This window comes from Moraxella haemolytica (assembly GCF_030177935.1).
Taxonomy (GTDB): domain Bacteria; phylum Pseudomonadota; class Gammaproteobacteria; order Pseudomonadales; family Moraxellaceae; genus Moraxella; species Moraxella haemolytica.
Window position 1 is genome coordinate 1,095,756 of sequence record NZ_CP089974.1, and the last position, 115,343, is coordinate 1,211,098.

Consider the following 115,343-nt stretch of genomic DNA (forward strand, 5'->3'; position numbering starts at 1 on the left):
CCAAGTCCGTCTCTGGCGATGTTGGCAAGTGAGCCAAACAGACTTTCAGACTCTGTCAGTATGAGCTTGTTTTTGGTCTCCTCGTAGTGCTGTTTTGCCGTCGCTCGTGCCTGTTCGCCTTGCTTGGTGATGCGTGTCAAAGCGTCTTCGTTGCCCTTGTACAGCTCTTGTTGCCGTTCCAAAAAACCCTCAATCATATCAAGTCTGCTTTGATGCTCTGATTCTAGTTGCTCAATAGCATTCATCGGCACGCTTGGCAAATCAAGGGCTTGTTTGAGCACGCCAAAGCTGGCATCGAGCGGATCGATGGCACTACTCATCTGCGGCATACTCTGCATGAGCTTGTGCTGCTTGGCGATGACATCAAGCTGGTTTTGCAATGTGCCAAGTTTTTTACTCTCTTCATCTTGCAAGCCATCAAGTATGTCTTGATAAGCGGTCTGTGTAGCAAGCATCTGTTGGCGTAGCTTGAGCTGTTCGGCTTGATTTTTTATGAGTGTGTATGCTTCGGTATCATCAAGCTCTGCTAAGTGGGCATATTTATCCAAGGTGGCTTGGTATTCATGCTCAAACACAAGCAGCTCTTTACTAAAATCCCCCTTAGCCTTGACCAGCTCGATTTGCTTGTCAAGCTCACCGATGCTCTGATTGGACGCATGAGCGTATTCGTGCCAATCTGCCAACGCCATCTGCGATAAAGCAACGCCCAGCTTGCCTGTGGTCTTGATAACCCGTTTGCCTTGTTCGTTAAACTCAATCACTTCATCTTTGAGTAAGGAGAACTTATGGCGTGAGTTGTCAAGATGTCCTAACAGCTCAGCCAATTTGCCTGTCTGCCCACGGTTCATGTTATCGATGGCGGTCTGCTGTACCAGCTTGTCCAGCTCATCATGAATGATGTCAATGTCCATCGCTCGCGCGGCGTCTTGCAGCTGCTTTTTTAGTGCCTTATCAATGCCCTTAAACTTGCCGTTGGCAATCTCCCAGTTTACCTTGTCGATTTCAAGATTTAAGGGGTGTGCCATCTCATAGCGTAGCTTTTCCCATTCTGACCGCTGTTCCTTGATGGCATCGGTCAAAGACTTTTGGGTGTTTTCGTTTTTCTTGGTGTTCTTGGTGGCGTTTTCGCTCGCCTTGCTGGTGGCATCCAGTGAACCAGCCAAACCATCGTGAGCGTCTTTGGATTGGTTGGCGGCATCTGTTATTTTGTCGTGGGCGGCAAGTAATTTGCCTTCAAGATACTGGTTATTGTTTGATTTGACTGCATCAAAAAATCCAGCCACGCCAAAGTCTATGCTGCCATAGCTCAATCGCCCAAAGGACACCGAATCTAATCGCTTGATTTGCCCACCACCAAAAAAATCGGACACGGCGTTCATGCCATCGATGAGAAAATTGATATTTTTGCTGATGTGGTTGACTAAGCCTTCAAAGACAGAGATGGCAAAATTACCAATGCCCTTGAACACATTAGCGATTGCCGTGCCAAGTGAGCTGATGTTTTTCCAAGCGTACTGCACAAAGGTCTTGATGGTCGCAGCTGCCAAATCAAACACCCGAGCGATGATTTGTAATACCCCCACAAAGCCACCACGAGTGCCTTTAAACAGCCCACCAAAAAAGCCCAAGACCTGATTGGTGGACTGTTTGCCATCTGATCTAAAACGGCTAAAAAAATCCAGCGTAACATCGCCAAGCCATTTAAATCCTTTAATGCCAGCATCGACCATCTGCCCTAGCAGCTCACCTAGCACCGCCGTCGCCTCAGACAGGCTCTCCATCGCCTTTTGTAGTCCCATCGTGCGCACGACAATCGCAGCGATGACAGCACCGATTGCCATTAACGGGTGGGCTAGGATAATGCGACCAACAGCGGTAAAGGCGGTGCCAATACGATTGACCGCACCAGCAGCAAGGGTGGCTGTCCCAACAAAAGCTCGTTTGGCGACGGTGCTGGTAACAATTGCACGAGTGTAGCCAGCCAAGCCTATCGTCCCTGCCTTAATCGCTGCACCAAATCCCACCACGCCACTGACAGTGGAGCGTGTGATGTTAATAAAGGCGGTCTTTGCTCCATTGATTGTCAAAAGACTTCTGGTGTAGCTGGCAGCTGAACCAATATTGGCAATCGTCGCCTGAGCAAATCCTGTCATCGCAGCACTGGCACGAGTGATGGCTGATGCAGTCACATTCTTGATGTTAGTAAGGCTAAGGTTTGTGTGAAGGTAAGTCGTCAAAGCAACCTGCACACTTGCCAATCTTGCCCCAAAGCCATCAATCGCCATCGTCGCACGAGCCACACCGCCCACCATCGCTGCGCCAATCGTTTCGGCAAATCTGGCGGTGGTTGCGGTGGCAGTGTTTTTAAAGTGGGTTAAGATGGCAACTTTTTCGGTATAGGTTTGTACCCCATAAGCTGATGTTATCCAAGATTTTGCATTATCCAAAGTGGTTAAAGTTGATTTTTTAATTGAGACAACAAGACTTTCGGTATTTAATTTTGCCAATACCCATGCATGAGCCATTTTGACCCCAATCGCAGTCGCTGCTGCCCCTGCGATTGTTGCAATGGTTTTTAGGTTTTGTCCCACAAAGGTAAGCACATCAGAGATTGCCCCAGCGATGCCTGTGGTCTCATTGATGATGTCATGCACCAAATAGCCGAAGTTGTCTTTGATGACTTGCCAGCCTTGCGACATGGTAAAGTTGGTTTTGCCCACCATCTCTTCAAGAGCCTGCGTCGAACCTGACACAGCTTCATAGACCACATCGGCGGTGATTTTACCTTCTTTGGCAAGGTCTCTTAGGGCAGCTGTCGCCACACCCATTCGCTTGGCAATCAGCTCCATCAAGATGGGGGCTTGCTCGGCAACCGAATTAAATTCATCACCACGCAACGCCCCAGAACCCAGCGCCTGACCCAGCTGGGTAAGGGCGGCAGCTTGAGCCTGTGCCGAACCACCGCCAAGATTCATCGCCATGGTCATATTTCGGGTAAAATCAATCACATTTTGCTGTGATTTGCCCAGCTGTGATAAGGCACGCTGGCTACTGGCATATAAATCCACAACACCTTCAAAGCTAGACCGCTGCTCATTGGCGATATTGCGTAGCTGGCGTTGTACAGCGTTAAACTGCTCACTGCCATCGGTAGCGAGCTTAACTTTACTTGCCAAAGATTGCATTTTGTCGGCAGCGGCAGCGATGGTGGTTAATGTGCCAGCCCCAATGAGCGTACCTGCGTTGATTTTGTCTAGGGCTTTTTGGGCAAAACCTGCAAAGCCTTTTAGTTGCTGTTCGGCTTGCTTGGTGGCTTTTTGGATATTACGGCTAAAATTAACCGTATTTGCACCAAGTACAATGTTAATTGCCAATGCCATAATATTTCCTTTGAGTAATAAAAAACCCTGCCAAGGCAGGGTTAAGAAAAGTTGTGATTAATTGTAAAATACATCTATATCAATCGGCGTACTACAAGCGATGGGGTAGCAGTCTTGCATTCGTTTTAATGCTTTGTCATCTGCCTTGAGCGTTAAAAAACGCCCATCTTTTAGCAATACACCCACATAGTGCCAAATTTGTTGTTTGACATCTGTACCGCCCACCGCAATTGTCGCACCAATCCCAAGCAGCGGATTAACGCCTATCAGTATTGCACCAGCACCCATTGCGGTAAGATTGCGTTTGGTGCGTGCAAAGTCATTATCTCCATAATCACTTTGTAGCAATGCCATGCCTAAAATGTCATCCGTTGGTATTTTAATCGTTTTACCCCAAAATTTAGGTAACAAAGCGATGCCTGTGTCTGTTAATGAGACAAAGACATGCTCTGGAAAGCCTTTGGTGTAAAACAATTTGCAATTCATTGTAAGAAAATTCAAAAAACAGATACCTTAATTATACCCACTTTTGATTTTCTTGCAAGTCTGCAGTTAAATTAAGTAAGGTAGAATTTTCCCATTCTGTAATCCTGCAATCCGTAGGACGCTTCACCCTACTACTTTTTTTGATATTTGGCAAACATCGCCATCAGTGCCTTAGCATCTTTTTGGGCTTGTCGCTCTGCTTGATACTGCTCAACGATGTTAATTGCCAATGCCATAATATTTCCTTTGAGTAATAAAAAACCCACCGACTAAGGTGGGTTTTTTAAATTATGTTGTGATTTAAGAAATATATTTTAAAAACTGATCATATTTTTTCTTATCAAGCTGCACAATAGCGGATTTTCCATCGGTAAATTCAATACAAGCAACATAAACATCTTTGGTGTGGTTTGGCAACTTACTACCAAACCACAATGTCGCAAGTGCAGGAAAGACACCTGCACCAAACAGCATTGCTCCCACAGTCATGCTTAATGCACCATTTTGAACTGAATTTGCCAAGGTTTCTACTTTTTCGGTATCGACCAGCTCAAATTTATGTACTTGGGTGGATAAATTATATACTTGGCTTTTGTTTGTTTCTTTATCAGTCATGGCAAAGAAACGACCAGTTGAAGCCCCACCATAAAGCACAAAATCATCAGAATGCAATATTTTAATACCAAAAATAGCAAATCCCATCAGCAAAGGTTGTCTGTACCAGACTAACTTAGGTTGATAAAAAAAGCAAGAAGTTTTTTAGCTTGTCCATTTGCTCGGACGCTGCCTGTGCCGAACCTGTGGCAGTAATCAGGCTTGCATTTAAAACATCAAACTCACGGCGTACAGACACCATGCTACTGACAGAAGCAAATACACCTGTAGCAGCTGCAATTCCTTTGGCAATAATACCACCCATCTTAGATAGCTTGTTAAGACCCAAGGTGGCTTTTTGGGTGTGCTGTGTTAAGTTATTCATGCCTTTAGACGCTTGGCTTGTGGCATGAGTGATGGAAGATTGCATCTGCTGGGCGACTTGCTTTGATTGCTTGCCGACTTTGCTGATGTTTTTGGTGAATTGTGCGGTGTTTGCCGCCACATGAATCTCAATACCCAATGACATGAATTTCTCCAATAAAAAAGCACTCATTACGAGTGCTTTGCGTTGATTTTGTCGGCATTATCCACCCAAAGTTAGGTAGTCTGTGCTTTTGGCGTGATGCTTGATTTTTTGGGTATCTTTACTGCTGGCTTTAACAATTAAACTGCGTCCATCATCAAAAATAAGCTGCAATAAGTGCATTTTTTTCGCACCCAATAATGAGCCAACCACAGCACCTGCCATACCAGCAAACATACTCTCGGTAGCGATTGCCAGTGCACCACCAAGTAACGCACCATCTATCATTGATGGTTGATAATCGCCATCTTGAGTGATGATTTCATTGACATGAGCAAGGTTTTCTTGACGCAGTACGATATTTTTGCCAGTGTGAATACACTTTAAGGAAAAACCACCCAGCATATAATATAAAGGTTGTTTTTTGTCAAAATCATCAGAGGCAATAAAGTCTAATCGCATGGCGACCACCTAAAATAAAGATACTTCATACCATACCTCAAATTATCCTAAAATTCAAGCAATGGCAAGCAAATGCCTAATGCAAATAATGCTGTTTTTTGGCACGATGCTTATCAAGGAAATCTTGGGCTTGCTTACGCCTTTCGGCAAAAGGCATGAGACTACCTGTCGCCTGTTCGTTTAATGCATCAAAGATTAGCCCTGTGCTTTTGGATAGCTTAAAGAATTTTTGACTCAGTACATCAAGGCATCTTTGTAGCTCCCTGATTTCTGTGGTAACTCGGTCATACTCCATCAAGCCCACCGTCCGCCAAAAGGCGGTCAGCACGAAAGCCCCACAAGCGTGCTTGCAGGGTTTCATAATGAAAAGTTTAGTTAATTAATAATAACGACCAACATCCCAATGTTTATTGGTAATCATGTCAGGGTTCATGCCATCATAGCCCAAATGTTTGCCGATGGTGTTGGCTTCTATTGCCGCATGAATGATATGGTCATGGATTTGTCCTGATAAGCGTGGCGACAAGGCACGGAAGGCTCTTCGATGGCTTTATACCAAGAATAAATAAACTGTGTATGCCACGCTAGGTGTTGGGCACTGATGGATAAGCGTTCATTCATACCGCCTTTTGATTTTACCATCAGTTCATGCACATATTCCACCGCTTGTAGGATTTGTTCTTTTGACAGTTCTTTGATTTCATCAATACCAAATCTTTGATGCACCATTTTATAAATCGTGGCATAGTCCAATCTCAACACCCCAGTGGCTAGACTGACAGCGTTACGGAGCGGTAGCGTATCGTCTGATGACAGTTTGGGCAAGCAAAGTATCGCCCTGTGTTTAGATTGTCAAATGCTCGGATAACCATTAGGCTGAATTTTGCACTTATCCACATACCGTAACGGATTACCAGTTCACGGCAAACGAATGTACCACCTTTTTTGCCTTCTGTTGTTGTATATGCGATACTCATCAAATTTGATGAGTTTGATTTTTCAAGCTCAATTTCTTTGATAAGCTCTTGTGTTTCAGCATTACGCATAAAGTTTGATGGTTGGTGTTTGCTTGCACCGCCAGAAACTTTATGCAGATCGTTTAGGGAAAATAAGCCGTTATGTTGGCTAATTGAAGTGTTTGCAACAATAAGATGACATAGTACATTACCTTTTTCAGTTGGTAGAAAGCCCAAAAGGGCGGATAGGAAGCTGAAAAACCGCTGTACTAACGGCGTGTGGTATTGGGTATTTCCACACCTTCCTACCCATAAAAAAGGTAATCGTAAGGATTGGCAATTTTTGTGGGCACAAAAAAATCACAGATTTCGCTTGTGATTGGCGAGTACAAAAGAAGTTTTTCAGGCTTTGTGTGGTTATTCTATAAAAATCAAAATTTATTGTCAAGATATTTTTTGATTATTTTTAAATGCTCAAATTTGAGCATTTAAACTTAATTTTCTGAAATTTCCCCAATTAAGGGGGCTAGGGGGTTCAGAAACCGAAAACAAGAACGGTTGGATTTATTCGTGTAGCAAGCTACCTTATTTCATCGCCCCCCTAACATAATTTTAGCGATGGCGGAAATCCGCCAACGGTTATTTTTTGAGCGATACGCAAATTTGCGTATGTCATGAAAGGGAATTTTTGACAATAAAAAACCGCTTGGGCTTTCGGGTGCGGTTATCCGCTAGTTACTAAGGTTCTGACACCTTACGCACATCATACCCAACCCACAGCCTTTGTCAATCCAAATCATTAAAAATCAGTTCAGAAGCATTCATAGATTTCCTTTGGGTAATAAAAACCACTCACGATGGAGCGGTGGTAAATAAGCAGCAATACTGTCATTGTGCCAGTTGATACAGACAGTCAGCGACAGTCCTAGCAAGCATCTCGTGTGGCTCGTCATTTTCTACAATCTCCACCATCAAATCATCCAAGCCGACATTGGCAGGAATGGAAATGCCTTGCACTTCTAGGAATGCCAGCATCACGGATAAGCCTGTGCGTTTATTGGCATCGACAAAAGCGTGTCCTTTGGCAATAGCAACGCCATACCAAGCAGCAATCTCAAAAGCATCATCAATGCAATTGTAGTGCATTTGTTGGTCTATGCGACCAAGTACACTTTCAAGTCTGTCAAGATGAACGCCTGCACGCCCCACGCCTGTTTGGGCAAGGATTTCATCGTGAACCGTGATGACAAAAGCTGTGCTAATCATCGATATGCCAGTTTTTGCAGCTCTTCTTTATGGGCTTTGATCACACGCTGAGTTGCATGAGCAACCAGTCGGCGAGTTGCTTCGTCGTCGCTTAATTGCATTGGGACAATCGGTGTGGTTGGGCGTTTGATGGGTTCGGTTGCCAATTTTTTAAGCATTGGCGACTCCTTTTAAGTTATTGTGAATCAATTGAACTATTTTAGCCAAAAAACAATAGTTTTGCAATCATCGCCATCTAACCCTTCAATTTATCAATCCGCTCGCCCAATTTCTTTTTAAATCGCCGCACCGCTTCGTCTTTGTTATGATCAAAAGCAGGTCGCAAAAATGGCACAATGTTTTTTAACACTAAAGTCAGATACTCTCGCCCACTTGCATTGTCTGCCAGTGGTTCGCCCACAATCTCATACATTCGCCCTATGTGTTCTACTCGCATTGTGTTATCAATATCCGTGCGATAACGGATTTTGGCTCTTGCTGTGATTTGGCTGTCCTGTGCCTGCCCTGCGATGATGTCTTTGACCGATAAGGGGGTAAATTGCCCCCATAAGGTCAAACTATGCTCCCATTGGCTGACTCTTCCTGCCCCTGTCAAAGATGAACGGCTGGCGGTAGGGCGGTAGAGTTTTAGGCGGTGGCGTAATTGACCTGCTTGGATTGCCATTTACACCCCCATCACATGATAAGGGGTAAGCAGGTACTGTACGCCAAATGGCACTTGAGTGATTGTTACCATGTTTGTTTTTGTTGCTTCTCGATTCTCATACCAATGAGCAATAAGCATCAAGCAGGCTTGATTGATTGATGGCGTGTACTCTAAATCACCGCCATTATCTTCAAACTCTCGGCTAGTAAAATTGCTGACATAGTCATAAGCAGCACTAATATAGCTACGCAACAGCTCATCTTCATCGTCATGCTCAATGCGACACTGATGCTTGACTTGTTCAAGGGTAATCATTCTTTTGCTTTACCTTTTGTTTTTTTCTCAATATCTGCTATTTTCCCCCATACACCCCAAGCCTTGCTTGGGGCTTTTATGTTATTTTGCTTGCAAAGTGCCGTAAATAAATGCTTCTGGTCTATACACTGCTAAAGCTAATCGCTCTTCACACAGCACGGTTACTAAGTTTTTAACAAAATCATCTTCATTTTCCGTTGCAACAGCGACAGAAGACAGTTGTCTATCAAAGATTTGTGCACCCAAATTAAACGCACCAGTTAAAAATTTACCCGCCTCCATGGCGGTCGTCTCAACGACAGGCAACCCCCACAAAGTGCGGTTGGCTGAACCTTGAGGCAAGCCGATAATGTGTCTGCCATCTTTGTCTTTTTCTAGCTCAATCTTCGCTCAATCAATTGGATTTAGCACCAAACCAGATGCTGGATATTCCGCCAAATAAGCCTGCAAGACTGCCAAGCGGATCTGATCAATGATGCTATAATTTGCCATCGATGCCTTGTCAGAAAAAGCCGTGGCTTGTGGAATAATGCCTTTTAGATTGCCATTTTCGCCATCGCCATTGAGCAATTGTCTATCTTCAACCAGTTTTAAACCGTACATCAAGCGACCGTTGATATAGCTTGATAACATTGATGCGTCATCAAGAATTTGTCGGCTTGCTTTGACAAAGTGAGCAAGCGTACGCACTGACACAGTCTCTGTACCAAATTTGATGTGCGACTGAGCTTTTTTATCGCCTTCGTTTTCTTGTGCTGCCGCCGAGTTTGTAAAACCAGTCTCTTTGACATACTCAACAGCGTTGCTATCAGTCGTGCCTGCCATCAACAAATCACGCACACGCAACTTTTGATTTGGTGGTGCGATGATGCCTTGTAGTCTTTGCGTTTGCACCAACGCACCTGCTGCACCATCTGTGTCTGTTGTCGCCGATGTGATTGTTGCTTTTACCTACAAAGACGCACGGTTGCCTTTTACTGGATTTTGGGCAAATTGTTTGAACGATTCAGATTCAAACAGCTTTCGTCCTAACGGTTGATCTGGTACAGACGCACTGCTACGACGAGCTTGTTTTTGTTCAACATCAGCCAAGCGTGTGGTTACCTCGTTGATACTTTGCAGTACAGCATCAACATCGCCTTTGATGTTGTCTAGTTTTTGTTCACCCAAGCTCATGCGACCTTTTAGCTCTTCGCCCAAGCCCTTGACTTTTTCTGTTGCTTTTTGTAGTTCTAAAGCAAGCTCTTTACTTGATTGTGTCATATTACACCTTGATTGATTTTAAGATTTCTAATGCCATGTCATCATCATTTAGCATTTTTTTTAGTCCGCCATCGGCAATTTTGGCAGCCTGCTCTTGATTAAATCCTGCATCAACCAAAAATGCTTTAAAGTCTTGCAGGCTTAGCAACGCTCCTTTATGTAGCGTACTTTTGATTGAATTGATACGGCTTTCTTGGTTGGCTGGCATCGTAACGATCGATATTTCTTTTAGGTCAATATCGATCAGCTCATGTGCTTTTTGCTCTTCGTTGTATTGCCAACGATTAAGTTGATAGCCGATTGATAACCCATCAATTGCGTTGTTTTTTAGCAGTGCGTAAGTCTCTTTTGCTTTACTGATGTCATCAATAAACAGCTGACCTTCGCCATACAAGCCATTTTCGTCTTCATACAGCTTATGCCATACGCCGATGACTTCATCCGTCTTGTGTTGCTACAAAATTGGCAACTTCTTAGACTTTACGGACAATTCATTGATTGACTCTAAAAAAGCACCTTTTTTCACGATGTCGCCATAACTGTCTTTTACATCAAACACGCTAGCATAACCGCTAAAAAAGCCGTCATCTTGAACGGCTTTGGCTTTAAACTCTATTGATTTTGTCTTCATCTTTACCCACATTTTCTATTGTTGTTAAGTTCAACTGTACAGTCAGACCATCACCACCAGCAATCGGTGGCAAATCTTCTAACACACGCACTTCGTTTCTTGTCATCCAACCATTTTGTAGGGCTGACATATAAAACTGTGAGCGACCTTGGCTGTCAGCACGCAACAAGCCTTCAACGCTAAATTTTGGCTTGTACTTTTCACGCTCGGATGCTGTAAGTAGCTTTTTGGTGATGGCTTGCTCAATACGCACCAGATTTGGACGCAACGAGTACATCAAAAAGCCCAAATTCATGCCCTCCAAGCTAGATGCCCAGCTAGATGCCTTGTCAGTGTGATAAACCAACTGTGGCGGAACACCAAAAGCTCGGCAAATTTCCTCAATACCAAAATATCGGCTTTCTAACAACTGAGCATCGGCAGGGTTCATCTTAACTGCGTTGTTTGATACGGTCATACCAGCTTCTAGCACCATGTACTTACCTGCATTTTCTGGCTGAGCAAAAAATTCAAGATTTTGTCTTAGTTTGTCTCTTTGCTCGGTTGTCAGCACCTCTTGACCTGTCTGCAAAAAACCACCAGCTTTTAGGTTATTACTAAATGTATGACCAGCTGCGTTGTTTGCATCAATTTGGCTACCCATCACACTTGCTTGATAGCGTATGGGCGATAAACCAACCAAACCATCAAGCGTAAAGCCCTTGATATGTAGCACTTCATCAGCATGATGAGTGTCATTGCCAACCAAGTAACTTATCTCGCCTGCTTCGTCTCGCTTAACCGTTGTGATAGAAGAGTCTAATATTTCAAGACTGACGATTTGCCCCTGTTTGTTTCTGCTAATGAGTGTGTACGCATTGCCCCACAAATCCAGCGACACAATCCTCGCCTCCCAAAACTCTGATGCTGTCATATCTGCATTGGGTGCATCATGTAAAATTCGATGCAAAGGATGTTTACTTGCTGATGTGTTATCAATGCTACGCAAATGCAAAGGTAGGCTTGATATGATTTGCGACCTTAGCCTCACACAAGCCCAAACTGCAGACAACTTTAAGGCGGTATCAGCAGTAACCGCTGTGCCTGATGGCATATACACACTGTCAAATGGCTGAGCGGTACTACCTTTTGACAGTCGTTTACCACCGCCAAGCCACTTGCTATAAAAGCGTTGCCACCAGTTTTTATCATTTGTTGTCATAGTCTCCTCAAAAAATAATTGGATTGTCTAAAAAGTCATTGATATTACCCTTATCTTGATGCGTGATTGCTCGGCTCATCGCCATAATCAGTGCAACCACGCCATCAATCTTATTCTCGGCTCGCTCTTTGTTTGGATAAATGTTATCTTTTTTGTCAACTTGTGCAACAACATTACTCATCATCCAAGTCATTACTGGGTCGTCACCATGGGCTAAGCGTTTTTGTAATACGACAGCCTCAAGCTCCTTCATTGGTTCACTCATGTTTTGAACGGTGTGCCGAAGCTCAACCATGGTCATGCCCTCTTTTTCCATTTCTTGAGCAAGCTGTGTTGCCTGCCAAGGGTCATAGGCGATTTGGCGAACATCAAAGCGACCCATAAACTCACGCAAATCGTCTTTGATGACTTCAAAATCCACGACTTCGCCCATTGTGAGTGTCAAAAGCCCCATTGTGTCCCACGCACGGTAGCGGTCAGCATTGCCGTCCATACTTTCTAGCACCCGAGCATCTGGCAGATAATACCGCCCCGTGAATGTGATAATAAGGGTCATCATTGGTGGGCGGAAATAGCAATATTAGAGCGTTTAAGTCAATCTTTGTCGCCAAATCAAGCCCAATGTAACAGGGGCGGTTTTCCAGCTCGTGTAAAGACTTGCGAACAGGGGCGTTTTGCCATTTTGCCATATTCATCCATGCGTTTTTTGCACCAACCCATTCATTTAAATGCTTTGTTCTAAAAATCGTTTGCTTGGCTGACGATGCGATGGCATCTCGTTGCCTTGCCTTTAAAAACTCACCCGACACAGAGATATCGTAGTTTGGATTGGCTTTCATCAGTGCTATGTCGCCTGTCCATTCATCGTCTTTGTCTTTGCCGTATAGCACCGCCCACAAATCAGGAATATCAAGGCGGTGGTAATGACAAGCATCACAGGCTGTTCCCTTGCCCCCATGCCTGTCTCCATCGTGTCATACAGCGTATCATCTTTATGCTCGTGGTATTCATCGATGATGGCACAGCTGGGGCTGGCACCATCGCCAGGCTTACCGATAACTGGCTCAAAGCGTGAACCGTCCATCACACGGTTCATGTTTGACGCATTAACTTCAACGCCATAATATTCTTTGAGCTGTGGGGTGCGTTCGACCATAATTTTGGCCGGTCTAAAACTTCCCACGCCTGCTTTTCTGTTGTTGCACCGCTATAGACTTCTGCACCAAATTCCCCATCAGCACAAAACATATAATTTGTCAAGCCAGCTGCAATCGCTGATTTGCCATTTTTGCGACACACAAAAATCAAAATTTTACGGTAGCGTCTTAAGCCATCTGATTTTTTTACCCATCCAAAAGGCAAGCAACAGGCGAACAGTTGCCACGGTTCTAGCTTGATTTTTTCGCCCTTAGCTGCCCATTTGCCTTTAGTGTGTGGCAACAACTGAATGAACTTCGCCAATTTTTCGGCTTTATCAGCGTCAAATTGATAAGGATAATCCTTATTTTTACTTAATTCTTTATCGCCAAAATGCCTTTGGCACGCTAATTTTATCCATTTGTTTGTGATGATTTTCCCATTGATGACATCACGAGCGTACTTTTCGGCTTTTTTTACATTGTGATAGATCATGAGTTAAATTTTTGATACGCCAAATACCCTACAAGCACGCTTGCAGGGTATTTAAGATTTTAAGAAAATTTAGTTAGTAATAACCAAATCACAAATCCGCAAATGGATTGCTTACATTTTCTTGCTTTGCCCCACCTGTTAATCTTGCTCTACTACTCGGATCAAGCCCTAATAGCGAACCGAACTGCACCAATTGACGAGCTGTCTCATTCATCACAGTAGCCGCAGGGTTTTTTGCCATCGAGCCAGTTTCTTCATTCGTGATGACAATGCCGTTGTATTTTATGTGCTCTTGTGCTTCTCGCCATCTTGCATAAGCAACACAAAAGCACTCAATATTGTGTACATCTGCAATCGTCAAAACCTTATTGCTCAATAGCTCTGGCATGACAAGTCGCCACATCTCAAATGCCAACGGTGGCAACCACTCAGGCGGCTCAATGTTGGTTATCGCACCAAACTTGGGTTCATTTTTATTTAATGCACGCTTACCAGCATTGCCGTTTAACTCTTTCAACTTTGTTGGCTTAGGTTTTCGCCCACGCCCTGCAACTGTCGCAATTCCGCCCATTCTTGCCCTACCCCCTAAACTTTTAATTTTGCGGTCGTAAAAATTTTAGCAGGGGGTCGGTCATACCGCTTGATGCCGTGAACTTTTTACCCACCCCCATATCTCTCTGCCTTCGTTTTTATTTGGTGACAGGCATGGCAGACGGCTTGTAGGTTTGTTAAGTCGTCTGTACCGCCTTGTGCCTTACTGACAATATGGTCCACTTCGGTGGCAGGTGTGTACCTGCCTGAATGCTGGCAAACTTGGCAGATATAACCATCTTGTTGCATGACTTGCTTGCGAAGTTTTCTCCACGCCTGCCCATAGCCACGCTCGGATGCGGTGCGACCTTTCTGACTCTTGTGCCAGCCATACCTTTGATGGGCGTGTTCATCACAATGCATTATTATCTTGTCAAGACCGATGACCCCAATTACCGCCCCATGCCTTATACTGTGCAATTTGCCATTGAGTGTTTGGCAGCCACACCCAATCCAACTCACTAGGCACGGTTAAAGTTAGCCCTTGGCCAAACGCCCAAATCTCAATTTTGTTTAGATACTCACTCATTTGTTTTATGCTCGCTTTTGTTGTGCTGATGTTTTTAATGACATTGTTTGCTAAATTCTCATACTGCCAATCGTCAAGTAAGCCTTTGCACTGTGCGACACTCTCTACCATTTGGGCAAAATCGCCGTCATCTCGTGCATAAATCTTACTCAAAACTTGCCCTGTTTGCTGTTTTAACTGGTGCAACCATTTCCAGTAAAGGCGGTTTTGAGCAAGGCTTCTTGCCTTATCATCATCAATACCAATGGTTACAACAACCTTGTTTGGTGTGTCTAAAAAGTGGTTTAAAAAATCAAAAGCCAAATCATTACTCCGATAGGGATTGCTCCACCTAATAGCATTGAGCAAAAACTAACCCAAATCCTAACCGAAATCCAATCATTAAAAAAACCGCCCAACTAAGCAGTTTTTATTTTAGTTGTCTCATTTTGCACCCATAAAAAACCGCCCAAGTTGCACTTGGACGGCTGAATATGTGTTTATAATTCAATGGCTTATAAAATAAAAAAGCCAAATAATTTTGCGAAAAAACGCAGAAATTACTTGGCTTTATTTGTATATTGTAATACAATACATTCCATCAACACAAGGGGTGTTGATTGGGCTAGGACAAGCCTAGTGATAAATAAGGAAAAGAACGATGTACAAGTTAATCCAAATCATCGTCCTTATTGTCTTACTACTTATTAGCATAAATGCTTGGTAAGCAATAAGCCAGTGAGTTAGCTACCAACTAACAAACTGGGTGCTAAGTGGGATAGCCGTCCTACTTAGCACATTCCTTACCCATTATCATAGCACCATTTTTATAAAAATCAAGGATTTTTTATGGCAGATAAAGCAAGCCCACAAGCACGCAAAAAAGCAACCGCTAACTATTTTGATAAGTCATTGGCACGCATCGGACTTGTCATCAGTCATACCGAGCCAGAAGTCCTAGCAGCCCTTGAGAGCATTGTAGCACGCAAGGGCTGCTCAAAGGCAATGGCAATCAAAACCGCTTTGGTTGAGTATGCCAAAACGCTTGACTAACCCACCAAACTACTGGCAGGAAAACCGCCAAATCGTTGTTCATTGTCTCTTAGTTGACAGTCAGTCAATCGCCCACCACATCTGTCTAGTTCTGGGTTGTCGGTGGGCTTGCCATCTGTGGTAAAGCGGTTGGTGCCGATATAGCCACATTCTTCGCCACGATAACGACCACACACCGCCCAATGGCAGTAGCTGGTGATTTGACGCACTGGGATTTTTAAGCCCTCAAAGTCCACAGGGTTTGACAGCTCAAAGGTGGTGGTGGCATTGGTTTCTGATGTTTTTTGTTCAATGTACCAGTTTTGGATTTTATAATTTTGTTCATCAGCACTGGTCAGATATTCTGCTAATGTGTGAATGACTTTTAATTTAGCCCCTACAAAATCACTAAACTTTAGGCATAAGCTCATCTTTTTTGGGTGCGGTTACTGCTCCAAGTGCCAACGCCCCCAGCCCATTGCCATGCCACCTACACCACCTAAAATACCTGCTGTAATCGCAGTGCCGGCACCGTGTGCAATGCCTGTTAAAGAAGTAAAATTGTTCTGTCTCATCAAGCAATCGTAGGACTGGTTTGTAGAGAGTAAAATAAATCTTTTCATGACCTACCAAAATACCACCTTCTTTTGGTAGTAAAAATACAGGGCATCATCATATTTGTGATTGGAAAAACTTGCAGGTATTGTTTTCTTTAAAATCTTGCGACTGACTGACGGTAATCATGCCATCCACAAATGGTTGCATATCATGACTAGATTATAAAACCAGACAAAGACTGTTGCAACCTTTGTTCGGTTTAATACTCTGATGGTTTGACCTCAACCGTGATGACATAATCCATCACCGCAGGCTGACGCTCAAATGCGTCATATTCCAAACGAATGACATGGCGACCGTTCGCCACCACTTGATAATCGCCATTGGCAAAATCGTGATAATAAGGGGTATTTAGATACGGCTTCAAACGACGATCAGACACCGCCACACTGACCACATCACCAATAGCAGGATAAATAAAATAATCGCAAGTACTACTCAAAATACTGTCTTTGCGAGAAATAACCGTATTATCAATGCGTTTTTGCACCAATCTTGGGCATTCATCTTGTGCTTTTGTACGCCTATTTAGCGGAGTGGCACTTGGCAACTGCTTTATGCCAACACTCACCCTTTCGCTAGCGTCTTGATCTGTATGACTTGGGGTAATTTCAAGTGGCTGTTCGTCTAGCTTACACCCATACAGCAATGCCGATAACGCAAAGATCCATGCGGTCGGCTGTTTCACCCATCTTTTTTTCATGTTCACAAATACCATACCATCATAAACCCTACTTGCGTCCATTGACCATAATGTCTGACAACCCACAAGAACTTGGTGCATCAGTCAAATGCCATACAATAGCATTATAACATACTTTATGATAGACTTTTTATCCAAACCAAGACCTTATCAGTCATCAATAATATCCACAAAACTTGCTCCAAGCACCTTAGCAAGATGAGCAGGAATCATTCCCACATCAAGCCCACGCCGTCCACCACTAACATACATTTTATTTAGGCTTTGGGCGGTGCGGTCTATCACACTAGGCAGTCGTTTCTTTTGAGCGATAGGACTGATACCGCCAACCAGATAGCCTGTGATACGCTCAGCACTGGCAATATCCGCCATTCTTAGTTTCTTAACACCCACTGCTTTGGCAAATTTTCCCAGATTTAGCTGATATGCCACAGGCAATACTGCCACAAAATAACTCTTGCCATCTGTTGCCAGTAAAGTTTTAAAAACTTCGATATCAGCCAAACCTAGTTTTTCGCACGCCTCTTGCCCAAAATTAGTATTGCTTGGGTCGTGGTCGTATTCATGAATACTAAACTCAGCTTTAGCCCTTTTTAATAAAGTTATGGCAGGTGTCATTGCTTATATCGCTTGCTAATAAGGATAGTTAGGGTTAATGAGTGGGTGAATCTTGGTTGAGCTGATGAATTCTTTGGCGTACAGCTTTGTGAAAGTCGCTATTATCATGAGTACCGTTTGCTCGATTTTCTATGATGCGTTGCCATGCTTGTTTCTCAGTCATGAAAAAGCCGTAACGGTCTGAAGCCAATAAGATATTATAAATACCATAAACATCTTCGTGATCTTGGCATAATTGTAAAATATGATCAGAAATATCATCTAGGTCATCATACATTAGGCTTAATCGATGATATCCCCAAACCATACAATGATAATAGGCCCCTTCGGACAATTTCGCCCCAAGCTGTATTTTTTGTGAACTAAGTCGTTCATCTGAAAATTGTTGCTCGCTACTGGGGCGAAAAGTCTGTGAAAACACCATATTGTCCAAATCCGAACCATACAATTGTTGGAATTGAGCATAATTAGGGGTAATCATTTTGTACCAGTCCATCAACATTGATTCGTTGGCAATACTTAACTGACCAACAAACAGTAGTGGCAAACTCAAGGCTTTAAAAATCAGTTTTATGTCAAAAAACATATCACACCAAGCACTCACTCAATCGGTCTTAATGGATAAGCAACATCGGCATTTTGGCCACGATGACGCAGGTAATGATCAAGCAGAACAATGGCAAGCATGGCTTCAGCAATAGGAGTTGCTCGCACACCCACGCAAGGGTCATGACGACCTTTAGTAATGACATCAGTTGCCTGACCGTCTAGGTCAATCGTCCTGCCTGCGGTTGTGATACTGGCGGTTGGTTTTAGAGCAATGGCGACACGGATGGTCTGCCCACTACTAATACCGCCTAAAATCCCGCCTGCGTGATTGGCACAAAAGCCATCAGGGGTGAGTTCATCTCGACTGTCATGGCCAAACTGCTCAATCACACCAAAGCCATCACCAATTTCCACACCCTTAACAGCATTGATAGACATCATTGCATGGGCAATATCGGCATCTAAACGATCAAAGATTGGCTCTCCCAAACCAACAGGAACATTATGAGCAAGAATCTCTAGCCTCGCCCCACAGCTTGTGCCTTGCTCACGAAGTGAGATAATCAGTTTTTCAAATCTGGGTATAGCATCACTATCTCCACAAAAAAACGGGTTTTGGTTGACAATATCCCAATCTAGCTTTTCTGCTTTTTCGGTGCCAATCTGCGTAACATGACCACGAATAATAATGCCCAAACGCTCTTTTAAATACTTTTTAGCGATCGCCCCTGCTGCCACACGCATGGCGGTTTCACGAGCGGAAGAACGACCACCGCCTCGATAATCCCGAAAACCGTATTTCATCGTGTAGGTGTAATCGGCATGATTAGGACGAAAGGTCTTGGCGATATTGCCATAATCTTTGGATTTTTGGTCGGTATTGCGGATTAACAGTCCAATCGGTGTGCCTGTGGTTCGCCCCTCAAATACCCCAGAGATAATCTCTACTTTATCGTCTTCTTTTCGTTGGGTGGCGAATTTAGATGTGCCAGGTTTTCGGCGATCAAGCTCGGCTTGCAAATCTTCTTCACACAAGGGTAAATTAGGCGGTACACCGTCCACGATTGCCATAAGTCCCACACCATGCGACTCGCCACAAGTGGTTACACTAAAAAGTTGCCCTATGGTATTACCTGACATATTACCCCCTCTAAATGATTTAAAACAAAGTGGCAAGATAACCACCTATCTTTGTTATTTTCATTACGCTGTTATTTATAAAAGGCGTATCGCTAAACAGACTTACCTTTTATCTCATAAAAATTTGGTTGCTAAGTTGCTAAATGATGGCTACCTGTGTTATTTCAGCCACGATTCGCCTTTTACTCTCTCAACCTGTCTTGCAAATTCCTCTCGATACTCCAAAAGCTCCTCACAAGTAATCGCAAATACCCCATTACCACCTTTTTGGAAAGTCAACCAATCAAACTGAATCTCAGGATAAGCCTGTCGTAGATGCCATTCACTATTGCCCACCTCACAAACCAGCAGTCCATCACGGGTTAAGTAGTCTGGGGCATGATAGAGAATTTGATGCACCAAATCCAAGCCATCTTGTCCTGCTGCCAAAGCGTGTTCTGGCTCATGTAGAAACTCTGGCGGTAATTCTGCCATATCCTCAGCATCAACATAAGGTGGGTTGGTAACAATCAATTCGTATTGATTCTCAGCAGGGATTTTTTCAAATAAATCGCTTTGGAGTAAATTCATCTGATGCTCTAGATTATGATGCTCCACATTCGTCCATGCCACTTCCAATGCGTCTTTATCAATGTCTGCCCCATCGACATTCGCATCAGGAAAAGCTACTGCCAAAGCAATGGCAATACAACCAGAACCTGTACACAAATCTAAAATTCGCTCAGGGGGTGATAACTGCAACTCTTGTAATCCGTGTAAGAAAAACTTGCTTTTGCCCACATTGTCCACATCAAAATAAGGATAAAACTGCTGACTGATCAGCTCGGCAATGGGTGAACGAGGAATAAGCACTCTCTCGTCCACATAAAAAGGCAAATTGCAAAAGTACGCCAAATTGATGAGATAAGACAAGGGTTTACGCTCAGTAATACGGCGACCCAATAAATCTAGTACTGCCTGTTTTTCACCGTCAGTTAGTCGGCAATCAAGAATTTCAGGGTTTGCCTCCCAATCCAGATTAAGAGTATGTAGCACAATCGCAGAACTTTCAGCAAATTCATCAGTTGTCCCCTGTGCCACCACCACATCATATTCACGCAGTTTGCTCACACAAAAACGGATAAAATCACGAATGCTACGCAGATTACGCCCTGCTTCATCAAGTTTCGCATACAACGCATCTATCTGTGCTTGGTTTAATTTACCATCTTCCAAGTCAAACTCTTGCTCGTATTCGTCATAAAATTCATCGTGTTTATAGGTGGTATCCGACATGCTATTGCCTTTTTAATAGGTAGAAACTAAATTGCCATTATAAAGAAAATTTTATTTTTTTTAAACCAGTTTTTGCACATCACCTAAAAAATCAATCAATAAGTTTTTAGCCATTTACATAGTTTTTTTGGTTAAAAATTGCTAAAATAGCCCATTGTTTTAACCAAAGAAATGACATTATGAGCGATAAACTACCCTTTTGCCTTCCTACCGATATCACGCCAGAGATTTTCCTGCAAGAATACTGGCAAAAAAAACCTTTGCTGATTAAAAACGGTCTGCCCGCTTTAGTTGGTATGTTTGAGCCAACCGATGTACTAGACTTGGCAATAGAAGACGGTGTATCAGCTCGTCTCATCACCCAGCAAGACAACAACCCAACAGTATGGACACTCAAAAATTCGCCCCTAAACGAGCAGGATTTGCAAAACACACCCAAACTCTGGACGGTCTTGGTACAAAACCTAGAACAATGGTCGCCTGAGCTTGGTGAACTTTGGCAGGTCTTTGATTTTATTCCAAGATGGCAACAAGATGACATCATGGTATCAGTTGCTCAAGCTGGCGGTAGCGTAGGCGAGCATTATGACGAATATGATGTGTTTTTGGCACAAGGCTACGGCAAACGCCGTTGGCAACTGGGTAAAATGTGTGATAGCGACACACCATTCATCGAAGGTCAACCCATTCGACTGCTTGATGACATGGGAGAAATCATTTTTGACGAAATCTTAGAAGCTGGCGATGTTTTATATGTGCCGCCACGCCTTAGTCATTATGGTGTTGCGATTGATGACTGCCTGACTTTTTCGTTTGGTTTTCGCCGCCCAAACATGGTGCAAATCCTAGATGAAATCGCTGATATCGCCACTGGTGAACACGCCCTGTTTTCTCCGCTGGTTTTGCCCCAAAATGTGCAAAACAGCCCTCATGAATTATCCAATGATAGCATCAACGCCATCAAAGATGAGCTGATTAACCTACTAAATTCCGATCAAGGCAACGCCATCTTAACTCAAGCAATCAGTGAGCTGGTTAGTAAGCGAGGGTACAATCTGATTTCTTTTGATGATGAATTAAGCCCTAATGAACTTGCTAAGCGACTACACAATGGCGAGTGCTTGATGATCAATCCTGCGTGCCGTTTTGTATTACAAAATAATGACTGGTACATCAACGGCGAGCATATTTGCTTTAATGACCAAGAGTTAATACTCATTGAGCGGTTTACCAATAATGAAGCAATCATCTTTGATGATTTAAATGATCAACTGTTGGCAAGCTGTACAAATTGGCTAAATGACAATTGGCTGATTTTGATTTAAAGTTTGACAATGGCATGGCAAGTACTTTTGCAAGTATGTTTATAAGTCCATATCCAACAAAAATGAGCCAACTTCGGCTCATTTTTTATACCCCACTCATCACTATACCAAAGCCAAAATCCGAAGCCACGCCATACCCACTGCCATGCCTATCATGCCAACCACAGTAGTAAACGCCAAAATATTCGCCGCCAAGACATCATTACCACCCATTGCTTTTACCATCACATAGCTTGCCGCTGCCGCAGGGCTTGCCACCATGACAAACAGCACACCAAATTGCACAGGAGACAATTTTAATAAAATACCCACCAACACTGCCAACAATGGAGCAATGATAATCCGACCAATACTCGCCTGCATAGATAAGCCAGACAAACCCAACATGGATTTAATCTCTAAAGTCGCCCCTGCACAGATAAGGGCAAGTGGCAGAGCAATGTTTGAAAGCAGCTCACCTGTTTTGGTAATGGGTGTAGGTGGTAAGGGCAGATTGGCTATTTTATAAACAAAAGCGGACACCAACGCAATGATGAGCGGATTGGTAAAGATTTTTTTGATGACATTGATGCTTTGTGATTTAAAGTTGGTATTTTGGCTTGTGCGTGATAGAGTGATGACCGATAATATATTATAAAGAATCGTAAGAATCCCCATATACATCGCCCCCACACTCGTTCCCACCACGCCATAAGCATTGGTCGCCACCGACAGGGCAATAATCGCCATATTAGAGCGAAACACCCCCTGTACAAACACGCCTTTATCACGAACATCGCTGACAAAAAATTTGGCGTAGATTTCCGCCCCAAAAAATAACACAAAGGTTGTGATAAACCCTGCGATAATAAGTGGCAACTGCTCGGCATAGTTCACTTCGCTTTTTATCACGCTAAAAAACAGCAGGCACGGCAAACCAAAATTAAAGACGATTTTGGATGCGGCATCAATAAAATCTCCATCAATCTTGCCCGCCCTTTTCATATAAAAACCTAGCCCCATCAAGACTAGGTTTGGAAAGACAATCATAAAGGCGAAGCTTGCGGCTTGAAGGATTTCTTGGGTATTCATAGTAACTTTCTCAACAAATCCAAACTTAATTCTTGACAAGAATATACCATATCCATTTCTTGCAAGTAAACATTGGCTTGATAAACTTCATCAGCCACAAACAAATAAACATCGTGATTGGTAATGGATTTTGCTTTTTCTTGTGTCAAATCCGTTCCCAAAGTAATCTCAATCATCACATCAATTGGGGTCATTTGAGCAGTTTTAATAAATTGCTTATAGCGTTCTCGCAAAGTGCGTTTTGCACCAATGCCATAACTTTTGCCATTTAATTCAAAAAACAAATCAAATTCTGTGGATTTATCGGCATTATCGTGAACTTTTTTGATTGCATTCTTATCAACTCCCAATCCAATCAAAACCGACAAAATACGATTTTCATAATCCGTGCCACTATGGCTGGTAATGGATTGGTTGATGCTTTCAGTAAAAACAATCATAAAAATTTGATTGGGTTCTAAACCAAACTTTTGCAATTCTTGACTTTGCTTGGATAAGCTTAAAATAAATTCATCGGTTGTTTTTGAAATAAATCCATTGTCCAAACTTTCAAAGAAAGCCAATGACAATAAAGCCCCATTTACCCGAGTGGTATAAGGGTTAAAAACTGTGATTTTATCATATTCCAAAGATAAGGGATTAAGTTCTTTTAATTTATCCAAATCATAAATAGATTTTAGTTTGGCTTCTTGCAATAACAAATCTTTAATCAAATATAATTTTAAAGAAAATACCAATACTTCTACATCAGTAGAAGTATTGGTTTAGGTAAAAATTTCTGATAAATTATTAAATTGATTTTTGGCAGTTTTTGTTGGTTGATTAAAATTATCCAATACGGATTTCTTAAATAACTCCAAATCCTTAGCAGTCAAAAACAATTGGTATTCTTGCAAAATAGCGTTCACTTGCAAATCTCTTAACTTTGCTTTGATGATATATTTAAAAACAGATAAAATTTTAAATTAATGTCTGATTTTTCTTGTTTAATTTCAATTTTAGGCAACTTCATTTAATTTTTCTCCATCAAATAGCACTTTGCGAATATGCTCTGCTAAGGCATAAATTACAGGTACAGCCACACTATTACCAAATTGCTTATAGGCTTGATTATCACTAACAGGTATCACATAATCATCAGGAAATCCTTGCAATCTACCCGCTTCTCTTGGGGTTAATTTGCGTGGATTTTTACCTTGTTGCTCAATCAAAATCTCAGAGCCATCTTTATAATGTCTGGCACTAATGGTGCTGGTATAATCCGAATTTTTATTAAACAGACAATACCCAAAACCATTGCCTTTTTGTTTATGTTCCAATTTTCTGCGTTGATGACCTGCCCATAATTTATCGGAAATGGTATATTTGTCATCAACGCTTTCTTGTAAAATACTACCAACTTTGGACGGCTTAACGATATTTTTTAAATAATTAAAATCAATATTGGCTGTTTGATTAAAATCATTCAAAATAGCAATAATATAAATGCGTTCACGATTTTGGGGAACACCAAAGTTTTTGGCATTTAAAATATCAGCATAAACACGATAGCCCAATTCTTCCAAAGTTTGTTTTACCACCAAAAAAGTATTACCCTTATCGTGATTTTTAAAGCCTTTGACATTTTCTAAAAATAACAGTTTGGGCTTGTGGTATTTAGCAATGCGAGCTACATCAAAAAATAAAGTACCACGAGTATCATCAAAACCTTTTCTTAACCCAGCAATGCTAAATGCCTGACAAGGAAATCCTGCCAAAATAATATCGTGGGGCGGAATGTCTTTGGCTTCAATTTGTGTAATATCGCCATAGGGCATTTCATTAAAATTGGCGTGATAAGTTTGCTTGGCGAACTTATCCAATTCTGATGAAAAAACAAATTCAATGTCATCGCCAAAGGCTTGTTCAAAGCCTAAACGAATACCGCCAATTCCTGCAAATAAATCAATGGCTTTTAATTTGGTTTGGGAATTACATTCTCCAAACTCAAAAGATATTTGTTTCATATCACACTCAATCACTCAATTCTTTTTTAGCTTTTACCATCTTCTTAACCGTCATCGCAAGTAAACTCACCGCTGCAGGCGTAACACCACTGATTCGGCTTGCCTGCCCTAAGGTAGATGGGCGTACATGTGAGAGTTTTTGTACAATTTCGTTGGATAAACCAGAAACTTGGGTATAATCAAAATCAAGAGATAGTGGCGTATTTTCAAGGCGTTTCATCTGCTCAATTTCCTCATTTTGGCGATCAATATAGCCTTGATATTTCACACTAATTTCAATCTGTTCACCAGCTTCGCTACTAACTTGGCTGTCCGCTACTTGGGCGATGTCAGCAAAACTCACATTAGGGCGTTTTAATAAATCAAGCAGATTGTTTTCTTTGGTTAAAATCTCGCCTGTATTATCCATAAACGCTTTGCCAATGGCATTGTTTGGCGTCGCCCAAATGTCTTTTAGGCGTGCGGTTTCGCTTGCTATCATTTCCATTTTTTGATTAAATTTAGCCCAGCGTTCATCATCCACCAAGCCTAATTCTCGCCCAATGGCGGTCAAACGAGCGTCTGCATTATCCTCACGCAAAAGCAATCGGTGTTCGGCACGGCTAGTAAACATACGGTATGGCTCTTTAGTACCGTGCGTAATTAGGTCGTCCACCAATACACCCAAATAAGACTCATGGCGTTGTGGTGTCCAAGCCTTACGCTCTTGTGCCTGCAAAGCAGCATTCAAGCCAGCCAAAAGCCCTTGAGCCGCTGCCTCTTCATAGCCTGTTGTTCCGTTAATTTGTCCTGCAAAATACAGATGCTCAATGGCTTTGGTTTCTAGTGTGGGCTTTAGGGCTTGTGGGTCAAAATAATCATACTCAATGGCATAGCCGGGGCGTGTGATATGAGCATTTTCAAGCCCACGCATTGTATGAATAAATTCAACCTGTACATCAAAAGGTAAACTTGTGGAAATGCCATTGGGGTACAATTCATGCGTGGTCAAGCCCTCAGGCTCAATGAAAATTTGATGACTGTCTTTGTCAGCAAAACGATAAATCTTATCCTCAATACTTGGGCAATATCTAGGACCAACACCTTCAATCTTACCGCTAAACATCGGACTTCTATCAAGATTGTTGCGGATAATATCATGGGTTTTTGCGTTGGTATGCGTGATATAGCAAGGGATTTGGCATGGGTGCATTGACACATCACCCATATAACTCATCACAGGCAAAGGCGTATCCCCCTCCTGTATGGCCATCACAGAAAAATCTACCGTGCGTGCATCAATCCTAGCTGGCGTGCCTGTTTTTAGTCGTCCAACAGGTAATTTTAACTCACGCAAACGGTCCGCCAAACGAACAGATGGCATATCACCTGCCCGACCGCCACTTTGATGATCCAATCCAACATGAATCACACCACCTAAAAAAGTCCCTGATGTCAGTACTACCGAGCGGGTGTTTAGGCGAATGCCTGTGGCTGTAACCACTGCCACGGCACGCCCATTTTCCACAATGATGTCATCAACAGGTTGCTGAAAAATCGTAAGGTTTTGCTGGTTTTCAAGAGTGTGACGGACAAATGCCTTATATAACAAACGGTCTGCTTGAGCTCGTGTGGCTCGAACCGCCGCCCCTTTTCGGCTATTTAGCACTCGAAACTGAATGCCTGAATGGTCGGTTGCCAGTGCCATCACCCCGCCCAATGCGTCCACTTCTCGCACCAAATGTGATTTGCCAATACCGCCGATAGCAGGGTTGCAACTCATCTGCCCAAGCGTCTCAATATTATGCGTAATCAGCAGTGTATCTGCCCCCATACGAGCAGCTGCAAGACTCGCCTCTGTACCTGCATGCCCACCACCAATAACGATGACATCAAATGTTTTGGTTAAAAAGCTCATAATAAATCTTTATTGTTTGTTTAATTTAAAAACTTATTATTCTAGCATATTTTTACTAGACTGTAATATCAAGCCAGTCAATTTTTATCATAAAATGGTTGTAAGCTGTGCAATATTTTACCGCTTTTGTGTTTTTTGGACGATTTTTAAAGCAATAAAAAATCAGAGCCAAATTGACTCTGATTTTTTTATTATTATCAACCCAACAAATCAGGCTTAAATGCGTTGCACCACGCAGGCAGTCTAGCAAAAATGGTAGCTATCTGGCTGGGTACGCCCTGCTGTTCTAGCCTTGCTTGATAGGCGGCATCAATGGCATCACGATTGATACTAATCTTATCAGTCAGCTGTGCCACATCAAGCGACGCATGAGCATTAAGTAGCGTTATCATTGCGTCTTTTAAAGACTTGCGAAGATCAAGCTCCATGTCTAGTTGTAACTGTGCTGATATTTGATTATCTAGCTTTTCAAGCGATTGCCATAGCGACTGTACCTCAAAAACATCACGCACCACGGCATACGCACGGGTAATGTCAGCAATGCTACGCTTGGTCTGACTATAGATGTCATACACCGCTTCAATGCCCAATCGGTTGACCAAACCATTGGTCAAATAAGTACAAATGATTTCACGGTGCAAACGATGTTTTACCATCTCATCAAAGTACGGTTTACTTAGTGCATTCGGGAAGTATTTTTGTAGTTCATTTAGAAAATACACATCATCGGTCAAATCGCTTGATAGCATTTCATCATAAACCCAAATTTTGCCATAAGCAAGTAAAACGGCAAATTCTGGATTGGTAAGACCTTTTGACTGCTGTTTCAGCACAGCAACCGTCTCATCAGTTGGTAGATACTCAATACTACGATCCAAGCGTCCTAAATGCTCCAAAAATTGCATAAAGCTATGGTGTTCAGGTAATCTTTGTGCCGATTCTCGAGCCGATAGCTCAATGGCTTGTGGTTGCAGGTAGTTTTGACGAAGTACCAATTTCGCCACTTCATCGGTCATGCTCTCAAGCAAGACATTACGCTGTGTGATGGTCATGTCGTCTTGTTGCACCACTGAACCTAGTAGAATCTTAATGTTCACTTCATGATCAGAACAGTTCACACCTGCTGAGTTATCAATGGCATCCGTATAGATACGACCACCATTTTGGGCGTATTCAATACGACCTTTTTGGGTACAACCCAAATTGCCACCCTCGCCAACCACTTTGGCACGCACTTCACCACCATTAACACGAATGGCATCATTCGCACGGTCGCCAACATCAGCATTTTCTTCATCTGTCGCTTTAATATAAGTACCAATACCACCATTCCAAATCAAATCCACAGGAGCTTTTAATAGTTTATTAAGTAGCTCATTTGGCGTTAGACTGTCTTCGCTAATATCAAAAGCTTCTTTCATCTGTGGCGTAATGGCAATGGCTTTGTCCGTGCGGTTAAACACACCACCACCCTCACTGATGAGACTGGCATCATAATCCGTCCATGCCGAACGAGACATTTCAAATAAACGCTGGCGTTCAACAAAGGACGCTTTGGCATCTGGATTTGGATCAATAAAGATATGCAGATGGTTAAAGGCAGCCTGCAGACGAATATTATCTGACAATAACATACCATTACCAAACACATCGCCTGACATATCACCAATGCCCACAACGGTCAACTCGTCACGGTTTTGAATGTCTTTATCCATCAATCTAAAATGGCGTTTGACACTCTCCCAAGCACCCCTTGCGGTAATGCCCATGCCTTTATGGTCGTAGCCTGCTGAACCACCAGAAGCGAAAGCATCTTGTAGCCAAAAGCCATATTCTGCCGACAAAGCATTGGCAATGTCTGAAAAAGTTGCCGTACCTTTGTCTGCTGCCACAACCAAGTATGGGTCGTCCTCATCATGACGCACTGTATTGCTTGGCGGCACAACTTGACCATCAACCAAATTATCCGTCAAATCAAGCAAGCCACGAATGAAGGTCTGATAGCACGCCACACCTTCTGCCTGCCACAGTTCACGGTTTGTCGCTTTGGTTCTATCCTTGCAGACAAAACCACCTTTTGAACCCACAGGCACAATCACCGAATTTTTGACCATCTGAGCTTTGACTAGCCCAAGCACTTCGGTGCGATAGTCTTCCATACGATCAGACCATCTTAGACCACCACGAGCAACCTTTCCACCACGCAAGTGCACACCCTCAATGCGTGGCGAATACACATAAATCTCAAACATTGGCTTAGGCTTGGGTAGATGTGGGATTTGGCTAGCAGCAAACTTAAAGGACAATCTATCTTTACGCTTACCCATCTCATCAACTTGATAATAATTCGTGCGAAGCAGTGCATCAATCAAGTCCAAAAACCAATGAATGATGCGATCTTCATCAAGACTACTCACCAAAGCAAGCTGTTCTTTGATACGGGCTTTTACCGCACAAATCACCTTGTCACGCTCTACCACATCAGGCGACATCTTAGCATGAAACAGTTGAACCAACTGCTCACTAATCGCAGCATTATTTACCAAAGCCGTGTGAATGTAGTCATTAGAGAATGGAGCTCTTGCCTGTACCATGTAACGAGATAATGCACGCAAAATAAGTACATCATAAGCATCCAGACCACTTACCAAAATCAGCTCATTTAATCTGTCCGACTCAATATTACCTAACCAGATTTCACGCAAGCTATCTTCAAACTGCGTACGCACCACATCAAGATCAATACTCATGCCATCACGCAGTTTTAATTCATATTCTTGTAGCCAAGCACCCACATCATTAACGAACTTAAAGGTTTGAGCATTTAGTACAAGCACCCCAAAATTCTCAAGAATTGGCAAAATGTGCGACAAAATGGTCGGCTCGCCTTGTCCGTATAGCTTCAAGGTTAATCTATCAAGACCTTTTCCGACAGGCTGATATAGTCGCCATGACATTGGATTGTCTGTATTGATTGCCAAAAGACGCTTGGTATCTGCCACTGCTGTGCTAGCATCATAGCGTTCTTTGTAGGCGGCAGGCATTGCCTCACCATATAGATGGGCCAGCTGATTTGCCTTGCTTTCGCCCATCTCATCACTCAAGATGCGTGCATATTCATCAGACCAATCTTGCATGAGTGCAGTCAACTGACTTTCCAGTGCCTTGGTGTCCACCGTTTTAACTTGACCAGGAATGGTTCTAACATGAATGTGTACACGAGCATGGTGCAGTTCATTAAACTCTGTTGTAAAATTCGATGATTCGCCACCATACGCTTGGGTTAGCACTTCTTGAATTTTCATTCTAAGTTTGGTGTCAAATTTATAGCGTGGTATATACACCAAACATGACACAAACCGTTGATAATGGTCAATACGAGTAAACAGACGCAGGCGATTTTTGTCTTGTAGCTGACTGATGGAAAGCACCATCGGATACAACTCATCAATGTTGGCCTGAAACAAGTCATCACGAGGGAGCGTATTAATAATATGCACCAGTTTTAGATAACTGTGGCTATTTTTTGGCAAGCCTGACATTTTAAGGATTTGATCCGCCTTTTCACGCAACAGCGGAATATTGTTGACACGGGTTTGATAAGCAAGTGAGGTAAGTAAACCCACAAAGCGATATTCGCCAACCAACCTGCCGTTTTCGTCATATTTATGAATGCCTAAAAAATCCATATACACAGGGCGATGTACAGGCGACTCATGGCGAGATTTGGACAATAAAAGCACACGAGGTAGGCTTAATAGGTGCTTTAGCTCATTGGGTAAACGATGAAAACTTTGTGATAAAGCATCTTCAGATGAACCTCTTAGCACACCCAAGCCACTACCACCTACTGAGTGTAACTCTGCGTTATCACCAAGCTCATCAAAGCGATATTCACGAAAACCCATGAAAATAAAGTTATTATCCGCCACCCAGTCCAGAAAACTTAGCACCTCATCTTTGGAGTGATGTACGGTTGGAATTGGTGCATTTTGCATCTCTTGACGAATGCTTTTTAACTTATCACGCATCTGCGACCAGTCTGAGACGATGACATCAAGCGTGTTAATCTTGCCAAGTAGTGCCTCATAAATCTCACCCAAAACCGCCTCATCTTGACGAGCAATCTCAGCATGGAACAAAGAATACTGCTGAGCGATGCCAGCATCACTTTCATCCGTCTCCACCACATCAATGATGTGTCCTAGCTCATCACGCACTACTTTTACCAAACTGTTATGAATGCGTTTGACCGAAACGCCTTTTTTCTCAAGCATCATTAGCATGGTATCTGTCAAAAATGGGCGATCAAATACCGCCATTTGAATGACGCTACTTTTGCTGGTGAAATAATGTTCATCACTAACAGGATTGATGACTGCCAGTCTTGGACTGGTACCATTGTGGTGTTTTAATTGGCTAAAATGGTGCAATGCCATGCCTGCAAGGTCATTATCGTTAAAATCAGCCGCCACATCATGATGCAACTTTTTATAATAAATATCAATAAATTTAGTCAAAAGTGCAGCATTTTCGCTACTTTTGTCAATGGCGATGCGAGTAATGTTGGCGATACGGTCTGCATCGATCATCAGTTCTTTCATTGTTGATTCCATTTTTGTTGGTTGGATAAAAATCATCAGTGTAAGTATACAGCAGTACACACATACACTTAGCGTGAATACCTTAACCGAACACAAGTACAAAATCAAATGGGTTTTTTTTAATTAGTTATTAAAAAAACCTATAAATAATGATTTTTATAAAAATTTTTCTGATAAATATTCATCAGTCATCAATCAAACTCATCATCAATTGGACAATCGGTTTTATTCATGCGTTAGGTGTGTTATAGTGTTGGTGTTATTTACCAAAATTTTAACAAAACCAATCTAAACACCAATCAGTAAAAAATGAATAAAAACACCAACCATATCGTTCGTCTTGCCCAAAATCTATCAACACCCAACAAAGACATCGATGAGCTACACGCCAAAATTGCCGCCGAATTAGATGAACTAAATGAAATCCAAGACACACACAGCCAACTTGATGGCACACAGCTGTCTTTAAGCGACTATTTAACAGCGGTCAAGATGGTCATCAGCGACACCTTTGATCATGAAGTATGGGTGCGTGCTGAAGTGCGTGCCTTGTCATCTAAAGGCGGGCATTATTATTTTGAATTGGCAGAAAAAGATGACAACGACCAAATTGTTGCTAGTTGTCGTGGGACGCTATGGCGTTATCGTGCACAGCCTGTTCTGGCGAAGTTTCATGCCGCTACAGGCAGAGCATTGGAGGCAGGTACAAGCATTCTAATTAAGGCATCAGCAACCTTTCATGCCCAGTATGGCTTTAGCATCAACATCAGCGACATCGACCCAACCTACACCATCGGTGAGCTTGCTGCCGCTTATCATGCCATGAAAAAACGCCTTCACGATGAAGGATTGACTCGGTTGAATAAATCCCTAGTCGCTCCATTTGACATTCGTCATGTCATCGTCATCTCCCCACAAAATGCCGCAGGCTTGGGTGATTTTCGCCGTGAAGCCGATAGGTTGCAGCATTTTAATGCGTGCCAGTTTCATTATCATCATGCTACTTTTCAGGGAAATCATGCTCCAGATGAGATCAGAGTTGCTATCACACAGGGTATAGAGCAGTTTCGCCAAACTTATGGCACTTTGCCCGATCTGCTTGTCATCATTCGTGGTGGTGGTGCGGTGGGGGATTTGGCGTATCTCAACGACTTTGAGCTTGCTGCACTCATCGCTGAACAGCCTGTGCCTGTATGGGTGGGGATTGGACATGAACGAGATAGAGTACTAATAGATGAAGTGGCACACACTCGCTTTGACACACCATCAAAGGTGATTGGAGCGATTGAGAGACATCTTATTACCATCACTCAAGATGCCAAACTTGCCATACAAGATATCAAAAATACTAGCCAAGCACTGTTGTCAAATGCCAAAAATAAAAGCGAGACACTCATGGCACACAGCCAAAATCTCGCCCTAAAATTAGTACAGCTCACCAAAAAAGATGCAACACATAGCCTACAAAGAACCAAGTTACTCACCATGCATCAGCTTGGCAACCAAAAGGCATCTGTAGAGCATTTGCTTTACCAAAGCAGGGTTCAGTCTTATGCTCATTTAAATACCACCAAAAGACAACTGACCCATTTTGTTGGTCAACATCAAAACATCTTGCCCAAATTGGCATTGTTGCGTGAGCATTGCCGTCATCTACAAAGTTTGATTTTGATTCAACACCCTGCCAAGACGCTGACCAAGGGTTATGCCCTCATTCATCAAAACGGCAAAATTCTCTCATCTGTCGCACAGCTCAATCAAGAACAAGCACTCACCATTGAGCTACATGATGGCAAAATACAAGCCTACCCCAACAAAAAAGTCTGATGATACGCTAACAAAGCCTATACATCAGATGGTTTTTAATGGCTTTTATAATCACTCAACCCCACCCAAACCAAATACAGTTTTTTTGGGGGGTAACGCTTTGTTTTATGATTTAGGGGCTTAGAACCCACCTACAGGGGAAAATTCCACTCCGCTATCAAGTTTACCCTCTTGCATGAGAGATAACGCCCTGTCCATCCACTCATCAGTTGATGAATGTACATTTTGGCTTTGACTGGTATTGACATCAAAGCCAACATCAGCTTTTACACCCACTTTGTCAATCTTCTCACCATTTGCAGTCAGGTAATGAGCGGTGGTAATTTTTACCGCTTGGTTATCGCCAATAGGCACGACCGACTGAACCGAACCTTTACCATAACTTGTCTCACCAACAATCAATGCTCGCTTTTGGGTTTTTAGGCTACTGGCAAGCACTTCAGCAGCCGAAGCCGAATAGCGATTTTGCAGAATGATAAGCGGTATTTCATCAAGCAGTGGAGCACCTGTGGTGTGCATGACTCGCTCAATACCTTCTCTACCTTCAACTTGAGTAACGATTTGATTACGCATGAATAAGGATGCCACATCAACTGCTGATTCAAGTACACCACCTGGATTGTTTCGCACATCAATAATCATGCCTTGAACAGGCACATTGACCGCTGCTACACCATTTAAAATCTGTTCACGAGTGTTGCTCTGAAAAACAGGCAGTTTAACAATCACCACACCATCTTTTACTAGCGTTTCAATATTCGACTCAGTACTGTGCGTCCGCTCTATGGTTTTGGTCAGTTTAGAACGACCTGACTTAGAGAAAGTAACATCTACTTTCGTTCCTTGAATGCCATTTAATAGTTGTGCAACATCGTTTTGGCTTTGACTACCAGACAGACGCACCTCGCCAATTTTGTGCAGATAATCGCCTACCGCCATATTAGCTTGGTCAGCACTTGACCCTGATGCAACTTGCGTAATCACCCAATGCCCTACTGACTCCTGCCAAGATACTTCAATGCCAATATCCGCTACCTTACCTGTTGTGAATGATTGCAAACTACCAAACGCTTTGGCATCCAAAAACTCAGCATGGCTATCAATTTTCGTTAGCATGCCATTGATGGCGTGATAAAATAGCTCGTCATCTGTCGTTGCCTCAGGATATTCACGGCGAATTAAATCCACCACTGACACAAAAGTCTTTAAGGTCTTAGGTAAAATCGCATTCAGTGGCACTCTCCCTTGATGCAGACCATCAATACCATGCAGTACATTGGGCTTACTGTCTAATGCGTCAAGCTCAACTGCGTCTTGCACACCATCAAGATTATCTTGGACTGGTGTGTTTGGCAAAGAGTTAGGGTCGGTCGGTATGCTGTCCGATGGCTTATTAATGCCCAATAGACTTGCCATCTTAGCGATAGGCTTATTCCACTGCACTTCTGCTGATGCTGGCGACGCTACCATTAGAAAAAGTGCCATCGCAGCCACAAGTTTATTCATAGCGAAATCTTGCATATTCACCATCTTTTTTTCTTTAAACTGCAATCAAAAGACTCTCGCCTGTCATCTCAACAGGCTTTGGCAATCCCATCAAATGCAAAATGGTTGGCGACACATCGCACAGTCTACCACCCTCACGCACACGCATGGATTGATTGCCCACATAAATGAACGGCACAAGCTCTGTGGTATGCTGAGTATGCACTTGACCACTTTCATAGTCTTGCATCTGCTCACAGTTACCATGATCAGCGGTAATCAGCATCTCACCGCCAACATCACGAACGCTTTGGGTAATGATACCAATACACTCATCAACCGCCTCAACTGCCTTAACTGCCGCCTCAAAAACACCTGTATGCCCAACCATATCGCCATTGGCATAGTTGATAACAATCACATCAAAATCGCCAGATTCTATGGCGGCTTTTAGCTTGTCAGTGATTTCATACGCACTCATTTCTGGCTTTAAATCATAAGTCTTGACATTTGGGCTATTGACCAAAATACGCTGTTCGCCCTTGTACAGCTCTTCACGACCACCGCTAAAAAAGAAGCTAACATGGGGATATTTTTCTGTTTCAGCGATACGCAACTGAGTTTTGCCTTGATTTTGTAGATATTCGCCCATGGTGTTTGCAAGACTGGTTGGATAATAGGCGATGGTGGTTTTTTGATTATTTTCCAATTCATCAGAATATTTGGTCAGCATGACATAGGCAGATAATTCTGGAGCAACTTTACGAGCAAAACCATCAAAATCTGCATTCAAAAACGCTTGAGAAATCTCTCTGGCACGGTCAGCACGAAAATTCATAAAGATAATAGCATCATTATCACAAATCACGCCATTGTCATTAATCATGGTCGCTTGGATAAATTCATCTGTCTCATCAGCAGCATAGGCAAGCTCAATCGCTTGAGATGCTGACTGAGCTTCACGAACTGCCGCTGCTTGGGTCAATAGCTCATATGCTGCTTGCACTCTATCCCAACGCTTATCTCTATCCATAGAGTAGAAACGACCAATCAAGCTGGCGATTTTTGCCTCACCCTCAAACTCATCATTAACTTTGCTCAAAAACTGCTCAAAACTTGCTACATATGTATCAGCAGACTTTGGCGGTGTATCCCTGCCATCAGTAAAGCCATGTACGAAAACCTGCAACGCCCCTTGCTCCAATGCCATACGCACCGCTGCTTGCATATGCTCAATGTGTGCGTGCACACCACCATCAGACAGCAGACCCAAGATATGCACCGCACCTTCAGCATCATTGGCTGCCTTGACAGCATTCACCAGCACTTCGTTCTTAAAAAAATCACCTGTATTGATGTCATTCATGATACGAGTTGAGTCTTGAAATAAGATGCGACCTGCACCCAAATTCATATGCCCCACTTCTGAATTGCCAAACTGACCATCAGGCAACCCCACATCAAGACCTGAACCTGAGATAAAACCTGTCGGACAAGTTGCCATCAGCTCATCAAGATTTGGCGTATTTGCAGCAGCTACAGCGTTATCTCGTGGGTCAGTGCGGTGTCCAACACCATCTAAAATCATCAATACATGCGGTTTTTTTGCACTTGCTTGGGTCATGACTTACTCCAAATAATTGTAAAATATTGATAGCCACAAATTTGGCAAACATATGCTATCTTTTATCTTATCTATTGTAGCATATTCTCACTGGCATTGATGACAAAACACAAGAAAAATTCAAACCAAGCCACCCTCGCTTGATGTCGCACTCATGACCGCCGCCAACCCCCTTTAAATCAATAGCTACGCCAATTCATATTCATCATAAAAGATACCAGCAAAGACCGCTTGATAATAAGCTGCTTTTTTGGTGAGTGCCAACGGATAGGCTCGTGATGATGATGGTAAGCGATGTAAATACACCGTTCTTTTTGCGATGGTTAATTGTACCGATTGTCCGATTTTAGGTGGCTTGATACCAAAATCGGACAATAAAACTTCACTTGACCTCTCACCTGTAGTAATGATGTGCGTACAAGCTGGCATTTGCTTAAGTAGCTCTGCCACATCAACTTTTTCCACCACTTTTAAGAACGCATCGGACGCATTATCCTTTAATCGCACTATCGTCCTTGCCACATCAAAAATAGCAATCCCTTTATCCATCAAAAACCGCTCAATCACCTCCTGATGAAATGATTTATTGACCACATCAATAAAAAAATCCTTATCATTAAAAAATACAAGCCCCATAATTCGCCACATATCATTATTAAAATTCGGATAATAAAAATCCATCTTCCAGCGGATGCGTGGTGGTGGAAAACTACCCAACATCAATACTTTGGCATTAGGCGGTAAAAATGGCGATAAGGGATGAGTTTCAAGGTTCATGATTATATCTAAGGGCTACTATTGGTGTATATTGACAATAAGTCATGTAGTGATGTCATCACTAAGATGTTAGTGATTGCGTGAGCTAATGTAGCATATTATGCCCAATCTGCCAAATTACAACACAAGCTCGGTGAGCATTATCTGATATTTAGCCAAAAAAAGCTGATAATTTACATTATCAGCTTTTTTGTTTTTTATTAGCTTTTAATTCTAAAGCATTAGAATGTTTTGACAAATGAAACGCCATACACCCATGGGCTTAGGTTAAGCTCACCAACGCTATTGCCATTAACCTTAACATTGGTTTTTAGGTCGATATAGCGAGCATCTAGACGCACAGCATCACGGTCGGTAAATTTAAAATCAACACCTACATGACCTGCCGCACCCCAACTATCGCCAATTTTCAAATCAGCTTGTGGATTGTGTAGACGCTCTTTAAAGAAAGTAGTGTAGTTCACGCCTGCACCGATAAATGGCACAACCTTACCTCCATTATCAAAGTGGTATTGCAATGACAATGTTGGAGGTAGTTGCTGAGTTTTGCCTGCATATTGGTTGTTGATATTGATGTCATGATGAAACGGTGCAGCAGCCAATAACTCAACACCTACATTTTTTACAGGAAAGTATTCAAAAGTAACGCTTGGGCGAATGTCTTTATCAACCGTCAAGCCCCTGATATCAAATTTATCATCAGGATTGCTTTTAGGATCAACATGGGCAACACCTGCACCGATAGTCCAAGTACCAGCAGGGGCAGCGACAGCGACAGTTGTCATGGCAGATAACAAAGCAAGTGCGATGTGTTGTAATTTCATGGCTCATCTCCAACTAGAATGTGGTAAAAATATAAAAAGGCTCGCAAATGTTGCAAGCCCTTTTGCCAAGTTTCTCATTACGCATCTTTCGTAACGGTTCTAAACTTTTCACTTTTATTGTATCTTAATTGGTAGAAACAATCAATAAATTTTTGATGGATTTATCACACTTTTGATGCATTTTATGGGTGTTACAGCTCTATTTTTAAAGCTTTTTTATACAAAAGCATTGCTTAATCAATGCAAACGAACATACAACCTGTTTTTTAGTATTGATTGATTTGTTGAGCTTTATAAAATGGCGTAAGTTACTGGCTTTACACCCATTAAAGTTCTTGTATTTTTTTATGAACCAAACTTTTATTCAAATAAGCAGTCATTATCCTTATTTGACCAAAAAATCCTTTAATGCCAACACTTGATCACGCACTCGTGCCGCCTCTTCAAATTTTAACTCACCAGATAATGCCCTCATCTGTTTTTCAAGGCGGGATATTTCTTTAGCAATCAGCTCTGGTCGCCTTAAAATCTCTTCATCCACACCTGCAATCACTGCTTTATTGATGATGACACTACCTGCTATCTCTTCTTCACCTGTATCAATTTTATCGGTGATGGCACGATGGGCAGATTTTGGTATGATGCCATGTGCTTCGTTAAAGGCGATTTGCTTGGCTCTACGGCGTTCGGTTTCCTCAATGGCCTTTTGCATACTTGGCGTAATGCTGTCTGCATATAAAATCGCCTTGCCGTTAATGTGGCGTGCTGCACGACCAATGGTCTGAATTAAAGAACGCTCCGAACGCAAAAAACCCTCTTTGTCTGCATCAAATATCGCCACCAAACTCACCTCAGGCATATCCAAACCTTCACGAAGCAGGTTAATCCCAACCAGCACATCATGCACACCAGTACGCAATTCATGGATAATCTTCATGCGTTCAACGGTGTCTATATCCGAATGCAAATAAGCAACTTTAATGCCATACTCTTTTAGGTAACTGGTCAAGTCCTCTGCCATGCGTTTGGTTAAGGTTGTAATAAGCACCCTTTCATTAAGCGGTTTACGCAGATTAATCTCACCAAGCACATCATCCACTTGAGTCAGCACAGGACGAATCTCAAGCACAGGGTCAATCAGTCCTGTTGGACGCACCACTTGCTCAACCACCTGCTCGCTTCGCTCCAATTCATAGGCGGCAGGCGTGGCAGACACATAGATGGTATAGGGCTTTAATCGCTCCCATTCTTCAAATTTCATCGGGCGATTATCCATCGCTGATGGCAGACGAAAACCGTAATTCACCAGTGTCTCTTTGCGACTGCGATCACCTTTGTACATTGCCCCAATCTGCGGTACAGTAACATGGCTTTCATCAATGAAAAGCAGTGCATCATCAGGCACATAATCAAATAAGGTTGGCGGTGCCAGTCCTGCTGGTCGTCCTGATAAGTGGCGTGAATAGTTTTCAATGCCATTACAGTAGCCTAACTGTTGAATCATCTCTAGGTCGTACTGTGTGCGTTCTTTGATGCGTTGTGCTTCAATCAGCTTATCATTAGCTCGAAAATATTCCAACCGATCAGCAAGTTCAGCCTTGATGGTCTCACTAGCCGCTTCTAGCTTTTCTCGTGGCGTAACATAGTGCGACTTTGGATAAATGGTGATGCGTGGTGCGGTGCGGACATTTTTACCTGTCAAAGGGTCAAACCAAACGATTTTTTCCACCTCATCATCAAACATCTCAATGCGTACCGCCAAACTTTCACTCTCGGCAGGATAAATATCAAGCGTCTCACCACGAATGCGATAAGTGCCTCGCCCAAAATCAAGTTCGTTGCGTTCATATTGTAGCTCAACCAATCGTTTAATGAGTGCGGTGCGATCAACCATGTCTCCTACCACAATGTGCAGTAGCATTTTTAAATAGCTTTCTGGATCGCCCAATCCATAGATGGCAGACACAGATGCTACAATAATGGCATCACGGCGTTCAAGTAACGCACGAGTGGCAGACAACCGCATCTGGTCAATATGGTCATTGATTGCTGAATCTTTCTCAATAAAAGTATTGGACGCAGGCACATAAGCTTCAGGCTGATAATAGTCATAATAACTCACAAAATATTCCACCGCATTATGCGGAAAAAATGCCTTAAACTCACCGTACAGCTGAGCTGCCAGCGTCTTATTGTGTGCCATGATGATGGCAGGTCGCCCAAGCTCGGCAATGACTTTTGCCATCGTATAGGTTTTGCCCGAACCTGTTACGCCCAACAAAAGCTGTTCTTTTTTATTCTCTCGTACACCATCAACCAAACTTTTAATGGCATTTGGTTGGTCGCCTGCCGGCTCATACTCACTCACCAAGTCAAACGCTTGGCTACTAATCTGTGTGCCAGAGACATTCACACCTGTCAATTCAGCGTTCTCTTGTAGTTGTTTGGCAAGTTGATTTAAGTGGCGTTCTTGTCTGTTGGTATTTTTGATGTCTGGAATTCGCATAATGTATGATTGTCAGTTGGCTTATTGTGATGGTTAAGATGAGATATTATAGTATAGTAAGGCTGTTTTGGGAAAATTAAAGCCCTATTATTAACAGTTCATCACAACTTTTTACAAATTTAACTTGCAAAAAATAGATACATATGTAAACTAAGCACAGTTTTTTAAACTAATTTTCGCCCACATTGATGACCAATCGGTAAAATCTGATGGGTAAACATGATTGAAGGTAATTTATGAAAAAATATCAATGTATAGTCTGTGGCTGGATTTATGATGAAGAGCTTGGTTGCCCCGAAGAAGGTCTTGCACCTGGTACTCGCTGGGAAGACATTCCAGATGACTGGACTTGCCCAGAGTGTGGCGTTACTAAAGCCGACTTTGAGATGGTAGAGATCTAATGAATCTCTCACCTTGCACACAGTCCATGCCAGTGCCAGAATCGTGGCAGAAGTTTGGGGCGATAGACTGGCAACCGTCTGATTTATCGCCTTATTTATATCAAGGCATCGTTGATATTGGTGAGGGCATGAAACTGTGTGTAGAAGCTGGGGGCAACCCTAAGCACCCTGCAATGATTTTTATTGCAGGGCTTGGCTCGCAGATGATGTTTTGGTCAGATAAGCTATTAAAACAGTTCATTGATGCAGGTTTTTTTGTCATTCGCTTTGACAATCGTGATACAGGCCTGTCTAGCAAAATTCGCATTGACGGACTACCTAAGGTAAATCCCTTAAAAATGATGCTAAAAGTCCAAGTAGGATTATCAAACCGTCAAGAGCCTGTTGCCTATACTTTAACCGACATGGCAGAAGATGTCGCCAGACTCATCAAGACCTTAAAATTTGATAAAGTCAATTTGGTAGGTGCGTCAATGGGTGGCATGATTGCCCAAATTGTCGCCGCACGCTACCCAAAATATATCAACAATCTTATCTTGATGTTTAGCACCAGCAACAAAGCTTTTTTTAGACCGCCCAATCCCAAGCAATTCATGACTTTTGTGCGTCGCCCTGAGAGTCATTCTGAGCGTGATATGGTGCGTCATAGCGTCTGGTTCATGACTGCTGTCGGCAGCCCTGGTCATCTTGACATTAAAGGCACTAGAGCCATTGCCGAAAAACGCTATCAAAGAAATTTTCATCCATTGGGTGTCGCCCAACAACTCAACGCCATCTTGGCATCAGGCTCAATACTGCGTTTTAGTAAGCAAATCCGTGCCAAAACGCTCATTCTCCACGGTAGTAAGGACGGACTGCTCACTCCAAGTCATGGTAGATTTTTGGCAAAGGTTATTCCAAACGCCACCTTCAAGCTCATTGATGGCATGGGGCATGATATCCCACCTTATTACCACCCTTATTTGGTCAGTGTTATTAGCCATCATTGTCAAGATGATGAATAAATAAGACAAGTAGGATTGATATTTTTAATAACGAACTTTATAATGCCGATATCCCAATCATGCAGGTAAACGCACCAGCTGAACAAACCACCATCAACACACAAAAGACCAAGACCAAACCCATGCCCACCATCACTTTAAATAACCAAACCCACACCATCAACAATATCTACTGCATCGGTCGTAGCTATGTCGAACACATTCACGAGCTTGGCAATGCCATGCCTGATGAACCCGTTGTCTTTTTAAAGCCGACCAGTAGCATCGTGGCGGGTAACACCCTAAGCTTGCCTGATTTTTCTAATAGCATTCATCATGAAGTTGAGTTAGTACTCCTAATCGGCGATGATAAACAAATTATCGGCGTGGCGGTCGGTCTTGATTTGACCGCACGAGATGTGCAGGCAATCTGCAAAGAAAAGGGGCTACCTTGGACCAAAGCCAAAGGCTTTAAAAATGCCTGTTGGCTCAGCGATTTTCAGCCATTCATCAACAAAACCTACCACCTATCACTGACCGTCAATGATGAGATTCGCCAAGATGATGACACCAACAAAATGATGTATTCTTTTGAGTATCTGGTGGATTATCTTGATACACTGTATGGCTTGAACGCAGGCGATATAATCATGACAGGTACACCAAAGGGCGTAAGTCAGCTTAAAACAGGCGATAAAGTTATCGCCAGTCTTGATGGTTTGGCATTTGAAATATTAGTCAAATAACAGTTTGTAAAAGTGTTTGGTTTGGGTAATTAGAGCATTCATTAGCAATACCAAAAAACAGTCCTAATCCACCTTTATTTTTATTCACGCCATCTAAATCATTACTTTTAAATTGACTTATTCTTTGTGTGATTGCTGTTATTTGTTTGATTGTCGGCGTGATTTATGTTAAATTCTTAAAGTTACAGAAAGCCATTTTATTAAAAGTTTTGATATTTTCATTAGTGTGATTTTTCAGTTTTAGCCTTTTTATTGATTTAGGAAAACCTTATGAACATTCTTGTACTCGGTACAGGCGGTCGTGAACACGCATTGGCATGGGTATGTGCCAAAGATGCAAAAGTCGCCAAAGTTTTTGTTGCCAAAGGCAATGCTGGCACCGCTCTTGAGAACAAAATTGAAAATGTTGATTTAGATGTCAGCAATCATACCGCCGTGATTGATTTTTGTCGCACACATGAAGTGGCATTTGTACTTGTTGGTCCTGAAGCACCACTTGTGGCAGGGATTGTTGATGAGCTACGCCAAGCAAACATTAAAGTTTGGGGCCCTACTCAATATTGTGCTCAACTAGAAGGTTCAAAAGCCTTTGCTAAGGATTTTATGAAAAAGGTTGGAATTCCAACCGCTTTTTATGAGGTATTTACCCAAATCTCCGCCGCCAAAGATTTTGTTCGTGCCAAAGGTGCACCGATTGTCATTAAAGCAGACGGACTGGCTGCAGGCAAAGGTGTTATTGTCGCCATGAGCGAACAAGAGGCGTTTGATGCCATTGATGATATGCTGTCAGGCAATAAGTTTGGTGAGGCGGGCAGTCGTGTGGTGATTGAAGAATTTTTAAAAGGTGAAGAGGCTTCTTTTATCTGTATGATTGATGGGGATAATATCCTGCCCATGGCAACCAGCCAAGACCATAAACGCATCTTTGAAGGCGATACGGGAGCAAATACAGGTGGCATGGGTGCATACAGTCCTGCCCCTATCGTTACAAAAGAAGTGCATGACAAGGTCATCGCCCGTGTCATTTGCCCTGTCGTGAACGCCATGAAAGCAAATGGCACTCCTTATACAGGTTTTTTATACGCAGGTCTCATGATTGATGAGAATAGCGACCCTTATGTGATTGAGTTTAACTGTCGCTTTGGCGACCCTGAGACACAGCCCATCATGGCACGCCTTGAAAGCTCATTGGTTGAGCTGATTATGGCAGGAATTGAGGGTAATTTACCAAGCGAGGCTAAATGGTCGGACAAAGTCGCCTTAGGCGTGGTTTTGGCAAGTCAAGGGTATCCAGAATCCAGCTCAAAGGGTGATGTTATTACCGGTCTAGATGTTTGCATTGATGATGTCAAAGTATTTCATGCAGGCACAAAACAAGATGGTGACCAAATCGTAACTGACGGTGGGCGTGTGCTGTGCGTAACCGCCCTTGCAGACACCATCAAAGATGCTCAAACCAAAGCCCTACAAGGCTGTAAAGAGATTGACTTTAGTGGCAAGCAATACCGCCGTGATATTGGTTGGCGAGCCATCAGTCGCTAATTTTTAGCCCTTTGAGTAATCAAAGGGTTTTTTGTACCAAGATTAGACAAAATGGCTGCACGAATTGCACATAAAGTCTCTTTTGTGCTTGAATTTTTGATATAATATGGGCAATTTTTTACCATAAAATCTCAAACAAAAGCAATTTTAATACCATGACCAAGCCAATCAATCAGCTAAAAACCACACTCATGCAACGCCGCCTATCCATCGCTAAAACTTCTTTGAATATTGGTGCAAACTGGGCAAAAAGCGGTGTTTCAGGGCTGTTCTTGAGTAAAGAAGCCAAAGAAATACAAAAACACACCCTATTAAAAGAACAGGCTAACTATCTGGTTAGCGAGCTTGGCAAGTTAAAAGGCTCGGTGGTTAAAATTGGGCAGATGCTTGCTTTGTACGGCGAACATTTTTTACCCAAAGAAGTCATCGATGCCCTACATACCTTAGATGCCAATACCACCCCGTTGTCATGGCACATCATTTATGATGCCCTAAAAGCAGAACTTGGCGAACGAGTGCATGATTTTGAGATTGAACGCACACCAATTGGCACAGCAAGCCTAGCTCAAGTACACAAAGCCGTACACAAATACAGTGGTCGCACCGTCGCTTTAAAAGTGCAGTATCCTAATGTCGCGGGTGCAATTGAATCCGACCTTGCCATCTTTAAACAGCTACTGAAAGTTACCAATGCCGTCCCACAAACCAAAGCGTTAGATGATTGGTTCTTAGAAATCAAAGAGCTACTACAAACCGAAGTTGATTATCATACTGAAGCTGCCACCACCAAGCGATTTGCCAATTATCTATCCGATGACGCACGCTATATCGTTCCAACCATCTATGATAACTATAGCACCAAACGGCTTATTTGCATGAGTTTTGAGACTGGCGTACCACTCAATCATAAGTTGGTCAATGCACTGCCTCAGGCTCGCAAAGATGCTTTGGGTGGTGCAGCACTTGATATCGTCATGCGTGAGCTGTTTGAATGGGGAGAAATGCAAACCGACCCCAATTTTGGCAACTATTTGGTAAAAATTGATGACGATGGGGCTGATAAACTTGTCTTGCTTGACTTTGGGGCGGTCAAGCAGTTTGATGAGCATTTATTACATCTTGCCAAAAATCTAATGACTGCAGGATACCATCAGAATAAAGATATGATGATGAATGCCATGCAAGGCTATGATTTTTTTGACAAACTAAAAGGCAAACCCAAAGAAGACATGGCAAAGGTTTTCTTGTTAGCGTGCGAACCTTTTTCTGATGCCAAGCACCTCTCAGCTCAGTTTCTAGATAACAAAGGCTGTTATCTATGGGCGAATAGTCAGCTATATCATCGAGTGATGAGTTGTGCCAAAGATGGCATGACCTCACTAGAGTTTAGCCTGCCACCTAAAGAGATGATGTTCATCAGTCGAAAATTTATCGGTGCCTACACCCTACTGGTCTCGTTAGATGCACGCACTAACAGCCAGACACTCATCACCCCATATCTCAAGAATAACAACATCACTTAAACCCAAAAATATAAATACCATGAACTTACAAAATACATTCATGGTATTTATTAGGATTTTGCGTATATTCATCAGATGAAATAAATTGTTACCGCCATCATAACATGATAAGATACAAACATAATTCCACAATTATCTTAGGAGTATGCCATGACAAGCGATAGCAAAGCCACTCAACAACCCAAAACTCGTCGCACCACCCCAAAAACACAAACCATGCCAAGTACCGCCGCACAGCTAGAAGAGCTACTAACTCACGCATCACCTGATGATTTGGCAGAGCTTGGGCAACTTTTGAGCGACTATCTACCTGCTACACAAGTTGTTCAACAGGTACGCACAGACAAATCCAAAGACACCCAGCTATCAGACAACTGGCGTGAAGGCGGTTACCCTTACAAGCATCGTTTGAGCCGTAAAAACTACGAATCCCAAAAGTACAAACTACAAATTGAACTATTAAAGCTACAACACCATGTCAAAGCCACAGGACAAAGACTGATTATCTTGTTTGAAGGTCGTGATGCAGCAGGTAAAGGTGGTACTATCAAGCGATTCATGGAACATCTAAATCCTCGTGGTGCTCGTGTGGTCGCCCTAGAAAAACCAACCGAGCAAGAAAAAGGACAATGGTACTTCCAGCGTTATGTACAGCACCTACCAACCGCAGGCGAGATTGTATTATTTGACCGTTCTTGGTATAACCGTGCTGTGGTTGAGCGTGTGATGGGTTTTTGTACAGACCATGAATACCAAACTTTCATGCGTCAAGTGCCTGAATTTGAAAAACATTTGATTGAATCTGGCGTTCAGCTTGTGAAATTTTGGTTCTCAGTTTCTCGTGAAGAGCAAAAAGCACGCTTTGCCAGTCGTGAAAATGACCCATTAAAACAATGGAAACTTTCACCTGTGGACAAAGCATCTTTAAACAAGTGGGATGATTATACCCTTGCAAAAGAAGCCATGTTCTTTAATACTGACACTGCAGAGTCGCCTTGGATTGTCATCAAATCTGACTGCAAAAAGCGTGCTCGCCTCAATGCCATGCGTTATGTCCTAAACAAACTAAATTACGAAAATAAAGACGCTGCACAAATTGGCAATATTGACCCACTGATTGTTGGTCGTGCAGGGGCACCTTATGAGATGGATGAGCATACCGACCTTTCGGTAAAGCTCTGCTAGAAATACCAAAAAATAACCATCTGTAAAATAAAAATACCGCCCTTTTTGAACCACACCCCAAAAGTTAGACAACCTTTGGGGTGTTTTTATTGTGAACGCAGATATGGATTGTAAATATGCCATTTGAGTATTTTAGCCAATCTTGGCTAACCTAGCATCTATCAAATCACAAGCCATACATTTGTACGACTATTTGTCTGCTTATCCTCAAATAAACTTAGTTGTTCTTGATCGGATTTTTGGGCATAAGTAACACAAATACTGCCTGTCGCTTGACAGCAACAAGCAAGCACCTCATCATCATCAAGCATGGCAATGGGTTTTCTAATGGTCTTAATATCTCCTGTCTTTGCCGTGATACGCATCTTACAAGAACCACAATAGCCACGCTGACATTCAAACCGCACCGTCTGATGCCCTGTTCGTTTCATGCCTTCCAACAAGGTTTCGTTCTCGTGCAGATAAAATCGCATTTCATCGGTGAATACCCAGCCCATGTTATACCTTGTCTTACCCAAAAGTTAAAGCGATATTATTTCTTGATTGGCAATCATTAACCGATGAGCATCATAGCTCAAAGTCATCCAAATCAACATCATCTAAATCCGAATCAATCTGACCCACCAAATAAGTAGTGATTTCAGTCTCTTGCGGAGCAACCTGTACATTATCTGATGATAGCCATGCGTTAATCCAAGGAATTGGGTTGGATTTGACTTCAAAGATGGCAGGCAGTCCGATTGATGCCATGCGTGTATTGGTGATAAACTCAATATACTGGCATAGAATGTCTTTGTTCAGACCAATCATCGAACCGTCTTTGAATAAATAGTCCGCCCAGCCTTTTTCTTGTTCGGCAGCAGTACGGAAAATAGCAATCGCTTCATCTTTACACTCTTGAGCAATCTCTACCATCTCAGGGTCATCACGACCCATCTGCATTAGGTTAATCATGTGCTGAGTACCATTTAGATGTAGTGCTTCATCACGAGCAATCATCTTGATAATCTTAGCATTGCCCTCCATCAGTTTTCGCTCTGCAAAGGCAAATGAACAAGCAAATGACACATAGAAACGAATGGCTTCTAACACATTTACCGCCATCAAACACAGATAAAGTTTCTTTTTAAGGTCTTTAAAATCCACCGTTACCTGCTTGCCATTGATGATGTGCGTACCTATACCAAACATATTGTAATAATTTGATAGCTCATACAGCTCATCATAATATTTGGCAATATCTTCAGCACGAGCAAGAATATGCTCATTATCCATGATGTCATCAAAAATCACTGATGGGTCATTAACCACATTGCGAATGATGTGTGTATAACTGCGACTGTGAATTGTCTCACTAAATGACCATGTTTCAATCCAAGTCTCAAGCTCAGGGATGGACACCAAAGGCAATAGCACCACATTAGGACTGCGACCCTGTATGCTGTCAAGCAAAGTCTGGTATTTTAGATTTGATAGGAAAATGTGTTGTTCATGTACAGATAAATTAGCAAAATCAATGCGATCTCGGCTGACATCAATCTCTTCTGGTCGCCAAAAGAATGACAACTGTTTTTCAATCAACTGTTCAAAAATTGGATGTTTTTGTTGGTCATATCTGGCGACATTCACCGGTTGCCCAAAAAACATTGGCTCGGTTAAAACATCGTTTTTCGTTTGACAAAAAATAGAATATTGCATGATATTTTTTCCAAAATAAATCAAATAAGAGTCTTAAAATTCGTTAACTTATTGAATTAATAGGACTTAAATCAATATATAGTATTATTTTTTATAAAAAACACATTATGTAGTAAAAATCTGCCGATAATTTTAACATAAAAAACTTGAGTTCGCATGGTTTTTTAATCACAAATATGAGCACCACCCCAATCGCCCAAAAAAGCAATCGGCTAATCTTTACCATTCATCAGGCTAGCTATTTACCATCGGCAGACAGTCTGTTTAATAAGCTAATGGATGGTTCATGGTCTTGGGTCGCCGCCTTTTGTAGCCATTCTTTTCCTTTTTGCTCATCTTTTTTTATACCCTGACCATCTAGGTAACACAGTGCCAATTGGTGCATGGCAGGGGCAAAGTCAGACTCGGCCGCCTCTTTAAAATGATCAAAAGCTGCCGCCAAATCCTGAGTAATACCCTCGCCTCGCTGATAATGTACTGCCAAATTGTAGCTGGCTTCTGGAATACCGCCCATCGCTGATTTTTTAAAACACTCCATGGCTTCTGCATAATCTTGGGGAACGCCACGACCCACGCAGTACAAATTACCCAAGTTTAAATAAGACAGCACCATACCAAGTTCGCCTGCTTTTTTGTGCCACTTAACCGCTTCATCATCATTGGTTGGTACGCCAACGCCATACTCATACATGAGTGCGATATTATGACAAGATTCAGCATAATCGCTGCTAGCAGCTTTTTCATACCAAGAAAATGCTGTTTGATAATTTTGCGTTACCCCAAAACCATGATAATACATCACACCCAAATTATGATAAGCCTTGATATTGCCCTGTTCGGCAGACTTCATGAACAACTCATGCCCCTTTTCATAGTCCTGCCGTACACCCATACCCTGACAGTGCATGACACCCAAGCTACGCTGTGCGTCCGCCAAGCCTAATGCCGCCGCAGCCATGAGCAGTTCCGCCGCCTGCTCATGGCCGCCCTGCTGATAATGCATAGTTGCTTTATCATACAATGCCACCGCCTTGTCATGCTCTGCTTGTGTGTCATGGTTGATTGACTTTCTGACATTAGCGATGGAATCATTATGATTATTTCTTTTAAATAACTTATTAAGAAAACTCATTGCCGACTTCTTTTATCCAATAAACGAAAAATTACCTAAAAACATCAATTTTAACATCAAATTTTGGCCATATTACAGGCTGTCTAATCCTCGTGCCAAATCCTTGATAATATCCTCTACACTTTCAAGCCCTACCGATAAGCGTATCAGCCCATCATTCACGCCTGCTTCCAGCCGTTGCTCGGGAGTCATGCGAAAATGAGTAGTGGTGGCAGGATGGGTAATGGTGGTCTTAGCATCGCCTAAGTTATTGGTGATACTAATCATTCTTGTGCTATCAATGATATGCCATGCTTCATGCTGACCTGCCACCTCAAAACCAATAATCGCTCCAAACGCTCCTTGTATTTCGCCACCTCCAACGCCACTTAAAGCCGTATGCTGGCGTTTGGCAACTTCATGCGAAGGATGATTAGAAAGTCCTGAAAAATGCACCTTGGCTACTTTTGGGTGTTGATTTAAAAACTCCGCCACACGGTTTGCATTCTCGCAGTGGGTTTTCATGCGAATGGACAAGGTTTCTAGACCTTTTAGTAACACCCACGCATTAAAGGGAGATAAACTTATGCCACCAGTACGCACCACACCAAAGGCTTTTTCCATGAGTGTCTCAGAACCAACCAATGCACCTCCCAAAACCCGTCCTTGACCATCTATGTATTTAGATGCCGAATGAATGACGATATCCGCCCCTAGCTCCAAAGGCTTTTGAATGACTGGGGTGCCAAAACAGTTATCCACGATGAGCAATGCCCCATTTTCATGGGCGATTTTAGCAATCTTAGTAATATCAGCAATCTGAGCCAAAGGATTGCTTGGGCTTTCAAGATAACAAACCTTAGTATTAGGCTGTATGGCACCTTTCCAAGCGTCAGTATCAAAGCAATCCACATAAGATACCTCTACACCAAAGCCTTTAAAATAAGTGTCAAACAAAGCCACCGATGAACCGAACAATTGCTTGGCACACAATAAATGGTCGCCTGCTTGAAGATAAGCAAGGCACATTGTCAAAATCGCCCCCATGCCACTGGCAGTCGCAACACACCGTTCGCCATTTTCTAACAAAGCAAGTCTGCGTTCAAAGGCTCGCACAGTTGGGTTGGTATGGCGAGAATACACATTGCCCTTTTTGTTACCGTTGAAATGGTCGGCGGCATCTTTGGCAGACGCATAGACATAGCTACTGGTAGCAAAAATCGCCTCACTATGTTCACCTTCGTCCGTACGGTGATAACCACCTCTTACCGCCAAAGTTTGTTCAAAAAATCCTAAAGATGGGTCTAGGGCATCAGATTGCCAATTATCATCCAAAATTGTCATACTTACACCTTTTTATCAATCATCAAATCAACATATCTCTATGATAACACAATTTTCATCACTCGTTTTCATGCTAATACAAATAAAAAAGACGGTATGAAGCCCGCCTCTTTTATTGATATTCAACCGATTATTCATCAACAAATGACAGCCAATGCTTGTATTGCTCGTTGCGACCTTGCACAACATCAAAATAAAGCGTTTGTAGTTTTTCGGTGATTTCACCACGAGAGCCATTACCAATCACTCGGTCATCATATTCACGAATCGGCGTAACTTCAGCAGCCGTGCCTGTCATGAAAATTTCATCGGCTAAATAAAACTCATCACGAGTAATGCGTCTTTCTATTACCTTAATACCCAAATCATTGGCAAAATGGATAATCGTACGGCGAGTAATACCGTCTAATGCACCACCTGCTAAATCAGGTGTGTGTAACTCACCATTTTTTACTAAGAATAGATTTTCACCAGAACCTTGACATACATAGCCCAATGGGTCCATCAAGATGGCTTCATCATAGCCAGCTTTGGTCGCCTCTTGATTGGCTAAAATAGATACAGGATAGTTAGCGGCAGCTTTTGCTTTACACATGGTAACATTTGGATGATGATGCGTATAACTTGAAGTTTTAGCACGGATACCATTTTTGATACCATCTTCGCCCAAATACGCACCCCAATGCCAAGCAGCAACAGCGGCATGAATGGTATTGTCTTTGGCTGCGATGCCCAATTTTTCAGAACCCACCCAAATCAACGGACGGATATACGCTGCTGATAAACCGCTTTCACGAACCACATCTTTTTGGGCTTGTACTAGCGTATCATGGTCATAAGGCACATTTAGCTGAAAGATTTTGGCGGAGTTTAGTAGTCTTTCGGTATGCTCATGTAGGCGAAAAATCGCAGTACGCCCATCAGGTGTCTGATAAGCACGCACACCTTCAAACACCGCCAAACCATAATGCAGGCTGTGCGTCAAAACATGGACTTTCGCATCTGGTTGCTTGACAATCGTACCATCTATCCATAATTTACCTGGGTTGGTTGCCATATTCATGAGTATTCCTTAGAGTTTTTGATCGTAAAAATTACAAATAAAAAAGGGAGTGTTTAGTGATTATAGCACCCTTTAGGGCTTTTGCAATATTTTCTACAGCGTTTTTGAAAAATTTTCTTAAAAATTATGCCATCATGATGATTTTTTTGTCGTTTAGCTTTACAATACACCGACAAATACAACCAAAACATAACCAACAAATCCATCACACTCATGCCTATCGTTAGCGAAAGCAAGCCCCGCAGACTACCCTATATCAGCTATGAAGAACAACAACGCATCACCAGATTATGCGTACGATGTGCATTGCTATTCATGCAATACGGTGGAGAATCGGCGGTGGTGGTTGACTTAACAAAACGACTCGGCGTGTCTTTGGGTGTGGGTGGCGTGGAATGTGCTTTGTCTTTTAATGCCGTAACCTTAACCACGCTATACAATGGTCGCTGTATCACCACCGCCAGAAACACCATTCATCAAGGCATCAATGTTAGCATCTTGGTGCAGATTCAGCAGATTGTCATGTATGCCGAATCCGCCACCAAAAACGAAACTTTGATTGACGAAGTTGAAAAACAACTAAACAGCATTGACCGAACCACCTACCCCAATGCCCTGATGTCGCTTTTTGTAGGTTTTTCTTGTGCGTGCTTTGCTTATCTAAATGGTGGCAATCTGGTGATTGCTACCATTACTTTGGTGGCTGGATTTTGTACCATGCGGATACGCTTATACTTATCCGCTCATCATTTCAACCCTTTTGTTGTGGTCATCATCACCGCTTTTGTTGCCACGCTATTGGGAGCGTCGGCGTACTTTTTAGATTTAAATGGTTTGGTAAGTCTTGGCGATAAGGCTGATATTGCTGTTGCTGCCAGCGTGCTTTTGCTCGTACCAAGTTTCCCCATCATTAATGCCTTGTCGGATATTCTAAAAGGCTACATTAATATGGGTGTAGGCAGGTGGATGTTTGCCAGTATGTTGACCTTATCAGCGTGCGTTGGCATAGTGATTGCTTTAATTTTATTACAAATTCCACATTGGGGGCTATGATGTGGCTCATTTCCGATATTTTGTTATCATGTGTTATCACGCTTGGCTGGTGCTTGATGCTTACCTTGCCCAGTCGTTATATTGTTTATTGCCTGTTCATGACTGTCCTAGGTTTTGGCACAAAAAGCCTAATGGTGGATTTTGGCATTCATTTGGCGGTGGCAACTTTCTTTGGTTCAATGTTTGCCAGTTTTGCAGGCGTGTGGTTTGCTCAACGATTTCGCCTACCGCCAAAGGCATTGATTGTGCCAAGTGTGATTTGTTTAATGCCTGGTATTGCCGCTTATAAAGCGATGGTAAGCATGGTACAAATCGGTTATTTTGGTTTTGATATGACGCTATTTATTACCATGATGCAGTATTTTTTTGAAGCAATTTTTATCATCTCAGCCTTAGTGCTTGGATTGTCCATTCCTGGCATTTTATTTTATCGCAGAAAACCCATTGTTTAGCTGTCCTACAATGTACTTAATTCATTTTAATCAAAAAATAAAAAACGCTCATCAAGCAATGAGCGTTTTTTATTGTCAATGTTTTGTCAAAATAACAAAAAGTGGGAGCTTGGCACACTAAGGCGTATCCACCTGTTGTGTAACAGGCTTAACCTTATCATTGTTTGGTGCAGGTTGTACCACTTGTATGATTTTAGTTACCTTGACAGGCTCGTCTTGTGGTTGTTCGACACTTGCGGCCGATGCCATTGCACGCATGATTTGACGCTGTTTTTCAATGCCAGCAATCTGTTCGACTGTCAAGGTTGCACCACCACCTAAGGCTTGATACAGTTGAATCTGACTTAGAATTTTTTGCAATTCTAGGTTTAAGATATTTTGCTGATTGGCAAACAGTGAACGCTCAGCATCTAACACACTTAGATAATCATCTAGTCCCGAGCGAAAGCGTGCATGAGCAATTTTGTAAGTTTGTTGGTAATTGCTTTGTAGCTTATATTGCGACTCTAACTGCCTACCTAAAGTTGCACGAGCTGCCAATACATCGCCCACCTCCTTAAAGGCAGTCTGAATGGCTTTTTCATAAGACACCAATGCACTTTTTTGGGCAACTTCCGCCATCTGGTAGTTAGCACGGCGTATTCCTGCATCAAAAATCGGCAAGTTGATTGATGGACCAACCGACCAACCAAAGGCAGTTGATTTTAATAAATCACTTAGGCTTGCTGAGCTAAATCCCAAATTGCCCGTCAGACTAATTGAAGGAAAATAAGCAGCACGAGCGACATTAATGTTAGCTCCCGCTGCCTTTAGGAGATGCTCTGCTTGCACCACATCGGGACGATAATACAAAAGCTCGCTTGGCAGACCTGCACTAAAGAGCGATTGAGTTGTGATGTTATCCACCGCCATGTCAGGCATCAACTCATCAGGAATCGGCACCCCCAAAAGTAGCTGCAAGGCGTTGCGTGCTTGCAAAATGCCGGTATCTGCTTGGTAGATGGCAAGTTTGGCTGCCTCTAGCGATGCCTCTGCTTGCAGGCTTGGGGACCGAGCGTCAATCCCTGCAGCAAAGCGTTTATTGGTAATATCTAGTGAATGCTCACGAGTTTTTAGCGTCTCTAGGGCAAGATGACGCTGAGCTAAGGCATAACTTAGATTAACATAGCTTTGGGCAATACTAGAAATCAAAGAAATCTGCACTGCATCTTTGGCAGAATTGGTCGCCAGATAATTATGTAGTGCCGCATCTTTAGCATTGGCAATCTTGCCCCACAGGTCAATCTCATAACCTGGCATGGCAAGATTGACATTATAGCCACTACTGGCATTGTGGTCGGCAGCATTTGCCGAACGATTCACCCCACCTGACACCCCCAGCTTGGGCATACCATCAGCGGTGGTGATTTGATACTGAGCACGAGAGCTTTGAATGGCTAGCAAGGCTTTTTGAAGGTCTTTGTTGTTGTTTAGACCCATCTCAATTAACGATTTTAGTTTATCATCTGCATAAAAATCCTGCCAACGCATGGCGGCTACGCTTGGTGCTTCTGCCAAACTGGTGGTTTGTGCGTCTAGCACTTGATAAGACTTATCAATCGCCAAATTATGCTTAGCAACCATCGTATCCACCTGCTTTGGAATGGTGCTACACGCCGTCATGGCAAGTGCTAATGCAGATAGTGCAGACAGACGAATTGTGTTATTAGTTTTCATAAATTCTCCTTATGATTGCTACTGTGCGTCAGTTTTAGCAGGTTTGTGCGGAAAGATTGAGCGAACCCAGATGTAGAACATTGGAATAAAGAACACGCCCAAGAAAGTCGCCATAATCACACCACCAAACACACTTGTACCAACTGCATTTTGACTGCCAGAACCTGCACCAGTTGCAACATACAACGGCACAACACCGATACCAAAGGCAAGCGAAGTCATGATGATTGGACGCAAACGCTGGCGAGCAGCTCGCATGACCGCATCTTTTAATGCCCAACCTTTTTCTTGAAGCTCCTTTGCAACCTCAATAATCAAAATGGCGTTTTTAGCTGATAGACCAATCACTGTCAATAGACCAACTTGCAGATACACATCATTATCAAAGCCACGCAACCAAGTAAAAGTAATCGCACCTAAGACACCAAGTGGCACAACCATCATCACCGAAAACGGAATCAACCAGCTTTCATACAATGCCGCTAGACATAAGAAGACCACAAGAATGGAAATCGCATACAGCCAAGGTGCTTGCGAACCCGATTGTTGTTCTTGCAAGGTTAAACCAGTCCACTCAAAACCAATGCCATCAGGCAACTGACTGGCGATTGCTTCCATTGCGGCCACCGCTTCCCCATTTGATTTTCCAGGTGCAGATGCTCCTTGAATGCTGATGCTTGGCAAGCTGTTATATCGGGTTAGTCGTGGCGAACCATAAGTCCACTCACTTGTTGCAAAGGTATCAAAACCAATCATATTGCCACCAGAGTTACGCACATACCATTTGCCGATATCTTCAGGCGTTGTGCGAGACATGGGATCACCTTGAATATAAACAGACTTAATGCGACCACGGTCAACAAAATCACCAAGTTTCGCCGAACCCCAACCCATTGAGATGGTGCGGTTGATGTCGCTAATGGATAAACCGTAGGCAGCAGCTTGGTCATGATTGACATTCACTTTTAGCTGTGGCGAGTCTTCTTGTCCATTAGGACGCACACCTGACAGCACATCTGGCTTTTGAGCTGCCATACCCAGTAGCATATTGCGTGCCTCAAGTAGAGCTACATGACCCACGCCACCTGTATCTTGCAAGACAAAATCAAAACCGCTAGAGCTACCTAGACCTTGTATCGATGGTGGTGCTAAAGTATAGACATTTGCTTTATTATATTGCGTCATAAAATACCCCATCGCCTTGCCTGCGATACTCGCTGCATCGGTGCCAGGGGCAGTACGCTCATCCCAATCTTTTAGGCGAATAAAAGCAATACCGTTGTTCTGACCACCCCCCATAAAGCTAAAGCCTGTTACGGTAAAGATGGACTCAATATTATCTTTTTCTTGATTGTTAAAATACGCACTTACATCATCAAGCACCGCTTGGGTGTCTTTGGTTGTTGAGCCGACTGGAGTCTGCACCATCGTAAACAGCACGCCTTGATCTTCTTCTGGAACAAAAGAATGAGGCAGTCTAGTAAACAGCACACCAAGCACAAGAATAATGAGTGCATAGCCAATGCCATATAACCACTTAAGATTAAAGCTCTTGCCAACAATTTTTTCATATTTTAAGCTGGCATCACGAAATAGACGATTAAACCAACCAAAAAATCCTTTTTGATGCTCGATATCTTGATGAGCTTTACGCTTTAAGATAGTAACACAAAGTGCGGGTGTAAAAATCAAAGCAACAACCGCCGACAATGACATCGCTGCAATCAGCGTGATGGCAAACTGACGATAAATTACCCCTGTTGAACCACCAAAAAACGCCATCGGCACAAATACCGCCGATAAAATCAGAGCAATACCAATCAGTACTTTGCTGATTTCTCTCATTGACTGGATGGTAGCGTCTTTAACTAAGATGGTTGGGTTTTCTTCCAAGATACGCTCAACATTCTCCACCACAACAATGGCGTCATCAACAAGCAAACCGATGGCAAGCACTAAGGCAAACATAGTGAGAATATTGATACTAAAACCAGCAACAAGCAGTACTGCAAATGTACCTAAGATGATCACAGGCACCGCAAGGGTTGGAATGATGGTGGCACGCCAGTTTTGTAAAAACAAAAACATGACCAAAAACACCAACACAATCGCCTCAATCAGCGTATGTACCACCTGCTCGATTGATAAGCGAACAAATGGCGTGGTATCATAAGGCACGACCGCAGTCAATCCTTTAGGATAGCTTTTAGCAAGTTGATCAAGCTTTTGTTGGACTGCTTCACGCACTTCTAGAGCGTTTGAACCCGAAGCCAACATAATGCCAATACCCGCCGCCTCTTTACCATTGTATAAAGAGTTGTAGCCATAGTTTTCCGAGCCGATTTCTACTTTTGCCACATCTTTTAGGCGAACTTGTGCCCCCTGACCGTCTGCTTTTAGCAAAATATTACCAAACTCCTCAGCAGTCTGTAGATAACTTTGCACGGTAACGGTGGCGTTGATTACCTGTGCTTCTTCATTAGATGGTGCAGCAGCAAGCTGACCGGCTGACACTTGGGCATTTTGGGCATTGACAGCAGTGGCAATGTCTGATGGCATGAGCGAATAAGCACGAAGTTTTTCAGGATCTAACCAAATACGCATGGCATATTCAGAACCAAAAACATTGACATTGCCCACGCCTTGTACACGGCTGATCTGATCAACAATGCTTGAATTGAGATAATCGGCAATATCGGTCTTATCCATACTGCCATCTTCAGAAATAAAGCCAACCACCATCAAAAATGACGATGATGATTTGTTCACAGTCAATCCCTGTCTTTGCACCGCTTCTGGTAAAGACGATGTCGCTGCTTGGAGCTTGTTTTGTACTTGCACTTGGGCGGTATCTGGATCGGTGCCGTTTTTAAAGGTTAGCTCAACCGATGCCATACCTTGTGCTGATGAGCTTGATGACATATACATCATGCCATCTAAGCCTTTCATCTGTCTCTCGATGACTTGCGTTACCGAATTTTCTACCGTCTGAGCATCCGCACCTGGATAAACAGCACTAATTGTTACTGTCGGTGGTGCGATTTCTGGATACTGAGCGACAGGCATTTTAAATACAGAAATCACGCCCACCAGCATAATTAAAATGGCAATCACCCATGCAAAGATGGGTCTTTTAATAAAAAACTCTGACATAAACGCTCCTATTGTGCCACAGATGCTTCTTTGACATCTTCATTTTGTCGCTGAGCATTCTGAACATTCGGCTTGCTGTTGCTATTGTCAGCTTGCGGTGCCATGACAGTATTTTGACCTGCCATACCAGACACGCTTGCCTGCTTTGGTTGGCTTGATGTATAAGGACGAGTCTCAACCAATTGATCGGGTTTGACTTTAGTAGCACCAACCATGACCACTTGATCACCATCTACTAGTCCCTCAGTGATTAACCATTGACCTTGAAAAGTCCCTGCAGTCTTCACAATACGAGCTTCTATTTTTTTATCTTGATTGACCACATAAACTTGGGTCTCACCTTTTGGCGTGCGAGTGATTGCACTTTGTGGCAAAGCCACAGCATTATTGACGATAGATTGCATTAACTTGGCATTAACATACATACCAGGGATTAGCACGCCATCTGGATTGGCAAATACCGCACGAATAGTAACAGAGCCTGTTGACTCATCAACTCTAGCATCTGCTAAGATAAGCTGACCCATCAGCGGATAAGCCTCACCATCTTCAAGCACGATTTGCACTTCAGGACCGCCATACGATGCCTTACCTTCTGCAATCTGCTGACGCAAACGCAACATCTCTGAAGATGATTGACTGATATCCACATACACATAATCTGTGCGTGCGATGGTGGCCAGTGCATTAGCCTGATTAGCAGCAACCAATGCTCCATTGGTAACCGCCGAGATACCAATTTTACCACTAATAGGAGCTCTGACTATGGTACGACTATAATCCAGTTCACTGGCGTTTAAGCTAGCTTTGGCACTATTAATCGCCGCATCAGCACTGCCAATGCTTGCTCTAGCCTGTGCAACGGTCGCTTGTGCCGCCCCAACATTTGCCTCAGCAGTACGCACGGCAGTGATGGCTTGGTCATAGACCTGCTTGGATACCGCATCCACTTCCACCAAATCTTTTAGTCTGGCCAAATCAGCTTGTGCCTGTGTCAACATTGCTTGCTGTGCGGTCAGATTGGCTTGTGCTTGTGCATGGACAGCACGAGCATTTTGGGCGGCAGCTTCTGCACTAGCTACCGACGCTTTGCCTGAATTGATGGCACTGGCGTAATTATCTGTATTGATGCGATATAGTGGCTGACCTGCACGCACAAAACCGCCTTCATGAAATAAAATCTCATCAATAATACCTGTTACTTGTGGACGCACCTCTGAGGTTTCAACCGCCGCCACACGACCTGAGAAAGTCTTGGTCATTGGTATTGAGGTTAGGTTAATGGTCTGCACATCAACCACTACAGGTGGCATCTGCTGTTGGGCTGATGCCTGTTTGGCTTGGTCGGACTTATTGCAAGCAGTCACCAACGCCATACTTGAAAATACCGCAGCAATCATCACTGCTCTTACACTTAGTTTCATAAGAACCTTTTAATTTTTGAACTCAAAAAAGTTTTTTAAATGATTAAAATACTTAGAATAATTAAAACAATAAGTTTTACGGCTTTGATTTTTTAGTTGGTTACAACACACCAATAAGCATTAAGCAAGCACCCAAGAAAGCAAACCCCTAAAACCGCCCCAAGTCCGGCAAACTGTATACCAGACAAAAGTTAGCAACGCCGAATAAACAAAAAAATAGCAATACCGCCCATTGAAAACCATACTGTCTATTTTCTCTTGTTGCATTCATGCAAAAAAGGCTTTTATTATACCCAAAAAAGCGTTGATAAACTTGGGTTTTTCTACACAGTTTGTCAAAAAATTAGATTGCTTTTTTATAAAAAGTATGTACAACTATGCATCATAATCATTAAAAAAGCAGAATTTTTATAAAAATAAAAAATTTTGCAAAAAAGTTCTTGCATTTTTACAAAATTTTGTTATCATAGCGTCCAACTTAATAAGGCTGGATGGCAGAGTGGTCATGCAGCGGACTGCAACTCCGTGTACGCCGGTTCGATTCCGACTCCAGCCTCCATTTTAGATTATTTTTAAGTTTTTTTAATCGTTATAGATTAATGATTTAAAAAAATACTCTCGCCCGGGTGGTGAAATTGGTAGACACAAGGGATTTAAAATCCCTCGCTCTCACGAGCGTGCCGGTTCGAGTCCGGCCCCGGGCACCATCTTCAAGACCCTTGAAATATTTTTGATATTTCAAGGGTTTTATTTTTTGGTCAATTCAAGCACCCCATCTATTCAACCCACCAATTAAACAGATAAAGCCGTTAAATAACCACACCACCTAAGTCGTGATTAGCTGCCATAATTGTTTTTTTCTGCTTGCGTCTTTTGTTATTACTGCCAAAGTTGGTATCTCTTTATCTATCTTGCTTTGATGCGTGATGTATTCATTTAGATCATTAAGCAAAATGACCTGTTCAGAAAATTCCTCTAGCATCTGCAAACGCAGTACAAAGCCATCAAAACATATCTGGGCTAGGGTTGGTGTACTTGAGAGTTCATCACTCATAGGATAGCTGATACGATGAAAATCAAAAAAACATCCACAATCCTTCGCCCAACAAGATAGGGCAGACTTTAGCGACATCCAAACCAATCGTTCCTCACGACTACTGGTGCTAACATCAGCTATTAGCACCCACTTGCCTGCACGAATACCCTCAACCTCGTAGCTGATATCAGCATCGTGTTTTGTGCTTATATTGGTAGCCACCTCTTGCCAATCCAACACTTCCATTTTATCGGACTGATCAGCTTCATTGACACCATCCATGACATCGTAAACCACATCAGATGGCTGTGATGGCTGATTGACTGACGCCAAACCATCTAAACCAACTGATGACTTTTGATTAAAGCGATCAAACGCTACGGCAGGGAGGCTATGGATGGTCGTGGTCGTCTTTGCCCAAAGATTGACCCCAAGCAAATCTAGTACATGACGACAATGTGCATTTTGCTCATTCATCATCAATTTGACTCGCTGTTCTTTGGTGGAGTGTAACGGCAGAGTGAATGACTTTGAGAAAACTGAGCTCCCCACTTACGATAACCTTGCGTGTCTAGATGGATTGCTCCTGTGGCGTACAGCCCCAGACCAAAATTATGCTCCAAGCCTTGATATAGCCAATATTCGCACAACCCTTCTTGCAACTGATATAGTTGGCTGCTACCCATCTCAAAGCTAGGCACCCAAATATCTATCGCCCCATTACTCATGTGCTTACTGCTGGGTGCTCCGCCTGCACAACGGTTCAACTCAGGATTGCGATACACCGAGCGTATCTGTGTGTCAGCAGGTAGAATCCCTAAAGTTAGAAGTTCGTCATACAATCTTAATGTAGGCACCATCGATGACCATAGCTCTTGGGGTGGCACTTCATAAGGCTCATAACCACACGATTGCCAAGAGCGTGCTGTCGTCAAAAGCTCATGCATGGGTGGTAGTCGTCCACCAAGTGCCGCAGCAAGATACTGCTCATAAGCAAAAACTTGAGATTGATGATGTGGATGCGTTCTTAGCCAAGTCTCAAAATCTTCCTTAGTACCCACCTTTCTTGGGAGTTCATGACTGTGCTGGTGATCATCATGATTGATAACCAAAAGCGTTCTAGGTTCGGTTGATGGTTGGGATAAAATGGGTTTGCTTGATGGAACTTGGGTGTATTTTTTTACCACTTTGATGGTCTGCGTATTTGACTCTAAAGGTGTGCCAGCACAAGCACTTAGCCCAAAGGCGGTGCATACACCCAGCACAACCGCCCAAGATGGCAGTTTTTTATGCTGATTGTTTATATCCAAAATCATAAATAAGACCCCATACAACCCATTATAATAAACAACAATATCTGTCATATCATAACAGATTTAAGACACCAATACCGCACAAATAAAATATCTAGCTTCAATGACGCACGCCAAAAATGTCATTATACTACCAAATTCATCAAATGAAAAACATCCATTATCTAGCCCAATAATTTAAAATATCATTTTTTTCTTTTATTTAGATTTTCTAAACTATTATCTACTTAATATACCAAAAACCACTCGCTAACCATCAAACACGGTTAACTTTGCAATTGCAAATTATCCACGCCATACAACGCCACCAACCAGTTAAATTCTAAGAAAACCAAATGCTATTGGCTGACAATTATCATTTAACCTAATGATTTTTATAGAATTAATATACTTGTGATTTATCAAAATAGTGTTACTATATAAACAAGACCAAATTGCAATAGTAGTTTTTATCAAGCGTCATAATTTAGCTTTTGATAGATGATGAATGTTTAGATGTATCTTTTAGTTAAAGTACATAACACTTTCTTTAAAACCTAAATTCAACAGCCATCTGTTTAAGCTCAAACGCAGTGTTTATCCACTACTTAATCATGATAAACCACGCAAAAAAAAACCTTGATTTTAGGTACTTACTCTCATGCTATTATCATGCGTTATTATTATCATGATGACGCACAAGAAGATAACCATGATTTGCCTTTGATGAATGTATTTACCATATGCAATGCAATGAAATAAATTCATCAAATGGCTTGGTGCGTCAGATGAACCTTTCTATAGCAAATGCACCAAACACCAAAGAGGTTCTTTTCATGAAACACATGAATAAATATGTACTTACTACCAGCATCGCATTAGCAGCAACTTTAGGCAACCCAGCGATTGCTACAGATAATAAAGGTGCCAACATCGAGCAGGTGCTTGACGAACTAACTCGTCAGCATAACGGAGCATCAAGCCTAGTAAAATCAGCCAGACAACCTGTCTCACCGACTTTTAATAGTCCATTACTAACCCAACCAAGCAAATCACAAACCAAAGATGAGCCTGTCCTAGAAAAATTGACAGCCGCCGCATCAAATACCATGAATAAATTTAAACAAACTGGCATAGCTTCTTGGTATGGCCGCCAGTTTCATGGTCGCAAAACTGCCAGTGGCGAAACTTTCAACATGAACGCATTGACCGCTGCTCATCGCTCACTACCACTAAACTGCTACATCAAGGTTACCAACAAGGATAATGGCAAATCTGTCGTTGTTAAAGTCAATGATCGTGGTCCGTTTCAAGGCGACCGTGTACTTGATTTATCCTACGGTGCTGCCAAAGTCATTGGCTTGACCCAGCGTAGTACAGGCAATGTCATCATTGAGCGTGTTGATGGACCTGAATAATCCACAAATCAACAACTCATACACCCACTCGTTTCACAACTTGGATAAATAAAAAACAGCCTTAATAACAGACTGTTTTTTTAGTCATGTCGTAATAATTTATTGTCAGTTAATAAATATAATAATCAGCAAGTCTATACCAGTTCAAATGCACAGTTAATGGCATGATCTAGCCTATCTACTGCAATCACCTGAATGCCACGAAACTGATCATTATCCGCCTTAGGTGCATTCGCCTTAGGGATAATGGCGTGCGTAAATCCATGCTTCATCGCTTCACGCAATCGCTCTTGGCCATTTGGCACAGGGCGAATCTCACCTGATAAGCCCACTTCACCAAAAACCGCCAAACGAGGTGGTAAGGCCTTTTCTCTAAGGCTAGAAGCACAAGCCAAGAGTACCGCCAGATCTGAGCCAGTCTCCATAACCTTAACACCACCAACGACATTGACATACACATCCTGCCCACTGGTGTGAATGCCGCCATGACGATGCATGACCGCAAGTAGCATAGACAGTCTTTGATAGTCCAAGCCAAGAGCCATGCGTCTTGGCTGTGCGTGTGCATCATCAACCAGTGCCTGAACTTCAACAAGTAGCGGTCTAGTGCCTTCTCTACTGACCATCACCACAGAGCCTGCGATGGGCTTTTCGTAGCGACTTAAAAAAATCGCCGATGGATTGGCAACTTCTTTTAACCCTACATCCGTCATGCCAAAAATACCCAGCTCATTAACCGCCCCAAAACGATTTTTTACTGCTCGAATCATGCGAAAACGACTGTCGGACTCTCCTTCAAAGTACAGCACCGTATCCACCATATGCTCAAGCACACGAGGTCCTGCCAGTGCCCCTTCTTTGGTTACATGACCCACCAAAAATAATGCCGTTCCTGTCTGCTTGGCATAGCGTGTCAAAATTGCCGCCGACTCTCGAATCTGAGCCACACCGCCTGGTGCAGACTGTATTGCATCAGTAAATAGCGTCTGTATTGAGTCAATCACTGCTACTGCAGGCTGTTCTACTGATAATGCCAAACAGATGGTATCAACATTGGTCTCGGCAAGCACACGCAATCTATCGGTTGGTAAGCCTAGTCGCTTAGCACGCATGGCAACCTGCGACAGGCTTTCTTCGCCTGTGATATATAGTGCTGAACCTGCTAAAGAATCACTGACTGCCATGTTGGTGGCAGTCTGTAACAAGATAGTTGATTTACCAATACCAGGGTCGCCACCAATCAGCACCACCGAGCCTGCCACCAACCCCCCACCAAGCACACGGTCAAACTCTCCTATGCCTGTTGGCATACGAGTCTCAAGCGTAACACCCACATCATCTAGGCTCATCACACCAGATGTTGCCCCTGCATAGTTTGCATTCTTCGTGGTGGAAATTGTGCTTTTTTTGGGAATTTTATGGTGTGGCATACTGACATCAGGTGCTTCAACCAAGCTATTCCATTCGCCACAATCGGCACATTGCCCCGACCATTTACCAAAATTTACCCCACAGGATTGGCAAACATAAGAGGATGATTTTTTTGCCATGATGATTATCTTATTGTTATCGCCTTGCTTTATTTTTATTGATTAACTAAGCATTAACCAATCTACCCATTACACTGAAAAATCTTTGCCCAAATACACTTTTTGTACCAACTCATTCACCAAGATATCATTGGGAGTGCCTTCAGCAATAATAGCACCTTCTGAGACAATATACGCCTTTTCGCAGATAGAAAGAGTCTCTCGGACATTATGGTCAGTAATAAGTACACCAATACCACGAGCCTTTAGGGTACTGATGACATCTTTAATATCACCCACCGAGATGGGGTCAACCCCTGCAAAAGGCTCATCAAGTAAGATAAACTTGGGGTTGCTTGCTAGTGCTCTGGCAATCTCACAACGGCGACGCTCACCACCTGAGACGCTCATGCCTAAAGAATGACGCACATGCTCTAAGTGAAACTCTTCCATTAGCTTTTCAAGCTCGTGCTTTTTAGCCTTATTATCCAAATCTTTTCGCATCTGCAAAATAGCCATGATATTTTGCTCAATGGTTAGTTTGCGAAAGATAGACGCTTCTTGTGGCAGATAGCCAATACCTTGAGCAGCACGCTCATGCATGGATTTTTTGGACAAATCCACATCAAAAAGCATTACTTGACCACGATCCATTGGCACTAGCCCAATCACCATATAAAAACTGGTCGTCTTGCCTGCACCATTCGGCCCTAGAATACCAACCACCTGACCTTGCTCAACTTCAAATGAAACATCTTTGACCACCCAACGCTGGCCATAACGCTTGCCCAGATGACGCATGCTCAATGTCGTATTTGACATGATTTTCCTTTTTTGTTTAATGAGTGTAGTCTAATCATCAAAATAGGACAATTCGCCCCATTTTAATCAGCGAATCAACGCAAGCCTTGATGCGAGCCGTTATCACTTGGCGGAAAGACCAGTTCTACACGGCGACCAGCACCTGCAGTAGCTTCTACATCACCTGCTTTTAGACTATAGCGAATGGTATTGCCTGAAAAACTTGAGGCTGCTTGAGTTAGCTTGGCATTACCCGTTAGAGTGACAATGCCTGTTACGGCATTATAATCAATACGGTTTGCTTGTCCTTTAGCAGCCCCCTTCTCTTTGGTAACGATTTGCTGAAATGTTGCTGGCTTTCCTGACGCAACCGCTGAAGTTATTTTGCGATCACCACTTAGGTTTAAAGTAAGATTGTCGGCAGCGATTTTTAAAGTCCCCTGCTCAATAGTAACATTACCCGAATAAGTCGTAACCCCCGTTCTACCCACATAAGTCGCACGGTCCGCCAAAAGGCGAATGGGTTGATTGGCATCAGAAGGCAGTGCATTCGCTCCTGTAATAAGGACAGGTAAACCAAACACGCCAACAAATAAGGCTGATTTTAAAAGAGTAGAAACAATGGACATAAACTATTCTCAAATGGTCTTAAAATAAAAGTAAACTTCAGATGGCTGATTGGGCTTATTTAAAGCAACCGTCAATCAACAAATCATCAGACTTATCAATCAATTTAGAAATCCTAAAATAAGGATCTATCTTACCTACTGGCGGCATGATACAGCATTTCAATCTGATAAAATTCATACTCACCCAACTCAAGATTTGCACTCATGCCTTTTGCCTTAAAGCTATCTTGCTCATTGGTAATCTTTAAAGGCTGATCGCTAGACAGTAGGCGAGTCTTTGTATTGCCATTTAGCTGACCGCCCTCAATCACAAGTTTTGGTTTGTTATCAGTCGCTTCACGAGTCAAACTAAAACCATCAGATAACTTCATCTCTCCAGTCATCTGGTCAAGAACGGCTCGCTTAGCGATGATGGTGTATTTTTCCGATTTTGATGGTTGCCAATACATGGTTGCGTCAAGCATTTCATCTTCGCCTGCGGCATTTTGAGTCAGCGAGTCTGCCGTCAGTGTGTATTCAGCCTCGCCTGTATGTTCGTTGGTTTGGGTCGCTGTAAGCTTGGTAACCTCATAAAACATATCAGGAGTTGATGGGGTGGCAGGTTTGATTTGGGCCTCTTCTTGATAAAAGAACCAAGCTGCCACCATGATTGCCATAATCCCAAATACGCTTAAAATCCTAACATTCATTCGCACAACACCAATTCATCTAGACAAAATTTGACAAAAGATACAATAAGCCATCATGGTCATCATAAGAACCTATCAATAAACGCATCATACTGATTTTGAGCTCTTAGTATCAGTTCGCATACTTGTCTGACAGCTCCTTCGCCACCCCTGCTAGTGGTAATGACATCGGCATACTCTTGTACAATCAGCACACCATTTGGCACGCTAATACCAAGTCCTGCCTCACGAATTGCCTTTAAATCAGGTAGGTCATCGCCCATATAAGCACACGCTTCTAATGGCAAACCCAGCTTGTCGGCAAGAGCGGACAATGCTGTGTATTTATCATCTCTTCCTTGCACGACATGATGAATGCCAAGTTCAGTTGCACGGCGTACCACCATCGGTGAGCTACGCCCTGTGATGATTGCCAAGATGATGCCTGCTTGCCTTAGGGCTACGATGCCCACACCATCTTGTACATAAAAAGCTTTTGTCTCAACATCGTAGGAATTATAGATGATTTTACCATCAGATAAAATTCCATCAACATCCATGGCTAAAAGCTGAATCTTGCTTGCTTTTTCTAGAATTTTTGAGCTTGGGTTGGTAATGTCATTCATTAGCTTACTCCAACTTGTATCACATCATGAATGCTTAGCACACCCACCAGTTTTCCCTCATCTAAAACAAGCAACTGACTGATGCTGTATTCATTCATCATGCTAAGTGCATCCGATGCTCGGACTTCTTTGGTGGTATGTTTGGGACTATTGGTCATGATGTCGCCAATCTTAACGGTCAATTTGGTAGACCCTGCCAATTTTCGGCGTAAATCGCCATCGGTAAAGACACCCACTACCTCATCAATATCATTCATCACCACCGCAAGCCCCAAACGACCGCTGGTCATCACAAGCAATGTCTCGTGCAAACTGGCATCATGATTGACTACAGGCAGGTTTTCTGTGTGCATCAAATCTTGCACTCGAGTAAGCAACTTACGCCCCAAAGCCCCTGCTGGGTGTGAAAGAGCAAAGTCATTGCTAGTAAAGCCTCGTGCGTGCAATAGTGCTACCGCCAATGCATCGCCCAATGCCAGTGTTGCCGTTGTGCTTGATGTAGGAGCCAGACCCAATGGGCATGCTTCTTCTGATTTGCCCAAAGTCAAAGCAATGTCCGCCGACTGTGGCAAAAAACCACGACCATCACGACTGATACTGATAAGTGGGATATCAAGTTGCTTTACCACAGGAATCAGCATACGAATCTCATCGGACTCGCCAGAATTAGAAATGGCAATCAATACATCGCCTTTGACTAGCATACCCAAATCGCCATGCCCTGCTTCACCAGGATGCACAAAAAAGGCAGGCGTGCCTGTTGACGCCAAAGTCGCTGCAATCTTGCGTCCAATATGCCCTGATTTTCCCATGCCTGTTACAACCACTCGCCTTTGGCATGACAAAATCAGCTCGCACGCCTGACTAAAGCGTTCATCAAGCTCATCAATCAGCAAATCAAGAGCTTGCTGTTCTGTGCGGATGGCGTTGATTGCTTCTTGGATAAAATCTGTACTGTAAGCCCTGTGTGAGTACTGATTTGATTCGTTTATTTGAGTATTTATCATCTTACCGACAGCCATTTTAACCTGCATTGAGCTCATATCAAGTTTTAAATCCATGAATGAAAACCCGCTACCCATCAAAACCCCATAATAATAGTGTTTAAATACTACACTGTCTTAATGACTTGTATTTGAGTGGTGGATTCTTGTCATGATATCATATTTGAGGTTAATTTACGCTGATTTCATGGTATTTTTGGGTATAAATAACAAGAAAAACAATAAAATACACAAATAATCCACGCATTTAACACCCCTATTAACCAAAGTGCCACACACACGCAACTACCGTCACTAAAAAGACATAACGACCCACCCATACATTATGGCGAAATGATTTAAAGCAAGACAGGCGTTCACGATGAGCAATCAAAGTGTATTGATAGACAAATAACCCCACCACAGGCAACAAAAGCCATTTTGTCCATGCTGTAAAATAATGATGAAATACCCATGTCATCAACCCCAAAAATACAGCATTTAGCACACAAACAATCATCACATCGTAGCGACCAAATAAAATAGCGGTCGATTTTACGCCCACTTTTAGGTCATCGTCTCTATCACACATGGCATACTGGGTGTCATAAGCCACCGTCCAGCACATATACGCAACAAACAACAACCAGCCCCAAAAATCAACATTGCCAGTACTAGCAACATACGCCATCGGTATTGCCCAGCCAAATGCCGCCGCCAGTACCACTTGTGGCAGATGCGTATATCGCTTCATAAACGGATAAATAAAGGCAAGAGCGACCGCCACAAGCGACCAATAAAACACCTGCACAGGCAAAAAAAACAACAAACTTGCCGATAATAAAACCAGTACCACAAAACTTAGCACCGCCGTACGAGCAGACAGTCTACCATCTGCCAATGGGCGATTTTTGGTTCGCTTGACTTGCCCATCAACCTTGCGATCCGCATAATCATTGATGGCACAGCCTGCCGCCCGCATAAGAATCGCCCCAAGTGCAAAAATCAACACATACCGCACACTAGGCAGTTGCCCAAGTTTTGCATTCGCCAAAAATACTGCCCATAAAGTCGGATATAGCAACAACTCTGTACCAACAGGTTTATCAAAGCGAGTCAGCTCAAGCCAAGCGATGAGTTTATCCAAAAAATTCATACCCCTGACTCTTTTTGAACAGCAGACTGCTGATGGGCGATTTGACTAATCTCCACCGCTTGCAATAAGTTAAGTTCAGGAAATGCCTGACACAGTTTCTTAACAGCTACTGTCTGGTCTTTGGTTTGATGTACAATCTTTGCATAATAATCGATGTATTTGGTCTTATCCATCGTTTGCCACAGTTGTTTTATTTTGCGTCTTAAAGAAAAATTCTGCCACGCCATAATCAAAACCACCAACATGATCACATATTCGTATTGCATCATCACTCCTTATATCACACAGTTCAAGATGTTGTTACTTGATATCTATCAAAGCGAATCGCATCATTGGCGATGCTTTGTGCCGGTATTTGACCAGACAGATAAGGGGCAGATATTGGACGCTTGACAACCACCCTACCACCGCAGACCGCCGTACGCATTGCCTGCGTCAAAAGCAGTCGTTCATCATCACTACTTGGTGGCGGTGCTAGCTCATGTAGCACCTGCATATTCTTGCCCACTTTGGCGGTGTAGCTGTCAGCAGGAAACATGGGGTCAAGATACACCAAATCCACCTTTGGTAACCCAAGCTCACTTAGTAAAAAATCCCCATAATGAATATGAATGCAAGACAGTAATTTTTGCCAGTTTTGATTGCCACTCATCAGTCCATGCTCATAAAATAGCAACAACGCCATGAGTGGCTGTCGCTCCATCATGTGCAACTGCACGCCCGTACTCGCCAAAATCAACCCATCATGCCCAAAACCTGCCATACCATCAATCACTGTCATCTGAGCGTTCAATTTACACGCCTGCAAAATCAACTCAGACTTTCGCCCTGCATTAACGATTCGTTTGGTCAATGCTTGCCAGTGAAGTGATGATTTCATGATGCCATTATCGCTTGCCCAAATGATGGCAGGACTGTTTTTTATGATGGCAATGATGGTACTATCCGGATAATCCAAGATGGTTGTCAAGATAAACTTATCATTCACCTTTGATAGCAGTTTAAAGGATAAAGTCAGTGGCAAATCATATTGAGCACTCAACAAGACAAGCTCATCAAAAATCCTAGCATCAGCATCTGTACCAACAACCAAAATATCCATGCAGTACATCAGCCTTGAATCTGATAGTCAAAAAGAAAATAAACCACTAGCACCGCCAACCCTGTAATAATACGCAAATACGCAAAAATCATAAAGTCTTTTTTGGACACCCATGCCACCATCAAACGAATGCACAGCAATGCCACGATGAACGAAACTGCCGTTCCTACTGCCAAAACCGCCCAATCCTGCCCCATCTGTAGCACATCTTTATTACTTAATAAATCCAAAAGTGCCGCACCGATAATCACAGGAATACCCAAAAAGAACGAAAACTCGGTCGCTGCCTTGCGAGATGCCCCAAACCATAATGCACCAATGATGGTCGAACCCGAACGGCTTGTGCCAGGTATGAGTGCCAAACACTGCACCAAACCAATCTTTAATGCCATTTTAACATCAATGTGTTCAGCTTCTTGTGCCTGAACTGCCTTTGGGTGTTTTTCAACATAAATAATAAGTATCGCCCCAATGATTAGCATCATCGCCACAATGAGTGGATGAAACAACACATCTGTAATAAAATCTTTTAGCGTAAAACCCGCCACCATGACAGCCAGTGTGGCAACAATAAGTGCCATGCCTAGCAATCTAGGGTTACTCATGTTGCTCGACTTACCCGTCAATAACCCCATCAACGCTGTCCATAGCCGTCCCCAATAGTCATAAATCACCGCCAAAATCGCCCCAAGTTGAACAAAAACGATAAACAAATTTCGTTTGTCCTTATCCCAAAACTCCATGATATCGGCAGATAAAATCATGTAGCCTGTACTTGATATGGGCAAAAATTCCGTCACACCTTCAACGATGCCCATGACAATAGCTTTTAAGAAAAGTAAAATATCCATAATATTGGCTTAATCAGTGATTTAAGTTAGCTGTTTTATTACCGTTCTTATGACCATGGTGATTGAGACGATATTTTAAAACGCTCTCACAAACAAACAGTCATCAATTCGCTTGTTTTTTACCTTGTTCGGCAAGTGTTTTCCAGGCATTATGGCGTAGATACACTGGCAAAGCCTGCTCAGCACTGATCGCACCACCTGCTTGCCATATCGGATAAGCAAGCTGTGCGATGTGATAAGCGGTAGGCTCTAAGTTTAATTTTTGTGCCGTGCTTTGTATTAAATCAGCACCATTGCCCACAATGACATCAGAAACAACCACGCTGTCATAATCCAGCAGGTATTCATCTTTGACTACCAAAGCACCATCAGCTAACACAAAATCACCTGCATAAACTTGGTTTTGTCTGGCATCTATCACACTGGTAATACGGCTGTTATTGGGTAGATTTTTTTTGGATATTAACGCATGTGCCAATGCCTTAAGGCTTGAAATACCGACACATGGGGCATCATTTGCCACCGATAATGCCTGTACCACCGCTGTATTGATGCGGATACCACTAAATGCACCAGGCCCTCGATTGAACGCCCATGCCAAAACCTCTTTGACATCAATACCAAGCTCATTCAAAGCCTCATCAAGCATCGGCAGGATAATCTCTGTCTGACCACGAGAACCTGCCACCGACTTATCATAAATCATCTGCCCATCAGCAGTCATCACAGCAATGGCACATTGATCAAAAATAGTATCAAATGCAACTAACATAACAGCTCACACACTCGCTTAATCTTCTGCCACCACTTTAATACAGACGGCTTAATTTCGGTAATTGTTTGGGTAATTTTAATTTTTCAATAATGAAAGACAAAAAACACTCAGTTAGGTCTTGAGTGTTTTTTGCCATGACGCATCAAAAACGCTTTTTAAAGTTTGGAAATTGCCCTTCCATCGCTTGCATTCGTTTTTGCATCTCCTCCATGCTTGGCATATTATTTGGATTAAGCCCCAACTCAGCCATTGATTGTTTCATCTGTGCTTCACTCATACCTGCCTGAGCTTTACCTGCACCACCAAACAATGGCCCACCGCCACCCGACATACCTTTGGTTAAACCTTGCACCGCTTTTATCATCTTGCCAATGCCATCAGGACGGCTAATCATCTTCATCATTTTTGCCATCTGCTTGTGTTGTTTAAGCAAGCGATTGACATCTTGGATTTGTTTGCCTGAGCCTGCAGCAATACGGCGTTTTCGGCTAGGGGTAATCTTATCAGGGTTTTGGCGTTCAAATGGCGTCATTGAGTGAATGAGTGCCTCCATCTCTTTAACCTTCTCTTCAGGTTTTGCTTCTTCCATCGCTTTTTGTAAATCGGCACCACCCATGCCTGGCATTTTATCCAAAAAGCCTGCCATACCGCCTAGATTTTTCATTTGCTGGAACTGATTGAGTAAGTCCTCTAGGTCAAACTCACCACCTTTTTGGAGTTTTTTTGCCATGCGTTCAGCTTGCTCACGGTCGATCTTATTCTCAACCTCCTCAACCAAACTTAACACATCACCCATACCCAAGATTCTTTGTGCGATTCGTTCTGGGTGGAATAACTCCAGTGCTTCTAGTTTCTCACCACGACCCAAAAACTTAATCGGCTTGCCTGTGATGGCACGCACCGACAACGCCGCCCCACCTCGAGCATCGCCATCAGTTTTGGTCAAAATGACACCTGTCAACGGCAATGCGTCATTAAAGGCTTTGGCGGTATTAGCCGCATCCTGACCTGTCATGCTATCCACAACAAACAAAGTCTCGGTTGGGTTGACCGCTGCTGTTAATGCCTTAATCTCATCCATCATCTCCTCATCAATCGCCAAGCGACCTGCAGTATCAATAATTAGGATATCGGCATACTTGATTTTTGCTTCTTCAATAGCACGGCGGGCAATATCAATAGGGTTTTCGCTCACACTTGATGGCACGAACATCGCCCCAACTTGCCCTGCGACAAATTCAAGCTGATTAATGGCAGCAGGACGGTATACATCAGCCGACACAAGCATGACTTTTTTCTTTTGTTTATCTTGAATGTATTTGGCAAGTTTACCTGCAGTCGTGGTTTTACCTGCACCCTGCAGACCTGCCAACAGATAGACAACAGGCGATTTTCCTGTCATCTCCAAAGACTGATTGGCAGAACCCATCATCTCGGTAAGTTCATCATAAACGATTTTAACAAAAGCCTGACCTGGAGCAAGCTCTTTGAGCACCTCTTGACCCAATGCCTTTTCTTTGACCTTAGCGACAAATTCACGAGCTACAGGTAGTGCCACATCCGCCTCTAAAAGTGCCATACGCACTTCACGCAGTGTATCTTTAATGTTATCTTCAGTCAACTGTCCTGTACCAGCGATGTTGCGAAGGCTGTCAGAAAGTCGTTCGGTTAGCGTATCAAACATAATTTTTCCAAATTAATCTAAAATCAAACAATGCGAAAACTACAAATACCGTCTATTTTATGATAAATTATGCAATTATGCCAATTTAAATTAAAAGGTGTGATAAAAAATGCTCGTTTTTTGCAATTTTTATCCAAATTAGGGGTTCTTGTGCTTAGTATCTATGTCATCACTGCGATAATTTATGCAACAGTTGTTGGTTTTTTGTATCAAAAACTCGCCAAACAACAACCCATTAACAAACAAATTTTTATCACCGCCTTATTGATCGGTGCAGGACTGCATGCGTTTTTATTATTTCCGCAAATCATCACTGCCTACGGTCTTAATCTACACATTTTTAACACCATCAGCCTAATCAGTCTGTTTTTTTTGGTGTTTTTTGTGTTGTTTTGTTTATATCGCCCCATCATGAGTTTGGGCATACTTGCCGTCCCAACTGCTTTAGCTGGTCTTAGTGTGGGGTTTTTTGGGCGAGCACCGTACGAACCTTTAGGTGAGCTGACATCAATACTACAAGCCCATATTTTACTGTCTTTTGCTGCTTATTGTGTACTACTGATGGCGACTGTACAAGCAATCATTCTAAAACTACAAATCCGAGAGCTAAAACATCAGACCATTCATCGTTTTTGGGTAAGTAAGCTACCAAGTTTGCAGAGCATGGAAAACTTGCTTTTTGACATGATTTTAGCTGGCTTTGTGATTTTAAGTATCGCCTTAGGTCTTGGCTTTGTCTCAACTTATGATATCATGGCACAGCACATCGCTCACAAGCTGTTTTTTAGCGTGCTGTCATGGCTTATCTTTGGTATTTTTATCATCGGACATTACCGCTTTGGCTGGCGTAGCAAGCGTGCTGCTAATTTTACCATCTATGGCTTTATTTTACTTGCTGTTGGTTTTGTTGGCTCAAAGGCAGTGCTTGAGTTGTTGATATAAAATCATTAAAACCCATCATTCACACAACAGCCCAACTAAGGGCTGTTTTTATTTTAGCCCAATCTACCGTCAGCGTGTGGCAATATAGCTCAAAGTCTCATCAAGCACAGCGGTGGCACGGCTATCATGCCCCACATTAGGGGCGTTGATGATGGCAACCAACACATACCATCTGCCTTGTGTATCCATCACATATCCAGCCAAACTTTTGACATTGTTGAGCGTGCCTGTCTTGACATAAGCACGACCGATGGCAGGATGGCTAGCATCACGCTCTGCCAAAGACAGCATTGTCCCTGTCTGCCCTGCAATCGGTAATGACTCCTTGAACACCTCAAAATTTGGCTGATGATAAGCAAATATCAACAAATCCGCCATCGCACTTGTTGTAATGCCACAATCCCTGCACAATCCAGATGCCCTGCTCATGATGGGCGGTTGCGTGGTTAAGTGTGTCTGCCACCATTTATTAATGAAGTTAAACGCACGAGAGTAGTCGCTCATCTTAGACTGTCCTGACATCGGTATGGATAATGGCAACGATAATGCCACCTGTTCGGTCATGACATTATTAGAGTATTGGTTAATAAGATAAATCTGCTCTGATAGCGGTCTAGATGGATAGCTAAGCCATGCAATAGTCGGGCTATCAACATCCGTCTGTATGCGAACATGACCTGAAAATTTAGCATCTAGTGACCGCCAAACACCCTTTACCGCCTTGAGTGCTAAAGTATCCGAATCAGCAAAAGTTAGCCAATAAGACCGCCTACCACAAGAAGCCCGTGTACCACTTAAGATGGTCAGCTTTGTATCCGTCAGATGAAATTTGGTGTCGTTTAAGCAACTGGTATGATTAGCAGCGATTTGAGTTGGTGCATCAAAATCATCAAGTGGTGGCAACACTCGCACAGCAGCACTTTGTGCGTCTGTCGGGGTAAAAGCAATGGCTTTTTTATTACCAATCTGTACCAACTTATCATGCCCTGATGGTAAAACATCAACTTCCACTGTGCCAAAATTAACCAAAAAAGCATTCGGTGCAGCATTATAAGCACGAAACCCCTGCCCGTCAAAAGCCTGAATGTCGTATTTAACATTGGTAAAAGCTGAGTTATCAATGATGATATCACCATGAATATGGCGTATGCCTTGCTTTTGTACTTGCTCAAGCATGGCAACAAGTCTATCATGCGTCATAGAAGGATCGCCAGAGCCTTTGATGACCAAATCGCCATACAGCACCCCATTTAATATCACACCCTTAGGATAGATACGAGTAAACCAACGGTGGTTCTCCCCCAAAGTGTGCAGAGCAATCAAGGTTGTGATGAGCTTTTGGGTGGATGCAGGTGTACGCAGCTTATCGGCACGGTGGCGGACGATTGGAGTATGTCGTCTAATGGCTTGAGTGGGTGTTTTTGCAATACTAATGCCGTCTAATGGCTCAATCCACAGACTTATCTCTTCGTCAGACAGCCCTGCCGCCATCATCTTAGCTTTGATGGCATGGGGTAGTGCCTGCTCATGGATATCATCATGAATGCTCTGTATTGATGTATTAGAAATCTCCGATGAATTTGCCAGCCCAACTTGAGCCATCAGCCCAAACGCTGCCACCAAACATTGACGGTACATACTCGCTCCATCTTTTTAGTCTATTTCCACAAAACACAGCCCACGCATCCTGTTAATGCCAAGACCCATGCCTTAATCACTGATGACAAATAATCATTCCATTTAATGGTTTCTTCTGGCTCAAAATGATTTAGCTTTTGGGCTATTTTCTTGCTCGTTGGCGTGCCATTTTAGCATCAAACTGGTGATTTTTCGCCAATATCCAACCTGCCAAATCTTAAACCAAAATAGTCATAAAAAACAAAAGATCGCTCATTGTAGAACAATCTTTTGAAAATTGCGGTTTAACTTATGTAACCAAGTATCACTCAATGACATTAAGTTTTCGGTAATGTAACGCCTGTCTGTCCCTGATATTTACCACCACGGTCTTTATAGGAAGTTTGACACACCTCATCAGATTGAAAAAATAGCATCTGTGCCACGCCCTCGCCTGCATAGATGCGTGCAGGTAGATTGGTGGTATTACTAAATTCCAAAGTAACATGGCCTTCCCATTCAGGCTCTAAGGGTGTAACATTAACGATGATTCCACAGCGTGCATAAGTAGATTTGCCCAAACAGATGGTCAGCACATCTCGTGGAATCTTAAAATACTCTACCGTACGAGCCAATGCAAATGAGTTTGGCGGAATGATGCATTCATCACCGACAATATCAATAAAACTTTTTTCATCAAAGTTTTTAGGGTCAACAATGGCGGAATGCACATTAGTAAACACCTTAAACTCATTGGCACAGCGAACATCATAGCCATAGCTTGATGTGCCGTAACTGACGATTTTATCGCCTTGTTCATTATGGCGGATTTGGTTTGGCTCAAACGGAGCAATCATCTGATGCTCTGTCGCCATTTGACGAATCCAGCGGTCTGACTTGATGGACATAATGATTTCTCACTTAAAATATTTATTGTAAAATTCTTTGCCTTATGGCTAAAACCACAAACAATACGCTACTAAAAATTTTTGCATTATAAAGGATAATGATGACTTAGGCAATTTAAAGTACCGATATTGCATTAGACTTTTTATCAAGCCAATTAAAATATCCGCCCACTTTCTCCTTTATCAAACTTACCAATTTGACCATCAATATTGTTAGCGATATGCTCATAATACACCGAAAAGTCATCACCCAATAGCACGCTTGGACTGCCTTTATCCATATTCTCACGGATGCCTGTGGCAAGCGGAAGCTGTCCCAATAATGGCACTTGATAACGCTTGGCTAGACCCTTGCCGCCATTTTCCCCAAAAATAGCATCTACATGACCACAATTCGTGCAAGTGTGTAGTGCCATATTCTCCACCACACCAATAACAGGGATATCAGTCTTAAAAAACATTTCCATGCCTTTTTGAGCATCAAGTAAAGCGATGTGCTGTGGCGTAGTAACAATCACCGCTCCTGTAATCGGAATACGCTGAGCAAGGGTTAACTGAATATCGCCCGTACCAGGCGGCATATCAATAACCAGATAGTCAAGATGTGGCCAGTTAGTCTGATTGTATAGTTGCATCAAAGCACCTGTCGCCTTGATGCCACGCCATGCCACTGGGGTATTATCACTCTCTAGCAAGCTACCAATAGAGAGCATAGCAAGCCCATGAGCATCTATTGGTACAAATTGATCGTTTTCAACAGCAGGTTTTACCCCTACCACACCAAGCATATCAGGCACAGATGGCCCATAGATGTCGGCATCTAAGATACCTACTCTCTTACCAAGCTTCTGTAAAGCAAGGGCGATATTCACAGTGGTGGTAGATTTACCCACACCCCCCTTGCCAGATGCCACAACAATGATATGGCGAATGCGTGGATGCACAGCGATATCAGACTGCCTAGAGACGGATTTGGTGGGTGTAGATTGCTCTGACATGGCATCACTGCCATCTTGAACACTGTTATTGGGATTAAAATTCTGCACACCCGTCTTTTGCTGACCACTGATATCTATTTTTGTGCCAGTTGGGGCAACTTTATCAGACAAAACAACATTAAGATTTACCTCCCCAACACCAATTAGATGCAGTCTGCTCCTTAGGTCGTGATACACCTTTTCAAGCTCGGCTTGGTTGGCATTTTTATGCACTTTTAGGGTTAGGTTTAGTGTATCGCCACTTAGCTCATGACCATCTATATAAGTCGCCAACGACTGCTCATATAAAGTAAATTCACTCATCACTTTATTAATATCAGTCATGCTGATGGTTGTTTTCTTTTTAAAGGGATTAAACATGGTATCTTATTGGTTATGGATTGGTATCAATGTTAGTTAGCGTATGTTTTTGGCAAAACCGCCATATGATAGACTTACTTTATTGTAGCATGATTTTATTAGGTCATACATTGCTTTTATCAAAATCAACCAAATAACCCATCAGCCCTAAGCTTTGGTCTATGTCGCCATATAAAACATCCAAACAAGCATGACTGAAACCATCTAAGCGATTTACGAACAGCCCAACAAAGATATCGTTTAATTTTATAAGAAAAAATCAGCAGAACATCCAATTTTTGCCAAAAATTTGATAGAATAGGCTTTTTATGAAAACAAAACTCATGACCACGCCACTACTGACCGCCGATTTTGATTACCATTTACCTGACGAACTCATCGCTCGTTATCCGCTCGCTATGCGTTCAGCTTCTCGCCTGCTTCATGTGCAAGGCAACAGACGCACGGATTTGGCATTCACCGATTTGCCCAGCCTATTAAATAAAGGCGACTTGCTTGTGTTAAACGACACTAAAGTGATGAAGGCTCGGCTATTTGGCATTAAGGATACAGGTGGTGCGGTGGAGGTGCTTATTGAACGCATCACCAATCATGAGCAACGCATCGCTCACGGTCATGTTCGCTCTAGTCGTGCCCTAAAACTTGGGCAGACAGTCAGTTTGGCGGACGGCAACATAACAGCCACCATGTGTGGACGAAACAAAAACTTATTCATCTTGCAGTTTAATGCACCGATTTTACCAGACTTGGAACGCTATGGGCAGATGCCTATTCCGCCTTATTTTGAACGCAAAGCCGACCAAGATGATGACACTCGTTATCAAACGGTATTTTATGACCCTGCCAAAGCGGCCAGTGTTGCTGCACCAACCGCAAGCCTACATTTTGATGAAAAAGTGCTAAATGAATTAAAAAATCAAGGTGTTAAGATTGCCTTTGTAACGCTTCAAGTTGGTGCAGGTACTTTTACTCCTGTTAAAGCAGAGAATCTATCAGAGCATATCATGCACGCTGAATACGCTCACTTGCCACAAGCAACCGCCAATCAAATCAATGAAACCAAGGCAAATGGTGGGAAAATCATCGCTGCAGGCACGACCGTTGCTCGTACGCTAGAGACCGCCCATCTACATCGTGTAGATGGCAAACTGACCGAGTTTAGTGGTGATACACAAATTTTTATTTATCCGCCTTATCACTTTGGTGTGGTGGATAGATTGATTACCAATTTTCATCTACCCAAATCCACCCTGCTGATGCTTGTGTCTGCCTTTGCTGGCACTGACAACATCAAACAAGCTTATGCTCATGCCATCAGTGAGCGTTATCGCTTTTTTAGCTATGGCGATGCAATGTTACTGGATAAAAACTAACACAAGACCGATAGGCAAAATAACAGGTTTTTATTATGATGACTTTATCAAAATAACCTTGTAAAAATAGCACTGTTAAAAAATTCACCCACATTACCAATTAAGACCAATCATATGAAATTTACTCTACATAACACCTGCTCTACCACTCGTGCCAGAAGAGGCACGGTTCATTTAGCACACGGACAAGTACAGACCCCTGCTTTTATGCCTGTAGGAACTTATGGCACTGTCAAAGGGATGCTACCTAAAGACATCCATGCCATCGGTGCAGACATCATTTTGGGCAATACCTTTCATCTATGGCTTCGCCCTACCACTGCTGTTATTGATCAGTTTGGCGGACTGCATGACTTTATCGGTTGGGATAAACCAATTTTGACGGATTCTGGTGGTTTTCAGGTATTTAGTCTTGGAGCAATGCGTAAAATCAAAGAGGAAGGCGTGTATTTTCGCTCGCCGATTGACGGAGCTAAAGTATTTTTGTCGCCTGAGATTTCAATGCAAATCCAAAAATCGCTAAACTCCGATATCGTCATGCAGTTCGATGAATGCACACCTTACCCTGCCACCCATCTTGAGGCGGATAAATCTTTAGAGCTTTCACTTCGCTGGGGGCAACGGTGCATTGATGAACATCAAAAACTGGGCAATAAAAATGCTCTGTTTGGCATCATTCAAGGTTCTATGTATCGAGATTTGCGTGAAAAATCGCTATCAGGACTGTTAAAGATGCCTTTTGATGGCTATGCCATTGGCGGTCTTTCGGTGGGCGAACCAAAAGATGAGATGATGGGCGTACTCAATTATCTACCCAATCTTATGCCGTCCGATAAGCCACGCTACTTGATGGGCGTAGGCACTCCTGTTGATATTATTGAGGTGGTGCGTCGTGGTGTGGATATGTTTGACTGTGTCATGCCAACTCGCAACGCAAGAAACGGTCATCTGTTCACATCAACAGGGGCGATAAAAATCAAAAATGCTGTCCATCGTCATGACACATCACCCTTAGATAGTGAATGCGACTGCTATACTTGCCAGAATTTTAGCCGTGCCTATTTACATCATCTGCACAAATGCAATGAAATGCTATCTGCTCAATTAAACACCATTCACAACCTACGCTTTTATCAAAATCTCATGGCAGGCATTAGAGCCAGTATTGAAGAAGACCGTTTTGGGGCATTTGTGGCACAATTTTATACCAAACAAGGGTTGGAAGTGCCTGCATTAGAGCTTAGCTGATTACAAAATATCGGCAAACTCAACTTCTTAAAACCAGATAAAAACACACGCCCAATAAAGCGTGTGTTTTTTAACTGAGTGAGCCACTCACCAACTTGGCAAATTACTCACTTGGTACTTCATCCATATCAATATCAGGGTTTTTTATCAAATGGATGGCGGATAAAATCAAGCCACCCCAAATAGCAGCCAATGCTATTATCATGATAATTAAAGCTGTGCTATTCATAATAATCTCCCTTTTGTTCGCCATGAGAACTATGTCCACGAGCTTTTGTTAGTAGCATTGCCCCGATAGCAAAGATTGCTACCACACCCCAACCAAAGATAAGTTGCGTGATGAAGTTATAGCTATCATAACCTTCGGTCAGCAGTGATTTTAGGCTAAGTACCAACGCAGCAATCAATGAGATTGGCGTAATTACAGTTAATACAAACGACCAACCTGCACCCACTTTGACACTTGAAATACCATTGATGTGGCGGATAAGTTTATCAAGCAAACCACGGTTTAGCCAAGTTACCCAGATGATTGACAAAATCGCACCAAACACCACGCCAATATTATTGGCAAAATGATCGATGATATCAACAAAGGTAATCGCCGTCTTAGTTGAAAACAGTACAATAGAAATGATTGCCGAAATGCCACCAACGATGGTAACGGCTTTTTTGTGCGACCAACCAAATTTATCTTCAACCGCAGAGATTGGCACTTGAATAATACTTGCCATCGAGGTCAGACCTGCTACAAATAGCGAAGCAAAGAACAACACGCCGATAATCGTGCCAGCATCACCCATGCTTGAGATGATTTTTGGGAAAGCCACGAAAGCCAAGCCAATACCGCCAGAGACAACTTCTGCCACAGGCTTGCCTGATGCCGCCGCCATAAAGCCAAGCACCGAGAAAATACCAATACCCGCTAAGATTTCAAATGATGAGTTGGCAAAACCAACCATCAGTCCAGAACCTGTCAGGTTGGCGTTCTTTTTTAGGTATGATGAGTAAGTTACCATAATACCAAAGCCGATAGACATTGAAAAGAACACATGACCATAAGCCGCAAGCCATACTTTTGGGTTTGCCATCGCCGCCCAGTTTGGTGTAAAGAAGGTATTAAGACCCTCAACTGCACCTGGCAGACGCACCGCTTGAATCACCATAATGGCAAACATAACAACAAGCAATGGAATAAAAATCTTATTAACCAGCTCAACGCCTTTTCTGATACCACCATACATGATGAATAGCACAATTGCCCACACCACCACAACGCCAATGAATAGGCTTGGCACAAAGGTAAAATCTAACCCTGAGCCGTTTTGTAGATAGTGATTAAAAAAGAAACTTTCTGTATCTTCGCCCCACGCTTGGCTAAATGAGTACAGGGTATATTGACCTGCCCAGCTAAGCACGCTAGCATAATAAATACCAATGACAGAGCAGACCAATACTTGCCACCAACCCACGCCTTCGGCAGATTTTACCATGCGTCCATAAGCGGTTGGCGGTGCACCACGGTACTTTTGCCCAACCACATAATCCAAAAACAATAGTGGGAAACCTGCTGTCGCTAAGGCAATCAAATACGGAATAAAAAACGCACCACCACCATTTTCATAAGAAACATACGGAAAACGCCAAATATTCCCTAAGCCGACTGCCGAACCAATGGCAGCCAAAATAAATCCAGAGCGTGCCGACCAACTTTCTCGTTGCACAGACATAAACTCTCCTTATCTGTTTATCATTTTTCATCGTCATGGCACAATCAGCCCAACGATCACTGATTACTTACCTATTAATTAACAACCTTACAAATATATCTTGCAGTATTGTTGCTATAATAGTTTGATTTATTAATAAACAAAAGTCAAATAAAATAAAATACAAAAACCCCTAGCTAAAAGTTATGGGTTTTTGTATCAACGGATTAAATTAGCGAGTTAAGCCTCGCTGACTATTTTGTAGAGAGTTGATAAACAGCTGAACCTTAGGTTCATGAACGACCAGCTTTTGTAATTCATCTAATGCCTGCCCACGAATCAGACCTGAGCGAAATACCACCCGATAAGCATCGTCTAGTATTTTAATCGTCTCGGCACTCCAGCCTTTTCTACGCATACCCTCTTTATTGATGCCATGCGTCTTAGCAGGATTGCCCAAAACCATCGTAAATGCCGCCACATCTTTTAAGACGAGACTTGCACCACCAATCATACTATAATCATCGATACGGCAAAACTGATGGATACCTGACTGACCACCGATAATCACATAATGACCAATATGGCTATGCCCTGCCACACCAACATTATTAGCAAGCACATTATGATCACCCACCACACAATCATGAGCGATGTGCGTATTGACCATAAATAGATTATGGCTACCAATCTTAGTTAAGCCACGATCTTGAACCGTACCACGATGAAAGGTGCAAGACTCTCTGATGCAATTATAATCTCCGATTTCCAGATAAGTCGTCTCGCCTGCATATTTTAAATCTTGCGGATTTTCACCAATACTAGCAAACTGATAAATCTCATTATGCTCACCAATCGTGGTATTCTCACCCACAATGACATGATTTTTTAGTATCGTGTGTGCACCAATTTTACTATTCTTACCAACAATACAATAAGGACCAATAACAGCTGTTTCATCAATGATGGCGGATTCATCAATGATGGCGGTTGGGTGAATGCTCATACCTACCCCAAAAACTCCCACATGGTATTATCCATGATTTTTATAGTTAACATGATTGTCATACTATTTAGTATAACCAACCAAGTCTTAGCTTGAAATTTATTACCTAGTTTAATACATCTCACTACATTCATCAATCACAAATCAGCAACATTTTGACGAGCAATCATAATCTCAGCACTACACGCCAACTCACCATCAACATGAGCAGTACACTCAAACTTGTAAATATCACGCACACTTCTGGTCGCCTTTGAACGAATCACCAAAGTATCGCCTGTACTAACCATCTTTTTAAAGCGTACCTTATCCACACCTGCAAACAGATACAAGTAGCCACTTTTAGAAGTCTGACCTGCACTAATAAAACCCAAAATACCCGACAACTGAGCCATCGCTTCAACCATCAGTACGCCTGGCACGATGGGATTGTCAGGAAAATGCCCATTGAACAGCTCTTCATTGATTGTAATGTTCTTGTAGCCAGTAATCCAATGATTAGGCGAGCAAGCAGTTACACGGTCAATTAGCATGAACGGATAACGATGTGGCAGATAGTGCTTGATTTGGTCGTATTTTAAAGGCAAGATAACCCCTCGCTCATTTAGTGCGTCCAAATCCTCTTGGGTGAGTAGATCAATATCGATGGTGGTATTTGACATGGTGTATCCTTAGTATAAGAACAGTAAATAGTACTTTATTTATATTTTATAAAATAAATCCAAACAGGCTTTTGATTATTTTTCACCAGACTGACGGAACTTGATGGTGGCACGACGCCATTTGGCTGTCGGCATGGCGATTGTACCTGATGAGTAGCTACCTGCTTCTTTGATATGGTTGGTTACCATTGTCATGGCGGTAATGGTAACTCCATCAGCAATCGTGATATGCCCTGTGATGCCAGCTGCCCCGCCAATGATGCAATGACGACCAATATGCGTACTGCCTGCAATGCCAACTTTTGCAGCAATCGCTGTGCCATCGCCAATATGCACATTATGGGCAATCTGCACCAGATTATCAATAATGACATCATTACCAATGACCGTATCACCAACCGCCCCACGGTCAATGCAAGTATTGCTACCAATACGCACTCGGCTACCAATGACCACTCGCCCCAACTGTGCGATACGCTGCCAACGAAACCCCTCTTTGGTCGGATTTGGGGCAAAACCAAAGCCTTCTGCCCCAATACTAGCATGGGCATGAATGCTTACTTCATCACCAAGCTGACTGTGATGAGCGATGCTGACATGAAAAGAAATCTGACAACGCTCCCCAAGCACCGCAAAATCATCAATCGTTACATTTGACCCAATGACAGAGTTCGCCCCAATCTGTGCATTTTCACCAATCACGCTATAAGCACCGATACTCACACCCTCTGCCAGCACGGCTGTTGGTGAGATAATGGCGGTTGGGTGTATGTTTGATACCTGTTTGGGCTCATAAGCAAATAGTGGACTAACACAAGCATATGCCAAGTACGCATCTTTGACGATGATGGCGACCGCTGTATTAGGAATGGATTGCGTGAACGACTCGCTTGCAATGATGACACCTGCTTGGCTACTCATCAAGTCATCGCCATACTTGGTGTGAGCGATGAATGCCACAGCATCAGCATCGGCATCTGATAAATTCGCCACACGCAGTACAGTTTTTTGGGTGTCAGATATGCCAAGTACAGCCTTGTTTAAAACAGGCTGTACTTTTTCAATCACTTCAATCAGCTGTAGGAGCGTTGCCATCAGAACACGCTACCGATTTGGAATTGGACTTTTTCAGTCTCATCATTAGCTTTGCTGTTAATCGGCTTTGAATAGCTGATAGATAATGGTCCAATTGGCGTGTACCATGTTGCACCAATACCTGCACTATAGCGAAGCTCTTTATCTTGCTCTAGCACAGTGTAGCTTGTTGATTGGGCATTACCATTGGTGATTTGCTTTAGATTCACTTTTTGCTTATCCATACCTGTGGTATCAAACACTTGACCACCTTCAAAGAATAGTACAGGACGGACTTGGTCAACCCAATCACCTTTAAATGGTAATGGTAAAATCAGTTCTGCACCAAAGGTAGCCAAGGCATTACCACCGACATTTTCCCCCAATCGATGTCGCTCCTGCTGACTGGCAACATCATATCTTTGTGAACGAGGACCTAAACTTGAAGCATTATAGCCACGCACCGAGCCATAACCACCTGCATAGAAGTTTTCATAAAATGGCAAGTCATTGCCATAGCCCAGTCTGGTGTAGCCACGCAGGATACTACCCTTCCATAAAGGATGATAAATATTACCAGTGTACACGGCTTTTTGATATGTCTTATCGCCAAAGCCTAAGGTAAGATCAACATTGTGGCTCATACCCTTAGTTGGGAACACTGGTTTATCCAAACTTGAATAGCTCCAGCCCAATGTGGCATTATACGAGGTGTAATTATGGCTAAAGCCTGCTTTATTCCCATCAAATATCGTAATTTTACCGCCATCTTCAAGTAATCGCTTGACATTGCTAACCGCCATGCCACGACCACCTTGAATCTTGGTATTATCAATATTAAAACCTGCACTAATACGCTGATTTTCATTGATAGGATAACCATAACTTAGCGTACCGCCATAGGAATCTAGCACATAATTACTGATACTCCTATTGTCATACTTGGTTTTACGATAGTAAGCATTCACACTTTGTGAAACACCATTTTCAGTAAAGAATGGATTGGTCATACCAAAGTTATACACATCACGAGTCTCTGAACGAGAAAATGATGTATTAACACGATTACCAGTACCCATAAAGTTTGACTGCGATAATTCCAACTGGAAAGTCAAACCACCAGACTGACTATAACCTGCAGCGATGGTTGATGAACCCGATGGCTGTTCTTGTACAGTAAATCTGATGTCCACTTGGTCAGGAGTGTTTGGGACAGGGATAACTTCAGCCTGCACATCTTTAAAGAAACCTGTACGCATTAGGCGTATACGAGACAGCTGAATTTGAGAGTTTGATGCCAATGCCCCTTCTAGCTGACGCATTTCACGGCGTAGCACTTCATCTTTGGTCTTTGAGTTACCTGCAAAGTTAATACGGCGTACATACACAGGGCGTACAGGATCAATATAATAATCAATATCTACCGTGCGAGTCTCATCATTGATTCGTGTAATTGGGCGAATTTGGGCATAATAATAGCCATCATCACCGAATTTACCAGCAAGCTTGGTGGTAACCTCGTCAAGTTTGGCTTGTGAATAATTGTCGCCCTCTTGAAAGTTTACGAACTTTTGTAGTTCATCAATCTCATAGGTAACATCACCCAAAAATTGCGTCTTACCAAAATTATATCTCTCGCCCTCACTAACGGCAATCTCAACAAATACCTTATCCTTTTCCTCATCAATGGATAGGCTAGAATTTTCTACCTTAAAACGCACAAAGCCTTCATTTAGGTATTTTACCTGCAAAGCTTCAAGGCTGGCATTTAATCGCTCCTGACTATAACGGTTGGCTTTTGAAAGCGGGTTTATCACTCTATCTTTTAAAGTCAGCTCATCTTTGATGTCTTCATCACTAAAATATTTATTGCCAATAATATTGACATCAACAACTTTTGCCGCCTTACCTTCAATGAACTCAACATCTAGCTTAACTCGGTTGCCATCTAGTTCGGTTTGATTAACCTTAATGTCGCTGTTGTAATAGCCTTGCGAGATATACTGGTTTTTTAGCTCATTTTCAATGGCATTTACAGTGGATTGCTTTAGCACACCCCCAACGGTCAGACCTGCCATTTTTAAGCCTTCTTCAAGACCTTGCTTTGGAATGAGTTTATTATCCTTAAAGTTAATTTCTGCAATCACAGGTCGTTCTGTTACATGAAACAACACCCCACCGTCTTTAACTTCAGCTTGCACATTTGAAAAGTGCCCTGTTGCATACAATGCACGGATACTCTGAGCAAGCTGTTCCTCGCTCACGCTTTGACCCAAGCGAATGGGCAAGGTTGTTTGTAAACTTTCAATGGTAACACGCTGTAAACCATTGATCGCAATATCATTAGCAATAAAGGCCTGTGCGTGGGCAGATGTTGTCATCGCCATGATGATGGCGGTAGAAATTGAAGTAGTTACAAAACCTGAAAACTTAGGCATACACATAAAATCATATCCACAATTATTATCAATTTTAAAGATGTGTGCCATATCCATATCATCGCCCAAATTGAAAAATAATCCAAAAGAAGCAATGAGCAGAAAGACACAACATTAACCGTGCTAAATTAAGCCAAAAAAGCGATTTTGGCAAGCCCCAAAAGAGATTTATTCGCAATTTTTGGCAATTTTTTTAAAATAAATGGTTAAATTGTTAAATTTTGAGCCATTAGCCAAACAATCGCATGATATCGTTACCGATTGCAAGCAACATGAAACACAGCAGTAAGGACATACCCAAACGCAATCCAATCACTTGAACCGACTCACTCATTGGCTTGCCACGAATCAATTCATAGGTATAAAATACCAAATGACCGCCATCAAGCACAGGGATGGGTAGCAGGTTCATCACAGCAAGAGATAAACTAATGATGGCGGCGGTCGATAATACTTGCTCCCAACCAATCTCAAAACTCGTCTTTGATACTTCAGCGATAGTAATAGGACCTGAGATATTCTCAATGCCTATCAGCCCTGTAATCATCTTGCCAATGGCGTCAATGGTCATTGTGGATAAATCATAAGTCTTGGTGAATGCTTTAGCGATTGCCTGTGCTGGGCTATACCCCACCATCATGCGATACTCTGCAGGAATGGACATTATTCCTTGATGACTCACTCTAACGCCAATTTGACCAACCACCTGATTGTGCTGTTTAATGCCTTTTGGCATGACCTTAACCACCATCAGCTGACCGTCTCTTATGATATGAAAATCCAGCATTTTTTCAGGATTTTGGCGGATGATGGGCGTGGCGTCTATCCAATTTTTGATGGGCGTGTCATTAATGGCAGTAACTCTATCACCCACCTTTAGCCCCATCAAGGCTGCTGCACCATCAGGCACAACCTCCGACAACACAGGCTCTATCACAGGCTGATAAGGCAATACCCCAAGGCTTGAAATGGCATCTTGACCTTGTTGCTCACCTTGCATGAATGTCGTGATTGGCACCATCTTTTGTGAAAATTTACCGCCCTGTTCAACCACAACCTCAAGACTGCCCGTCTCGCCCATGCGATGTGCTAAGGCATAATTTAGCTCTTCCCAAGTATTGATGGACCTACCATCGATGCCTGTGATTTTTTCTCCAACCGACAATACACCTGCAGCTGGCGTTCCATCTAGCACCTTGCCAATGCGAGTGTTTAGCTGTTCGGACGGCTGCATGAACAGCACAAAAAACAATCCGATGGCAATGATAAAATTCATCAAAGGACCTGCTGCTACGATGGCAATTTTCTTTAATGGATGTTGATTATTAAAGGCTAAATGTCGCTCGTGTTGCACCACCTCAACCTCTCGCTCATCAAGCATTTTGACATACCCACCCAAAGGAATGGCAGAAATACGATAATCAATGCCAGATTTTTTACTCGTCCAGCCAAACAGTTTGGGTCCAAAGCCAATAGAGTAGGTCAAAACCTTCACCCCGCACAATCGTGCAACGATATAATGACCCCATTCATGCAATGCCACAAGCGGTCCAAGCACACAGACCGCCGCCAAAAACATCAATAATCCATTCATAGCCATAATCAATCTTTAGCTCTTTAATTTCTAAAATTCTTGTAGTAATGCCCAAGCGGTCGCTCTCACCTGCTCATCAAGTGCTAAAATATCCGCCAAATCATCATAAGATTTACTTAAAATGTTATGAAATAGCGGATTGTCCAGACATTTTTCAACCAATACAGCAATATCGGTCAGGCGTATTTTACCATGCAAAAACGCATTCACCGCCACTTCATTACTGGCATTTAGTACAATACACGCCCCATTTCCTAGCTTCATCGCTTTTTTGGCAAGTGCCAGACAGGCAAATTTTTTCTCATCAGGAGCAATAAATTCTAGTTTTGCCATATCAAAAAGATTAAGTGGCTTAGTACCTGTTGTAAGGCGGTTAGGATACGCCAAAGCATAACCAATAGGCACTCTCATGTCTGGATTGCCCATTTGTGCTAGCCACGAACCGTCTACATATTCTACCATAGAATGGACGATGCTCTGTGGATGAATGGCGACCTCTACATCATCTACACCCACACCAAATAGATGGCAGGCTTCAATGAATTCAAGCCCTTTATTCATCATCGTATTAGAATCTACCGTGATTTTTGAACCCATAGACCAGTTAGGATGATTGACCGCATCTGTTATGCTTGCCGATTGCATCTCTTCATAAGATTTGTGCAAAAATGCCCCACCGCTTGCCGTCAGCCATAGTTTTTTTATACCAAAATTATCATGATTGAGCAATGACTTATCAGTTTGCACTGCCTGTGGTAAGCATTGAAAAATTGCATTATGCTCACTATCAATAGGCAGGATGACAGCCCCAGTCTGCTTGGCGGTATTCATGACCAAATCACCTGCCATCACCAGACTTTCTTTATTGGCGAGCAAGACTTTTTTGCCCGCTTGCACAGCAGATAAGGTCGATGAAAGCCCTGCCCCACCAACGATGGCACACACAACCACATCTACATCATCATGACTGGCAACCCAATCTAATCTCAGACTTTGTGGTAAGGCAGTGGTTCTTAATGACAGCTTATCAAGCTCGTCTTGAAATTGCACAAAAAATTCATCGCCAACCACTGCAAATTTGGGGTTAAATCTCACACAAATCTCAAGCAACTTTTGCCAATTAGCAAATCCAGAGACGGCAAATAAATGATAATCCCCTTGATGCTGTTCGATGACATCAAGGGTGCTATCACCAATAGAACCTGTCGCTCCGAGCAGGCTAATGTTTAAAACAGAATGCTTCATTGTCATTAAAAAGAGTTCATTGTTTGGCAAAGACTGATATTGGTGTGATACTCACTGATTTTTTGTTGGTAGTCAGCGTCATCAAGACTGGGTGTGGCAAATTGTCTTTGACAATGTTTATCAAAAGACTGTTGGGTAGGTTCTTCTACCGCCAAATGACTGGCACAAGCACTCAAAAACAAGCCACCAACAAAAATAACTAAAAATTTCATCACATACCAACCCTAAAATCCATTCGGCACAAAAGTCGCTCAATATTCAGATGATTTAACCCAATCATCATGAAATCTACAGCAGATTTGCCAAATTCATTTTTATCCATACTTTTGTAAAAATACCCATTTCAAGTAACAGCCAAAACCCCAACGCAAAGATGGGTGTGGCAGATAATAACGAATCAATGCGGTCAAGCACACCGCCATGACCAGGTAAAATACTGCCCGAATCCTTAATACCTGCACGGCGTTTAAGCATGGACTCAAACAAATCACCCAATACGCTCGCTCCCACCGTCAATGCCGATAGTGCCAAAAACCAAAACAATGCCACCCCAGACAACTGCAAATAATAACCCACGACCGCAGCCACCACGCCTGCAGTCAATAGACCACCGACAAGTCCCTCAACCGATTTGTTGGGCGAGACATTAGGAGAAAGTTTGGTCTTACCCAGTTTGCGACCAACAAAATACGCACCGCTATCAGCACACCAAACCAACAAAAAGACATACATCAGCCACCAAGGCGACATCTGCCATAGCCCATACATGGCAGTAATGGCAGCCGTCAAAATCACACCACCCATGTACACCAAACGGCGACCATACCACTTTTCTTTATTGGGATACTGCTTAACCCACAACAATGCCATCGCCCAAATAACAAGTGATGCTGACCACCAAAACACCCATGTTTTTGGAAAAAATATAGAGATGATGGTAATGATGAGCGTAATCAGTACAAACAAGATGGGCTTATTCCACTTAGGCATCAGTTTTGTCCATTCATGCGAAGCGATAACCACCCCCACTGCTAGTAGCGGAAGGACAAAAATAGGCATAGAGCTTGCAAACAGTGCAAAGCCAACAATGATGACCAGTACGATGGCGGTTCTTATGCGTTGCCACATGATGAATACTCCATATTAGTTTGACTCTGGATTTGTTCACTGGTTTTACCAAAACGGCGTTCACGACCTGCAAACATCGCCATCATCTCGTCTAGTTCCTGTGGCTCAAACTCCGGCCATAGCGTTGGTGTAAAAAACAGCTCCGCATAAGCAGCCTGCCACAATAGAAAATTAGAAATGCGATAATCACCGCCTGTGCGAATCAGCATATCTACAGGCGGGCAATCCGACAGCTGAATATGGCGTGCCAAACTCACCTCATCAATATCATCAGCACTTATCTCTCCCATCATCGCTTCTTTAACGAGTTCTTTGGTGGCATGGGTAATATCCCAACGACCACCATAGCTAATGGCAATCACCAATGTCATCGCTTCAAAATGAGCCGTTTGACGCTCCGCATCTGCCATAAGTCTCTGTAGGTCATCTCTAAGTTGTGTGCGGTCGCCAATAAATCTTAAACGAATGCGGTATTTGTGCATTCTAGGCATCTGCTCATGAATGGTTGTTGTCAATAGATTCATCAGCAAATCCACTTCGTCTTTAGGTCTTGCCCAGTTTTCCGATGAAAAAGCAAACACCGTTAAGACTTGCACACCACGAGCCAAGCAATGCTCAACAATGGGATCAAGTGCATCTTTACCCTTGATATGCCCTTGTCCTGTGGCAAGCTGATGAGATTTGCCATAGCGATTATTACCGTCCATGATGATGGCAATGTGCTTTGGTATGGTGGCAAGTGGTGGCAAAGCGGTGTTTGTCATAATGTCTTAATCTTCGAGAAAAATTATCAAAAACTTAATAATAACAAAGACTTACAACATAATCTCAAAATTACTCAAATTTTGAAACTTGCGTAAGTCTTTTTTTGACCTAAAGTCTATTCATCAGAATAAAGCCAGTCTAGGGCATGACCGAACAATCACACTTCCATCAGTTCGTTTTCTTTTTTTGACAGGCGAGCATCAATGGTTTTAATGAACTCATCGGTAAGTTTTTGAATGTCGTCAGCAGCACGACGCTCATCATCTTCTGAGATTTCTTTATCTTTGACCAAATTTTTTATGTCGCCAAGCATATCACGGCGGATATTACGCACTGACACACGAGCCGACTCAGCATCAGCACGAGCGATTTTTTGCATATCACGGCGAGTTTCTTCAGTTAAAGCAGGCATTGGTACACGAATCACATCAGCAGTCATTGGGTTTAGACCCAAATCCGCCTCACGAATCGCCTTATCCACTGCCTGCACCATAGAGCGATCAAATGGCTGCACCAATAGCGTGCGACTGTCTTCAACATTGATGCTAGCAACTTGGTTTAATGGCATATCAGAGCCATAGTAGCTAACCATCACACCTGATAATACACCAGGATGAGCACGACCTGTACGCAACTTAGCAAAGGCATTCTCTAGTGCTTCTAGTGATTTTTGCATACGGCTTTCGCCGTCTTTTTTAATATCGTTAATCATATATATTCCTTAATTATTACTCAAATAAGTAAAACCTAAAAAGTTATTTATGCAACCAATCAGTGATAGACACGAGTACCTTCTTGTTCGCCCATCACCACATTTAACAGTGCGTTTGATTTATTCATATCAAAGACTTGCAATGGCACATTATGTTCACGACATAAAGCAATAGCAGTCAAATCCATCACACCAAGTTTTCTTTCAAGCACCTCATCAAAAGACAAGCTATCATATTTTACAGCGTCCTCATGAATGCTTGGATCTTTGTCATATACACCATCAACTTTGGTCGCCTTTAGGATAAGACCTGCTTCAATCTCAATACCACGCAAGCAAGCAGCCGTATCGGTGGTAAAAAATGGATTGCCTGTACCAGCAACGAAGATACACACCTCACCATTATTAAGATGGCGAATCGCCTCACGACTAGAATACGGCTCACCAATCGTTGAGATGGTTAGGGCTGACATCAAGCGTGTCTTGATATTACGACGCACCAAAGCATCACGCATGGCAAGACCATTCATCACGGTAGCCAACATACCCATTTGGTCGCCTGTAACACGACCAACCAAGCCTTGTTTTTGTAGGGTGCTACCACGATACAAGTTACCGCCACCAACAACGATGCCCACTTGCACACCCAAGCCACGCAAATGAGCGATAGAAAGGCTCATCTTATCAAGAATATCAGCATCAATACCCATATCACGACCGCCCGCCAACGCTTCGCCAGAGAGCTTTAATAGAATACGAGAAAACTTTGGATTTTTATCAGACATAACAACCAACCTTGATGAATATTGATTTAGCATGAATAAGACAAGAATGTCTATCTCTTAAAAGTCATGGATAAATTTTTATAATTTTATCACATTTTTTATTGGATTTGATAATTTTCTTTCACAAGCAATGAACAGACCGTCATTAAACCGACCATCTTAAAAGTCAACCTGACAAATCCATCAATCACTGAACGGCATTCTGCTAGCACACTTGAACACTTTTAAGTGCAAATGAACCCGCTTGACTGTACAAATCATACCATCATCTAAAAACACTACCCAATAATAAAACAAAAAACACTCCTACTGCAGAGTGTTTTTTGTTCAAAACAACCGATAAACAAAAAGTTACATCCAAAGTAGATATGCCATAACGGTAACAATGACGACCGCAACAAGGTTTAATATAAACCCAACCTTCATCATATCGCCCTGCTTAACATGACCTGTACCCATGACAATGGCATTCGGCGGTGTTGCAACAGGCATCATAAAGGCACATGATGCACCAATGCCAATCACCATCACCAACACCTCTTTGGGCAATCCAAGTACTGCACCAATCGGTGCAAATAATGGCACAAGCAGTGCAGCTGATGCAGTATTGCTGGTAAACTCTGTCAAAAAAATGATGAATGTAGCCACCACCAAAATAACCACCAAGGCGGGAGCACCCGCTAACACACCTGAAATCTGCTCCGCCAATGCCGCTGAAGCACCTGTATTTTTCATAATATTAGACAAAGCAATACCACCACCAAACAGCATGAGTACGCCCCAGTCGGTGTTGTCAGATACCTGTTTCCAATTCACCAAACCCAACATCAATACCACCACAGCTGCAAATAGTGCAATCACGGCATCAGGTGATTTAAAGCCAAAAGCAGTGCCAAGTTGTTTACCAAAAATCCAGCACACTGCGGTAATTAAAAATACAACAATCGTCAAAATCCGAGATGTCGTCCAAGGAATGTCTTCATGTTCCATGCTGACCTTTTGACTTAAATTTGGGCGAAGAACAAAATACATGGCAACAAGTAGCACTGGTAGCATAACCATCATCACAGGCAAGCCAAATTTCATCCAGCCAATAAAATCCAGACCTAATTCTTTGGCAGCGATGCCATTTGGTGGTGAGCCAATAAAAGTACCGATACCGCCGATAGATGCTGAATAAGCAATGCCCAAAAGTACAAAAATAAAGGTATTTCTATCTTTTTTAGCATCAACATGGCTTAATAAACCAATCGCCAAAGGTAGCATCATTGCTGCTGTGGCGGTATTACTAATCCACATAGACAAAAGACCAGTGGCAGCAAAAATCAATGTAATCGCCCAGCCTAGATGACCCTGAGCTAAGTTTACAATACTAAAAGCAATCTTACGGTCTAGCTTCTGCACATGAAGGGCTGCTGCTAAAGCAAAACCACCAAAAAACACAAAAATAATCGGATCAGCAAAACTGACTAAAGCCGCTTTGGTATCAAACTCTGGAATGCCTATAAACAATGCCAAAAGGGGAACCAAAATTGCTGTTGCTGTGATGTGAATGGCTTCAGTCAACCAAAGAATACCAACAAAGATGGCAAGCCCTAAGCCCTTGTTTGTCAAAGGCTCAAAAGGTAGCCAGCTGGTTGCTGAAAAATAAGCGATGATTGCCGCAATCACAGTAATAACAAGCCCTTTGACCACATCAGGACGCACCGCACCTGATGGCGGAGTTTGGTCATCATTGTGCTGATAATCTGTTCTAAGAGAAAAATCGGTCTCTTTTTCTTGGGTTGATTGAACCATAGAATACACCTTTGGAAAATGGCCACAGACACACTATTGCTGGCACATCTATGGCTTTGTTTACCATCTTTGTCATCATGCAATATCGTCATCATGCAATATGACTGTCATGACAAAGACACTTATCAACAACATAATAACACACCGTTTATAATTAGCAAAAGAATTTACCACAACTTGCGTTATTTTCGCAAAACCAACTCTTAACAAATCATACAATATCCTTTACAATAACCATTTAACGAACAGCGAACAGCAGAGCAACCCATGACAAGCCCAACTACTTTTAAAGACGCTTATCAAACCCTAAAGACCAATGCCAAAAACCTTGAGCAGGCAGATGAGCTAGACATCGACAACCTAATAACCACCATAGAAGAATCCATTGTCGCCTATAAAGTCTGTCAAGAGCGAATACAGGCGGTAGAGCAAGCATTAGCACAAGCCTTTGATGATGAGCTAGGTATTGCAGACGAATAGCTCCTTTAACCGCCCAACTCATCAAAAAACCCTAGCAAAGCAGACCACTTGCTAGGGTTTTTAAGATTATAGATTGATGGTTGGGTTTATGACTGCACACCAAAAACTTTCTTTAGATACGCCAAATAAGTATCATCATCAATCATTGTTTTGCCAGGGCTATCAGAGAGCTTGGCGACAGGCTGACCGTTACACTCAACAAGTTTTAACACGATATTAAGCTGAGTTAGACCCATGTCATTGGTCAGATTAGTGCCGATACCAAAACCTGTCTTAATGCGAGTTTTAAAATACTCGTGAAGCTCCCACGCTTTTTGTAGTGTCAGTCCATCACTAAAAGTTAAAGTTTTGGTTTTTGGGTCAATTTTTAGACTTTCGTAATGAGCAATAGCCTTATTACCCCATTCATACGGATCGCCTGAATCATGACGCAGCCCATCAAACAGCTTAGCAAAATACAAATCAAAATCACGCAAGAACGCATCCATGCCCACCACATCAGTTAAAGCAATGCCCAAATCCCCTCGATACTCACGCACCCACGACTCAAGTGCCGCCTTTTGACTGTCTCGCAGGCGAACATCTAAGGCTTGAAATGCCTGCATGAATTCATGAGCCATCGTACCGATTGGGGTTAGGTTCAGCTCTTTGGCAAGGTACACATTGGAAGTGCCTTTAAAAATACTCGGAGAAGCTTTGGCAAGCGTACGAACCACATGGTATTGCCACTCCTTTGAATAACGCCGTCTTGTGCCAAAATCCACCACGGCAAATTCAGGATTATGTATGTCTGAGCGTTGCAACATTTCATAATGTTTAATCATGCTCACTTTTTCATCAAGGCGTCTTTGTCCTTCGTTTCGAACATGTTCATTATCAAGTCTTTGATAATACAGCTCATTAACAATCGATAGCACAAAAATCTCAAAGAACATCGCTTGAATCATCGCCCCTTCTATCTTAATATGCAGATGATTATCATCATCAGTAGACACTGTGATAAAACGGCGTTTTAATTGAAATAATTCTAGATAATCAACAAAATCAGGCTTGATAAAGCGTAAATCTCTAAGATAATCTAATTCATCTTGCTTGAATTTTAATTCGCATAATGCATCAAGCTGAGCTTCTAGGTCATCTTTAATGTCTGCCACAGGATAGGCTGTATCGTCATTATTACGACAGCGGAACTGATATACACCATGCGTCTGAGGGAACTGATGCAGCATTGCTTGAAGCATGGTGAATTTGTATAAGTCATTATCCAGTAAAGAGGTGGTAATTAGCTTCATGAGTGTTATAAAATAATGAAAGAAAATGATTCATCATACACCATTTTCACCAAAAAGTCGTCTTATTTTTGAGATAGTTGCATAAAATCTTACAGAAATTTACCAAACTTTTCAAGCACTGCATCAATCTTTGTGTATATTGGCACTTTCTTCAGCCCATTTTTTAATCCAAAGTTGGATTTATTAAGTCCCTGCGATGGTTTAAATCATGGTTTTATCCATCATTTTGCTCTTTTGTGCTATAATAATAAAATTGGTAGTGCATCGGAAAAAAATAATGACCAGTCTTAAACTTAACGATTTTTCGCCACCAGAAGTCCCTGAATTTCTAATCAAAACCCTATCCAACGCCGAGTATACCGACACACATACAGCAATGCTTGAGCGAACCCTTGTGAAGATTGATGCCAAAAAACAAAGCACGCCTATCTGTGATGAACTGTGGCTGGTGGAACATGATGATGTCTATACACTTGGGCAGGCAGGCAAAAAAGAACACATTCTTTATGATAACGGCACACCCATCATTCATACCGACCGTGGCGGTCAGGTAACTTGGCATGGAACAGGTCAGCTTACCGTCTATTTCTTGTGGGATTTGCACGCCATTGGCTTTGGCGTGCGAGATTTGGTCAGTCATGCCGAACAAGCCATTGAAGACATCGTCAACGACTATCTGCCCAATGCTCTGGTTGCTCGTGCCAGACGAGATGCTCCTGGAGTATATATTTATAATTCTGATGGCGATATGTTAGGTAAAATCGCAAGTTTGGGCTTTAAAATTAAGCACGGACACAGCTATCATGGCATCGCCATCAACCTAACAAACGATTTATCCGCCTTTAATACCATCAATCCTTGTGGCTATGCTGGCATGACGATGGTTAAACTTGAGCAGTTTGGTCAATTTAACAGTAATCAAACGCACGAACTTATTCTCAAATTCATACACAATCTACAAAAAAGGCATGAAGGCGAGATTGCACTTAGAGCCATTTAATATTACAATGACTTCGTTTTTTATATTACTTTTCACTTAGTAAACCCAATTGGAGAATATCAATGGTAGATTTTAACAAAATTCTAGACGCAGGCGATGTTGATGGTGGCAAAATCAATGTCGTGGTGGAAATCCCAACAGGCTCTAACCACAAAATCGAGTGGAACCGTGAATTGGCCTGCTTTGAGCTTGACCGTGTTGAGCCCATTTCCTTTGCCAAACCTTGCAATTATGGTTTTATTCCGCAAACCTTAGATGAAGACGGAGATGAGTTAGACGCACTGATTTTAACCGAACAACCATTAACAACTGGTATTTTCTTAAAGGCTAAAGTCATTGGTGTGATGAAATTCGTTGATGATGGCGAAGTGGACGACAAAATTATTGTTGTACCAGCAGACGACCGCAACAACGGCAACGCTTATAACAGCCTAGAAGACCTACCAAACCAACTCATCAAACAGCTAGAATTCCATTTTAACCACTACAAGGACCTAAAAAAAGCTGGCACTACTAAAGTGGAAGGTTTCTTTGGTATTGATGAAGCCAAAGCGGTCATTAAAGAAAGTCAAAAACGCTGGATAGACAGTACTCAATAAAAAAATAATCATCACTCATTGATGATGCATATAAAAATAGTCCACTTTTGGACTATTTTTATTGGCTGTATTTAGGGGTTGTTTTTTGATTGAAACACCCTTGTTAGATAAACCATCACACAGTCGTACCACTTTTCCATATGCCGATAGCTCACCGCTGCCACAAAGATAATGACCATCGGTAGTAGCATAGAAAAATACCCAACCTTACGATACAGCACCACCGCCATAAAACCACCCACAACAAAACTCCACCACAAGGCACTTAGCACAATCACTCGGCTAAACTTTACCTTGCGATCAGCCAGCCAATGACCGACCATCGCCCCCAAATCTGAAGTCGTACCGGTCAGATGTGTGGTGCGAATTACCGTGCCATGATAGGTTGTTACCATAGAATTTTGTAATCCGCACGCCATTGCAATCATCATCTGTCCAAAATCACTGTCATTCATGTACAATGCCAAACTTAATGCCAACAAAGCAACCTCAAGGTACATTGCCAAACCATAGTTACGATTGATGTGCAACTCACTACCACCAACGATAAAACCGCTTAGTACAGAGCCTGCCCAAAATGACGCAATTGAAATCAAAAACAGCTTCATGTTTGGCCAATCGGCAGACAAAGCTGCCACCGCCAAAGCACTGACATTACCCGTCACATGCGATGCCGAAATGTGCGTAAAGCCCATGAGTGCAGTGGTGTTTAGTACCCCTGCACAAAACGCCAGCACCACCGCACCACAGAGTACCCAACTTGGAATTTTATCCATCATTAAAACAGTAACAACAAAAACAATGTATCATTTTAATCATTTTTTAATAAAAATAAAAGCACAAAACTCATCATTGGTCTTGTGCTTTTATCATTACCAAAAAAATGGTCAATTCAGTGAAATGATTTATTCATCATCGCCTGTCATCGCCATGATTTGCTCGCTAATGGCAACTGTATTAAAACCTGCGTCCACAAATAAGATTTCACCTGTTATGCCACTTGCCCAAGGCGACAATAAAAATAGTGCGGCATTACCCACCTCTTGCTGACTGACATTGCGTTGCAGTGGAGCGATTTTTTCACTGACATCGAGCATACGGCGAAATGATTTAATACCGCTTGCTGCCAATGTGCGAATTGGACCAGCACTGATGGCATTAACACGGATGCCTTGAGCACCTAATGAGCTAGCAAGATAACGCACTGACGCTTCAAGGCTTGCCTTTGCCATACCCATCACATTATAATTTGGTAATACAGAAATACTACCTTCGTAAGTTAGGGTGAGTAGTGAGCCTTTGCGAGCCGTCAATAGCTCACGCCCTGCCTTGGCTAGAGCCACAAAGCTATAACTTGAGATGTCATGAGCGATGCTCGAGCCTTCACGAGTGGTCGCCGTGGTAAAATCACCATCTAGCTGGTCAGCAGGAGCAAAGCCAATGGCGTGTACAATACCATTTACACCCCCATCTTCGCCCTGACCCCAAATTTTGGTAATCTCATCAAAGCAAGCATGGATAGATTCATCAGATGCCACATCACACTCAATGACTGCTGTCGCACCGAATACTTCTGCTGCCATCTCAACACGCTTTTTAATCTTATCATTAGGATAAGTAAAAATTAGATCCGCACCCTCACGGTGCAGACTTTCAGCAATCGCCCAAGCGATAGATAGCTTGCTTGCGATACCTGTTACAACAAAACGCTGACCCTTTAATAGCATAATCACCCCTAACAGTTATGGTAAAAGTTTTGACAATCTTTATAAATTATAGCATGATTTTAAAGAAATGGCTAAAATTTAGTACAAATGTAAACTTTTTTATGGTGTTCGGGTATAAAAGCAAGCTCAATCTTATTAGGGCGGCAGCTTTTTTAATACCAAATCAAAAATAAACATTCCAATAGTTTATAACTACTCAGACATTTACAACATCCAGTCTGCGATAGCAACCGAACCAAGATAAGTACCTGTAAAGGTCAATAAAGCAATAATAGCGATTTTAACACCAGATTTCTTAAACAGGGCTACTTCAGATTGAGAAATAGCAATCCCTGCATAAGCAAGCGTAGGGGTAATAAGTGGCAGTAATCCAAGTTTATCAGTAGCTGCTATGACATAATCTGCCATTGGCATGGCTGGCAAAGCAACAAGAATCGCTACAATAGATACCCATGCAATACTTGGTACGCCCAGCGGAATTACTTTTTTGATAAGTATGCCCACTACACAGCACGCAAACAAAATCATCATGCCAGGCAGGGCAACAAATAGGTCATTGTTCGTACCAACCCAATTTACAACGAGCAATAGCACACAAATAAAAGCAAGTGATTGAATGAGTACAGATGTAGCAACCTTAATCTCCTCACCATCGTCCATACTCACACAATCATTAATATGTTCAGCATTTAGCACATGGGTTTTTCTAAATTTTGCAATCACCTTGTACAGCCATTCAGCAAAAGGTAACGCCACAAACACTGAAACAAACAATCCAGTTGCATAAGTTAGTAGATTACTACTGGCAGCAAAGGCAATGATATCCTCTTTGTGTTCAGGCAGTAATTCAGCCAACGCAGTTGAACAAGCTCCCATCATACTACCAGACCCCACACCACAGGCCATCGCCAATGCTCGCACATCAAATACACCCCATGATGCTATCACACCTGCCATCAACGAAAAATAAATCGCTCCAAACAGCGTACCCATAACATATACGCCCATTACACCAATTCCCTCAGGAGTCTTTAAACCAAATCTGTCCGCTATTAAGGCAATATTTGGCTCTCTTGCGATGGAATGTGTTGCCCCAATAGCTTCACGTCCCATACCAAACGCCAATACAGCTATGGGCAAGGCAAATAAAACCGTCGCCACATTGCCAATTTCCTGCAATAAAAGAGCGGGTCCTGCAGCAATAATTTCATTGACTTTGGGGCCGATACCTACGGCAAACTTAGCAATAAAAGGCATAAGACAAATTAAAATCCATTGGCTTGCTACCGCATTACTTTGATCACCCAGTACTCGCCCCGCAATACCAATAATGTTTTTGTTAAAAAATATTGCCATTAAAAAAGCATATAATAGTGGTAGTAATATTATAGTGCCGATACCGATATCAAACTTCACAATACCAATATACTCAGAAACACAAGCTAAAGAAATCACAATCAAATGCAGTCGCCAATCAAGCAGGTTTTTTAATGAAAGATTCACAATACAGTCCTTTGGTTATCAAATATTTAAAAAGCTCTACAGTCTACATTTTTAGAGTTTGCTCCACCAAACCTACCCATAGTTTTATACCAACACCTACTGCATTGTCATTAAAATCATAATAGGGGTTGTGTAAGGGAACGGAGGGCCTATTTGGTTCATCCACACCCAACCAAATATAGGCACCTTTTTTAGCATTCAACATAAAAGAAAAATCCTCCGATGCCATAGTTGGTGGCACATTATCTATTACCTTGTCCGCACCAAATATACAGCGTGCAATCTCCCTAACATGAGCGGCACAACTAGCATCATTAATGGTTGCAGGATAACGCTCTTGGTAATTGATATTCCCTTTAACTCCGTACAAAATAGACAACTTGTCCACACATTCACATAAGCGATGTTTGATTTTTAAACGAGTATATTCATTAAAGGATCGAACCGTCCCTTTTAATGTAACACATTCTGGAATGATATTGTAGGTATCTCCCCCTGAGATTTGCGTGATGCTTAGTACAGCTGGATCTAAAGGGGATATCTCTCGTGAAACAATAGATTGAATAATGGCAATGAATTGGGCTGCCGCCAAGATAGGGTCCTTGCCATTTTCTGGCATAGCAGCATGCGTACCTACACCCTGCAGCGTGATGTCAAAAATATCAAAAGATGCCATCATCGCACCATCATTAACACAAATATCGCCAAGAGACCTACCTGGCCAATTATGCAACCCATAAATCTCGTCAATGGCAAAATTATCAAATAAACCCTCGCTTACCATAGCAAGACCTCCACCCAAATTCTCCTCAGCAGGCTGAAAGATGAAATACACCGTGCCATTAAAGATACCATGCTCCGCTAAATACTTTGCTGCACCAAGTAAAATAGCAGTATGTCCGTCATGGCCACAGGCATGCATTTTTCCAGCCTGCTGCGATACATGATCGAAGTCATTCAACTCTTGCATAGGCAAAGCATCCATATCAGCACGAATACCGATACTACGACCACTATCCCCCTTAGTTAGTACACCAACCACACCTGTGCCACCCAAGCCTGTATAAACCTTGACACCACAATCCGACAAGATATCTGCCACTACAGCCGAGGTATTATGTTCCTCAAATCCCAGCTCTGGATTTTGATGCAGGTATCGTCTCCATTTAATAGCCTGACTAGTAATATTATTTAGGATATTCATACAACCACCTTACACATTTATATAAAGTTTAACCTTATTGTGTGTTGCAGCCAAATATCTCATCCCGACATTCCAAGTAACAACATAAGAGACATCAAACCCGATATATCCGCATCCTTTTTGGTTAAGGTAGTTCCTATAATAATCTCATGTTGTAAAACTCGATAAAGTCATTGATAGCAAAACTGATGATATAACCAAGCTACCCCCCCCCAACCATGCAATTATAGCATTCACCAAAACATTTCACAAGCAACATTTCGCCTTAGTTTTCATTTCTGGTTTGTTGTTTTTATTGGATACAAGCTCAAATCCATATTTACCATCAGCATTTACACTCGTTTCAATGCCACCTAGCTCAATTAATTTTAAAACATCAGTAGCCCTTTGATGAATACCCACCTTCTCATTCTCAGTTCATCAACATATTCATCACCCCTTCTCTTAAATCTTGTTCAAAAGCTATGCTTTTTAGTATTACCTCAATCAGAGTAGCACTGATTATATCAATCACAGTAATCCTTTATTTACTTACCCTTTAACCCATTCCACCTCACCGCCTCCTCTGCCATGCTTGCTGCGGTGTTGACATCTTCACTAGCATAGGCGGCGGTGATGGCGGCTAACAGTTTGGCTTGGTGGATGAGGGTGTCTTTTTGGGTTTGGGCTGTTAGTTATGGTCTCTTCATCTTACTGATAGATTATTAAATATGAGGTAAGTCTATTGTGCTACTCCAATGCACCACTATCCACAAGACTTGACTTACTCGAAAGAAGTTGGCGATAGTAGTGCTTGCGACAAATGCTGTCATCAGACCACCCGACAGAAACGGATAAGAAGTCTATGTCATCACGATATTTACCGTATTCATATACAGTTAGAGAAAACTGATTATAGCAATAAACTGAGTCATTTTTATTATTTTCAATCCATTGCCATTTCTGCTGGTTCTCTATATTTTTTAAAATCATCGACTTTTGCTGCAAGCCTATATTTTCATAGGAAATATGCATAGAGACAACCCCTTTTTTGTTGTAATGTGCCACCCTGCGTTCTTTTGGTAGGCCTTCTACGACTGGTTCTATCAAGCCTTCAATTTCATTCATTGATGGTCTGTCATTATCTGGGTGTGGCATACCTGTGTCATAAGAAAATATTTGTAATCTGTACAAGTAAAAAATGAATATCCAAACAGCCACCATTACAGTTATATTGAAATATTTTGTAATCTTATTAGAATTTAATATCATGGTTTACTGCATCCTAATTATTTTTAAAAAATCTTGCTTTCTCTCTTTGGTGAGTTTTACCATATTACCACCATTAAGACTAACCTGTGATGTTCCAAGTCCGTATGTTATGACAGTTTGCCCACCTTGTTCTCATAAATATTACCTATTCTTTCTAACTGGCTGAATATGCCATATTTCACTTGTTTTAGGGTTATAGACCATTTCTAGATTTTCTGTTATATAACGATTTGGAGCCTGGCTTTCCTTGCAGGCCCATTTCTACTCCTGGGTGTTTTTCCCTAGCTTGAATAAAAGGTGCTGCTCTGCCTTCTCGTTGCAATTTATTATAGTAATGTTGGGTTATTTTCATATCATTGGCATGATAAAAACCATCACTACTAATAAATAACCCATTTTGTCTTGGTTAATTTAGTAAAAAATATCTTTAATTCTATCCACTTCAACATCTTGATGATAGATACTCAAAATAATATTTTTTTGATCTTCTGTATAAAATTTTTCATTGGTATTTGCTCGATCTTTTAATGCAAATAATATGTTTAAAATTTCATAATCGAAAGAATACATATTTATCATGTAAGGTACATACAATTTTAAAATATCAAATGACTGCTGAGCATTTAATCTTTTTATGTTTGTGTCTATAAAGTCATATAAATACCACTCATCAACAATATTGTTATTTTCAACATCTTTTAGTAAATTATCAAGATTTTTAAAAAAACTCACACTGATACTCATGCTCTTAATCCTTAAACTTAAAATCGATTTTTAAACCAGTATTAATATTTTCAACATAATGTATTTCTACGCCATTAACATTTTGGGCTTTTTTAACCCATCCATCTCTGGCATATAAACCATTTTTTGCATCCGACATTTTGATAGGCAGCTTCCTACCCCTTGGGTTGCTTCTTACCTCCCTCATTGCCAATTGTTCAGTCAAATTCCTAGGGGTAGTTCTTCCTGTTGATATTAAAGAGTAATCAATCGTTTTAACTCGAGATGTGCGATTTCCATCCCCAGCCAACCCTCTTGAATAAAAACCATTACCACTAATAATAGGTTGAGACAAATACACCCGATTGTTTACCTGCCTAAACGCCTGATAAGCGGTGTTTGTATCAGGATAGGTTTGATTTGAAAACCTAATAAATCTACTAAATGCTTGGTATTCTAAAACTTCTGCTTGAGTGATTTGACCATTGCTTCTGATGTATTGCAGACCATGAAAATTTGGCAGATGCTTACGAATGGCAATTGTCTCAAGAGCTATTATATCCCTTCTTTGTTGCTGAGTGGGGTTTCTGATGGATGCTCTTCGAGTACCATTCCACCTCACCGCCTCTTCTGCCATGCTTGCTGCTGTGTTGACATCTTCTTCGGCATAGGCGGCGGTACATATTAATGCCTATATTTACACTCAGAATGCCTTGATTGCCATGATAATTTCAAATACATATAAGGAGTATTTTTTTGGGCGACATCATTGCCCAATATTAAAGCAATATCTTCTTTACAATACAGTGTTTCGGTTGCGTTCTGTTTGGTTAGAACCCATTGGTTGTTTTTTATATTTTGATGAATTATTTGCATGGTGTGTTCAGTGGGGCTATAGTAGTAATACATAAGCACCACGGCCCCACCCTGTCGGTCGATCTGCCACTGTCGATCAGGCTGTGGTAGTTCGTGCGTGATTTGATTCATCAATTGTGGAAATTGAATTTCAAGCAAGTGCTGGCGATTGCGATAATGATGAGGTTTTGATTGGTAAAAATGCTTAATTTCGGTTATCGCATAAAACATAAAAGCACCAGCGATGACGATGTGCAGATATCCTTTGATAGTCATCATACACCCCTCTTTAAGATCAATTTTTTAATCTCAGATTGTGAAAGCCTCAAACCAGTGTATTTTAACGACCCACCAGACATGCCAACCTGAGGAGTGCCCATACCATAGGTGATGATAGTATTTTTTCTAGTTTTTGATATACCAGCACAGGCAGCATAACATGCTTGCATATTAAAAGATGATCCCTTAATAATTTCATCCAATTTAGCAGCCGAATAAGTTCCGCCAATTACATTGCCAAAATTAATTGAGGTGGCCACTCCAGTAAGTATAGATGATGACGCTGAAATTTCAAACATATCAGTAGCATACACATTGCCATTTTTAGCGTTAACAACTACAGTGTATCCGTAGATTGATCCAGATACATTTGCGATTATCATATCTCCAAAGGTAGCAATCGCTGAACCTTCGCTAAATATTTCTTTTTTTGCACCTCTAAACATCCGTCTTGTTTTCTCGTCAATACTTAAACCAAGAACACCGCCACCCTGAATTAACCCATTCCACCTCACCGCCTCCTCTGCCATGCTTATGGCGGTGATGAGTAGAGGTTTGGGCTTGGCGGGGTGAATTTTAAGTGGACTGACCCCATCTTTCAGGGTATTTCACCGAGCATCTTTGTCTTGGATTATTAAGCCATTCTTCATCTTTTGGATACAGCGTGCTTAGTTTTTGGTAAATCTGTGGATATTCTGCAGGGTCTAGAACCTCAACTTGTTCGTTGCTTAGATTGATTCGCTTAAATTGTAGATTGGGGTCGAAGTAGCAGTCATCTTCTGGCCAAACTCCATCAATCACCGTGTAATAAACATAACCACCGATACGCTTAAAATCATTGACATAATATTCAGCGAAACTTCGATCATTTTCTTTGAATAAAAAATAATTCATCGGTATGCCATTGTTCCAATCATCTGACATCTCAAAAAGGTAATTACCAAATCTTGTCTTTGAATCTGTAAAACTCCAAAGAATAATAGCGATGAAGCATAAAGCAATGAAATAAAGTATGGATTTTTTCATTGTACAAATTTAATCCTATTCTGATTTTTAATGACGATCCTATAACCAACCCCTGGTCCTGGGCTTCCAAGGATGGTTTCAAGGTTTCTTGGGATGTTTTTTATTCCAGACTTTATGTCAAAGTCGTATACATCATGAATCAATCTGTACTCTGCAATATTACGATTGTTCTTTTTTCTGCTAACCATAACATTGCCCAACACTGCCCATTCTGCATAGTTAGTAAATGCGATTCGAGCATCATTTACCTCTTCATCAGGTACAGTTCGATTGTCTCTCCAGTCGTCCTCTTTTCCAGTAATGACCACAACGACATCTCTTGGTAAAGTCATATTAATTACAAGCTCTTCATTTGTATTAATTTGGTAAATGTAGTCAGCAAGAGTTTTATCCAATACAAGCTCTCCAGAATCTAGCTTTCGCTGAATATCTCCTATGTCATCTCCGTATATCTTGGCAAGGTTTTTGAGTGGTTTGGAATGCGAAGTAGGTTTATCATAAAGCCCATTCCACCTCACCGCCTCCTCTGCCATGCTTGCTGCTGTGTTGACATCTTCACCAGCATAGGCGGCGGTGATGGCAGCTAGGAGTTTGGATTATGGCTTTTGCTGTAATGCACGAGGGTTTTTACCGCCCCACCAGTATTTGCGGCATTTGTTGCGACGGCTCCAAGATGCTTTGACAAAAAATGTTTTTTTGTGAGTGCGAATATCCAAATCAACACCAGATTCAATCTGAATCTCACCTTTGCAGTAAACATCTCGATCTTGCAGTGTTTCTAGTTTCACAAGATTTTGTTTTCGAGCTTCCAATTTGACTTTTTCAGTGATATCATGCTTAAAGCTTCGGCTAAAAGAGCGTGAATTACCTGCATAAAAATCCCCAAAAGGAGATTGTTCGTATTCAGTCATCTCATTAACAATCATTTCCAATTCTTCTTTTGTTGGGATATTGTAGTGCTTAGATAAAATTAAATAGGGATTTGCTTTTTCAAAGCTTTTATCATAAACCTGATACTTTAGATATAAACCATAAAACACCATACTGACAATACTGCCCACAACCAGTATAATACGATTTTTCAGACTCATCGTAAAATCCTTAACTCTCTTAATATCTCTTTTTCTTCATCTGTCAATTGACGCATGACACTGCCATTGACACCAATCTGTGTAGTGCCAACTCCTGTTGATATAATGACAGCACCTTCCTTACCTTCGCCTTTGGATACACCAATACAAGTAAAATGACAGGCTTGCATACCAAGGAATCTTCCTTCAACATTCTGCATCTGCCAATATTAGGATGTTATCTGCAATACTAATACCCTCTTCTTATACCGATTGTTTGACATCATTTACCACACCTCCTTTTTTCATTATTTTATACTTAAGTTACCAGATGATTCACATACCTTAACTAAAAAATTAAATATGCATATCTTAGATCTCTATATCTAATTTCATTACTATCATAAGATGATATATGAAAATCTACATTATTCAAAACTCCTTTGTATTTCACTGGTTTGGTAAAATTTTCCACAATTATTTTTCCATTTTTTCTCTCTCTTTTTATATATATGTATGTTTCAAGAGGGTATTCAGCATAAGGAATAATTAAATATGCATTCCTACTAATTATAATGCCATCATAAACTCTAAAAAAAGTATCTCTGCCTTTGTGATGCTGTATTATTGTTATACAAACTTCGTCACAGTAATAATAAGCTGTTTCTTTTGCTATAAATACATATAAAAAAAGCACAGATATTAAAATAAAAAAAATTAGTTTTAGATAAAAATTTAATATATATTTAATAATGAACACTTTCTTTAAACCGTTTAGCTATTTATTTTCACATCCCAAAGAATTGGAATTATTTATATTACATTCTATTCTTTTTATACCCAACTGGTAACCATATTTACTTCTTAGATATTGATAATCTATTTCTCCGTATCTGGGGTATGCTCCATAAACATAACCAGTTGTTTTATGTCGGATAAGACCCAGTTTACCACCAGCATGCAAAGCACCGCTAGCTTTTTGAAATTCATCAAATGGCACGCCTAGGATTGCTGCATTCATTCCAGCCAATATATTACCCCCTTCCCTTAAAGTAATATATTTGCCTGTAAATAGAAATGCATGATAAGACTTGCCTTTATGTCCTGGATAATTTGATTTAATATCATATTTATTTCCAGGTAGGCTATTATAAGCATAAAGCTCTTTACCATAAAAACCAGAGAGCCAAGCTTGACTATTCAAATCATAAATGTATTCATCTATATTCTCCCCAATATAAATTCTACCAACAGCATTACCAGTATCAGGGCTAATAAAAGCATCTTCAAACATGGATTCTCCAATCTTTATTGGGGGATCGATGCATTTATCATTTTGAAAATTACATTTATAAATTCCTTTATCGCCATTTAAAATAACTTTTTTAACTTCGTTATTTTTATCAATATAAGTCCCATTCCACCTCACCGCCTCCTCTGCCATGCTTGCTGCTGTGTTGACATCTTCTTCGGCATAGGCGGCGGTGATGGCAGCTAGGAGTTTGGCTTGGTGGATGAGGGTGTTTTTTTGGGTTTGGGTTAGGTTGTTTGGGTCATCGACTTGGTAGTCTGCCCATGTTTCTGCTATGGTAGCACCAATCATACCTGCATTGCAATCATTACCAGAGACTTTAGCGGATAGGCAGCCTGTGAGGGCGGCGGCAAGTTTGTGAGAGAGGTTTTCACTTAAGGTGTCGCCGTCTAAGTCTTTGACAGGACCTTTAAAGACTTCTTGGGTGGCAACTGTGGTCAGCTGTGCTTTTAGGTTGTTTTTTAGACTCTCTTCAAGGCTTGTGCCATAGATGGCAGATTCTAATAGGCTTTTGCTTGTGCCATCAGCGATGGCTTTGATGGTTCTTTGATTAAGGGTGGTTTGTGTGATGTCTGTATTTTTTATCTTTAGAGCTTTGTCAATTTTATGACTCATGCCAGCACTGGCTAAGGCGAAGGCGAGCTGCTTGACGCTGTCTTTAGAACCAAGCTCTTTTAAAGTGGCTTTGATGTTGCCTTGGTTATTAATTAGACTGATGGTGGCTTTGGTGGTTAGGGTATTAAAGGCGGCACTGGCCATGGCACCGATGGTTTGGCTTTGAAAGGCGGTTGTTGCAGCAGTGGCAATGCTGCCACTAAAATCCCCTGTTGCTGCACTAAGGGCGATGGTAACAATCGCCGCCCCTGCTGGTGTGAGTCCTTGTTGCTTATAGTCCCAGTCTTCTTGGGTAAGAATGATTTGTTGCCAATTGATGTCTTCTCGGTGGACTAAGTCTGTTAGATAGCTGTATTGAGGCTCTGTGGCAAGCTGTAGAATTTGTGCTTTTAGGGTGTGTTGTTGAGCATCTTGTTCTGTGGTGGGGATTTGGACACTGATACCGCCTTTAGCATCAAGCACAGGCTTGGTGATGCCAGTGAAGCTTGGTAAGATTGCACTTTCTTTGATTTGACCTTGATCAGAGAGGCTTTGCCATAATACCCAGTTGCTGTCTTTTTGGTGGCGTTCTTGCAACTCACTGGTAGCAGACAACAGTGACAGGCGACCGTTTGCGGTAATACTTGCCCCTGATAAGTAATTAAACTGCGTTCCTTCAAGAGTGGTGTCGCCTTGTGAATGACTGCCGATGTAATTGGCAGTTAATGTGGCAGGCAATGCGGTCTTTAGGTATTTTTTGCCTTGCTTGTGTGTGTCATTATAACGAATACCTAAAAACCTTTTTTTGGTATGGCTGTTGTATTCGTTGCTGTGTGTGCTGTCCACAGCGTATAAAGCGATGTTGCCTGATGACCATAATGAGATGTCTCCACCTGTGGTGTGCATCTTAGTGCCATACAAGGCAAGGTTGTTTTTACGGTTTGATCCATGCGTCTTTAGACGAATGTGGTAGGCGGTGAGTGTGGTAGGGGCGACATCTTTCCATTCATTGCTTGAGATGGTGGTGGTGTATTTACGCTTATACCATTTGCCATGTCGGTGAGTGTTTTTGTCATAGCCATATTCATAGTCCAAACCAGCATCTAATAACACAGCATGGTTGGCATTGATGTTGATGTCTTGTGCTGCTTGTAGCTGACCGCCTTGAATGACAAGGTGGGTGTTAGGACTTTGGTGGGTAGCATATAAGTGTATGTTTTTACCAGCAGCAAGCTTGGTCGGTGTACTAAACGCAAGAATGCGATGATGATCGCTATTCTCACGCCCTCTCTCATAGTAATTTTGCAATCCATCTAAGACAATACTGCCGTTTAGGGTTTGGGTGGTGTCTGACTTAGTTTTGGTATAAGCATTTGGCATCATGCCTTGAGCAGACAGATGGATATCACCTGCTTTGGCATCAAGACTAGCACCACTTAATAAAATATCCGAAGAGGCCGCCAAAGTGATGTCGCCTGTCTTGCTATTGAGTGAAGCGGTGCTGTGCTCATAACCAAAGACGGCTTGAGTTAAGAAACTCACACGAGATGCCAGGCGTTCTTGCTGGTTGGTGAAGCTCGCTTCTTGTTCGATCACCTCTTTGTGGTTTTGGCGTAGCTGCTGGAACGCTTTTTTTGGATCAAAATCTAGTAACTCTGGGTCAAGGACGGGGGTAGATCGTCTAGAGCGTCTGTTGGGGTTTGGTATACGCATGACGACACGCTCTGGTGGGTCATAGACCATCATCGGAGCGACGAGATGAGGGTTTGATGATGATACGAATCGGGGTGGAGATGGCATTAGGAGTGTCACGGTCTGTTCTGGTTCATCAAGCAAAGCAGGTGGTATTTTTGCTTGTTCATACCGTACATTCAAGCTCTCCAATCTGGCTTTTTCTTGATGATAAGCGATGTATTTAGGCTGCTTTTTTAAGGCATCAAGCTTAGCCTTGGTATCATCAAGCTGTTTTTTAGCATAATCTAAGGCATAAGCTGCTTGTTGATTACTTAGGGTGTTTTTAACGCCATCAATAACAATATGACCTTGGGTGGCATATAAACCAATGTCTTGATTGGCATAAAGATTGCTGCCTTGCAGGTGGATGTTTTGACCTTGAAGCTCAATACCTCCCAAAGTAGCATCCAAACGAAGTGTTTGCTGCGACCCACTGCCCAGATTGCCGCCTTGCCCCTGCAGATGAAGATCTCCTGCAACAGCTCTTAAAGACAAATCCCCTACAGCTTGAATACTGTGATGTTGTGGTGAGATATTGAGTGTCCGATTGGTTTGGATGGATAAATCTCCATTAAGCCGCTTAATGCTGTCATTGTCCGCTAGCAAAGTATTGCCTATGGCACGAGTGGTTAATTGACCATCATCTTGAACAACCAAGTCATCGCTATGCAATAATACCGCACCGCCAGTATGGCTGACATCACCACTGATGGCATGACGACCATCAGTGATATTACTGAACACTCCTTTGGCATTTAATAAACTGTTGTTGGTTGTTTGATTGCCTTTGGCATAAATCGCCATATGTTGTTTGGTGTTGATACTAGTGTTGCTGATGGATAGGTCATGATTGGTTTGGATTTGGCTGTTTTGACCACTCGTCATTGTGGTATTGTCTAAGCGTTGATCATGCTGGGCAAAACTACTGATGTTGCCTGTGGCGTTTAAGGTGGTGTCTTGATGCGTTAAGATGCCAGCAAGATTGGCGGTGGTGATGTTTGTGGCGGTCAATGTGGTGTTTTTAAATACAGCTGATGATTGTTGATGGGTTGTCCCATCGCCAGTAACCACCGCTTGAATGTTTCTGTTAGCCGTTAGGGTACTACCATCAGTCGCAAGCTTTTGTTTGGCGGTAAGTAAAAGACTGCCGTTGGTGTCAATGAATCCTCTGTCAATGCTGATTTGTTTGGCATCGAGCTCTACTCCCTGATTAGCACGACTGTGACCTGTGTGAGTGATTTTACCATCAGCGGTAATGATGATGTGATTGTTGGCATTTAGACGACCGGCTTGATTGACACCAAAACCTTGATCTGTGCCAATCAAGGTGATGCTGCCTGCAGACATACCACCTAAGGCTTTGACATCGATGGCAATGGTGGCGGGCGTTTTGGTCTTAACTACACTTTTATCGTCATTAATGGGTGTGATTTGTCCTGTATCAGAGATCTGGTTGGCTCCTGTTACGATGGTGATGGCGTGCTTTGCTTGAAGTTGTGCATTGATGCTGGCAGTTTTACTATATAGATTGACCAAATCGGCATTTTTATTGGCACCACCTAAGCCAACATCAGTATGGCTGACACCCTTAGGAGTTTGTATTTGGATTACCCCTTCGGTGATGGCATGAGTGATTTGCCCTTGCTTGCTTTGTAGGCGTCCTGTCGAGAGCGTGGCTTTATGAACATTGATAAAGCCAGAACCAGCAACATTGATGCCCGAGGGATTGGCAATGACAAGATTGGCTTTTTGTCCTGCCACCTCAATCACTCCACTTAATTGACTGGGTTTATTGCTACGCACTTCATTGATGATAGTATGAGCCTCGCCTTGTCGCAAAAAAGGATTGGCATTCACCACACCTGCTAGCTGAGTATGGGTCGTGTGTCTTGAGTTGTTTAAAACAGCCCCTGATGTGCTGACATCAAACTGTGTGTATTGATTGTGAGAAATACCATGATTAGGGGTTTGGATTTGGATAACTGGTATGTTTTGTTGATTGGTGTTTTTAGCAACTGCAATGATGGGTTTTTGTGTGGTGGGGGCTTTGG

General features: G+C 42.3%; 108 protein-coding genes, 2 tRNA genes and 4 pseudogenes (2 of these 114 cut by a window edge). 20 read left to right on the forward strand and 94 right to left on the reverse strand.

The window, feature by feature from the left end:
• From LU276_RS05150 to LU276_RS05255, 22 genes and pseudogenes are all read right to left on the reverse strand, one after another.
• Positions 1–3,380, reverse strand: partial view of a tape measure protein gene (locus LU276_RS05150; protein WP_284672819.1) — the 5' portion only. It extends 502 nt beyond the left edge of the window; the window shows 3,380 of its 3,882 coding nt (coding positions 1–3,380); the start codon lies at positions 3,378–3,380; the stop codon falls past the left edge of the window.
• 57 nt (positions 3,381–3,437) lie between these two features.
• A complete protein-coding gene (locus tag LU276_RS05155) occupies positions 3,438–3,881 on the reverse strand; it encodes a hypothetical protein (RefSeq protein WP_284672820.1) in 444 nt (147 codons plus the stop codon).
• A 285-nt stretch (positions 3,882–4,166) separates the two neighbouring features.
• Positions 4,167–4,481 carry a hypothetical protein gene (locus LU276_RS05160; RefSeq protein ID WP_284672821.1) on the reverse strand — a complete coding sequence of 105 codons (315 nt, stop codon included), beginning with the start codon at positions 4,479–4,481 and terminating at the stop codon, positions 4,167–4,169.
• 115 nt (positions 4,482–4,596) lie between these two features.
• The gene (locus tag LU276_RS05165) at positions 4,597–5,016 is read right to left on the reverse strand and encodes a hypothetical protein (RefSeq protein WP_284672822.1); all 420 of its coding nucleotides are present in this window, start codon (positions 5,014–5,016) and stop codon (positions 4,597–4,599) included.
• A 30-nt stretch (positions 5,017–5,046) separates the two neighbouring features.
• Positions 5,047–5,448: a hypothetical protein gene (locus tag LU276_RS05170; protein ID WP_284672823.1), complete on the reverse strand. Its 402-nt coding sequence runs from the start codon at positions 5,446–5,448 to the stop codon at positions 5,047–5,049.
• Between the two features lie 76 nt (positions 5,449–5,524).
• Entirely contained in the window at positions 5,525–5,809 is a 285-nt protein-coding gene (locus LU276_RS05175) for a hypothetical protein (protein ID WP_284672824.1), read from the reverse strand.
• 110 nt (positions 5,810–5,919) lie between these two features.
• Positions 5,920–6,273 (reverse strand): hypothetical protein, encoded by a 354-nt coding sequence (locus tag LU276_RS05180; protein ID WP_284674641.1) that lies wholly within the window; start codon positions 6,271–6,273, stop codon positions 5,920–5,922.
• Positions 6,219–6,641 (reverse strand): KilA-N domain-containing protein, encoded by a 423-nt coding sequence (locus tag LU276_RS05185; protein ID WP_284672825.1) that lies wholly within the window; start codon positions 6,639–6,641, stop codon positions 6,219–6,221. The genes LU276_RS05180 and LU276_RS05185 overlap by 55 nt, the downstream gene beginning before the upstream one ends.
• 651 nt (positions 6,642–7,292) lie before the next feature.
• The gene (locus LU276_RS05190) at positions 7,293–7,676 is read right to left on the reverse strand and encodes a type II toxin-antitoxin system death-on-curing family toxin (protein WP_284674589.1); all 384 of its coding nucleotides are present in this window, start codon (positions 7,674–7,676) and stop codon (positions 7,293–7,295) included.
• Positions 7,667–7,828 carry a hypothetical protein gene (locus LU276_RS05195; protein WP_284672826.1) on the reverse strand — a complete coding sequence of 54 codons (162 nt, stop codon included), beginning with the start codon at positions 7,826–7,828 and terminating at the stop codon, positions 7,667–7,669. The genes LU276_RS05190 and LU276_RS05195 overlap by 10 nt, the downstream gene beginning before the upstream one ends.
• A 77-nt stretch (positions 7,829–7,905) precedes the next feature.
• Positions 7,906–8,334, reverse strand: coding sequence for a phage head closure protein (locus LU276_RS05200; protein ID WP_284672827.1), 429 nt, complete (start codon positions 8,332–8,334; stop codon positions 7,906–7,908).
• The gene (locus LU276_RS05205) at positions 8,335–8,631 is read right to left on the reverse strand and encodes a head-tail connector protein (RefSeq protein ID WP_284672828.1); all 297 of its coding nucleotides are present in this window, start codon (positions 8,629–8,631) and stop codon (positions 8,335–8,337) included. It abuts the gene before it with no gap.
• A gap of 81 nt (positions 8,632–8,712) precedes the next feature.
• A pseudogene (locus LU276_RS05210) lies at positions 8,713–9,894 on the reverse strand (phage major capsid protein).
• A 1-nt stretch (position 9,895) separates the two neighbouring features.
• Positions 9,896–10,537: pseudogene (locus tag LU276_RS05215) on the reverse strand (HK97 family phage prohead protease).
• Positions 10,500–11,726: a phage portal protein gene (locus LU276_RS05220; protein WP_284672829.1), complete on the reverse strand. Its 1,227-nt coding sequence runs from the start codon at positions 11,724–11,726 to the stop codon at positions 10,500–10,502. The pseudogene LU276_RS05215 and the gene LU276_RS05220 overlap by 38 nt, the downstream one beginning before the upstream one ends.
• 7 nt (positions 11,727–11,733) lie before the next feature.
• The gene (locus LU276_RS05225) at positions 11,734–12,285 is read right to left on the reverse strand and encodes a terminase TerL endonuclease subunit (protein WP_284672830.1); all 552 of its coding nucleotides are present in this window, start codon (positions 12,283–12,285) and stop codon (positions 11,734–11,736) included.
• Positions 12,203–12,616, reverse strand: coding sequence for a terminase TerL endonuclease subunit (locus LU276_RS05230; protein ID WP_284672831.1), 414 nt, complete (start codon positions 12,614–12,616; stop codon positions 12,203–12,205). The genes LU276_RS05225 and LU276_RS05230 overlap by 83 nt, the downstream gene beginning before the upstream one ends.
• Entirely contained in the window at positions 12,571–12,822 is a 252-nt protein-coding gene (locus LU276_RS05235; protein ID WP_284672832.1) for a terminase large subunit domain-containing protein, read from the reverse strand. Before LU276_RS05235 ends, LU276_RS05230 begins: the two co-directional genes overlap by 46 nt.
• Positions 12,819–13,358: a terminase large subunit domain-containing protein gene (locus LU276_RS05240; RefSeq protein WP_284672833.1), complete on the reverse strand. Its 540-nt coding sequence runs from the start codon at positions 13,356–13,358 to the stop codon at positions 12,819–12,821. Before LU276_RS05240 ends, LU276_RS05235 begins: the two co-directional genes overlap by 4 nt.
• Positions 13,359–13,446: 88 nt before the next feature.
• Positions 13,447–13,929, reverse strand: coding sequence for a phage terminase small subunit P27 family (locus tag LU276_RS05245; protein ID WP_284672834.1), 483 nt, complete (start codon positions 13,927–13,929; stop codon positions 13,447–13,449).
• 86 nt (positions 13,930–14,015) lie between these two features.
• A complete protein-coding gene (locus tag LU276_RS05250) occupies positions 14,016–14,312 on the reverse strand; it encodes an HNH endonuclease (RefSeq protein ID WP_284672835.1) in 297 nt (98 codons plus the stop codon).
• A 10-nt stretch (positions 14,313–14,322) separates the two neighbouring features.
• Positions 14,323–14,781 (reverse strand): NinB/YbcN family protein, encoded by a 459-nt coding sequence (locus LU276_RS05255; RefSeq protein ID WP_284672836.1) that lies wholly within the window; start codon positions 14,779–14,781, stop codon positions 14,323–14,325.
• Between the two features lie 525 nt (positions 14,782–15,306).
• On the opposite strand from LU276_RS05255, the gene LU276_RS05260 reads away from it, so the two are divergent.
• Positions 15,307–15,510 carry a hypothetical protein gene (locus LU276_RS05260; protein WP_249100407.1) on the forward strand — a complete coding sequence of 68 codons (204 nt, stop codon included), beginning with the start codon at positions 15,307–15,309 and terminating at the stop codon, positions 15,508–15,510.
• Here the strand turns inward: LU276_RS05260 and LU276_RS05265 are convergent.
• From LU276_RS05265 to prmB, 7 genes and pseudogenes are all read right to left on the reverse strand, one after another.
• Positions 15,507–15,914, reverse strand: a pseudogene (locus LU276_RS05265) (phage minor tail protein L); the annotation flags it as partial. The gene LU276_RS05260 and the pseudogene LU276_RS05265 overlap by 4 nt on opposite strands.
• A gap of 21 nt (positions 15,915–15,935) precedes the next feature.
• Positions 15,936–16,064 carry a hypothetical protein gene (locus LU276_RS05270; protein ID WP_284672837.1) on the reverse strand — a complete coding sequence of 43 codons (129 nt, stop codon included), beginning with the start codon at positions 16,062–16,064 and terminating at the stop codon, positions 15,936–15,938.
• A gap of 242 nt (positions 16,065–16,306) precedes the next feature.
• Positions 16,307–16,891: a hypothetical protein gene (locus LU276_RS05275; protein WP_284672838.1), complete on the reverse strand. Its 585-nt coding sequence runs from the start codon at positions 16,889–16,891 to the stop codon at positions 16,307–16,309.
• A 69-nt stretch (positions 16,892–16,960) separates the two neighbouring features.
• Entirely contained in the window at positions 16,961–17,428 is a 468-nt protein-coding gene (gene ybaK / locus LU276_RS05280) for a Cys-tRNA(Pro) deacylase (RefSeq protein WP_284672839.1), read from the reverse strand.
• Positions 17,429–17,462: 34 nt separating this feature from the next.
• Positions 17,463–18,014: a hypothetical protein gene (locus LU276_RS05285; RefSeq protein WP_284672840.1), complete on the reverse strand. Its 552-nt coding sequence runs from the start codon at positions 18,012–18,014 to the stop codon at positions 17,463–17,465.
• A 14-nt stretch (positions 18,015–18,028) separates the two neighbouring features.
• Entirely contained in the window at positions 18,029–19,117 is a 1,089-nt protein-coding gene (gene aroC / locus LU276_RS05290; RefSeq protein ID WP_284672841.1) for a chorismate synthase, read from the reverse strand.
• Between the two features lie 159 nt (positions 19,118–19,276).
• Positions 19,277–20,392 carry a 50S ribosomal protein L3 N(5)-glutamine methyltransferase gene (gene prmB, locus LU276_RS05295; protein ID WP_284672842.1) on the reverse strand — a complete coding sequence of 372 codons (1,116 nt, stop codon included), beginning with the start codon at positions 20,390–20,392 and terminating at the stop codon, positions 19,277–19,279.
• A 179-nt stretch (positions 20,393–20,571) separates the two neighbouring features.
• On the opposite strand from prmB, the gene LU276_RS05300 reads away from it, so the two are divergent.
• Complete coding sequence (locus LU276_RS05300; RefSeq protein WP_284672843.1) at positions 20,572–21,717, forward strand: cupin domain-containing protein; 1,146 nt, start codon at positions 20,572–20,574, stop codon at positions 21,715–21,717.
• 102 nt (positions 21,718–21,819) lie between these two features.
• Here the strand turns inward: LU276_RS05300 and LU276_RS05305 are convergent, their stop codons facing one another.
• From LU276_RS05305 to LU276_RS05325, 5 genes are all read right to left on the reverse strand, one after another.
• Positions 21,820–22,773, reverse strand: a complete 954-nt coding sequence (locus LU276_RS05305) for an AEC family transporter (RefSeq protein WP_284674590.1) — start codon at positions 22,771–22,773, stop codon at positions 21,820–21,822.
• Positions 22,774–22,784: 11 nt separating this feature from the next.
• The gene (locus LU276_RS05310) at positions 22,785–23,483 is read right to left on the reverse strand and encodes a hypothetical protein (RefSeq protein WP_284672844.1); all 699 of its coding nucleotides are present in this window, start codon (positions 23,481–23,483) and stop codon (positions 22,785–22,787) included.
• Positions 23,484–23,786: 303 nt separating this feature from the next.
• Complete coding sequence (locus LU276_RS05315; RefSeq protein ID WP_284672845.1) at positions 23,787–24,794, reverse strand: DNA cytosine methyltransferase; 1,008 nt, start codon at positions 24,792–24,794, stop codon at positions 23,787–23,789.
• A 7-nt stretch (positions 24,795–24,801) separates the two neighbouring features.
• Entirely contained in the window at positions 24,802–26,691 is a 1,890-nt protein-coding gene (mnmG, locus tag LU276_RS05320; RefSeq protein ID WP_284672846.1) for a tRNA uridine-5-carboxymethylaminomethyl(34) synthesis enzyme MnmG, read from the reverse strand.
• A gap of 197 nt (positions 26,692–26,888) precedes the next feature.
• Positions 26,889–31,295, reverse strand: a complete 4,407-nt coding sequence (locus LU276_RS05325) for an NAD-glutamate dehydrogenase (RefSeq protein ID WP_284672847.1) — start codon at positions 31,293–31,295, stop codon at positions 26,889–26,891.
• 309 nt (positions 31,296–31,604) lie between these two features.
• On the opposite strand from LU276_RS05325, the gene xseA reads away from it, so the two are divergent.
• Positions 31,605–33,122: an exodeoxyribonuclease VII large subunit gene (xseA, locus tag LU276_RS05330; RefSeq protein WP_284672848.1), complete on the forward strand. Its 1,518-nt coding sequence runs from the start codon at positions 31,605–31,607 to the stop codon at positions 33,120–33,122.
• A gap of 120 nt (positions 33,123–33,242) precedes the next feature.
• On the opposite strand, the gene LU276_RS05335 is transcribed toward xseA, so the two are convergent.
• The 5 genes from LU276_RS05335 to uvrB all read right to left on the reverse strand — a co-directional run bounded on the left by LU276_RS05335 (position 33,243) and on the right by uvrB (position 40,338).
• A complete protein-coding gene (locus LU276_RS05335) occupies positions 33,243–34,643 on the reverse strand; it encodes a S41 family peptidase (RefSeq protein ID WP_284672849.1) in 1,401 nt (466 codons plus the stop codon).
• Between the two features lie 19 nt (positions 34,644–34,662).
• Positions 34,663–36,231: a 2,3-bisphosphoglycerate-independent phosphoglycerate mutase gene (gene gpmI / locus LU276_RS05340; protein ID WP_284672850.1), complete on the reverse strand. Its 1,569-nt coding sequence runs from the start codon at positions 36,229–36,231 to the stop codon at positions 34,663–34,665.
• A gap of 186 nt (positions 36,232–36,417) precedes the next feature.
• A complete protein-coding gene (locus LU276_RS05345) occupies positions 36,418–37,008 on the reverse strand; it encodes a uracil-DNA glycosylase family protein (RefSeq protein ID WP_284672851.1) in 591 nt (196 codons plus the stop codon).
• A 221-nt stretch (positions 37,009–37,229) separates the two neighbouring features.
• Entirely contained in the window at positions 37,230–37,832 is a 603-nt protein-coding gene (locus LU276_RS05350) for an OmpW/AlkL family protein (RefSeq protein WP_284672852.1), read from the reverse strand.
• A 385-nt stretch (positions 37,833–38,217) separates the two neighbouring features.
• Positions 38,218–40,338 (reverse strand): excinuclease ABC subunit UvrB, encoded by a 2,121-nt coding sequence (gene uvrB, locus LU276_RS05355; RefSeq protein WP_284672853.1) that lies wholly within the window; start codon positions 40,336–40,338, stop codon positions 38,218–38,220.
• A gap of 236 nt (positions 40,339–40,574) precedes the next feature.
• Between uvrB and LU276_RS05360 the strand changes: the two genes are divergently transcribed.
• The 6 genes from LU276_RS05360 to ppk2 all read left to right on the forward strand — a co-directional run bounded on the left by LU276_RS05360 (position 40,575) and on the right by ppk2 (position 46,718).
• Complete coding sequence (locus LU276_RS05360; RefSeq protein ID WP_284672854.1) at positions 40,575–40,739, forward strand: rubredoxin; 165 nt, start codon at positions 40,575–40,577, stop codon at positions 40,737–40,739.
• On the forward strand, positions 40,739–41,743 hold the full coding sequence (locus tag LU276_RS05365; RefSeq protein ID WP_284672855.1) for an alpha/beta fold hydrolase: 1,005 nt from the start codon (positions 40,739–40,741) through the stop codon (positions 41,741–41,743). The genes LU276_RS05360 and LU276_RS05365 overlap by 1 nt, the downstream gene beginning before the upstream one ends.
• A 59-nt stretch (positions 41,744–41,802) precedes the next feature.
• Positions 41,803–42,468: a fumarylacetoacetate hydrolase family protein gene (locus LU276_RS05370; RefSeq protein WP_284672856.1), complete on the forward strand. Its 666-nt coding sequence runs from the start codon at positions 41,803–41,805 to the stop codon at positions 42,466–42,468.
• Between the two features lie 270 nt (positions 42,469–42,738).
• Complete coding sequence (purD, locus tag LU276_RS05375; RefSeq protein ID WP_284672857.1) at positions 42,739–44,010, forward strand: phosphoribosylamine--glycine ligase; 1,272 nt, start codon at positions 42,739–42,741, stop codon at positions 44,008–44,010.
• 155 nt (positions 44,011–44,165) lie between these two features.
• On the forward strand, positions 44,166–45,533 hold the full coding sequence (locus LU276_RS05380; protein WP_284672858.1) for an ABC1 kinase family protein: 1,368 nt from the start codon (positions 44,166–44,168) through the stop codon (positions 45,531–45,533).
• A gap of 150 nt (positions 45,534–45,683) precedes the next feature.
• Positions 45,684–46,718 carry a polyphosphate kinase 2 gene (ppk2, locus tag LU276_RS05385; protein WP_284672859.1) on the forward strand — a complete coding sequence of 345 codons (1,035 nt, stop codon included), beginning with the start codon at positions 45,684–45,686 and terminating at the stop codon, positions 46,716–46,718.
• A 161-nt stretch (positions 46,719–46,879) separates the two neighbouring features.
• On the opposite strand, the gene LU276_RS05390 is transcribed toward ppk2, so the two are convergent.
• The 5 genes from LU276_RS05390 to LU276_RS05410 all read right to left on the reverse strand — a co-directional run bounded on the left by LU276_RS05390 (position 46,880) and on the right by LU276_RS05410 (position 51,934).
• A complete protein-coding gene (locus LU276_RS05390; RefSeq protein WP_284672860.1) occupies positions 46,880–47,215 on the reverse strand; it encodes a 2Fe-2S iron-sulfur cluster-binding protein in 336 nt (111 codons plus the stop codon).
• Positions 47,216–47,285: 70 nt separating this feature from the next.
• Entirely contained in the window at positions 47,286–48,416 is a 1,131-nt protein-coding gene (gene nrdB, locus LU276_RS05395; RefSeq protein ID WP_284672861.1) for a class Ia ribonucleoside-diphosphate reductase subunit beta, read from the reverse strand.
• 238 nt (positions 48,417–48,654) lie between these two features.
• The gene (locus LU276_RS05400) at positions 48,655–49,548 is read right to left on the reverse strand and encodes a tetratricopeptide repeat protein (RefSeq protein ID WP_284672862.1); all 894 of its coding nucleotides are present in this window, start codon (positions 49,546–49,548) and stop codon (positions 48,655–48,657) included.
• Between the two features lie 72 nt (positions 49,549–49,620).
• A complete protein-coding gene (locus tag LU276_RS05405; RefSeq protein ID WP_284672863.1) occupies positions 49,621–50,871 on the reverse strand; it encodes an O-succinylhomoserine sulfhydrylase in 1,251 nt (416 codons plus the stop codon).
• Positions 50,872–51,001: 130 nt separating this feature from the next.
• On the reverse strand, positions 51,002–51,934 hold the full coding sequence (locus LU276_RS05410; protein ID WP_284672864.1) for a branched-chain amino acid transaminase: 933 nt from the start codon (positions 51,932–51,934) through the stop codon (positions 51,002–51,004).
• Between the two features lie 213 nt (positions 51,935–52,147).
• On the opposite strand from LU276_RS05410, the gene LU276_RS05415 reads away from it, so the two are divergent.
• Positions 52,148–52,987: a threonine/serine exporter family protein gene (locus LU276_RS05415; RefSeq protein WP_284672865.1), complete on the forward strand. Its 840-nt coding sequence runs from the start codon at positions 52,148–52,150 to the stop codon at positions 52,985–52,987.
• Entirely contained in the window at positions 52,987–53,439 is a 453-nt protein-coding gene (locus LU276_RS05420) for a threonine/serine exporter family protein (protein WP_284672866.1), read from the forward strand. Before LU276_RS05415 ends, LU276_RS05420 begins: the two co-directional genes overlap by 1 nt.
• A gap of 117 nt (positions 53,440–53,556) precedes the next feature.
• On the opposite strand, the gene LU276_RS05425 is transcribed toward LU276_RS05420, so the two are convergent.
• The 3 genes from LU276_RS05425 to LU276_RS05435 are packed head-to-tail and all read right to left on the reverse strand — an operon-like array spanning position 53,557 to position 59,732.
• Positions 53,557–55,155, reverse strand: coding sequence for an efflux transporter outer membrane subunit (locus LU276_RS05425; protein ID WP_284672867.1), 1,599 nt, complete (start codon positions 55,153–55,155; stop codon positions 53,557–53,559).
• An 18-nt stretch (positions 55,156–55,173) separates the two neighbouring features.
• The gene (locus tag LU276_RS05430) at positions 55,174–58,308 is read right to left on the reverse strand and encodes an efflux RND transporter permease subunit (RefSeq protein WP_284672868.1); all 3,135 of its coding nucleotides are present in this window, start codon (positions 58,306–58,308) and stop codon (positions 55,174–55,176) included.
• A gap of 8 nt (positions 58,309–58,316) precedes the next feature.
• Positions 58,317–59,732, reverse strand: a complete 1,416-nt coding sequence (locus LU276_RS05435) for an efflux RND transporter periplasmic adaptor subunit (protein WP_284672869.1) — start codon at positions 59,730–59,732, stop codon at positions 58,317–58,319.
• A 485-nt stretch (positions 59,733–60,217) separates the two neighbouring features.
• On the opposite strand from LU276_RS05435, the gene LU276_RS05440 reads away from it, so the two are divergent.
• Positions 60,218–60,291, forward strand: a tRNA-Cys gene (locus LU276_RS05440).
• A gap of 61 nt (positions 60,292–60,352) precedes the next feature.
• Positions 60,353–60,439: transfer RNA gene (locus LU276_RS05445), tRNA-Leu, on the forward strand.
• Between the two features lie 119 nt (positions 60,440–60,558).
• On the opposite strand, the gene LU276_RS05450 is transcribed toward LU276_RS05445, so the two are convergent.
• A complete protein-coding gene (locus tag LU276_RS05450; RefSeq protein ID WP_284672870.1) occupies positions 60,559–61,248 on the reverse strand; it encodes a hypothetical protein in 690 nt (229 codons plus the stop codon).
• On the reverse strand, positions 61,248–62,084 hold the full coding sequence (locus LU276_RS05455) for a D-Ala-D-Ala carboxypeptidase family metallohydrolase (protein WP_284672871.1): 837 nt from the start codon (positions 62,082–62,084) through the stop codon (positions 61,248–61,250). The genes LU276_RS05450 and LU276_RS05455 overlap by 1 nt, the downstream gene beginning before the upstream one ends.
• Before the next feature lie 812 nt (positions 62,085–62,896).
• Here LU276_RS05455 and LU276_RS05460 point away from each other — a divergent pair.
• Positions 62,897–63,478 carry a septal ring lytic transglycosylase RlpA family protein gene (locus LU276_RS05460; protein ID WP_284674591.1) on the forward strand — a complete coding sequence of 194 codons (582 nt, stop codon included), beginning with the start codon at positions 62,897–62,899 and terminating at the stop codon, positions 63,476–63,478.
• A gap of 134 nt (positions 63,479–63,612) precedes the next feature.
• Here the strand turns inward: LU276_RS05460 and radA are convergent, their stop codons facing one another.
• From radA to ffh, 12 genes are all read right to left on the reverse strand, one after another.
• A complete protein-coding gene (gene radA / locus LU276_RS05465; RefSeq protein WP_284672872.1) occupies positions 63,613–65,028 on the reverse strand; it encodes a DNA repair protein RadA in 1,416 nt (471 codons plus the stop codon).
• A gap of 69 nt (positions 65,029–65,097) precedes the next feature.
• Complete coding sequence (lptB, locus tag LU276_RS05470; RefSeq protein ID WP_284672873.1) at positions 65,098–65,829, reverse strand: LPS export ABC transporter ATP-binding protein; 732 nt, start codon at positions 65,827–65,829, stop codon at positions 65,098–65,100.
• 74 nt (positions 65,830–65,903) lie between these two features.
• Positions 65,904–66,437 (reverse strand): lipopolysaccharide transport periplasmic protein LptA, encoded by a 534-nt coding sequence (gene lptA, locus LU276_RS05475; protein WP_284672874.1) that lies wholly within the window; start codon positions 66,435–66,437, stop codon positions 65,904–65,906.
• Positions 66,438–66,568: 131 nt separating this feature from the next.
• Positions 66,569–67,126, reverse strand: coding sequence for an LPS export ABC transporter periplasmic protein LptC (gene lptC / locus LU276_RS05480; protein ID WP_284672875.1), 558 nt, complete (start codon positions 67,124–67,126; stop codon positions 66,569–66,571).
• Positions 67,127–67,188: 62 nt separating this feature from the next.
• Positions 67,189–67,731 carry a KdsC family phosphatase gene (locus LU276_RS05485; RefSeq protein WP_284672876.1) on the reverse strand — a complete coding sequence of 181 codons (543 nt, stop codon included), beginning with the start codon at positions 67,729–67,731 and terminating at the stop codon, positions 67,189–67,191.
• Complete coding sequence (locus LU276_RS05490; protein WP_284674592.1) at positions 67,731–68,738, reverse strand: KpsF/GutQ family sugar-phosphate isomerase; 1,008 nt, start codon at positions 68,736–68,738, stop codon at positions 67,731–67,733. The genes LU276_RS05485 and LU276_RS05490 overlap by 1 nt, the downstream gene beginning before the upstream one ends.
• Positions 68,739–68,994: 256 nt before the next feature.
• A complete protein-coding gene (ubiA, locus tag LU276_RS05495; RefSeq protein WP_284672877.1) occupies positions 68,995–69,870 on the reverse strand; it encodes a 4-hydroxybenzoate octaprenyltransferase in 876 nt (291 codons plus the stop codon).
• Positions 69,867–70,139 carry a hypothetical protein gene (locus tag LU276_RS05500; protein ID WP_284672878.1) on the reverse strand — a complete coding sequence of 91 codons (273 nt, stop codon included), beginning with the start codon at positions 70,137–70,139 and terminating at the stop codon, positions 69,867–69,869. The genes ubiA and LU276_RS05500 overlap by 4 nt, the downstream gene beginning before the upstream one ends.
• Positions 70,140–70,159: 20 nt before the next feature.
• Positions 70,160–70,972 (reverse strand): class I SAM-dependent methyltransferase, encoded by an 813-nt coding sequence (locus tag LU276_RS05505; protein WP_284672879.1) that lies wholly within the window; start codon positions 70,970–70,972, stop codon positions 70,160–70,162.
• A gap of 8 nt (positions 70,973–70,980) precedes the next feature.
• Entirely contained in the window at positions 70,981–71,823 is an 843-nt protein-coding gene (locus LU276_RS05510; protein WP_284672880.1) for an undecaprenyl-diphosphate phosphatase, read from the reverse strand.
• A gap of 103 nt (positions 71,824–71,926) precedes the next feature.
• The gene (gene tsaB / locus LU276_RS05515; RefSeq protein ID WP_284672881.1) at positions 71,927–72,595 is read right to left on the reverse strand and encodes a tRNA (adenosine(37)-N6)-threonylcarbamoyltransferase complex dimerization subunit type 1 TsaB; all 669 of its coding nucleotides are present in this window, start codon (positions 72,593–72,595) and stop codon (positions 71,927–71,929) included.
• Between the two features lie 145 nt (positions 72,596–72,740).
• Positions 72,741–74,282 (reverse strand): signal recognition particle protein, encoded by a 1,542-nt coding sequence (gene ffh, locus LU276_RS05520; RefSeq protein ID WP_284672882.1) that lies wholly within the window; start codon positions 74,280–74,282, stop codon positions 72,741–72,743.
• A 69-nt stretch (positions 74,283–74,351) separates the two neighbouring features.
• Here ffh and LU276_RS05525 point away from each other — a divergent pair, with 69 nt between their 5' ends.
• Positions 74,352–75,224, forward strand: a complete 873-nt coding sequence (locus LU276_RS05525) for a cytochrome C assembly family protein (RefSeq protein WP_284672883.1) — start codon at positions 74,352–74,354, stop codon at positions 75,222–75,224.
• 69 nt (positions 75,225–75,293) lie between these two features.
• On the opposite strand, the gene dacB is transcribed toward LU276_RS05525, so the two are convergent.
• From dacB to LU276_RS05540, 3 genes are all read right to left on the reverse strand, one after another.
• Entirely contained in the window at positions 75,294–76,862 is a 1,569-nt protein-coding gene (dacB, locus tag LU276_RS05530; protein WP_284672884.1) for a D-alanyl-D-alanine carboxypeptidase/D-alanyl-D-alanine endopeptidase, read from the reverse strand.
• A 317-nt stretch (positions 76,863–77,179) separates the two neighbouring features.
• Positions 77,180–77,749, reverse strand: a complete 570-nt coding sequence (gene dcd / locus LU276_RS05535) for a dCTP deaminase (protein WP_284672885.1) — start codon at positions 77,747–77,749, stop codon at positions 77,180–77,182.
• Positions 77,750–77,904: 155 nt separating this feature from the next.
• The gene (locus LU276_RS05540; RefSeq protein WP_373628549.1) at positions 77,905–79,107 is read right to left on the reverse strand and encodes an Mrp/NBP35 family ATP-binding protein; all 1,203 of its coding nucleotides are present in this window, start codon (positions 79,105–79,107) and stop codon (positions 77,905–77,907) included.
• 308 nt (positions 79,108–79,415) lie between these two features.
• On the opposite strand from LU276_RS05540, the gene queA reads away from it, so the two are divergent.
• Both queA and tgt read left to right on the forward strand, forming a co-directional pair.
• Positions 79,416–80,480, forward strand: coding sequence for a tRNA preQ1(34) S-adenosylmethionine ribosyltransferase-isomerase QueA (gene queA, locus LU276_RS05545; RefSeq protein WP_284672887.1), 1,065 nt, complete (start codon positions 79,416–79,418; stop codon positions 80,478–80,480).
• Positions 80,481–80,594: 114 nt separating this feature from the next.
• Positions 80,595–81,728 carry a tRNA guanosine(34) transglycosylase Tgt gene (gene tgt, locus LU276_RS05550; RefSeq protein WP_284672888.1) on the forward strand — a complete coding sequence of 378 codons (1,134 nt, stop codon included), beginning with the start codon at positions 80,595–80,597 and terminating at the stop codon, positions 81,726–81,728.
• A 103-nt stretch (positions 81,729–81,831) separates the two neighbouring features.
• Here the strand turns inward: tgt and LU276_RS05555 are convergent, their stop codons facing one another.
• From LU276_RS05555 to LU276_RS05620, 14 genes are all read right to left on the reverse strand, one after another.
• Positions 81,832–81,957, reverse strand: a complete 126-nt coding sequence (locus LU276_RS05555; protein ID WP_284672889.1) for a methionine/alanine import family NSS transporter small subunit — start codon at positions 81,955–81,957, stop codon at positions 81,832–81,834.
• On the reverse strand, positions 81,950–83,458 hold the full coding sequence (locus LU276_RS05560) for a sodium-dependent transporter (protein ID WP_284672890.1): 1,509 nt from the start codon (positions 83,456–83,458) through the stop codon (positions 81,950–81,952). The genes LU276_RS05555 and LU276_RS05560 overlap by 8 nt, the downstream gene beginning before the upstream one ends.
• Positions 83,459–83,669: 211 nt before the next feature.
• A complete protein-coding gene (lpxA, locus tag LU276_RS05565) occupies positions 83,670–84,443 on the reverse strand; it encodes an acyl-ACP--UDP-N-acetylglucosamine O-acyltransferase (protein ID WP_284672891.1) in 774 nt (257 codons plus the stop codon).
• A gap of 137 nt (positions 84,444–84,580) precedes the next feature.
• Positions 84,581–85,105 (reverse strand): 3-hydroxyacyl-ACP dehydratase FabZ, encoded by a 525-nt coding sequence (gene fabZ, locus LU276_RS05570; protein ID WP_284672892.1) that lies wholly within the window; start codon positions 85,103–85,105, stop codon positions 84,581–84,583.
• A gap of 75 nt (positions 85,106–85,180) precedes the next feature.
• On the reverse strand, positions 85,181–86,200 hold the full coding sequence (gene lpxD, locus LU276_RS05575) for a UDP-3-O-(3-hydroxymyristoyl)glucosamine N-acyltransferase (RefSeq protein WP_284672893.1): 1,020 nt from the start codon (positions 86,198–86,200) through the stop codon (positions 85,181–85,183).
• Entirely contained in the window at positions 86,200–88,617 is a 2,418-nt protein-coding gene (gene bamA, locus LU276_RS05580) for an outer membrane protein assembly factor BamA (RefSeq protein WP_284672894.1), read from the reverse strand. The genes lpxD and bamA overlap by 1 nt, the downstream gene beginning before the upstream one ends.
• Positions 88,618–88,846: 229 nt before the next feature.
• Entirely contained in the window at positions 88,847–90,211 is a 1,365-nt protein-coding gene (gene rseP, locus LU276_RS05585; protein ID WP_284674593.1) for an RIP metalloprotease RseP, read from the reverse strand.
• A 30-nt stretch (positions 90,212–90,241) separates the two neighbouring features.
• Positions 90,242–91,456, reverse strand: a complete 1,215-nt coding sequence (gene dxr / locus LU276_RS05590; RefSeq protein WP_284674594.1) for a 1-deoxy-D-xylulose-5-phosphate reductoisomerase — start codon at positions 91,454–91,456, stop codon at positions 90,242–90,244.
• A 5-nt stretch (positions 91,457–91,461) separates the two neighbouring features.
• Positions 91,462–91,668, reverse strand: a complete 207-nt coding sequence (locus LU276_RS05595; RefSeq protein WP_284672895.1) for a hypothetical protein — start codon at positions 91,666–91,668, stop codon at positions 91,462–91,464.
• 76 nt (positions 91,669–91,744) lie between these two features.
• Positions 91,745–92,584 carry a phosphatidate cytidylyltransferase gene (locus LU276_RS05600; RefSeq protein WP_284672896.1) on the reverse strand — a complete coding sequence of 280 codons (840 nt, stop codon included), beginning with the start codon at positions 92,582–92,584 and terminating at the stop codon, positions 91,745–91,747.
• A complete protein-coding gene (gene uppS / locus LU276_RS05605) occupies positions 92,569–93,348 on the reverse strand; it encodes a polyprenyl diphosphate synthase (protein WP_284672897.1) in 780 nt (259 codons plus the stop codon). The genes LU276_RS05600 and uppS overlap by 16 nt, the downstream gene beginning before the upstream one ends.
• A gap of 158 nt (positions 93,349–93,506) precedes the next feature.
• Positions 93,507–94,061: a ribosome recycling factor gene (frr, locus tag LU276_RS05610; RefSeq protein WP_284672898.1), complete on the reverse strand. Its 555-nt coding sequence runs from the start codon at positions 94,059–94,061 to the stop codon at positions 93,507–93,509.
• Positions 94,062–94,120: 59 nt separating this feature from the next.
• Positions 94,121–94,846: a UMP kinase gene (gene pyrH, locus LU276_RS05615; RefSeq protein ID WP_284672899.1), complete on the reverse strand. Its 726-nt coding sequence runs from the start codon at positions 94,844–94,846 to the stop codon at positions 94,121–94,123.
• A gap of 351 nt (positions 94,847–95,197) precedes the next feature.
• Complete coding sequence (locus LU276_RS05620) at positions 95,198–96,643, reverse strand: SLC13 family permease (protein WP_284672900.1); 1,446 nt, start codon at positions 96,641–96,643, stop codon at positions 95,198–95,200.
• A gap of 267 nt (positions 96,644–96,910) precedes the next feature.
• On the opposite strand from LU276_RS05620, the gene xseB reads away from it, so the two are divergent.
• Positions 96,911–97,123: an exodeoxyribonuclease VII small subunit gene (gene xseB, locus LU276_RS05625; protein ID WP_284672901.1), complete on the forward strand. Its 213-nt coding sequence runs from the start codon at positions 96,911–96,913 to the stop codon at positions 97,121–97,123.
• Positions 97,124–97,209: 86 nt separating this feature from the next.
• Here the strand turns inward: xseB and pncB are convergent, their stop codons facing one another.
• Complete coding sequence (gene pncB, locus LU276_RS05630; protein WP_284672902.1) at positions 97,210–98,415, reverse strand: nicotinate phosphoribosyltransferase; 1,206 nt, start codon at positions 98,413–98,415, stop codon at positions 97,210–97,212.
• A 277-nt stretch (positions 98,416–98,692) separates the two neighbouring features.
• Between pncB and lipB the strand changes: the two genes are divergently transcribed.
• Both lipB and LU276_RS05640 read left to right on the forward strand, forming a co-directional pair.
• A complete protein-coding gene (lipB, locus tag LU276_RS05635) occupies positions 98,693–99,415 on the forward strand; it encodes a lipoyl(octanoyl) transferase LipB (protein WP_284672903.1) in 723 nt (240 codons plus the stop codon).
• 62 nt (positions 99,416–99,477) lie between these two features.
• Positions 99,478–100,014, forward strand: a complete 537-nt coding sequence (locus tag LU276_RS05640; RefSeq protein ID WP_284672904.1) for an inorganic diphosphatase — start codon at positions 99,478–99,480, stop codon at positions 100,012–100,014.
• A gap of 71 nt (positions 100,015–100,085) precedes the next feature.
• Here LU276_RS05640 and LU276_RS05645 read toward each other — a convergent pair whose 3' ends face one another.
• The 15 genes and pseudogenes from LU276_RS05645 to LU276_RS05715 form a co-directional block, all read right to left on the reverse strand.
• Positions 100,086–100,793: a YoaK family protein gene (locus tag LU276_RS05645; protein ID WP_284672905.1), complete on the reverse strand. Its 708-nt coding sequence runs from the start codon at positions 100,791–100,793 to the stop codon at positions 100,086–100,088.
• Between the two features lie 126 nt (positions 100,794–100,919).
• Positions 100,920–101,741 carry an enoyl-ACP reductase FabI gene (locus LU276_RS05650; protein WP_284672906.1) on the reverse strand — a complete coding sequence of 274 codons (822 nt, stop codon included), beginning with the start codon at positions 101,739–101,741 and terminating at the stop codon, positions 100,920–100,922.
• A 204-nt stretch (positions 101,742–101,945) separates the two neighbouring features.
• Positions 101,946–103,244, reverse strand: coding sequence for a DUF3100 domain-containing protein (locus tag LU276_RS05655; RefSeq protein ID WP_284672907.1), 1,299 nt, complete (start codon positions 103,242–103,244; stop codon positions 101,946–101,948).
• Positions 103,245–103,287: 43 nt separating this feature from the next.
• A complete protein-coding gene (locus tag LU276_RS05660) occupies positions 103,288–104,448 on the reverse strand; it encodes a M20 aminoacylase family protein (protein WP_284672908.1) in 1,161 nt (386 codons plus the stop codon).
• A gap of 527 nt (positions 104,449–104,975) precedes the next feature.
• A pseudogene (locus LU276_RS05665) lies at positions 104,976–105,101 on the reverse strand (VENN motif pre-toxin domain-containing protein); the annotation flags it as partial.
• A 76-nt stretch (positions 105,102–105,177) separates the two neighbouring features.
• Positions 105,178–105,699 carry a hypothetical protein gene (locus LU276_RS05670; RefSeq protein WP_284672909.1) on the reverse strand — a complete coding sequence of 174 codons (522 nt, stop codon included), beginning with the start codon at positions 105,697–105,699 and terminating at the stop codon, positions 105,178–105,180.
• A 411-nt stretch (positions 105,700–106,110) separates the two neighbouring features.
• Entirely contained in the window at positions 106,111–106,443 is a 333-nt protein-coding gene (locus tag LU276_RS05675) for a hypothetical protein (RefSeq protein ID WP_284672910.1), read from the reverse strand.
• Positions 106,444–106,447: 4 nt separating this feature from the next.
• Entirely contained in the window at positions 106,448–107,059 is a 612-nt protein-coding gene (locus LU276_RS05680) for a hypothetical protein (protein WP_284672911.1), read from the reverse strand.
• 47 nt (positions 107,060–107,106) lie between these two features.
• Positions 107,107–107,556, reverse strand: a complete 450-nt coding sequence (locus LU276_RS05685) for a hypothetical protein (protein ID WP_284672912.1) — start codon at positions 107,554–107,556, stop codon at positions 107,107–107,109.
• Positions 107,553–108,086: a hypothetical protein gene (locus tag LU276_RS05690; protein ID WP_284672913.1), complete on the reverse strand. Its 534-nt coding sequence runs from the start codon at positions 108,084–108,086 to the stop codon at positions 107,553–107,555. The genes LU276_RS05685 and LU276_RS05690 overlap by 4 nt, the downstream gene beginning before the upstream one ends.
• Positions 108,087–108,132: 46 nt before the next feature.
• A complete protein-coding gene (locus LU276_RS05695) occupies positions 108,133–108,450 on the reverse strand; it encodes a hypothetical protein (RefSeq protein ID WP_284672914.1) in 318 nt (105 codons plus the stop codon).
• A gap of 128 nt (positions 108,451–108,578) precedes the next feature.
• On the reverse strand, positions 108,579–109,115 hold the full coding sequence (locus tag LU276_RS05700) for a hypothetical protein (protein ID WP_284672915.1): 537 nt from the start codon (positions 109,113–109,115) through the stop codon (positions 108,579–108,581).
• A gap of 63 nt (positions 109,116–109,178) precedes the next feature.
• Positions 109,179–109,673 (reverse strand): hypothetical protein, encoded by a 495-nt coding sequence (locus LU276_RS05705; RefSeq protein ID WP_284672916.1) that lies wholly within the window; start codon positions 109,671–109,673, stop codon positions 109,179–109,181.
• Entirely contained in the window at positions 109,670–109,843 is a 174-nt protein-coding gene (locus LU276_RS05710; RefSeq protein WP_284672917.1) for a hypothetical protein, read from the reverse strand. Before LU276_RS05710 ends, LU276_RS05705 begins: the two co-directional genes overlap by 4 nt.
• A gap of 587 nt (positions 109,844–110,430) precedes the next feature.
• Positions 110,431–115,343, reverse strand: the 3' portion of a protein-coding gene (locus tag LU276_RS05715) for a two-partner secretion domain-containing protein (protein ID WP_284672918.1). Its footprint extends 103 nt past the window's final position; 4,913 of the gene's 5,016 nt are visible here — the last part of the coding sequence; its start codon lies beyond the right edge, outside the window — the gene reads right to left on this strand; the stop codon is at positions 110,431–110,433.

Bases quoted from the DNA above. Each gene is read 5' to 3' on its own strand.
- LU276_RS05160 (WP_284672821.1), bottom strand. From the start codon at position 4,481: ATGACTGATAAAGAAACAAACAAAAGCCAAGTATATAATTTATCCACC.
- LU276_RS05165 (WP_284672822.1), bottom strand. From the start codon at position 5,016: ATGAGTGCTTTTTTATTGGAGAAATTCATGTCATTGGGTATTGAGATT.
- LU276_RS05170 (WP_284672823.1), bottom strand. From the start codon at position 5,448: ATGCGATTAGACTTTATTGCCTCTGATGATTTTGACAAAAAACAACCT.
- LU276_RS05175 (WP_284672824.1), bottom strand. From the start codon at position 5,809: ATGAAACCCTGCAAGCACGCTTGTGGGGCTTTCGTGCTGACCGCCTTT.
- LU276_RS05195 (WP_284672826.1), bottom strand. From the start codon at position 7,828: ATGCTTAAAAAATTGGCAACCGAACCCATCAAACGCCCAACCACACCG.
- LU276_RS05200 (WP_284672827.1), bottom strand. From the start codon at position 8,334: ATGGCAATCCAAGCAGGTCAATTACGCCACCGCCTAAAACTCTACCGC.
- LU276_RS05205 (WP_284672828.1), bottom strand. From the start codon at position 8,631: ATGATTACCCTTGAACAAGTCAAGCATCAGTGTCGCATTGAGCATGAC.
- LU276_RS05220 (WP_284672829.1), bottom strand. From the start codon at position 11,726: ATGACAACAAATGATAAAAACTGGTGGCAACGCTTTTATAGCAAGTGG.
- LU276_RS05225 (WP_284672830.1), bottom strand. From the start codon at position 12,285: ATGATGACCCTTATTATCACATTCACGGGGCGGTATTATCTGCCAGAT.
- LU276_RS05235 (WP_284672832.1), bottom strand. From the start codon at position 12,822: ATGAACCGTGTGATGGACGGTTCACGCTTTGAGCCAGTTATCGGTAAG.
- LU276_RS05240 (WP_284672833.1), bottom strand. From the start codon at position 13,358: ATGATCTATCACAATGTAAAAAAAGCCGAAAAGTACGCTCGTGATGTC.
- LU276_RS05245 (WP_284672834.1), bottom strand. From the start codon at position 13,929: ATGGGCGGAATTGCGACAGTTGCAGGGCGTGGGCGAAAACCTAAGCCA.
- LU276_RS05250 (WP_284672835.1), bottom strand. From the start codon at position 14,312: ATGCATTGTGATGAACACGCCCATCAAAGGTATGGCTGGCACAAGAGT.
- LU276_RS05260 (WP_249100407.1), top strand. From the start codon at position 15,307: ATGGCAGATAAAGCAAGCCCACAAGCACGCAAAAAAGCAACCGCTAAC.
- LU276_RS05270 (WP_284672837.1), bottom strand. From the start codon at position 16,064: ATGAGACAGAACAATTTTACTTCTTTAACAGGCATTGCACACGGTGCC.
- LU276_RS05275 (WP_284672838.1), bottom strand. From the start codon at position 16,891: ATGCACCAAGTTCTTGTGGGTTGTCAGACATTATGGTCAATGGACGCA.
- ybaK (WP_284672839.1), bottom strand. From the start codon at position 17,428: ATGACACCTGCCATAACTTTATTAAAAAGGGCTAAAGCTGAGTTTAGT.
- LU276_RS05285 (WP_284672840.1), bottom strand. From the start codon at position 18,014: ATGTTTTTTGACATAAAACTGATTTTTAAAGCCTTGAGTTTGCCACTA.
- aroC (WP_284672841.1), bottom strand. From the start codon at position 19,117: ATGTCAGGTAATACCATAGGGCAACTTTTTAGTGTAACCACTTGTGGC.
- prmB (WP_284672842.1), bottom strand. From the start codon at position 20,392: ATGTCGGATACCACCTATAAACACGATGAATTTTATGACGAATACGAG.
- LU276_RS05300 (WP_284672843.1), top strand. From the start codon at position 20,572: ATGAGCGATAAACTACCCTTTTGCCTTCCTACCGATATCACGCCAGAG.
- LU276_RS05315 (WP_284672845.1), bottom strand. From the start codon at position 24,794: ATGAAACAAATATCTTTTGAGTTTGGAGAATGTAATTCCCAAACCAAA.
- mnmG (WP_284672846.1), bottom strand. From the start codon at position 26,691: ATGAGCTTTTTAACCAAAACATTTGATGTCATCGTTATTGGTGGTGGG.
- LU276_RS05325 (WP_284672847.1), bottom strand. From the start codon at position 31,295: ATGAAAGAACTGATGATCGATGCAGACCGTATCGCCAACATTACTCGC.
- xseA (WP_284672848.1), top strand. From the start codon at position 31,605: ATGAATAAAAACACCAACCATATCGTTCGTCTTGCCCAAAATCTATCA.
- LU276_RS05335 (WP_284672849.1), bottom strand. From the start codon at position 34,643: ATGCAAGATTTCGCTATGAATAAACTTGTGGCTGCGATGGCACTTTTT.
- gpmI (WP_284672850.1), bottom strand. From the start codon at position 36,231: ATGACCCAAGCAAGTGCAAAAAAACCGCATGTATTGATGATTTTAGAT.
- LU276_RS05345 (WP_284672851.1), bottom strand. From the start codon at position 37,008: ATGAACCTTGAAACTCATCCCTTATCGCCATTTTTACCGCCTAATGCC.
- LU276_RS05350 (WP_284672852.1), bottom strand. From the start codon at position 37,832: ATGAAATTACAACACATCGCACTTGCTTTGTTATCTGCCATGACAACT.
- uvrB (WP_284672853.1), bottom strand. From the start codon at position 40,338: ATGCGAATTCCAGACATCAAAAATACCAACAGACAAGAACGCCACTTA.
- LU276_RS05360 (WP_284672854.1), top strand. From the start codon at position 40,575: ATGAAAAAATATCAATGTATAGTCTGTGGCTGGATTTATGATGAAGAG.
- LU276_RS05365 (WP_284672855.1), top strand. From the start codon at position 40,739: ATGAATCTCTCACCTTGCACACAGTCCATGCCAGTGCCAGAATCGTGG.
- LU276_RS05370 (WP_284672856.1), top strand. From the start codon at position 41,803: ATGCAGGTAAACGCACCAGCTGAACAAACCACCATCAACACACAAAAG.
- purD (WP_284672857.1), top strand. From the start codon at position 42,739: ATGAACATTCTTGTACTCGGTACAGGCGGTCGTGAACACGCATTGGCA.
- LU276_RS05380 (WP_284672858.1), top strand. From the start codon at position 44,166: ATGACCAAGCCAATCAATCAGCTAAAAACCACACTCATGCAACGCCGC.
- ppk2 (WP_284672859.1), top strand. From the start codon at position 45,684: ATGACAAGCGATAGCAAAGCCACTCAACAACCCAAAACTCGTCGCACC.
- LU276_RS05390 (WP_284672860.1), bottom strand. From the start codon at position 47,215: ATGGGCTGGGTATTCACCGATGAAATGCGATTTTATCTGCACGAGAAC.
- nrdB (WP_284672861.1), bottom strand. From the start codon at position 48,416: ATGCAATATTCTATTTTTTGTCAAACGAAAAACGATGTTTTAACCGAG.
- LU276_RS05400 (WP_284672862.1), bottom strand. From the start codon at position 49,548: ATGAGTTTTCTTAATAAGTTATTTAAAAGAAATAATCATAATGATTCC.
- LU276_RS05405 (WP_284672863.1), bottom strand. From the start codon at position 50,871: ATGACAATTTTGGATGATAATTGGCAATCTGATGCCCTAGACCCATCT.
- LU276_RS05410 (WP_284672864.1), bottom strand. From the start codon at position 51,934: ATGAATATGGCAACCAACCCAGGTAAATTATGGATAGATGGTACGATT.
- LU276_RS05415 (WP_284672865.1), top strand. From the start codon at position 52,148: ATGCCTATCGTTAGCGAAAGCAAGCCCCGCAGACTACCCTATATCAGC.
- LU276_RS05420 (WP_284672866.1), top strand. From the start codon at position 52,987: ATGTGGCTCATTTCCGATATTTTGTTATCATGTGTTATCACGCTTGGC.
- LU276_RS05425 (WP_284672867.1), bottom strand. From the start codon at position 55,155: ATGAAAACTAATAACACAATTCGTCTGTCTGCACTATCTGCATTAGCA.
- LU276_RS05430 (WP_284672868.1), bottom strand. From the start codon at position 58,308: ATGTCAGAGTTTTTTATTAAAAGACCCATCTTTGCATGGGTGATTGCC.
- LU276_RS05435 (WP_284672869.1), bottom strand. From the start codon at position 59,732: ATGAAACTAAGTGTAAGAGCAGTGATGATTGCTGCGGTATTTTCAAGT.
- LU276_RS05450 (WP_284672870.1), bottom strand. From the start codon at position 61,248: ATGATGAATGAGCAAAATGCACATTGTCGTCATGTACTAGATTTGCTT.
- LU276_RS05455 (WP_284672871.1), bottom strand. From the start codon at position 62,084: ATGATTTTGGATATAAACAATCAGCATAAAAAACTGCCATCTTGGGCG.
- LU276_RS05460 (WP_284674591.1), top strand. From the start codon at position 62,897: ATGAAACACATGAATAAATATGTACTTACTACCAGCATCGCATTAGCA.
- radA (WP_284672872.1), bottom strand. From the start codon at position 65,028: ATGGCAAAAAAATCATCCTCTTATGTTTGCCAATCCTGTGGGGTAAAT.
- lptB (WP_284672873.1), bottom strand. From the start codon at position 65,829: ATGTCAAATACGACATTGAGCATGCGTCATCTGGGCAAGCGTTATGGC.
- lptA (WP_284672874.1), bottom strand. From the start codon at position 66,437: ATGTCCATTGTTTCTACTCTTTTAAAATCAGCCTTATTTGTTGGCGTG.
- lptC (WP_284672875.1), bottom strand. From the start codon at position 67,126: ATGAATGTTAGGATTTTAAGCGTATTTGGGATTATGGCAATCATGGTG.
- LU276_RS05485 (WP_284672876.1), bottom strand. From the start codon at position 67,731: ATGAATGACATTACCAACCCAAGCTCAAAAATTCTAGAAAAAGCAAGC.
- LU276_RS05490 (WP_284674592.1), bottom strand. From the start codon at position 68,738: ATGATAAATACTCAAATAAACGAATCAAATCAGTACTCACACAGGGCT.
- ubiA (WP_284672877.1), bottom strand. From the start codon at position 69,870: ATGAATTTTTTGGATAAACTCATCGCTTGGCTTGAGCTGACTCGCTTT.
- LU276_RS05500 (WP_284672878.1), bottom strand. From the start codon at position 70,139: ATGATGCAATACGAATATGTGATCATGTTGGTGGTTTTGATTATGGCG.
- LU276_RS05505 (WP_284672879.1), bottom strand. From the start codon at position 70,972: ATGGATATTTTGGTTGTTGGTACAGATGCTGATGCTAGGATTTTTGAT.
- LU276_RS05510 (WP_284672880.1), bottom strand. From the start codon at position 71,823: ATGGATATTTTACTTTTCTTAAAAGCTATTGTCATGGGCATCGTTGAA.
- tsaB (WP_284672881.1), bottom strand. From the start codon at position 72,595: ATGTTAGTTGCATTTGATACTATTTTTGATCAATGTGCCATTGCTGTG.
- ffh (WP_284672882.1), bottom strand. From the start codon at position 74,282: ATGTTTGATACGCTAACCGAACGACTTTCTGACAGCCTTCGCAACATC.
- LU276_RS05525 (WP_284672883.1), top strand. From the start codon at position 74,352: ATGCAATTATGCCAATTTAAATTAAAAGGTGTGATAAAAAATGCTCGT.
- dacB (WP_284672884.1), bottom strand. From the start codon at position 76,862: ATGTACCGTCAATGTTTGGTGGCAGCGTTTGGGCTGATGGCTCAAGTT.
- dcd (WP_284672885.1), bottom strand. From the start codon at position 77,749: ATGTCCATCAAGTCAGACCGCTGGATTCGTCAAATGGCGACAGAGCAT.
- LU276_RS05540 (WP_373628549.1), bottom strand. From the start codon at position 79,107: ATGTTTAATCCCTTTAAAAAGAAAACAACCATCAGCATGACTGATATT.
- queA (WP_284672887.1), top strand. From the start codon at position 79,416: ATGAAAACAAAACTCATGACCACGCCACTACTGACCGCCGATTTTGAT.
- tgt (WP_284672888.1), top strand. From the start codon at position 80,595: ATGAAATTTACTCTACATAACACCTGCTCTACCACTCGTGCCAGAAGA.
- LU276_RS05555 (WP_284672889.1), bottom strand. From the start codon at position 81,957: ATGAATAGCACAGCTTTAATTATCATGATAATAGCATTGGCTGCTATT.
- LU276_RS05560 (WP_284672890.1), bottom strand. From the start codon at position 83,458: ATGTCTGTGCAACGAGAAAGTTGGTCGGCACGCTCTGGATTTATTTTG.
- lpxA (WP_284672891.1), bottom strand. From the start codon at position 84,443: ATGAGCATTCACCCAACCGCCATCATTGATGAATCCGCCATCATTGAT.
- fabZ (WP_284672892.1), bottom strand. From the start codon at position 85,105: ATGTCAAATACCACCATCGATATTGATCTACTCACCCAAGAGGATTTG.
- lpxD (WP_284672893.1), bottom strand. From the start codon at position 86,200: ATGGCAACGCTCCTACAGCTGATTGAAGTGATTGAAAAAGTACAGCCT.
- bamA (WP_284672894.1), bottom strand. From the start codon at position 88,617: ATGCCTAAGTTTTCAGGTTTTGTAACTACTTCAATTTCTACCGCCATC.
- rseP (WP_284674593.1), bottom strand. From the start codon at position 90,211: ATGAATGGATTATTGATGTTTTTGGCGGCGGTCTGTGTGCTTGGACCG.
- dxr (WP_284674594.1), bottom strand. From the start codon at position 91,456: ATGAAGCATTCTGTTTTAAACATTAGCCTGCTCGGAGCGACAGGTTCT.
- LU276_RS05595 (WP_284672895.1), bottom strand. From the start codon at position 91,668: ATGAAATTTTTAGTTATTTTTGTTGGTGGCTTGTTTTTGAGTGCTTGT.
- LU276_RS05600 (WP_284672896.1), bottom strand. From the start codon at position 92,584: ATGTGGCAACGCATAAGAACCGCCATCGTACTGGTCATCATTGTTGGC.
- uppS (WP_284672897.1), bottom strand. From the start codon at position 93,348: ATGACAAACACCGCTTTGCCACCACTTGCCACCATACCAAAGCACATT.
- frr (WP_284672898.1), bottom strand. From the start codon at position 94,061: ATGATTAACGATATTAAAAAAGACGGCGAAAGCCGTATGCAAAAATCA.
- pyrH (WP_284672899.1), bottom strand. From the start codon at position 94,846: ATGTCTGATAAAAATCCAAAGTTTTCTCGTATTCTATTAAAGCTCTCT.
- LU276_RS05620 (WP_284672900.1), bottom strand. From the start codon at position 96,643: ATGGTTCAATCAACCCAAGAAAAAGAGACCGATTTTTCTCTTAGAACA.
- xseB (WP_284672901.1), top strand. From the start codon at position 96,911: ATGACAAGCCCAACTACTTTTAAAGACGCTTATCAAACCCTAAAGACC.
- pncB (WP_284672902.1), bottom strand. From the start codon at position 98,415: ATGAAGCTAATTACCACCTCTTTACTGGATAATGACTTATACAAATTC.
- lipB (WP_284672903.1), top strand. From the start codon at position 98,693: ATGACCAGTCTTAAACTTAACGATTTTTCGCCACCAGAAGTCCCTGAA.
- LU276_RS05640 (WP_284672904.1), top strand. From the start codon at position 99,478: ATGGTAGATTTTAACAAAATTCTAGACGCAGGCGATGTTGATGGTGGC.
- LU276_RS05645 (WP_284672905.1), bottom strand. From the start codon at position 100,793: ATGATGGATAAAATTCCAAGTTGGGTACTCTGTGGTGCGGTGGTGCTG.
- LU276_RS05650 (WP_284672906.1), bottom strand. From the start codon at position 101,741: ATGCTATTAAAGGGTCAGCGTTTTGTTGTAACAGGTATCGCAAGCAAG.
- LU276_RS05660 (WP_284672908.1), bottom strand. From the start codon at position 104,448: ATGAATATCCTAAATAATATTACTAGTCAGGCTATTAAATGGAGACGA.
- LU276_RS05670 (WP_284672909.1), bottom strand. From the start codon at position 105,699: ATGATATTAAATTCTAATAAGATTACAAAATATTTCAATATAACTGTA.
- LU276_RS05675 (WP_284672910.1), bottom strand. From the start codon at position 106,443: ATGAGTATCAGTGTGAGTTTTTTTAAAAATCTTGATAATTTACTAAAA.
- LU276_RS05680 (WP_284672911.1), bottom strand. From the start codon at position 107,059: ATGGCAGAAGAGGCGGTGAGGTGGAATGGTACTCGAAGAGCATCCATC.
- LU276_RS05685 (WP_284672912.1), bottom strand. From the start codon at position 107,556: ATGATGACTATCAAAGGATATCTGCACATCGTCATCGCTGGTGCTTTT.
- LU276_RS05690 (WP_284672913.1), bottom strand. From the start codon at position 108,086: ATGGCAGAGGAGGCGGTGAGGTGGAATGGGTTAATTCAGGGTGGCGGT.
- LU276_RS05695 (WP_284672914.1), bottom strand. From the start codon at position 108,450: ATGAATTATTTTTTATTCAAAGAAAATGATCGAAGTTTCGCTGAATAT.
- LU276_RS05700 (WP_284672915.1), bottom strand. From the start codon at position 109,115: ATGGCAGAGGAGGCGGTGAGGTGGAATGGGCTTTATGATAAACCTACT.
- LU276_RS05705 (WP_284672916.1), bottom strand. From the start codon at position 109,673: ATGAGTCTGAAAAATCGTATTATACTGGTTGTGGGCAGTATTGTCAGT.
- LU276_RS05710 (WP_284672917.1), bottom strand. From the start codon at position 109,843: ATGCAAGCCTGTCATTTTACTTGTATTGGTGTATCCAAAGGCGAAGGT.